Annotated in this window: 108 protein-coding genes, 2 tRNA genes and 1 other RNA gene (2 of these 111 cut by a window edge); 31 read left to right on the top strand and 80 right to left on the bottom strand. The window is 63.3% G+C overall.

The genetic code is table 11. The annotated features are described in order from the left end of the window. From AAGA68_06315 to AAGA68_06270, 10 genes are all read right to left on the bottom strand, one after another. Positions 1–538, bottom strand: the 5' end (the start) of a protein-coding gene (locus AAGA68_06315) for a hypothetical protein (protein MEM9384655.1). 638 nt of this gene lie to the left of the window's left edge; only the first 538 of its 1,176 coding nucleotides appear in the window; it begins with the start codon at positions 536–538; its stop codon lies off the left edge, out of view. Then, on the bottom strand, positions 535–1,020 hold the full coding sequence (locus AAGA68_06310; protein MEM9384654.1) for a cytochrome c-type biogenesis protein: 486 nt from the start codon (positions 1,018–1,020) through the stop codon (positions 535–537). Before AAGA68_06310 ends, AAGA68_06315 begins: the two co-directional genes overlap by 4 nt. Further along, a complete protein-coding gene (locus tag AAGA68_06305; GenBank protein MEM9384653.1) occupies positions 1,017–1,571 on the bottom strand; it encodes a DsbE family thiol:disulfide interchange protein in 555 nt (184 codons plus the stop codon). The genes AAGA68_06310 and AAGA68_06305 overlap by 4 nt, the downstream gene beginning before the upstream one ends. Further along, positions 1,571–3,553: a heme lyase CcmF/NrfE family subunit gene (locus AAGA68_06300; GenBank protein ID MEM9384652.1), complete on the bottom strand. Its 1,983-nt coding sequence runs from the start codon at positions 3,551–3,553 to the stop codon at positions 1,571–1,573. The genes AAGA68_06305 and AAGA68_06300 overlap by 1 nt, the downstream gene beginning before the upstream one ends. Further along, entirely contained in the window at positions 3,550–3,987 is a 438-nt protein-coding gene (gene ccmE, locus AAGA68_06295; protein MEM9384651.1) for a cytochrome c maturation protein CcmE, read from the bottom strand. Before ccmE ends, AAGA68_06300 begins: the two co-directional genes overlap by 4 nt. After that, complete coding sequence (gene ccmD / locus AAGA68_06290; GenBank protein MEM9384650.1) at positions 3,984–4,148, bottom strand: heme exporter protein CcmD; 165 nt, start codon at positions 4,146–4,148, stop codon at positions 3,984–3,986. The genes ccmE and ccmD overlap by 4 nt, the downstream gene beginning before the upstream one ends. 4 nt (positions 4,149–4,152) lie before the next feature. Then, positions 4,153–4,989, bottom strand: coding sequence for a heme ABC transporter permease CcmC (gene ccmC / locus AAGA68_06285; protein MEM9384649.1), 837 nt, complete (start codon positions 4,987–4,989; stop codon positions 4,153–4,155). A 125-nt stretch (positions 4,990–5,114) separates the two neighbouring features. Further along, entirely contained in the window at positions 5,115–5,780 is a 666-nt protein-coding gene (ccmB, locus tag AAGA68_06280; protein ID MEM9384648.1) for a heme exporter protein CcmB, read from the bottom strand. Positions 5,781–5,796: 16 nt separating this feature from the next. After that, entirely contained in the window at positions 5,797–6,411 is a 615-nt protein-coding gene (gene ccmA / locus AAGA68_06275; GenBank protein MEM9384647.1) for a cytochrome c biogenesis heme-transporting ATPase CcmA, read from the bottom strand. A 35-nt stretch (positions 6,412–6,446) separates the two neighbouring features. Then, positions 6,447–7,067 (bottom strand): hypothetical protein, encoded by a 621-nt coding sequence (locus AAGA68_06270; protein ID MEM9384646.1) that lies wholly within the window; start codon positions 7,065–7,067, stop codon positions 6,447–6,449. Between the two features lie 677 nt (positions 7,068–7,744). Between AAGA68_06270 and AAGA68_06265 the strand changes: the two genes are divergently transcribed. Beyond that, a complete protein-coding gene (locus AAGA68_06265) occupies positions 7,745–8,101 on the top strand; it encodes a hypothetical protein (GenBank protein MEM9384645.1) in 357 nt (118 codons plus the stop codon). Between the two features lie 25 nt (positions 8,102–8,126). Here AAGA68_06265 and AAGA68_06260 read toward each other — a convergent pair whose 3' ends face one another. Further along, on the bottom strand, positions 8,127–9,092 hold the full coding sequence (locus AAGA68_06260) for an alpha/beta hydrolase (GenBank protein ID MEM9384644.1): 966 nt from the start codon (positions 9,090–9,092) through the stop codon (positions 8,127–8,129). Positions 9,093–9,252: 160 nt separating this feature from the next. Between AAGA68_06260 and AAGA68_06255 the strand changes: the two genes are divergently transcribed. Genes AAGA68_06255 through AAGA68_06225 form a run of 7 tightly spaced genes read left to right on the top strand, consistent with a single transcriptional unit; the run spans position 9,253 to position 19,647 of the window. Then, entirely contained in the window at positions 9,253–10,599 is a 1,347-nt protein-coding gene (locus AAGA68_06255; protein ID MEM9384643.1) for a lipopolysaccharide biosynthesis protein, read from the top strand. A gap of 12 nt (positions 10,600–10,611) precedes the next feature. Continuing rightward, complete coding sequence (locus tag AAGA68_06250) at positions 10,612–11,568, top strand: hypothetical protein (protein MEM9384642.1); 957 nt, start codon at positions 10,612–10,614, stop codon at positions 11,566–11,568. Beyond that, positions 11,555–13,147, top strand: coding sequence for a beta-galactosidase (locus tag AAGA68_06245; GenBank protein MEM9384641.1), 1,593 nt, complete (start codon positions 11,555–11,557; stop codon positions 13,145–13,147). Before AAGA68_06250 ends, AAGA68_06245 begins: the two co-directional genes overlap by 14 nt. Beyond that, complete coding sequence (locus AAGA68_06240; protein MEM9384640.1) at positions 13,144–14,109, top strand: sulfotransferase; 966 nt, start codon at positions 13,144–13,146, stop codon at positions 14,107–14,109. The genes AAGA68_06245 and AAGA68_06240 overlap by 4 nt, the downstream gene beginning before the upstream one ends. After that, positions 14,106–15,350, top strand: a complete 1,245-nt coding sequence (locus AAGA68_06235) for a glycosyltransferase family 4 protein (protein ID MEM9384639.1) — start codon at positions 14,106–14,108, stop codon at positions 15,348–15,350. Before AAGA68_06240 ends, AAGA68_06235 begins: the two co-directional genes overlap by 4 nt. Then, positions 15,347–16,177 (top strand): sulfotransferase, encoded by an 831-nt coding sequence (locus tag AAGA68_06230; GenBank protein ID MEM9384638.1) that lies wholly within the window; start codon positions 15,347–15,349, stop codon positions 16,175–16,177. The genes AAGA68_06235 and AAGA68_06230 overlap by 4 nt, the downstream gene beginning before the upstream one ends. Then, on the top strand, positions 16,168–19,647 hold the full coding sequence (locus AAGA68_06225; protein MEM9384637.1) for a mechanosensitive ion channel domain-containing protein: 3,480 nt from the start codon (positions 16,168–16,170) through the stop codon (positions 19,645–19,647). The genes AAGA68_06230 and AAGA68_06225 overlap by 10 nt, the downstream gene beginning before the upstream one ends. Here the strand turns inward: AAGA68_06225 and AAGA68_06220 are convergent. The 9 genes from AAGA68_06220 to gyrA form a co-directional block, all read right to left on the bottom strand. After that, entirely contained in the window at positions 19,644–20,600 is a 957-nt protein-coding gene (locus AAGA68_06220) for a LysR substrate-binding domain-containing protein (protein ID MEM9384636.1), read from the bottom strand. The genes AAGA68_06225 and AAGA68_06220 overlap by 4 nt on opposite strands. A 49-nt stretch (positions 20,601–20,649) precedes the next feature. Then, entirely contained in the window at positions 20,650–21,528 is an 879-nt protein-coding gene (galU, locus tag AAGA68_06215; GenBank protein ID MEM9384635.1) for a UTP--glucose-1-phosphate uridylyltransferase GalU, read from the bottom strand. Between the two features lie 155 nt (positions 21,529–21,683). Beyond that, complete coding sequence (locus AAGA68_06210; GenBank protein MEM9384634.1) at positions 21,684–22,028, bottom strand: helix-hairpin-helix domain-containing protein; 345 nt, start codon at positions 22,026–22,028, stop codon at positions 21,684–21,686. A gap of 115 nt (positions 22,029–22,143) precedes the next feature. Further along, positions 22,144–22,434, bottom strand: coding sequence for a LapA family protein (locus AAGA68_06205; GenBank protein ID MEM9384633.1), 291 nt, complete (start codon positions 22,432–22,434; stop codon positions 22,144–22,146). Between the two features lie 45 nt (positions 22,435–22,479). Then, positions 22,480–22,782, bottom strand: coding sequence for an integration host factor subunit beta (gene ihfB, locus AAGA68_06200; GenBank protein ID MEM9384632.1), 303 nt, complete (start codon positions 22,780–22,782; stop codon positions 22,480–22,482). A gap of 100 nt (positions 22,783–22,882) precedes the next feature. After that, entirely contained in the window at positions 22,883–24,568 is a 1,686-nt protein-coding gene (gene rpsA, locus AAGA68_06195; GenBank protein ID MEM9384631.1) for a 30S ribosomal protein S1, read from the bottom strand. A gap of 157 nt (positions 24,569–24,725) precedes the next feature. Then, entirely contained in the window at positions 24,726–25,430 is a 705-nt protein-coding gene (gene cmk / locus AAGA68_06190; protein MEM9384630.1) for a (d)CMP kinase, read from the bottom strand. Positions 25,431–25,441: 11 nt separating this feature from the next. After that, a complete protein-coding gene (gene aroA, locus AAGA68_06185) occupies positions 25,442–26,791 on the bottom strand; it encodes a 3-phosphoshikimate 1-carboxyvinyltransferase (GenBank protein MEM9384629.1) in 1,350 nt (449 codons plus the stop codon). A gap of 7 nt (positions 26,792–26,798) precedes the next feature. After that, entirely contained in the window at positions 26,799–29,456 is a 2,658-nt protein-coding gene (gene gyrA / locus AAGA68_06180) for a DNA gyrase subunit A (GenBank protein ID MEM9384628.1), read from the bottom strand. A gap of 255 nt (positions 29,457–29,711) precedes the next feature. On the opposite strand from gyrA, the gene AAGA68_06175 reads away from it, so the two are divergent. Genes AAGA68_06175 through AAGA68_06150 form a run of 6 tightly spaced genes read left to right on the top strand, consistent with a single transcriptional unit; the run spans position 29,712 to position 35,473 of the window. Next, positions 29,712–31,058, top strand: a complete 1,347-nt coding sequence (locus AAGA68_06175) for a TRZ/ATZ family hydrolase (GenBank protein ID MEM9384627.1) — start codon at positions 29,712–29,714, stop codon at positions 31,056–31,058. Continuing rightward, positions 31,055–31,786: a bifunctional 2-polyprenyl-6-hydroxyphenol methylase/3-demethylubiquinol 3-O-methyltransferase UbiG gene (ubiG, locus tag AAGA68_06170; GenBank protein MEM9384626.1), complete on the top strand. Its 732-nt coding sequence runs from the start codon at positions 31,055–31,057 to the stop codon at positions 31,784–31,786. The genes AAGA68_06175 and ubiG overlap by 4 nt, the downstream gene beginning before the upstream one ends. Next, positions 31,783–32,463 carry an HAD-IA family hydrolase gene (locus AAGA68_06165; protein ID MEM9384625.1) on the top strand — a complete coding sequence of 227 codons (681 nt, stop codon included), beginning with the start codon at positions 31,783–31,785 and terminating at the stop codon, positions 32,461–32,463. Before ubiG ends, AAGA68_06165 begins: the two co-directional genes overlap by 4 nt. Beyond that, complete coding sequence (gene rmuC, locus AAGA68_06160; GenBank protein MEM9384624.1) at positions 32,453–33,826, top strand: DNA recombination protein RmuC; 1,374 nt, start codon at positions 32,453–32,455, stop codon at positions 33,824–33,826. The genes AAGA68_06165 and rmuC overlap by 11 nt, the downstream gene beginning before the upstream one ends. After that, positions 33,823–34,701 (top strand): squalene/phytoene synthase family protein, encoded by an 879-nt coding sequence (locus tag AAGA68_06155; GenBank protein MEM9384623.1) that lies wholly within the window; start codon positions 33,823–33,825, stop codon positions 34,699–34,701. Before rmuC ends, AAGA68_06155 begins: the two co-directional genes overlap by 4 nt. Continuing rightward, positions 34,694–35,473, top strand: coding sequence for a YciK family oxidoreductase (locus AAGA68_06150; GenBank protein ID MEM9384622.1), 780 nt, complete (start codon positions 34,694–34,696; stop codon positions 35,471–35,473). The genes AAGA68_06155 and AAGA68_06150 overlap by 8 nt, the downstream gene beginning before the upstream one ends. Here AAGA68_06150 and rluB read toward each other — a convergent pair. From rluB to AAGA68_06125, 5 genes are read right to left on the bottom strand one after another with little or no spacing between them, the layout of a single operon-like run. Next, the gene (gene rluB / locus AAGA68_06145; protein ID MEM9384621.1) at positions 35,415–36,275 is read right to left on the bottom strand and encodes a 23S rRNA pseudouridine(2605) synthase RluB; all 861 of its coding nucleotides are present in this window, start codon (positions 36,273–36,275) and stop codon (positions 35,415–35,417) included. The genes AAGA68_06150 and rluB overlap by 59 nt on opposite strands. Then, positions 36,272–37,276, bottom strand: a complete 1,005-nt coding sequence (scpB, locus tag AAGA68_06140) for an SMC-Scp complex subunit ScpB (protein MEM9384620.1) — start codon at positions 37,274–37,276, stop codon at positions 36,272–36,274. Before scpB ends, rluB begins: the two co-directional genes overlap by 4 nt. Before the next feature lie 26 nt (positions 37,277–37,302). After that, positions 37,303–38,259, bottom strand: coding sequence for a segregation/condensation protein A (locus AAGA68_06135; GenBank protein MEM9384619.1), 957 nt, complete (start codon positions 38,257–38,259; stop codon positions 37,303–37,305). A 39-nt stretch (positions 38,260–38,298) separates the two neighbouring features. Continuing rightward, positions 38,299–39,540 carry a tryptophan--tRNA ligase gene (locus tag AAGA68_06130; GenBank protein ID MEM9384618.1) on the bottom strand — a complete coding sequence of 414 codons (1,242 nt, stop codon included), beginning with the start codon at positions 39,538–39,540 and terminating at the stop codon, positions 38,299–38,301. 32 nt (positions 39,541–39,572) lie between these two features. After that, complete coding sequence (locus tag AAGA68_06125; protein MEM9384617.1) at positions 39,573–40,193, bottom strand: L-threonylcarbamoyladenylate synthase; 621 nt, start codon at positions 40,191–40,193, stop codon at positions 39,573–39,575. A 161-nt stretch (positions 40,194–40,354) separates the two neighbouring features. On the opposite strand from AAGA68_06125, the gene AAGA68_06120 reads away from it, so the two are divergent. From AAGA68_06120 to AAGA68_06105, 4 genes are all read left to right on the top strand, one after another. After that, on the top strand, positions 40,355–40,909 hold the full coding sequence (locus AAGA68_06120) for a septation protein A (protein MEM9384616.1): 555 nt from the start codon (positions 40,355–40,357) through the stop codon (positions 40,907–40,909). Further along, the gene (locus tag AAGA68_06115; GenBank protein ID MEM9384615.1) at positions 40,909–41,208 is read left to right on the top strand and encodes a YciI family protein; all 300 of its coding nucleotides are present in this window, start codon (positions 40,909–40,911) and stop codon (positions 41,206–41,208) included. The genes AAGA68_06120 and AAGA68_06115 overlap by 1 nt, the downstream gene beginning before the upstream one ends. Beyond that, a complete protein-coding gene (locus AAGA68_06110) occupies positions 41,205–41,492 on the top strand; it encodes a BolA family protein (GenBank protein ID MEM9384614.1) in 288 nt (95 codons plus the stop codon). The genes AAGA68_06115 and AAGA68_06110 overlap by 4 nt, the downstream gene beginning before the upstream one ends. A gap of 482 nt (positions 41,493–41,974) precedes the next feature. Continuing rightward, positions 41,975–42,871 carry a DUF6502 family protein gene (locus AAGA68_06105; GenBank protein MEM9384613.1) on the top strand — a complete coding sequence of 299 codons (897 nt, stop codon included), beginning with the start codon at positions 41,975–41,977 and terminating at the stop codon, positions 42,869–42,871. Positions 42,872–44,011: 1,140 nt separating this feature from the next. Here the strand turns inward: AAGA68_06105 and AAGA68_06100 are convergent. The 4 genes from AAGA68_06100 to smc are packed head-to-tail and all read right to left on the bottom strand — an operon-like array spanning position 44,012 to position 51,351. Beyond that, the gene (locus AAGA68_06100) at positions 44,012–44,836 is read right to left on the bottom strand and encodes a DUF6502 family protein (GenBank protein ID MEM9384612.1); all 825 of its coding nucleotides are present in this window, start codon (positions 44,834–44,836) and stop codon (positions 44,012–44,014) included. After that, complete coding sequence (gene ligA, locus AAGA68_06095; GenBank protein MEM9384611.1) at positions 44,829–46,934, bottom strand: NAD-dependent DNA ligase LigA; 2,106 nt, start codon at positions 46,932–46,934, stop codon at positions 44,829–44,831. The genes AAGA68_06100 and ligA overlap by 8 nt, the downstream gene beginning before the upstream one ends. A gap of 4 nt (positions 46,935–46,938) precedes the next feature. Then, positions 46,939–47,829 carry a cell division protein ZipA C-terminal FtsZ-binding domain-containing protein gene (locus AAGA68_06090; GenBank protein MEM9384610.1) on the bottom strand — a complete coding sequence of 297 codons (891 nt, stop codon included), beginning with the start codon at positions 47,827–47,829 and terminating at the stop codon, positions 46,939–46,941. A 3-nt stretch (positions 47,830–47,832) separates the two neighbouring features. After that, positions 47,833–51,351, bottom strand: a complete 3,519-nt coding sequence (smc, locus tag AAGA68_06085) for a chromosome segregation protein SMC (protein MEM9384609.1) — start codon at positions 51,349–51,351, stop codon at positions 47,833–47,835. A gap of 247 nt (positions 51,352–51,598) precedes the next feature. On the opposite strand from smc, the gene queF reads away from it, so the two are divergent. Further along, entirely contained in the window at positions 51,599–52,012 is a 414-nt protein-coding gene (queF, locus tag AAGA68_06080; protein ID MEM9384608.1) for a preQ(1) synthase, read from the top strand. A gap of 131 nt (positions 52,013–52,143) precedes the next feature. Here queF and AAGA68_06075 read toward each other — a convergent pair whose 3' ends face one another. Continuing rightward, a complete protein-coding gene (locus tag AAGA68_06075) occupies positions 52,144–52,617 on the bottom strand; it encodes a hypothetical protein (protein ID MEM9384607.1) in 474 nt (157 codons plus the stop codon). Here AAGA68_06075 and dksA point away from each other — a divergent pair. The 4 genes from dksA (at position 52,613) to AAGA68_06055 (ending at position 55,924) form a co-directional block, all read left to right on the top strand. Further along, a complete protein-coding gene (gene dksA, locus AAGA68_06070) occupies positions 52,613–53,008 on the top strand; it encodes an RNA polymerase-binding protein DksA (protein MEM9384606.1) in 396 nt (131 codons plus the stop codon). The genes AAGA68_06075 and dksA overlap by 5 nt on opposite strands. Then, positions 53,009–53,941, top strand: coding sequence for a tRNA glutamyl-Q(34) synthetase GluQRS (gluQRS, locus tag AAGA68_06065; GenBank protein MEM9384605.1), 933 nt, complete (start codon positions 53,009–53,011; stop codon positions 53,939–53,941). It begins immediately after the preceding gene. Between the two features lie 168 nt (positions 53,942–54,109). Next, entirely contained in the window at positions 54,110–54,694 is a 585-nt protein-coding gene (gene phaR / locus AAGA68_06060) for a polyhydroxyalkanoate synthesis repressor PhaR (GenBank protein ID MEM9384604.1), read from the top strand. Positions 54,695–54,901: 207 nt separating this feature from the next. Continuing rightward, positions 54,902–55,924 carry a hydrolase gene (locus AAGA68_06055; protein MEM9384603.1) on the top strand — a complete coding sequence of 341 codons (1,023 nt, stop codon included), beginning with the start codon at positions 54,902–54,904 and terminating at the stop codon, positions 55,922–55,924. 146 nt (positions 55,925–56,070) lie between these two features. On the opposite strand, the gene pnp is transcribed toward AAGA68_06055, so the two are convergent. The 38 genes from pnp to hrcA form a co-directional block, all read right to left on the bottom strand. After that, positions 56,071–58,155 carry a polyribonucleotide nucleotidyltransferase gene (gene pnp, locus AAGA68_06050; GenBank protein ID MEM9384602.1) on the bottom strand — a complete coding sequence of 695 codons (2,085 nt, stop codon included), beginning with the start codon at positions 58,153–58,155 and terminating at the stop codon, positions 56,071–56,073. 112 nt (positions 58,156–58,267) lie between these two features. Then, a complete protein-coding gene (gene rpsO, locus AAGA68_06045) occupies positions 58,268–58,537 on the bottom strand; it encodes a 30S ribosomal protein S15 (GenBank protein MEM9384601.1) in 270 nt (89 codons plus the stop codon). 157 nt (positions 58,538–58,694) lie between these two features. Continuing rightward, positions 58,695–59,612 (bottom strand): tRNA pseudouridine(55) synthase TruB, encoded by a 918-nt coding sequence (truB, locus tag AAGA68_06040; protein ID MEM9384600.1) that lies wholly within the window; start codon positions 59,610–59,612, stop codon positions 58,695–58,697. Positions 59,613–59,614: 2 nt separating this feature from the next. Continuing rightward, on the bottom strand, positions 59,615–59,992 hold the full coding sequence (gene rbfA / locus AAGA68_06035) for a 30S ribosome-binding factor RbfA (protein ID MEM9384599.1): 378 nt from the start codon (positions 59,990–59,992) through the stop codon (positions 59,615–59,617). Between the two features lie 86 nt (positions 59,993–60,078). Then, positions 60,079–62,718, bottom strand: a complete 2,640-nt coding sequence (gene infB, locus AAGA68_06030) for a translation initiation factor IF-2 (GenBank protein MEM9384598.1) — start codon at positions 62,716–62,718, stop codon at positions 60,079–60,081. Between the two features lie 21 nt (positions 62,719–62,739). Then, complete coding sequence (gene nusA / locus AAGA68_06025) at positions 62,740–64,248, bottom strand: transcription termination factor NusA (protein ID MEM9384597.1); 1,509 nt, start codon at positions 64,246–64,248, stop codon at positions 62,740–62,742. A gap of 13 nt (positions 64,249–64,261) precedes the next feature. Further along, positions 64,262–64,699, bottom strand: coding sequence for a ribosome maturation factor RimP (gene rimP, locus AAGA68_06020; protein MEM9384596.1), 438 nt, complete (start codon positions 64,697–64,699; stop codon positions 64,262–64,264). Between the two features lie 294 nt (positions 64,700–64,993). Next, on the bottom strand, positions 64,994–65,845 hold the full coding sequence (locus AAGA68_06015; GenBank protein ID MEM9384595.1) for a 4'-phosphopantetheinyl transferase superfamily protein: 852 nt from the start codon (positions 65,843–65,845) through the stop codon (positions 64,994–64,996). After that, a complete protein-coding gene (locus tag AAGA68_06010; GenBank protein MEM9384594.1) occupies positions 65,842–66,615 on the bottom strand; it encodes a metallophosphoesterase in 774 nt (257 codons plus the stop codon). Before AAGA68_06010 ends, AAGA68_06015 begins: the two co-directional genes overlap by 4 nt. Before the next feature lie 127 nt (positions 66,616–66,742). Continuing rightward, positions 66,743–66,819 (bottom strand) — tRNA-Met (locus tag AAGA68_06005). Positions 66,820–66,856: 37 nt separating this feature from the next. Further along, positions 66,857–68,305, bottom strand: coding sequence for an NADH-quinone oxidoreductase subunit NuoN (nuoN, locus tag AAGA68_06000; GenBank protein MEM9384593.1), 1,449 nt, complete (start codon positions 68,303–68,305; stop codon positions 66,857–66,859). Then, a complete protein-coding gene (locus AAGA68_05995; protein MEM9384592.1) occupies positions 68,302–69,837 on the bottom strand; it encodes an NADH-quinone oxidoreductase subunit M in 1,536 nt (511 codons plus the stop codon). The genes nuoN and AAGA68_05995 overlap by 4 nt, the downstream gene beginning before the upstream one ends. Before the next feature lie 6 nt (positions 69,838–69,843). Continuing rightward, positions 69,844–71,790, bottom strand: a complete 1,947-nt coding sequence (nuoL, locus tag AAGA68_05990) for an NADH-quinone oxidoreductase subunit L (protein MEM9384591.1) — start codon at positions 71,788–71,790, stop codon at positions 69,844–69,846. Between the two features lie 6 nt (positions 71,791–71,796). Continuing rightward, positions 71,797–72,102: an NADH-quinone oxidoreductase subunit NuoK gene (gene nuoK / locus AAGA68_05985; protein ID MEM9384590.1), complete on the bottom strand. Its 306-nt coding sequence runs from the start codon at positions 72,100–72,102 to the stop codon at positions 71,797–71,799. Continuing rightward, positions 72,099–72,701: an NADH-quinone oxidoreductase subunit J gene (locus tag AAGA68_05980; protein ID MEM9384589.1), complete on the bottom strand. Its 603-nt coding sequence runs from the start codon at positions 72,699–72,701 to the stop codon at positions 72,099–72,101. Before AAGA68_05980 ends, nuoK begins: the two co-directional genes overlap by 4 nt. A 17-nt stretch (positions 72,702–72,718) precedes the next feature. Then, positions 72,719–73,204, bottom strand: a complete 486-nt coding sequence (gene nuoI / locus AAGA68_05975) for an NADH-quinone oxidoreductase subunit NuoI (protein ID MEM9384588.1) — start codon at positions 73,202–73,204, stop codon at positions 72,719–72,721. A 40-nt stretch (positions 73,205–73,244) separates the two neighbouring features. Next, positions 73,245–74,276 carry an NADH-quinone oxidoreductase subunit NuoH gene (nuoH, locus tag AAGA68_05970; GenBank protein ID MEM9384587.1) on the bottom strand — a complete coding sequence of 344 codons (1,032 nt, stop codon included), beginning with the start codon at positions 74,274–74,276 and terminating at the stop codon, positions 73,245–73,247. A gap of 81 nt (positions 74,277–74,357) precedes the next feature. After that, positions 74,358–76,547: an NADH-quinone oxidoreductase subunit NuoG gene (gene nuoG / locus AAGA68_05965; GenBank protein ID MEM9384586.1), complete on the bottom strand. Its 2,190-nt coding sequence runs from the start codon at positions 76,545–76,547 to the stop codon at positions 74,358–74,360. 8 nt (positions 76,548–76,555) lie between these two features. Next, entirely contained in the window at positions 76,556–77,857 is a 1,302-nt protein-coding gene (gene nuoF / locus AAGA68_05960) for an NADH-quinone oxidoreductase subunit NuoF (protein ID MEM9384585.1), read from the bottom strand. Continuing rightward, on the bottom strand, positions 77,854–78,360 hold the full coding sequence (gene nuoE / locus AAGA68_05955; GenBank protein MEM9384584.1) for an NADH-quinone oxidoreductase subunit NuoE: 507 nt from the start codon (positions 78,358–78,360) through the stop codon (positions 77,854–77,856). The genes nuoF and nuoE overlap by 4 nt, the downstream gene beginning before the upstream one ends. Further along, positions 78,357–79,607, bottom strand: a complete 1,251-nt coding sequence (locus tag AAGA68_05950; GenBank protein ID MEM9384583.1) for an NADH-quinone oxidoreductase subunit D — start codon at positions 79,605–79,607, stop codon at positions 78,357–78,359. Before AAGA68_05950 ends, nuoE begins: the two co-directional genes overlap by 4 nt. Before the next feature lie 3 nt (positions 79,608–79,610). Then, entirely contained in the window at positions 79,611–80,336 is a 726-nt protein-coding gene (locus AAGA68_05945) for an NADH-quinone oxidoreductase subunit C (GenBank protein MEM9384582.1), read from the bottom strand. Between the two features lie 6 nt (positions 80,337–80,342). Further along, positions 80,343–80,864, bottom strand: coding sequence for an NADH-quinone oxidoreductase subunit B family protein (locus tag AAGA68_05940; protein MEM9384581.1), 522 nt, complete (start codon positions 80,862–80,864; stop codon positions 80,343–80,345). After that, entirely contained in the window at positions 80,855–81,211 is a 357-nt protein-coding gene (locus AAGA68_05935) for an NADH-quinone oxidoreductase subunit A (protein MEM9384580.1), read from the bottom strand. Before AAGA68_05935 ends, AAGA68_05940 begins: the two co-directional genes overlap by 10 nt. A 121-nt stretch (positions 81,212–81,332) precedes the next feature. Next, a tRNA-Leu gene (locus AAGA68_05930) sits at positions 81,333–81,417 on the bottom strand. Positions 81,418–81,460: 43 nt separating this feature from the next. Beyond that, a complete protein-coding gene (secG, locus tag AAGA68_05925; protein MEM9384579.1) occupies positions 81,461–81,841 on the bottom strand; it encodes a preprotein translocase subunit SecG in 381 nt (126 codons plus the stop codon). Between the two features lie 28 nt (positions 81,842–81,869). Continuing rightward, positions 81,870–82,634 carry a triose-phosphate isomerase gene (tpiA, locus tag AAGA68_05920; GenBank protein ID MEM9384578.1) on the bottom strand — a complete coding sequence of 255 codons (765 nt, stop codon included), beginning with the start codon at positions 82,632–82,634 and terminating at the stop codon, positions 81,870–81,872. A 71-nt stretch (positions 82,635–82,705) separates the two neighbouring features. Beyond that, complete coding sequence (gene glmM / locus AAGA68_05915) at positions 82,706–84,040, bottom strand: phosphoglucosamine mutase (GenBank protein MEM9384577.1); 1,335 nt, start codon at positions 84,038–84,040, stop codon at positions 82,706–82,708. Positions 84,041–84,194: 154 nt separating this feature from the next. Continuing rightward, complete coding sequence (gene ftsH, locus AAGA68_05910; protein ID MEM9384576.1) at positions 84,195–86,132, bottom strand: ATP-dependent zinc metalloprotease FtsH; 1,938 nt, start codon at positions 86,130–86,132, stop codon at positions 84,195–84,197. A gap of 104 nt (positions 86,133–86,236) precedes the next feature. Next, complete coding sequence (gene rlmE / locus AAGA68_05905) at positions 86,237–86,854, bottom strand: 23S rRNA (uridine(2552)-2'-O)-methyltransferase RlmE (GenBank protein ID MEM9384575.1); 618 nt, start codon at positions 86,852–86,854, stop codon at positions 86,237–86,239. A 97-nt stretch (positions 86,855–86,951) separates the two neighbouring features. Continuing rightward, positions 86,952–87,431, bottom strand: a complete 480-nt coding sequence (gene greA / locus AAGA68_05900) for a transcription elongation factor GreA (protein ID MEM9384574.1) — start codon at positions 87,429–87,431, stop codon at positions 86,952–86,954. After that, the gene (gene carB / locus AAGA68_05895; protein MEM9384573.1) at positions 87,428–90,655 is read right to left on the bottom strand and encodes a carbamoyl-phosphate synthase large subunit; all 3,228 of its coding nucleotides are present in this window, start codon (positions 90,653–90,655) and stop codon (positions 87,428–87,430) included. The genes greA and carB overlap by 4 nt, the downstream gene beginning before the upstream one ends. Then, the gene (carA, locus tag AAGA68_05890; protein ID MEM9384572.1) at positions 90,639–91,787 is read right to left on the bottom strand and encodes a glutamine-hydrolyzing carbamoyl-phosphate synthase small subunit; all 1,149 of its coding nucleotides are present in this window, start codon (positions 91,785–91,787) and stop codon (positions 90,639–90,641) included. The genes carB and carA overlap by 17 nt, the downstream gene beginning before the upstream one ends. Positions 91,788–92,016: 229 nt before the next feature. Further along, positions 92,017–92,859 carry a 4-hydroxy-tetrahydrodipicolinate reductase gene (gene dapB, locus AAGA68_05885; GenBank protein ID MEM9384571.1) on the bottom strand — a complete coding sequence of 281 codons (843 nt, stop codon included), beginning with the start codon at positions 92,857–92,859 and terminating at the stop codon, positions 92,017–92,019. After that, entirely contained in the window at positions 92,843–93,991 is a 1,149-nt protein-coding gene (gene dnaJ, locus AAGA68_05880; GenBank protein ID MEM9384570.1) for a molecular chaperone DnaJ, read from the bottom strand. The genes dapB and dnaJ overlap by 17 nt, the downstream gene beginning before the upstream one ends. A gap of 34 nt (positions 93,992–94,025) precedes the next feature. Beyond that, complete coding sequence (gene dnaK / locus AAGA68_05875; protein ID MEM9384569.1) at positions 94,026–95,957, bottom strand: molecular chaperone DnaK; 1,932 nt, start codon at positions 95,955–95,957, stop codon at positions 94,026–94,028. A gap of 82 nt (positions 95,958–96,039) precedes the next feature. Beyond that, complete coding sequence (locus AAGA68_05870) at positions 96,040–96,660, bottom strand: nucleotide exchange factor GrpE (protein ID MEM9384568.1); 621 nt, start codon at positions 96,658–96,660, stop codon at positions 96,040–96,042. 89 nt (positions 96,661–96,749) lie between these two features. Then, positions 96,750–97,814 carry a heat-inducible transcriptional repressor HrcA gene (gene hrcA, locus AAGA68_05865; protein ID MEM9384567.1) on the bottom strand — a complete coding sequence of 355 codons (1,065 nt, stop codon included), beginning with the start codon at positions 97,812–97,814 and terminating at the stop codon, positions 96,750–96,752. Between the two features lie 227 nt (positions 97,815–98,041). On the opposite strand from hrcA, the gene AAGA68_05860 reads away from it, so the two are divergent. The 3 genes from AAGA68_05860 (at position 98,042) to bamE (ending at position 101,258) form a co-directional block, all read left to right on the top strand. After that, entirely contained in the window at positions 98,042–98,929 is an 888-nt protein-coding gene (locus AAGA68_05860; GenBank protein MEM9384566.1) for an NAD(+)/NADH kinase, read from the top strand. Between the two features lie 14 nt (positions 98,930–98,943). Continuing rightward, complete coding sequence (gene recN, locus AAGA68_05855) at positions 98,944–100,626, top strand: DNA repair protein RecN (protein MEM9384565.1); 1,683 nt, start codon at positions 98,944–98,946, stop codon at positions 100,624–100,626. Positions 100,627–100,895: 269 nt separating this feature from the next. Continuing rightward, positions 100,896–101,258, top strand: coding sequence for an outer membrane protein assembly factor BamE (gene bamE, locus AAGA68_05850; protein MEM9384564.1), 363 nt, complete (start codon positions 100,896–100,898; stop codon positions 101,256–101,258). 9 nt (positions 101,259–101,267) lie between these two features. Here the strand turns inward: bamE and AAGA68_05845 are convergent, their stop codons facing one another. Both AAGA68_05845 and AAGA68_05840 read right to left on the bottom strand, forming a co-directional pair. Continuing rightward, a complete protein-coding gene (locus AAGA68_05845) occupies positions 101,268–101,600 on the bottom strand; it encodes an RnfH family protein (protein ID MEM9384563.1) in 333 nt (110 codons plus the stop codon). A 12-nt stretch (positions 101,601–101,612) separates the two neighbouring features. Beyond that, positions 101,613–102,992, bottom strand: coding sequence for a sodium-dependent transporter (locus AAGA68_05840; GenBank protein MEM9384562.1), 1,380 nt, complete (start codon positions 102,990–102,992; stop codon positions 101,613–101,615). Between the two features lie 105 nt (positions 102,993–103,097). Here AAGA68_05840 and smpB point away from each other — a divergent pair, with 105 nt between their 5' ends. Further along, positions 103,098–103,583 carry an SsrA-binding protein SmpB gene (gene smpB / locus AAGA68_05835; GenBank protein MEM9384561.1) on the top strand — a complete coding sequence of 162 codons (486 nt, stop codon included), beginning with the start codon at positions 103,098–103,100 and terminating at the stop codon, positions 103,581–103,583. 172 nt (positions 103,584–103,755) lie between these two features. After that, positions 103,756–104,118, top strand: a transfer-messenger RNA (tmRNA) gene (ssrA, locus tag AAGA68_05830). A 74-nt stretch (positions 104,119–104,192) separates the two neighbouring features. Here the strand turns inward: ssrA and AAGA68_05825 are convergent. From AAGA68_05825 to AAGA68_05790, 8 genes are all read right to left on the bottom strand, one after another. Next, the gene (locus AAGA68_05825; GenBank protein ID MEM9384560.1) at positions 104,193–106,004 is read right to left on the bottom strand and encodes an ABC transporter ATP-binding protein; all 1,812 of its coding nucleotides are present in this window, start codon (positions 106,002–106,004) and stop codon (positions 104,193–104,195) included. Further along, positions 106,004–106,567: a redoxin domain-containing protein gene (locus tag AAGA68_05820; protein MEM9384559.1), complete on the bottom strand. Its 564-nt coding sequence runs from the start codon at positions 106,565–106,567 to the stop codon at positions 106,004–106,006. Before AAGA68_05820 ends, AAGA68_05825 begins: the two co-directional genes overlap by 1 nt. Continuing rightward, the gene (locus tag AAGA68_05815; GenBank protein ID MEM9384558.1) at positions 106,560–107,105 is read right to left on the bottom strand and encodes a MauE/DoxX family redox-associated membrane protein; all 546 of its coding nucleotides are present in this window, start codon (positions 107,103–107,105) and stop codon (positions 106,560–106,562) included. The genes AAGA68_05820 and AAGA68_05815 overlap by 8 nt, the downstream gene beginning before the upstream one ends. Next, positions 107,102–107,971, bottom strand: a complete 870-nt coding sequence (locus tag AAGA68_05810) for a hypothetical protein (protein ID MEM9384557.1) — start codon at positions 107,969–107,971, stop codon at positions 107,102–107,104. Before AAGA68_05810 ends, AAGA68_05815 begins: the two co-directional genes overlap by 4 nt. Beyond that, a complete protein-coding gene (locus tag AAGA68_05805; protein MEM9384556.1) occupies positions 107,968–108,963 on the bottom strand; it encodes an MvdC/MvdD family ATP grasp protein in 996 nt (331 codons plus the stop codon). Before AAGA68_05805 ends, AAGA68_05810 begins: the two co-directional genes overlap by 4 nt. Before the next feature lie 120 nt (positions 108,964–109,083). Then, positions 109,084–109,272, bottom strand: a complete 189-nt coding sequence (locus AAGA68_05800) for a hypothetical protein (GenBank protein ID MEM9384555.1) — start codon at positions 109,270–109,272, stop codon at positions 109,084–109,086. A gap of 458 nt (positions 109,273–109,730) precedes the next feature. Then, on the bottom strand, positions 109,731–110,279 hold the full coding sequence (locus AAGA68_05795; protein ID MEM9384554.1) for a pyridoxamine 5'-phosphate oxidase family protein: 549 nt from the start codon (positions 110,277–110,279) through the stop codon (positions 109,731–109,733). 385 nt (positions 110,280–110,664) lie between these two features. Beyond that, entirely contained in the window at positions 110,665–110,874 is a 210-nt protein-coding gene (locus tag AAGA68_05790; GenBank protein ID MEM9384553.1) for a hypothetical protein, read from the bottom strand. A 257-nt stretch (positions 110,875–111,131) separates the two neighbouring features. Here AAGA68_05790 and AAGA68_05785 point away from each other — a divergent pair, with 257 nt between their 5' ends. Continuing rightward, positions 111,132–111,728 (top strand): lipocalin family protein, encoded by a 597-nt coding sequence (locus AAGA68_05785; GenBank protein ID MEM9384552.1) that lies wholly within the window; start codon positions 111,132–111,134, stop codon positions 111,726–111,728. Here the strand turns inward: AAGA68_05785 and AAGA68_05780 are convergent. Then, a complete protein-coding gene (locus tag AAGA68_05780) occupies positions 111,725–112,504 on the bottom strand; it encodes a DUF4197 domain-containing protein (GenBank protein MEM9384551.1) in 780 nt (259 codons plus the stop codon). The two genes, AAGA68_05785 and AAGA68_05780, sit on opposite strands and share 4 nt — an antisense overlap. Positions 112,505–112,608: 104 nt before the next feature. On the opposite strand from AAGA68_05780, the gene AAGA68_05775 reads away from it, so the two are divergent. Both AAGA68_05775 and AAGA68_05770 read left to right on the top strand, forming a co-directional pair. Next, the gene (locus tag AAGA68_05775) at positions 112,609–112,917 is read left to right on the top strand and encodes a hypothetical protein (GenBank protein MEM9384550.1); all 309 of its coding nucleotides are present in this window, start codon (positions 112,609–112,611) and stop codon (positions 112,915–112,917) included. A gap of 174 nt (positions 112,918–113,091) precedes the next feature. Next, entirely contained in the window at positions 113,092–115,041 is a 1,950-nt protein-coding gene (locus AAGA68_05770; protein ID MEM9384549.1) for a CRTAC1 family protein, read from the top strand. Positions 115,042–115,053: 12 nt separating this feature from the next. Here the strand turns inward: AAGA68_05770 and AAGA68_05765 are convergent, their stop codons facing one another. Next, positions 115,054–115,343: the final stretch of a DUF6777 domain-containing protein gene (locus AAGA68_05765; GenBank protein MEM9384548.1), read on the bottom strand. 961 nt of this gene lie beyond the right edge of the window; 290 of the gene's 1,251 nt are visible here — the last part of the coding sequence; its start codon lies off the right edge, out of view; its stop codon occupies positions 115,054–115,056.

Below are 115,343 nucleotides of genomic sequence, written 5' to 3'. Positions count from 1 at the left end.
TAGGTAGGGTGTCTAGGGAACGTTCGAGCAAGTCGCCCGCTTCGCCGAGCAGGGTCCGTTGATCGCTGAGAATCATCGCCTCCGCGTACTCCGCTGCCACGTCGGCGGTGAGCTGCGCGTCCGCACCCACCGCCACCTGGCGGTACGCTTCGCGAAAGGCCTGTTCCGCGCCGTCGACGCGACCGAGGTTGAAGTAGGATCGACCCAACAGGCGCCATTCCTCGAGGCTACCGCCGTTGCTGCGCAAGCGCTGGGCGAGCGCCTCGACGATATCCGCCTCGCCTGCGCCGCTCGCTGCGGCGTCCTCCGCCGCGGCCCGCATGGTCTGCGCCGTGCGGGCCGTGGACCAATCGAAGTTGCTTAGTCTGGGGTATGACAGCAGCACGATGACGGGGACCAACACCAGCAACACGCCGGCGGTCACCGCCTTACCCCCTCCTCGTGCTGCGCCAGCGCGCAGTACTGGTAGGATAACGAGGCATACGGCAACGCCCGTCATGAGCAAGACGAGCCCGAGAAAAACTGGGTTGATACTCACCTGTCCCCGTCGGCCTCGTCGACACCGCCCACCGCCCGTGGCTCGTCATCGGGCTCTAGGGCGCTGAGGTCAGCGCCGACGGCGATGCGTCTTCGCACGGTTCCCGCTACTACCACTGCCCCAGCGCCGAGCAGCAAGATGGGCGCCAGCCACAGCACTGCCGTACTCGCATTGAAGGGTGGACGGTAGAGCACGAACTGGCCGTAGCGCTCCACCATATATTCCAAGATCTCCGGGTCACTGCGCCCTGCGATGAGCATCTCGCGCACTTTGAGGCGAAGATCCTTAGCGATGCCGGCGTTCGAGTCGCCAATCGTCTGATTCTGACACTTCACACAGCGCAGCTCTTCCGTGAGGCGATCGTAGCGCCCCTGGAGCTCCGAATCCTCGAAGGGCATATGCTCGTCGATAGCGAGTGCCAACGGCGGGGCTGACAGGAGCACGCTGGCGAGCGCGCCCAATGCCACCATCCTAATCCTCATCGATCGCTCCGCTGCGCCTGCGCCGCGGTGCCCTCGCCGGCCTCGCGCATCGCGGGCAACAGTACCTCTTGCCAGAGCGCCTCGGTGATCGGGCCAATGTGCTTGTAGCGAACAACGCCCTGCGCGTCGACGACGAAGGTCTCGGGAGCTCCGTACACTCCCCAGTCGATGGCGGCCTGACCAGCGCGATCCGCCCCCGTGAGGATGTAGGGGTCGCCGAGTTGCGTAAGCCAACGCTTAGCCTGGGCGTCGTCGTCCTTCCAATTAATGCTGTAGATAGGTATCCCTGCCTCCGCCATTCGCATAAGCACCGGGTGCTCGGTCTGGCAGCCCGGGCACCAGGTGCCCCAAACGTTCACCAGAGCGACACGGCCGGTCAGATCCGCTTCGCTGAAGGTCACGCTCTCATCGTGCAGGGAGGGCAAGCGAAAAGTGGGGGCGGGCCTACCGATGAAGGGCGATGGCAGTTCGCCTGGGTCGCGCTGCAGTCCTGCCCATAAAAATCCGGCGAGTACCACCAAGGCCACCACGGGAGCGTAGAAGCGAATCATCAGCTCGACGCCCTCTGCTGTCCGGCGCTTACCGCAGTCGCTGGGCGAGGCGCGGCGCCAGGGGAGCGCGATGCCGTTCGGGCACGGTAGCGCCGATCGCAGGCCGCCACCACGCCGCCGATCGCCATCAGCAGCGCACCGAGCCAGATCATTCGGATCATCGGTTTGAACTGTAGGCGCACGCTCCAGGCCGATGCCCCGAGGTCTTCGCCAAGCGCCGCAAACAGATCGCGCGCAAGGGTGCCGTCGATGTCCGCTTCGGTCATCGGACTCTTCTGCACGCGGTACACTCGCTTTTCCGGATACAGGGTAGTGATGACATCGTCACCGCGCAGCACGGTAACCGTGCCGACAACGGCTTCGTAGTTCGGCCCTTGCGAGGGCACCACCCCATCGAAGCGGAAACCGAGCTCGCCGATCTCTTGCACCTCTCCCACCTGCATGGCCGTATCCAGTTCGACGCTATAGCTCTTGGTCACGGCCACACCGATCGTGAATACCCCAACGCCGATGTGCGCAAGAGTCATGCCGAGTACTGTGGCAGGCACGCCGCGTCCCCGCCGGAAGCGCGTCAGCGGTTCGAGCAGCGCAGAGAACACGATCCACAAGCCCATGACGATAGCGAAGACGGTGAGCGCACCGATATGGCCGAAGACGAGCCAGGGCACGGCGATGCCCAGCACCACGGCCAGTCCAAGGGGCCATCGCAGGGTGCGCATGAGGTCTTCCTGGCGTGCCTTCTTCCACGCCGCGTGCATGCCCACGGCTAGGATCGTGATTAGCGGCGCCATCGCGATGGCGAACCCATACTCGAAGTACGGCACGCCCACGGAGATCTTCTCGGGCCCGAAGGCCTCGTAGAACAGGGGGAACAACGTACCGAGCAGAATGACGGCGGTGGCCACCACCAGCAGCAGATTGTTCACCAAGATGAAGGTCTCACGCGAGGCCACGGCGAATCGCGCATCGGAGTCCAGTTGGGGAGCGCGCCATGCGTAGAGCACCAACGCACCGCCGACGACGAGCACTAGGAACAACAGGATGAACGTGCCGCGCGCTGGGTCGGATGCGAAGGAATGCACGGACACCAGCACGCCCGAGCGGACGAGGAAAGTGCCGAGTAGGCTCAGGGAGAACGCGCTAATGGCGAGTAGCAAGGTCCAACTCTTGAACAGTCCACGCTTCTCGCTCACCGCCAGGGAATGGATGAGCGCCGTGCCCGCCAACCAGGGCATGAAAGAGGCATTCTCCACCGGATCCCAGAACCACCAGCCGCCCCAGCCCAGTTCGTAGTATGCCCACCAGCTGCCGAGGGCGATGCCGACGGTCAGAAAGGCCCAAGCGATCGTGGTCCAGGGCCGTGTCCAGCGAGACCAGGCGCTATCGAGGCGACCCTCGAGCATGGCGGCGATGGCGAAGGCGAAGGCGACCGCAAAGCCTACGTAGCCCGTGTACAACATGGGGGGATGTATAGCGAGTGCTGGGTCCTGTAGCACGGGGTTTAGATCTCGTCCCTCGAGCACCCCGGGTGGCAATCGCACGAAGGGATTGGAGGTCTCCAGGGTGAATAGGGCGAAGCCTACGCTGATGAGGCCCAGCACACCTAAGACCCGCGCTGAGTAGGTCGCTGGCAGGTGCACGCTGAAGGTAGCGACAGCAACTGTCCACATGCTGAGCACGAGAATCCAGAACAGCAAGGAGCCTTCGTGGGCGCCCCAAACTGCCGCGACTCGATAGGGCACAGGAAGGGCCGTGTTGCTGTTCGACGCAACGTACTGCACCGTGAAGTCGTTCTGAACGAAGGACCAAGTGAGGGCTGCGAAGGCGAGTGCGACAAACGTGAATTGCCCGAAGGCTGCGGGCCGAACCGCTGCAATCCACTCCGGCCGACCGCTTTGGCCGCCGGCCAGTCCTAGCAGCGCCTGCACGAGCGCCAGGGCCAGGGCAAGCACTAGGGCGAAGTGGCCTAGCTCTGGGATCATTCGCCGCGCGCCTCGCGAGCCACCTTCATGCTCTCAGCGACCTCCGGTGGCATGTAGCTCTCGTCGTGTTTCGCCAGCACCTCGTCAGCGAGAAACTCACCGTCCGCGCCCACGGTGCCGTGCACAATGATCCCCTGCCCCTCCCGGAACAGGTCAGGCAAGATGCCCTCGTAGGTAACGCGCACCTCCTCAGCCGTATCGGTTAGGACGAAGCTGAGCGCCAACGACCCCTCCTCGCGCTCTACGCTTCCCGCGGTGACCATGCCTCCCACGCGCACCCGACGATCGGCGGGGGCCTCGCCATTGACGATTTGCGTGGGGCTGTAGAAGTAGAGCAGGTTCTTTCGGGCCGCCACCAAGCCGAGGGTCGTGGCGGATACCGCACCTAGCAACACGAGGGCTACGGCGAGCATCCGCTGTCGTCTAGGGGTCATCCTCTGTCCCTCTCCAGCTGCGCCCGTCGACGCAAACTGATCAGCATCTGTCGATGGCCACGGTGGGCCGCCCAGACGTTTAGGGCGATGACCACGGCGGAGACGCTCACGGCGCTCCAGACGTAGCTCGCGTAGCCGCCCATCGCTAGAAACTCGTTCATCTCATCAGGCTCCCGGCGCGCCGCTCGGCTGCTGGCTGGTCTGTGTGGGGTTGGAGGCGGCGGGCGGCGCCGGGTTCCGTACCGAGCCATCACTCGTCGCCTCGCCCTCAGCTAGTACCAGCGCTTTGACCCAGGCCTTTTGGCGTTCACGGCGCAGCACTTCCGTGCGCACCCGCACGCAGACAAGCGAAGCGAATAGCAACGTATAGCCGAGTGCCATCATCACAAGGGGCGTGGCCATGCTGGCTGCGATGCGCGGACCGTCGTTGGTCACCAGGGTGGCTGGCTGGTGTAGGGTTCGCCACCATTCGACTGAGTAGTGGATGATCGGCACGTTCACCACACCGACGATGGCAAGCACCGCGCTGGCGCGGTCCGCTTGACTCACATCATCGAATGCCTCCCGAAGGGCCAGGTAACCCAGGAATAGAAAGAGCAGAAGAAGCTCGGAGGTCAGGCGAGCATCCCAAACCCAGAACGCACCCCACATGGGTTTGCCCCATATCGCGCCTGTCACCAATGCGAGGAAGGTGAAGGAAGCACCGAGCACGGCGCAGGCACTCGCCACGGCGTGAGCTAGCTTCATGCGCCAGATCAGGCCGATCGCCGCGAGCACCGCCATGTAGGTGTACGCGAATAGCGACAGCCAGGCGGCGGGCACGTGCACGTAGATGATGCGAAAGCCCTCGCCCATCTCCTCATCGGGCGGTGCCAGCACCAAGCCTCCGTAGAGCCCTGCCGCGATTAGTAGCGCCGCGCCCCAGCCGAACCACGGCGCCCAGGCGCCGGCGATCCGGTAGAAGTGCGGCGGCGAGCCAAGCTTGTGAAACCACTTCCACATAAATCCACTCTCCACGGGCGCCCCAGCGCCCTGCCCGCGCGAAACCCCCCAATTGTATGCTTCGCCAGGAGCCCGCACCAAACGACGCCGTCGGCGAATGTCGACCACGTCCGACGCGCGAATACTCAGTCCAGATGTATACGTAGGGCGGCCCCGATCGCGAACGGAGTGACGCATGCCAGAAACGCCAGGAGCGCCGCCAGCCACAGGAGAACACCCTCTGGCGAGAGACCGATCATGGCTTGTTCGATGGCGCGCGTGCCCAACAACAGGGTGGGCACCAAAAGGGGTACGATCAAAATCGCAATCAACACCCCGCCACGGTGTAGCCCCACCGTGAGGGCAGCGCCAACGCCGCCGAGCAAACTCAAGATCGCGGTGCCAAGCAATAGGGCCAGCATCACGATCGGTACCGCCGATGCCGGCACAAAGAAGGCTCCTGCGCCGAGGGGGCTGACCAGCACCAGCGGGAGTCCCGTGAGCAACCAGTGGGCGAGGACCTTGGCGAGCGCCAACCACCAAAGCGGTTGAGGTTGTAGAGCCATCTGCTCGAGGCTGCCATCGTCGAAATCGGCTTGGAATAGGGTTTCCTGCGATAACAGCATGGCGAGCAGGGCGGCCACCCATACAACCCCGGGTGCAATGCGCCGCAACAGCTCCTCTCCAGGGTCGAGACCGAGGGGAAACAGCACTAACACGACGGCGAAGAATACCAGCGGATTCACTAGCTGCCCCGGTCGCCGGAGGGCCAAGCGAAGCTCACGCTTGAGCACAGCGAGGAATGCGCTCATAGGGGCTCCGTCGGCCTCACCCAAGCGCCAGTTCGCGCACCGCAATGCCCGGTATCGAGAGAGGGTGGTGGGAGGTAATGATCGCAAGGCCGCCCGACGTGAGGTGCTGAGCGACGCGGCGATGTCCCCATTCACGGCCGGCCGTGTCGAGGTTCGAGAACGGTTCATCGAGAATCCACAGGGCCCCACGTGCCAGCAGGGAGCGGCAGATGGCGACGCGCCGGCGCTGACCGGCCGATAGCTGACGCAGGGGCAACCAATCGACGGCCGTCAAGCCGACAGCTGCCACGGCTTCGGCGATGTCAGCGGACGTGGCGCCTTGGGGACGCAGGGCGGCGGCGAAGGCGAGGTTATCGAGCGCACTCAGCTCTCCCTTCAGGCCGTCACGGTGACCGAGGTAGGAGAGCGCTGAATAAAAACCATAGGTCTTCTTGAACACATCGTCGCTACCCCAGTGCACCGTGCCGGTCTCGGGCCGACTCAAGCCCGCGAGCACGCGCAGCAGACTCGACTTGCCAATGCCGTTGGGGCCGGTGACGTGCAGCACCTCGCCTGCACGCACTTCGAAGCTCAGACGGGCGAACAACAGGCGATCGCCTCGCCAAAGCTCCAGCTCGGAGGCGCTCAGCACCTCAGCCGCAGCATCGTCGTGGGCTTCGCTTGCCGTCAGTTGCCAGTCTCCAATACCGCTGGCACGTTCAGCTTGCGGCTGCGCCAGAACTTGGTGCCCGTTACCTCGGCGACCACCAATAGGCCCGCATCGGTCAGCTGGTAGACGGCGACGCCGTTGATGAAGCTGGTTTCGGCGCCTGCCGAGTGGCGGCCAGCCACCACTGCGGCGCCGCCGCCAGCGCCCCAGCCACCGTTGACGAAGTCGGACATCGTCTCGTAATCACCGAAGAGAAACACCAGGCGCAGCACTTGCCCGCCGATGCCCAGATTTAGCCCCCCGGTTCCCATGTGCATGTATGTACGCAGGCCGGTCCCGCGATCGATGGCGACCCCCGTGCCGCCACCGCCGGTGACGAGCAGGGATACCTTGGTGGCGTCGAACACGGCGTAGCCGACGGAGCGATCGAAGAGGGCCTTAGCCTTTGGGCTCTCGCGGAACAAGCGGTTCAAGGTCTCCTCGGCCAACGCGTCCACCTTCGCGCGCTTCTCGGAGGCGGTGGCGAAGAATCCTGCCTGCGCCGGCTCCCCAGCAGCGAGCATCAGCCCTGCGCCGAGCAGCGCTAGCAGCAGCAGGCGGGAAATGGGCGCGCCGAGCGTCTGCAGTGCGCTCATCATGGATCTCCTTCCTGGTCATTCAGGCCGCGTAGGATACCGCAAGCGATCCGCCGCTCGCTGTGTTTAGCCACCGGCGCGGCGCTGACACGGAGCTCCGGTACACTAGCGCAGCCTATGGACATCGATACGGATCAAACTGCCGCCGGACGCCGCCGCCTGCGTCCCGCCCGCCTCGAGCGACGGCCAACGGCCTCCGTCTGCTGGTGGTCGGCGCATGCACTCCCGGCCAGCCAGCTGTTGGAACGCGGCGTCAACACTTCGCACCTGGCCGGCTCCGCGCGGGTAGGGTCATGGGTCGCGGCGGCGCATCGCCGTAGGATTCCCTGTGACCGCCCTCCTGCGCGTGGGGCGCACCCACGCGACCGTGAAGAGCAGCGGTTCATGAAAGTTCTCAAGACTCGGCAGCGGGGACTCCGTTCGGCCCAGGAGGTACCCAAGCCCTCGAGCGTGCTGGCTCCACGGGGTTGGCACGCGTGTCTAGGGGCGGGTGCTGGGCAAGGCGCTCCTCGACCTGGGTTCAGCCACGTCGACACCCGAGGCAAGCGCTCGGACGATTCCCTTGAGGGACCTGCCGCAGAGTACCCCTTGGCCTTGAGGAGCTGGTCCAAGTGCCTATCACGGGAATACCATCTGCCTGCTGTGCACCACCGACTCCACCGAAGAGGACGCTTAAGCTGATGAAAAACCGTCTCACCGTCGACTTCGCGCTCCCATGCGTGGTGCTCCTGTTACTGGGAGGCTGCACCCAAGAGACGCAGAACAACCTTGGCCGAGCCGTACAGAACTGGACAGGCACCGACGGCGTACTCGAGATATATGCGGGCGACAAGCTGGTTCGCCGATTCATGGGGATCGACAAGCTCACCACGGCGCGGGGCACAAGCGGCTCCCAGGCACGGCCCTACCGCTTTGGCTACGGCTATTTCGACGCCAACCTCAACGGGGCGATCGACGAGGATGAGCGGCGCAAGAAGGTGTACTTCGAGTTCAGCGACTACGCGACGTCGTACGTGTTCTACGAGGACCCGAACTGAGCGCCCAGGTTGGTCTGGGGAGGGCTCAAGGGGCGCCGGTGTCGAGGAAACTGTCGAGGCTGGCCGTGAACTCGAGTGGACGCTCGAAATGGGGCATGGCGCCGGTGGTGAATCTGCTGAAGTACCAGTTGGCCCGCTTACGAGCCCATTCTGCGTGAGAAAAGTCTTTGAAGTCGCCGCGGGTGCCGTGGGGAACCCAAACGGGCATGTCCAAGCCCTCGTAGAGCCGGCGCACATCCTTACTGAAGAGCCGACCGCTCAAGAAGGCGAGAGGCGCTCGGCTCGCGCCTTCCTGGCGCGCAGTGAGGTGATCGTAGTTGACCATGTCCTCGTCCACCTGATCGCTACCGTAGGTGCGCTGGAGAAAGTAGCGAATGGTCCCGGGGCGGGTCAGCGCGCGGTACAGCGGCTCACGCCAAAGGGGCGCGGCGAGCAAAGCGTGCATGCCTGGGATCTCCCGATTAGTCAGCGGTGGCCCGTTGGCCTGGGCGCCGAGGCGGTTAAAGCCCGTTGGGTTGATCAGCACGAGCTGACGAACCCGGTGTGGATGTTCGCTGGCGACTCGGGCCACGAACTCGCACGAGAGCGAGAGACCGATAACGTCCACTGCCCGATCGGGCAGGTCCTGGGCGATCACGTCCAGCATATCCAGCAGCGCCGTCGTGTAGAGCGTGACGTCGTACCGTCGCGCTGTACGCGAGGAGAATCCGAAGCCCGGCAGGTCGACGGCGTAGGTGCTGCGGGTGGACTGCAAATGCTCAAAGATCGGCCGCATCTCGAAGGTGGATGCCGCCGCATTGATGCTGTGGACCAACAATACGGGAGTTCCCGATCCGGCGTGATAGTAGCTGATGGGGCCGGCGCGACCATCGACCGTGAGGCGATTCGCGTCCACTGCGGGCGGCAGGGACCCGCCGTTAGCACCGGAGCCACTCATCTGTCCAAACGCCTCGCCAACCACGGCACTTGTGCCTCCTTCCGGCGTGCCCACGATTACGCAATCCTGTCGAAATTAGCATGCGAGTGGCCCGCTCGTATTGGCGACATGTCGACCACGTCACAACACACGCGCGAACCAGGGGCGGCTCCATGAAATCAGCCGTGTCGACTCGGCCGCGCGTGTCCGGTTGGGCGGTCCCGTGGGCCTCGCCTTGAGCAGGTTTCGCGCGGCGCTGAGCTTTCTCGGCAAGCAATTCAGCGAAGGGCGTGCAACCCGGGATCTTCTGTCGCTGCTCGGCGGCGTCATGGGCGCACGGGTCATCCAGGTGCTGGCGATCCCATTGATCACACGCCTCTTCGACCCTGCCGACTACGGACGGGTGAGTCTCCTGGTAGCCCTCGCCACCACCTTCAACCAAGCCAGTTCCTTGGGCTACGAAGGCGCGATAGCGCTGCCACGCCAGGGTCATGGGGCGCGCCAGGTTTCCCGCCTCTCTCTGTTGCTGCTGCTAGGCTTTTGCATAACGCTCGCCCTTATCGCTGCCCAATGGCCGGAGGCTTGGCGACCGGCTGGGCTCAACAGCGTGCCAGGCTGGTGGCTGATACTGGCCGCGATCGTCGGTTTGCTGGGCCTAAGCAACGTGCTGCAGGCGTGGGCCGTGCGCCGCAAGGCATTCCAGCGGATCGCGGCAAGTTCCTTGGCCCAGGCTGGGGTAACCAGCTCTGGGAGGGTCGCATGGGGCCTGGGTTTGAGCCCCACGTTCCTCGGGTTGTTGATGCCTTACGTGGTTGGCCTTGTGGTGCGCGCTTGGAGCCTCATTGGCGCGCCGAGCAGCAGCAACAGCCCCGCTCCTGGAGACCCGGTGGCAAACCCGCCACCGCCCGACCAAGCCGATCCATGGACGATCGGCGAGGCTGCGCGACGCTACGCGGCTTTCGCCCTCTTTGGCCTGCCCAGCACCTTGATTCGTTCGCTGACTCAGCGCCTACCCCTGCTGCTCATCGGCACGCTGTTCGCCCCGGCAATCGTCGGTTTCTACGCGGCAGCTCATCGCCTGGTCCTCACACCCGCGCGGGCGATTGGTCAGGCAGGCCGCCAAGTGGCCCTACCTAGAGCAGCGGGCCGTCGTCGTCGGGCTGAGCCGATGTTCTGGCCACTCGCGCGGGCGACAACCATCCTCGGACTGGCCGCCGTGGTGCCCTGCGCTTTGCTTTACGTAATCGGCGAACCACTGCTGGTGTTCGTGCTCGGTGATGGGTGGACCAGCGCGGGGCCCTACGCGCCGCCCCTCGCTCCCTGGGCGTTTACGATGTTTCTGACGGGGCCCACGAGTGCCGTGTTTCAGGCGCTGGAGAAGCAACGCTGGATGCTCGGGCTCTCCTGCGTGCGCCTGGCCCTGTTCGTCGTCGCCGTACTGTGGGCACGCGCGAGCGATGATGGAGACCCGCTGTTGCTGGTGGTGAGCTTGGCAATCGCCGGCGTCCTAGCCAATATGCTGCAGCTCGCACTCGGCCTGTGGCTGGCGTGGCGACACGACCAGAACTTGCCCTGCGCCTAGGACTCAGCCTGAATGGACCTTCAACCCCGAATCATCGCCGGCTCCGCTCGCAGCGGCACCACGTGGGTGGTGGATGCCCTGAGCACAGCGAACGGTGCCGGTACTCTGTTCGAGCCGCTAAACCCGGACGCGATCCCACAGGCCGTGCCCTTCGCCAACGAGCGCATCGCGCAGCACGACGAGGCGGCGCACGCTCGCGCCTTCTTCGATGAGCTGTTCAACGGTGCCTACCGCAACTTGTGGACCCTGGGGCGCGCTTACCGCGAAGAGCTCCGCCTAGGACCGCAACGCTCCTTGCCTAAGGTTGCGCGCAAACTCACCGCCGCAGCGGGAAATTACTGGCGCTACGGCAGACCTAGCGCGCAAGCGGGCTGGTTGTACAAGGTGGTGCGAGCGAGCCTGATGCTCGGGTGGCTTGAGCAGCATTACGACGCACGGATCGCCCTAGTCATTCGCCATCCCGGCGCCGTCGTCGCCTCGCGCGTGCGCCGCGGATGGCCTTGGCGCCCTACCCTGGAGCGTTACCTCGCGAATGAACACGTGGCGACGCTCCTCGGAGCACCCACGCGAGAGGCGGCGGCGCGGATAAGTGATGAGATTCGCGGCCACACGGCGATATGGTGCGTGCAGCACGCGGTCGCCTTGCACGATTGGGAGTCGAGTCGCTTTAGCGTGCACTTCTACGAACACCTGATCGATGCCCAGGCTGAGCAAGAGTGGACCCGACTCACGCGACAACTCGGTCTTCCGTCTTTGCCGTCTGCGAGGGTGCTCAGCAAGCCCTCCCAGCAGGCAGATCAGGGTGCGAAGGGGGCGATGAACGCTGGCAGTCCACGCTGGCGCTTCGCCCTTAGGCGCCAGGACCTGGTGTGTATCGGAGATGTGCTGGAGCGCTTTGAAAACGAGCTTTACATCCCCAGCCGCGATGGACCCACCGACGCAGCGAAGCGCTACCTTGCGCGCCGCTAGAGGAGTCGCGCTGAGCGCCCTGGAGATGCTCTGCTTGCTCACCGCGTGCGCCTCACCGGGGGGCGAAGCGGATACTAGCTCAAGCGCCCTGCCGAGGACGGCCGCAAACACCTTCCCGGTGGGGGTCTACGCCGTTTGGCATGGTACCCGGCAGGACGTGTTCGAATCCTCTGCGGTGGTGGGCGGGCAGGTATGGGCATTGTGGGACCAGGTGGAACCCGAGCGTGGTCAATACGATTTCACACTGCTCGATGAGCGCCTGGACGCGGTACGCAGCGCGGGTCGCCAAGCCACCGTGCAACTCAACGCCAATGCGCACCCCGACTGGCTCTTCGACCAGGTCCCCTACCTGCCGATACGACTGCACACGGTGAGATCAGCGCGCGGCACACCGATGTACTGGCACCCCACCTACCTCGCCGCGCAACTTGCCCTCATCGAGGCGTTAGCCAACTGGATCGACACGCACCCCTATCGCGAGGCGATCGCTGCCGTACGCCTGAGTTACAATGCAGTCGGGACCGAGGGCCTTTCGATTCCTGATGCCTATCACCGGGCATCGGCGTGGAAGCGTAGCGCCGGTGTCAGCGAAGGCAGCGATTGGTCTTCCGCCCAGGCGGTTGGGTACGCGGAGCGCATCGTCGAACACTACATCGATGAGATCGCCCCCGTCGCCTTCCTGCTGGTACGCCGAGCTCTCTTTCAGGAGGGTAGAGGGCGCATCGGGAGCGGCACCCAGGGCGCTCGCTTGCGGGCCCGCCTACAGCGCTTATTGGATGGCGGGCGGGCGGGCGTCTTCCACACCTCCAGCGACATCCAACCACGCAATGGTGGCTTTAGCCTGGAGGTGTACCGGACCATGCGCACGCAGTGCTTAGAGCGGCGCTACATCTGCTACGCCGAGGCCATGCGTACAGCGGAGGGGCGCCATAAGGACTATCCAACCACCGTCGTGCCCTCCGAATCCGAATGGTTCTACTGGCGTGTCCTGTCCGATCTCTCCCTTGGCGTCAGCAGGCTCGCGGTCAATCGCTTGGATCTAGTGCGGGCGGAAAACCCTGGCGTGGCCTTGGGGCTCGACTTCGCCGAGCGCCATCTAGGCGCCCACCTAGCACCCCGCGAGAGCAGCGGCGCCTGGATCGCGTTCCGCCAGGGGGACTTTCTCGCAGGCGACTACGGTGTGCTGGCGGCCGCCCAGGGCTGCGGAGTACGACGCACCGGTGTGGGGTCAGCCGATGAGCCCTACGGCCTGTGGGCGTCGCGTCTGCGCGCTGGCGACTCATGTGAGATTCGCTTCGACCGTGACTTCCTCCAAGGTGCTGCCTCAGAACCCACGGTGCTTAGCATTCTGGCACGCAGCGTTGACGAAAACGACACGTCAATTGGACTCGCGGGTCTCGGCCAGCGCCCCGTGCAACTCACGGTTCCGGGCGACAGCGCCTGGCATCGTCTACGCGTCGAGCTCGCACCCTTCTCTAAGGACAGTCAGCGGGGGCCCCTACATCTTGAGGCGGTCGCTCGCGCCGTCGACCTTCACCTTGTCGAGCTCGCACGCGCGGACGCGCACACGTCCCCATGAGCAAGCAAAGAGAGCGCATCCGTCAAGACCCGTTGGAGCGGCTCATTGGCGCCGCTCTCGGCAATGATCGCATCGCCAAGCGCGTCCTCCCCCCTGCGCTTCTGGCCGGGGAGCAGGTGCAAGCAACGCTGGTCGGCGATGAGCATGATTTTGGTACGGTACCGACAGCGAAGGATATCGCCCCAATCTGGGTGCTCGCAGCCGGTTGGGGCTCGGGCTCGACGCTGGTTCAGCGCCTGCTCATCTCCAGCGGTAAGGCCCTCATTTGGGGCGAACCCCTGGACCGGGTCGTGCCCATCCCTCACCTAGCAGCTCCAATAGCTGGACTGCAGCCCGACTGGCCGCCGCCTGAACACTTTCAAAGCGCACCGTCCCTGCGTGCGCTCGCCAATGCGTGGGTGGCCAATCTCGTCCCTCCCCTAGGTGCGCTGCGGGAAGCACAGCGCGCATGGATGACCGCATGGCTGCAACCATCGGCGCAGTCGCTTGCCGTTGCAAGTGATGCCATCACCTCCTTCGGCCTCAAGGAAGTGCGCTTGTGCGCAGGCTACGGGCATTTTCTCAAGTGGTTGTTCCCCGCCTCGAAGATCGTATTCGTCGTGCGGCATCCCTACGATTGCTGGCGTTCTTGCAAGGGTGTGGATTGGTATAGCGTTTGGCCGCGGTATCGGGTGGCCAAGCGTCTGGCGTTTGCTCATCATTGGCGCCATCTAACGCGGAGCTTCCTGGCTGAGGCGCAGCGCCTCGATGCGCTGCTGCTTCCCTATGAATCACTGCACCTTGCGGGCCAGGGCCTGCGGAGGTTGGAGGCCTACGCTGACATCGGCCCTCTAGACGCTACGGTGCTAAAGCAGCGTATCGGCGCGCGCGCTGGCACCAAGCTCGCATTGGGTGGGCTTGAGCGCAAGTTGATCGCCGGCGTCTGCGGCCCTCAGATGCAGGCTCTGGGGTACTCCCTATGAGCGCTAGCACCACCACCGGCACGGTCTCGGGCCCCACCGTGCTTCTATTGCTCGATGCCCTGCCCCTCCCGCTGACGGAGGGCGACCGCCTGCGTAGCTACTACCTCGCCCGCGCCCAGGCCGAGGCTGGGCGCTGCGTACTAGCCGCCATGAAAGGCACCGAGGAGCAGCGAGAGGCGCTACTGAGCGAGGGGCCCTTCGATGAAATACTGATGCTACCGTCGTGTTCCGAGCGCGGTAGCTTTCGGCGACACCTACGCACAGACAACGGGCATTATTTGCGCTGGGGTTGGCCCGCCTGGTTTGACGCGTGCACGCAAGCGCTGCGCAGGTTTGTCGCCGAGCACGAGGTCACCGTGGCAATCGCTGGAAAGCTCACCGTGGCGGAGTTGGTGGCGGTGCTCGACGTGCATCACCGCGTTGTCGACGACTTCGACTGCTACACGCTCACCCTCGAGCGCGAGTACGCTCTTCATGCACGGAGCTTGACCCTACCCCGACGATTCCATCACCTGCTAGCGCAACACCGCTACGCGCGCCAGGAGTCTCGCTTGAGCGAACGCTTCGCGCTGATCACCACTATCTCGCCGACAGATGGGGCCCGCCTGCGCGCCCTCGATCCCCGTGCGCGCGTTGAGATCGTGCCCAATGGCGTGGAGCCGGGGCTGTTAGATGTTGGTCGCACCTGGCCTGAAGCGCGTTCCGCCGGCGTGGCCTTTTGGGGCAATCTAGCGTTTGAGCCCAACCGCTCCGCAGTCCAGTGGTTTATCGATGAGGTGTACGCCCCCTGGCTAGCAGCTGCCGAAACTCCCTGCTATCTGATTGGCGGCGGCGCAGACGAGTGGATCCGACGGTTGCCGGAGCGCTTCCCCAAAGTGAGAGTCACGGGGTTCGTAGAGGACCTGCCGGCGCTGGTGCAACGGGTTCCGGTGATGGTGAATCCTATGGTCAGTGGCAGTGGGTTGAAGAACAAGATGCTCGAGGCCATGGCCATGGGGCGTGCTGTGGTCTCCACGCGAATGGGCAGCGAAGCGCTGGCAGCACACCCTGAGCGACACTTCCTACTGGCGGATCGGCCGGAACGGTTCGCGCAGGCTGTGCTGGACCTTCACGCAAAGCCACAGTTCGCCGAGGCGCTCGGTACGCGCGCAAGGGAGCTGGTGGCATCTATGTACACGTGGCCGAGCGTGATAACGCGTTGGCGGGACGTCTTGGCGTCAGTGGAAACGGCAGCGCGATGATACGTACCTTGCGACGCAAGAGCCTCTCCGCGGCGCGGCGCGGTGCGCGCGGGGCTCGCAAGCTCCTTTGGCAACTCACCCACCCCCGCCCGCCCGGCGGCGCGGCGCCCGTTTTCATCGTCGGTGCACAGCGCAGCGGCACCACGATGCTCGGGGACTGCCTTGCCAGCAGCAGCCAAGTGGCGTACTACCCTGAGCACGATCGCACGGCCTTTCAAGACTTCGTGTTACGAGAGGACGTGTGGCCAAGGCTCGTCTCCCGCTCTCGCCTACCTATCGTCGCCTTCAAACCCCTGACCTCCAGCCATCTCGCTGGCGAAATGCTCGCCCGCTACCCTAATGGACGCGTCATCTGGGCCCTACGTCACCCCAGCGATCGCGCCCGCTCCGCCGTGGCGAAGTTCGGCCAGCAGAATCTGCAGCTACTGAAAAGGCTAGCTCGCGGGGAACGACCGCAGGTTTGGCAGATCCGTGGATTCAGTCCGCACCACTTCGATCTCATCGCTAAGATGATGGCTGAGGCCATGGATGCCGCCGGTGCGGCGGCTCTGTTCTGGTACCTACGCAACGATCTCTTTTACACCCAAGGGCTAGATCGCGACACGCGCGCCCAGGTCATCTGCTACGAGCGCCTCGTGGGCGCCCCCACCCAGCAGATGACTTGCCTGTGCGAGCACCTGGGCATTCCCTACGAGCCGCGCCTGTCGAAGGAGATCCACGCGCGATCGGTCCGCTGCGATTGGCCGGCGGGCACCCGGGAGGATTTGATGAACCTCTGCGATGATCTATACGAGCGCCTTGCGGCGCGAAGCACTCTATGTCCCTAGCCTCATATCTGCCCTTCGCGCGCTGGCGGCACCTTGCCACTGCCTTACTGACGCTGTTCGCCTCTTTCCTCGCACACGCGCAAGGCGCTGAGGGACCGACCCCGGCCCAGATCCAGGCCCGCCTCGACGTCCTGCTCAATAGTACCGAGGTGAGCGAGGAAGTTCGCAGCGCGGCCGCTGCCAACTATCGCGCAGCCCTGGAACGGCTGCAGAGGTCAGAGGAGTCTCGTAACAATCAGCGTGCTCTGCAGCGCCGGGTAGAGAATGCCCAGACGGACGCAGCTCGCCTCGAGGCGGAGCGCGAGGAGGTGCTGACCAACCTGAACAGCCTGGAGAGACGGCTGCGCTCCGTCGACGCCGACGCCGCATCCCTGCGCCTGGCGACGCTCAGCGCACAACAGTCGGAGAAGCGCGAGGCCAAGGACAAGCTCGATCAGCAACTCGCGAGCCGCCTCACCCGTCCTCTGCAACTGCGTGACGAGCTCGCCGACGCCACGGCCCTCGTCGAGCAACTCAATGCAACCGCGTCCGGCCTAGAGGAGAGCACCGAAGAGCCGCAGCGTTCAGAACAGACGCTCCTGCGCGCGAGGCTTGAGGCGGCACGAGCAGAACGCGAACGGTTGCAGAGCGAGCTCGCGACACTGCAGCCGCGGCTGGAACTGGCGGAAGTGGAACTTCAACTTGTCAATGCGGAGCGATCCCTGATCGACAGGGAGATCACGATACTCGCGGCGACGGTGGCCGAGGAGCGTGAGAGTGAATCGGCGCAAGCGACGGACAGTGCGATCGAACTGCGCGTGCGTGCGCTGAGCTTACCAGGACCTTTGGATGAGGACACCGCCGACGTCGCATCGCTTTTCGACGAGCTTTCCCGAACCCTAACCTCCGCGCGCACAGTAGCCTCTGAAGTTGCGGCGACCTCGTCGGCTCGCGAAGCCTTGCAACGGGACTACGACGCGATCAAGTCTCGTGTCGAGGTGGCCGGTGCACAGGTGAGTCTCGGTCAGTTGCTCCGCAACCAACGCCTTCGCCTGGCGGATGAGCGTGAGCTACAGCGGCAGCTGGCTGACATTCGTGGCCGCAGTGCGGAGGCCGGACTTAGGAGCCTCGAGCTTGTGGATCTCTCGCGGCAGCAGTCTGTCTGGACGGAGTTGCTCGAGCGGCACATCGCCGCCATCGACGCCGAGCGTCAGGTCGCGGCGCGCGCTGAACAAAAAGCTGCGGAAGGGGCCGAGCAACCCTCGCCTGAGCCGACCACGTCGGCGAGCGCCGAGGGCTACTCCCAAGGCATCGAGGAGCTGCGCGCCTTCGCCGAGTCCCTCACCGAGACGAGAGAGGGCGTACTGGATCGACTGACCGACACCTATACACAGTACGTCACGCTGCTCGCGGATCGGGCCTTCGAGCAGCGTTCGATGCTTACCCTCGTGCGCGAGTATCAGGCGTACCTGGATGATCGCCTGCTATGGGTGCCGAGTGCGGAACCGATCAACCTCGCGAGCCTGCAGCGCGTCAGGGAGTCAGCGGCATGGCTGCTCTCAGGTCCTCACTGGGTGGCAGCGCTCGAGACCTTCGTTTTCGAAGTGATGCAGAACGCGGAGTGGTACACCATCGCTGTACTGCTTACGCTGCTGGCCGTACGTCTTCGTCCCGTCCTTCGCCAAGCGATTCAACGTATTGGCGTGCGCACGCGCAAGGTGCGCACAGACGGTTTCATTCTGACGCTCCAGGCGATGCTGCTCACGGCTTTGCTGTCCTTGCTATTGCCGAGCCTACTGATCGCGCTCGGCATTCGAGGTCAGGCGCTTCCCCTGCCGGAGCAAGTGAGGGCGCTGATGAGCGTACTGGTCTTCGGTGGTGGCACGATTGCCCTCGGCGGTTTTATCCGCCATTTGTGTATGCCCCAAGGTGTCGCCCGGCTCCACTTTCAATGGTCAGAGAGTCGCATCCGCTTGCTGCCTCGTGTCTTCCTCTTCGTGCAGACGGTTTGGCTACCCGTCTTTGCCCTGGCCCGGGTTGCCGGCCTGCAGGCCAATCAAGAGGTCCAAAGCAGCATTGGCAGGTTAGCCTTCGTGCTGGTCTGCCTCGTCCTAGCCTACCTGGTGTCGACCCTGCTCCACCCGCAGCGCGGTCTGCCCGCGAAGACCCTCGAGGAGCAGCCCCAGGGATGGGCCGCCCGCCTTGTGCGCCTGTGGTACCCCGCTGCGGTCGGTCTCGCGCCAGCACTCGCCATGGTGTCCCTGCTGGGTTATGAGTACGCCGCCACCTTGCTCTTGCGTTGCGTAGTAGAGACGGTACTGCTGCTGCTGGGTGCCATGATCCTTTTCGATCTACTGGAGCGGTGGATCCGTGTCACCCGCCGTCGCTTCCGCTACCAGCAGCTCATCGAACGTCGCAGCGCCAGCGCTGAGGTCCCAGCAGCTGCCGACGGTCTTCCCTACTCCGCGGAGCGTGATGGCGCGTTCCAGGATCTCGATGTGATCGACATTGATGTTTTCGACGACCAAACCCGGCGCTTGATGCGGATCCTGGTCATCACGCTCACCATCTTCGGCGCTTGGTTCATCTGGTCTAAGGCGCTGCCGGTGCTTGGGCTTCTCGACCAAGTGGCTCTTTGGGGCGATGGCGCCCTCACGCTCGAGGACACGGTGGTCGCCATCGTGCTGCTATTCATTGTGCTCCTCGCCACGCGGAACCTACCGAGTCTGCTCGAGTTCGCCGTGCTTCAGAATCTCCCGCTAGACTCCGGCTCCCGCTACGCGATTCGCACCGTAAGCCAGTACCTGGTGGTAGGGTTAGGTATCCTCAGCGTCACCGCCCAACTCGGCCTTGAATGGAGCAAGGTGCAGTGGCTGGTGGCGGCGCTGAGCGTAGGCCTTGGCTTTGGGCTGCAGGAGATATTCGCCAACTTCGTCTCTGGCCTTATCATCCTTCTCGAACGGCCCGTGCGCGTTGGCGATACGGTAACCGTCGGCGGCATCTCGGGAACCGTTACGCGAATTCGAATCCGCGCCACGACCATAACCGACTGGGACAACAAAGAAGTCATCGTACCCAACAAGACCTTCATCACCAGTCAACTGACCAACTGGACACTCTCCAACGAAGTCACGCGGGTAGTCGTTCCTGTGGGGATAGCCTACGGCTCCGATACGGAGCTTGCGATTCGCACCATGATGGACACGGCCCGCAGCAACCCTCTCGTTTTGGCGGAGCCACCTCCGCGGGTTCTCTTTACGAAACTCGGGGAGAGCTCGTTAGACTTTGAGCTGTTCATCTACTGCCGAGCACTTAGTGATCGACTCGCCGCTCGCCATCAGCTGCTGCTCGATCTCGAGGAAGCACTGGATCGCGTCGAGATCAGTATTCCGTTTCCACAACGAGACCTTCATCTGCACTATCCGGCAGATACCGAAAGTACTCCGAGAGGTCGGGAGGACGCGGACCGAGCCGATTCGGCCAGCTGCTAGAGCATGACGCCGAGCGCCTGCAGCCGGCTGCGATTGCGTTCGGCTGCGTCTTCGTAAGCGGCGCACATAGTCTGCGCCAATTCCTTTAGGGCCGCGGTCATCGGAGAGGCTGGTCGCCACACGAGGGCCAAGGTGCGGTACGGCGGCGGTACGGCGATTGGGCGGATGCTAAGGCGCCCGCGCGTTACCTCAGTGGGGATGGCTAGCGCCGGCAGTAGCGTTATCCCTGCACCGCTGGCGACCATCTGCACCAGGGTCGATAGGCTTGTGGCGCGGAATCCCAGCTCTTCAACCCCCGCATGCTGACAAAGCTGTAGGGTTTGGTACCGCAGGCAGTGACCGTCATCGAGGAGTAGCACCTGCTCCTCATCGAGGGCATCAAGGCTCACCGGCGCCTGCGTTGCCGCGAGTGCGTGTTCCTCGGGGGTGGCCACGTAGAAGTGATCCCGGGCCACCTCAGCGTGTTCGAGCACGCCGATGTCCGCCTCCAGGGCCAGGAGGGCAGCATCGAGCTCGCCGCGGGCGAGGCGCTCGACCAAGGTGGGGGTTTTATCCTCAATCCAACGAATCGTCAACTGAGGGTGCGTTTCGGTGATCTTCGGCGCAGTATCCGGCAGCATGTACGGCGATACGGTCGGAATCACGCCGATCCGTAAGGTTCCCGCTAGCGGATCGCCAAGGCGTTGAGCGGCCTCGAGGAGATCGTCCGCCTCGAGCAACACGCGGCGAGCGCGCCGAATCAACTCTTCCCCGGCCGTCGTCGGTAGGACCTGACGGCGACTGCGTTCGAAAACCCGAACGCCCAAGGCCTCTTCAAGCTGTGCAAGCTGGGCACTTAATGACGGTTGCGATACGTGGCAAAGCTCAGCTGCGCGCCGAAAGTTGCGCATCTCATCGACTGCAACCACGTATTGGAGTTGTCGCAAACTGAGTGCGTGCGGTGACAGCTTCACGAGACTTCCCGCGCTGAATTTCGCGGCATCACTCGCCCCTCACCTGTCCTCATTCATCATGGGAGAGCGCATTCAGATAGGCGCGGAAGTCTTCGCCGAGCGTGGGGTGGTTAAGGCCGTACTCGACGGACGCCTTGAGATATCCGAGCTTGCTACCGCAATCGTAGCGGGTACCCTCGAACTCGTAGGCGAAGACGTGTTGCTCCTCCAATAGCGCACCGATCGCATCGGTAAGCTGGATCTCACCACCGGTTCCCTGGTTGGTGCGCCCAATCAGCTCAAAGATGCGAGGCGTGAGGATATAACGTCCGACGACCGCCAAATTCGACGGCGCCTCTTCAGGCTTCGGCTTCTCGACGATCGCTTGCACCTTGCCGACGCGCTCACCAGCCGGTTCGACCTCCACCACACCGTACTTCTCAGTCTGATCGCGCGGAACCGTCTGGACGCCGAGAACGCTGCCTCCCCGCTGCCCGAACACCTCGCCCATCTGGCTTAGGCAGGGCACCTCGCCGTTGATGAGGTCATCGGCCAAGTGGACGGCAAAGGGCTCGTCGCCAACGACGGGACGGGCGCAAAGCACGGCGTGCCCGAGTCCCAGCGGCTCGCTCTGGCGAATGTAGATGCAAGTGACGTCCTTCGGCACGATCGCCCGCACCGATTCGAGCAGCGACAGCTTGCCCGACTCTTCTAGTGAGCGCTCGAGCTCTGCATTCGAATCGAAGTGATCCTCGATCGCACGCTTCGCTGCGCCGGTGACGAACACGAGCTTCTCGACGCCTGCCGCTAGCGCCTCTTCCACCGCGTACTGGATAAGCGGCTTGTCGACGATGGGCAGCATCTCTTTCGGGCTGGCCTTGGTGGCTGGCAGAAACCGGGTTCCTCGGCCCGCTACGGGGAAAACTGCCGTTTTGACTTGCTTGAGCACAGGAGTTCCATTGTTTTGATAGCCTGCGCAAATGGTAGCACATCGCCAAGGGGGCTGAGATCAGCGATGGCGATCTCTTGCGGCTACCGCTCCCCTGCGGTCTTGCTTAGCCGGCCGGTGATCCCGCGCCACCGGCCGGATAGTACCTAATACAGTTAATTGCTTAGGAAGCCGCGTGGAGCTGGATCTGATTGCGGCGCCTCAGAGAGCACCAACCGCGGACGATTGCGCTGCAGGAGGCGCTCGCCTATGCCCTGCACCAGGACCAGATCTTCGATGCGTTGGAACGGTCCGTTGGCTTCCCGGTAGGCGACGATACGTGCTGCTGTGGTCTCGCCCACCCCGGACAGGTGCTCCGCAAGTATCTGTGCTGATGCTTCATTGATGTTCACCACCGCTTGCTCACTGGCGAGGACACCGGTAGCCATAGCGATGCTCGAACACCCCATCAGCAGCGCTGCACGTGCCCACGCCCACTGGCGATTGACTTGGTTTCGCATGATGACACTCCATTGGTGTAAAGGGACATGATCATGCTATCGACTGACTCGCATCCGGGTGGTGCGTGTATCTGGGCGATCGTGCCAGTAAGGCGTTCGAGCTACTGTGGGAAGCTCAATCGAGGCCGGGAAGGCGCTTAGCTTCCTGCAGCTCCGTGCGCGCGTGGCGCAAACGACGCTTGAGGAGAAACTGATCGGCTTTTGCACGCGCCAAAACTACGGCGGCGCTGAGCCACCCTAGTGCCCAGCCTAGGGCGACGGCCACCGCAAAGGCTAGCGAGGTGGACACGGTGACCTCGGCGAAGGCGATATCTAAGGTGATGGTGCCGGGGTTGAGGTAGGCGAATACGGCGGACGCCGCGGCTGCGGCGAGCAGCACCAGGGTAAGGTAGATGGTGCGAATCATCGGTCGGTGCGTGAGGCAACGCCGCTAGAAAAACGCTCAGGGACGCTAGGAGTGAATCTCGTTGTGGCGTCCATCGTTAACACGCTCACGCAGGTCTTTCCCCGGCTTGAAGTGCGGAACATGCTTGCCGGCCAGCGCTACGGCCTCGCCGGTCTTGGGGTTGCGCCCGGTACGCGCCGGTCGATAGTGCAGCGAGAAACTGCCGAAGCCTCGGATCTCAATTCGTTCCCCGTTCGCGAGCGCATCGCTCATCAGCTCGAGCAGGTGCTTCACTGCCAGCTCGACGTCTCGCGCTGGCAGATGCTTCTGCTTACGGGCGATCACTTCGATGAGTTCGGACTTCGTCATTCCCTATTTCTCGCTGCGCACTGCGGGGCACAGATCCGCCGATCCATGGATCCGTGCGAATGGCGGCGCGCATCCTTGGATGCGCACCGCCCCACACTACCTAATTTTCGTCTTCGTCGTCCTGCATCTGGTCGCGCAGCAGATCGCCAAGGCTGGTGCCCGTCGTGGAGGACGTCTCGGCGGCGTAGCTCTGCACCGCCTCCGTCTCCTCGTGCATCTCCTTGGCTTTGATCGACAGCGTAACCATGCGACTGCGGCGCTCGACGCCGGTGAACTTCGCTTCCACTTCCTCACCGACCTTCAGCACCGTGCGTGCGTCTTCGATGCGGTCGCGAGAGAGTTCCGAGGCGCGAAGCTGACCCTTGATGCCGTTGGTGAGGTCGATGATCGCGCCCTTCGCGTCAACTTCCTCAACGATTCCCTTGACGATGCTACCGCGGGGGAACTCGGCGATGTAAGAGGCAAAGGGATCGCGGTCCAGCTGCTTCACGCCGAGGGAGATCCGCTCGCGCTCCGAATCGATGGCGAGCACAACGGCCTCAACCTCTTCAGCTTTCTTGTAGTTGCGAACAGCTTCCTCGCCGCCGACGTCCCAAGATAGGTCGGACAGGTGGACCAGACCGTCGATACCGCCGGGCAGGCCAACGAAGATTCCGAAGTCGGTGATCGACTTGATCTGACCGATGACCTTGTCACCCTTCTGGTAGTTATCAGCGAACTCAGCCCAGGGGTTCTGCTTGCACTGCTTGATGCCGAGGGAGATGCGACGACGCTCCTCGTCGATGTCGAGGACCATCACTTCCACGTCGTCGCCGACGTTGACCACCTTGGCGGGGTTGACGTTCTTGTTGGTCCAGTCCATCTCGGACACGTGGACCAGGCCCTCGACGCCCTCTTCGATCTCCACAAAGCAACCGTAGTCGGCGATGTTGGTGACCTTGCCGAACAGGCGAGTGTTGGGTGGGTAGCGACGCTCGATGGACTCCCAGGGATCCGCACCGAGCTGCTTGATACCGAGAGAGACGCGCTGGCGCTCGCGATCGAACTTGAGCACCTTGACGGTGATCTCATCACCGACCTGGACCACATCCGAGGGCTGCTTGACGCGCTTCCACGCCATGTCCGTGATGTGCAGCAGTCCGTCGATGCCGCCGAGGTCGACGAAGGCGCCGTAGTCGGTGAGGTTCTTGACGATGCCCTTGAGCGTGAGGCCTTCCTGCAGGCTCTCGAGCAACTGCTCGCGCTCGGCGCTGTACTCTTCTTCCACGACGGCACGACGGGAGACCACCACGTTGTTGCGGCGGGCGTCGAGCTTGATCACCTTGAACTCGAGGACCTTGCCTTCGAGGTAGCTGGGATCGCGCACCGGGCGCACATCGACCAGCGAGCCGGGCAGGAACGCCCGCACGTTCTCGATCTCGACCGTGAAGCCACCCTTCACCCGGCCATTGATGATGCCCTGCACGATCTCGTTCTTCTCGAAGGATTCTTCGAGCTGACGCCAGGTGCGGGCACGCTTGGCCTTCTCGCGCGACAGGCGCGTCTCGCCGAAGCCGTCTTCCACGGTGTCCAACGCCACTTCGACGACGTCGCCGATGGCGACCTCGAGCTCACCGCGCTCGTTGTGGAACTGACTGGCGGGGATGACCGCCTCTGATTTCAGTCCCGCGTTGACAACAACCATATCCGGGCTGATGTCCACGACGGTGGCTTCTAGGATGGTGCCAGGCTTGATCCGTTGGCTGGCAAGGCTTTCTTCAAAGAGCTCTGCGAAACTTTCAGTCATCATCTAGTGTTAAGCCAAACGGGAACTAGTGCTCCCGCGTCCTCGGGTTGTGGGCAAGCGCCGGCAGATACTGCGCAGTCGCGGACCCGTTGCTGAAATACGTGCGCCGCTGCGCCAACTGGGCAGCGGCGTACGCGATGAAGTCGTACTGGATCGCTCAGTTCGAGGCGAGCGCGGACGGCAACAGCATGAGCACCTGACGCCAGACGGTCTCGGCACTCATCAACGTCGTGTCGATCTGGACCGCGTCTTCAGCGGGGATCAGAGGCGCCACCGAGCGCTCCCGATCGCGCTTATCCCGCGCCCTGATCGCCTCGAAAAGGGCGTGGATAGTAGCACTCACCCCTTTTTCTATCAACTGCTTATGCCGTCTTTCGGCCCGGACCCGGGCCGACGCAGTGAGGAATAACTTTAGCGTTGAATCGGGGAACACCACCGTGCCCATGTCTCGCCCGTCCGCCACCAGGCCCGGGCTGCGGCGAAATCCCTGCTGCAACGCAAACAGCGCGTCTCGAACGATCGGATAAGCGGCGACCCGAGAGGCTGCGGTTCCTGCCGCTTCTGCGCGAATGGCATCCCCTACGGGCTCCCCATCCAAATGGGCGACCGGGGTGCCCTCGGCGCCTCGGAGAAATGTCAGTGGCAGCCTGCTCGCAAGCTCCGCGAGGGCGTTCGGATCGTCTAGGGAAACCCCATGCTGCAGCGCAGCGTAGCCTAAGGTCCGGTAGATTGCGCCGCTATCGAGAAGGTGCCAGCCAAGGTGCGATGCCAAACGCCCTGCCAACGTGCCCTTACCCACCCCACTAGGTCCATCGATGGCGATAACGTGAGGGGCTCGCTCGTGTTCAGTTGGCGATGACACTCGCTGGTTTCTCACGCGTCCACACGGTGAACTCGCCAACCACACGCCTGGGCCAGGTCAAGGAAACCTGGGAAGGACGTCGCCACGTTGGCCGTCTCTCTGATGAGCACTGGATCGGCGGCCCGCTGGCCCGCGACGGCGAACGCCATAGCAATCCGATGGTCGCCGAAACTGTCGATTTCTCCACCCTCTAGCCTCGATCTTCCGCGGATTCGCATGCCATCACGGAGCACTTCCAGATCCACTCCCAGTCGCCGGAGACCGTCCGCCATCGCGCCCAGGCGGTCGCTCTCCTTTACCCGCAGCTCGGCCGCTCCTGTGATGAGCGTCTCGCCCTCCGCCAGCGCGGCAGCAACGAACAGCACCGGTAGCTCGTCGATCGCCAAGGGCACCAGATGCTCCGGTATGCGCGCGCCCTGGAGGCGTGCGCTGCGCACACGAAGGTCAGCCACGGGTTCGCCGCCTACGGTTCGCTCATTCTCCTGGGTGATATCGGCACCCAGCAGCCTTAAGACATCAACAACCCCCGTACGCGTCGGGTTCACACCGACCGCTTCGAGCAGCAGCTCGCTGCCTGGGCAGACGCTTGCACCCACTAGGAAGAATGCGGCTGATGATATGTCTCCAGGGACCGTAATCGACTGTCCTTGCAGTGACTTACGCTCGAGACCCTGGATCGTAGCGATGCCGCCTGTGCTGCGCACAACTGCGCCGAAGGCGCGCAGCATTCGCTCAGTGTGATCGCGGGTCGTGGCAGGTTCAGTAACGCTCGTCTCGCCTGTTGCCCGCAGACCTGCGATCAGGATGGCCGATTTAACTTGGGCGCTCGCCATCGGCATCTGGTAGTGAATCGGCCGGAGAGCGCCCTTCGCGAGGGGGCGAATAACCACTGGCGGACAACCGTTCGTAGTCTGGATGTCAGCGCCCATCAGGCGAAGCGGGGCTGCCACGCGTTCCATGGGGCGCCGGGTCAGGGAGCGGTCGCCCACCAGCACCGATTCAAACGTGCGTCCGGCGAGTAAGCCGGCCATAAGACGCATCCCGGTGCCCGAGTTTCCGAGGTCCAGGGGCTCACGGGCGCCGCTCAGAGCCCCATCACCCCGCCCCTGCACGACGAGTAGTTGCCCCTCGTCCTGCACCTGGATGATGGCCCCGAGCTGGCGCAAGACGGCCTCCGTGGCTAGGCAGTCCTCACCGCGAAGGGGGCGTTGGATACGGGTCTCACCCTCGGCCACGGCGCCGAACATCAGCGCTCGGTGAGTGATGGACTTGTCACCGGGAACGCGCAAAGCGCCCCGGAGACATCCGCCAGGTTCACTGACGAAGGCGGGACCGGCAGCGCTGCCAGCGGCTTCGGTCACGGGAGATCTACTCGTACGGCGGCGAGTCACCGTCGCCCGCGGCCGCCTCGCCACCCCCCTCGGGCGTTGCGCCCGCCTCGCCTTCCTCGTCGACGCCGTCCTCCTCGTCCTCGCCCTCCAGCGACGCGACGCGCTCGATCCCCGTTAGGGAATCGCCGTCGTCCAGGCGGATGAGGCGCACGCCTTGGGTGTTGCGACCGGTGATCGAGACCTCCCCCACGGAGGTGCGCACGAGCGTACCTGCTTGGCTGATGAGCATCATCTCGTCCTCGTCGAGCACGGGAACCGCACCCACCAGCTTGCCGTTGCGCTCGCTAGTGGCGATCGCGATCACGCCCTGGCCGCCGCGGCCCTGCAAGCTGTACTCGCTCGCCGGGGTACGCTTGCCGTAGCCGTTCTCCGTCGCGGTCAGCAGCATCGTCGTATCGCCGGCCTCCGGCTCCAAACTGATAAGGGCGATTACTTGATGAGTGTCATCGCCTTCTCCTTCCGGAAGGCGAATGCCGCGCACGCCTGTGGCGGTGCGGCCCATAGGGCGCACGTCGTCCTCGTCGAAGCGAATGGCCTTGCCATGGCTGCCGAACAGCATGATGTGGGCACCACCATCGGTGAGCGTCACGTCCACCAGTCGGTCGTCATCGCGCAAATCGACGGCGATGATGCCGCTGGTGCGAGGCCGCGAGAACGCGGTCAGCGGAGTCTTTTTCACCGTGCCTGCGCTAGTGGCCATGAATACGTAGTAGCCGTCCTCGAAGTTGCGGATCGGAAGCACCGCATTGATCCGCTCGTCTTGCTCCAGCGGCAGCAGGTTTACCATGGGGCGGCCGCGCGAGCCGCGCGAAGCCACGGGGAGCTGATACACCTTTAACCAGTAGACCTTTCCAGTGCTCGAGAAGCACAACAGCGTATCGTGCGTGTTGGCGACGAATAGTTTGTCGATGAAGTCCGCATCGCGCACGGAAGTCGCCGACTTGCCCCGGCCCCCGCGACGCTGAGCGCGGTAGTCGGTGACCGGTTGCGACTTCGCATAGCCGCCGTGGGACAGGGTCACTACCATGTCCTCTTCCTGGATCAGGTCCTCATCGGTGAGGTCCAGATGGTCGTGACTTATCTGCGTTCTACGCTCGTCGGCGTACTTCTCACGGGTTTCCTGCAGCTCCTCGCGAATCACCTGCTCCAGGCGCTCGGGACGCTCCAGAATGTCGAGTAAATCGCGGATCTTATCGATGATCTCGCCGAACTCCTCGATGATCTTGTCCTGCTCCAAGGCCGTGAGGCGCTGCAGCTGCAGGTCGAGAATGGCCTTCGCCTGAACGGGGGTGAGGCGGTAGCCGTCATCGATGAGGCCGAAGCCCTCCTCCAGGTCGTTTGGGCGCGTGGCCTGATCGCCGGCACGTTCGAGCATGGCCACCACACTCCCGGGCGCCCAGACCTGTCCGAGCAGGCCCTCGCGGGCCGCGGCGGGCGAAGCGGACTGCTTGATCAACTCGATCATGGCGTCGATGTTAGCAAGCGCCACGGCGAGCCCCTCGAGCACGTGGGCGCGGGCGCGGGCCTTGCCGAGCTCGTATATGACGCGCCGAGTGACTACCTCCCGGCGATGACGCAGGAACGCTTCCAGCAGCTGCTTCAGGTCAAGCAGGCGGGGTTGTCCGTCGATCAGCACTACCGTATTGATACCGAACACGCTCTGCATCGGCGTCTGCTTAAACAGGTTGTTCAGCACAACATCCGCCACTTCGCCGCGGCGCAGCTCGATTACCATGCGCATGCCGTCCTTATCGGACTCATCGCGAAGGCCGCTGATCCCTTCCAGCTTCTTTTCGCGCACCAGATCGGCGATGCGCTCCAAAAGCCTGGCTTTGTTGACCTGGTAGGGCAGCTCGGTCACGACGATCGCCTCGCGACCGCCATTCTCCTCCACCTGCGATCGGGCGCGCACGTAGATCCGACCGCGGCCCGTGTGGTAGGCCTCGCGAATGCCCCGGGCACCGTTGATGATGCCCGCCGTCGGCAAGTCTGGCCCTGGGATGAACTTCATCAGCTCATCGATCGTGATGTCCGCGTCGTCTAGCAGGGCGATGCAGCCGTCGATCACCTCGCCCAGATTGTGCGGTGGGATATTCGTGGCCATACCCACAGCAATTCCGGCAGAGCCGTTGACCAGCAGATTCGGGAAGCGCGCCGGTAGCACGGAGGGTTCCGACTCCGACTCGTCGTAGTTGGGGACGAAATCGACCGTGTCCTTGTCGAGGTCCGACAGCAATTCATGGGCGAGGCGCGCCATGCGCACCTCGGTGTAACGCATGGCCGCAGGCGGGTCGCCGTCGACGGAGCCGAAGTTGCCCTGCCCGTCGACCAGCACGTAGCGCATCGAGAACGGCTGGGCCAGGCGGACGATCGTGTCGTACACCGCGGAGTCGCCGTGGGGGTGGTACTTACCAACCACGTCGCCCACCACGCGGGCGGACTTCTTGTAGGCCTTGTTCCAGTCGTTATTGAGCTCGTGCATCGCATAGAGCACCCGGCGGTGCACGGGCTTTAGCCCGTCACGCACATCGGGAAGCGCTCGTCCGACGATCACGCTCATGGCGTAATCGAGGTAGGACTGGCGCATCTCGTCTTCGAGATTTACGGGGACGACTTCACGGGCGGGATCAGACATCAAGCAGCTCGCAGGCAGTCCTTGCCGGGCGTGGCGTTCGTTGCCGCATCCGGGGGTGGAAAGCGTTGTTGGAACAAGGAGTAAGCAAACCGCTAGGATACCACAGGTGCGCCCCACACCGGCGCCCAAACCGCTATCCAAAACAGGTCTTGTCGGTGGCTATCCACCGGTAGGGTTCAACACTCCATGGCCCGACCCTTGCCGTCCCCCAGCGGGTCCGGCATCGTGGCCCGCTCGTCCGTTGCCGGAGCGCCGATGGAACCCGTAGACACGCTACTTTTCGCCGATTGGGTTGTGCCCGTCGACGAGACTGTGCACCCGGATGCCATGGCTGGGGGCGCCGTAGCAGTGCGAGGCGGACGCATCGCGGCGGTCTGCCCCGCCGACGAGGCCCGCCAGCGCTATCAGGGTAAGGAAGAGATCAAGCTGGGGGGACACGTGCTGATGCCTGGGCTCGTCAATGCGCACACGCACGCGGCGATGACCCTGTTGCGGGGCATGGCGGACGATCTCCCGCTCATGCGTTGGCTCGAGGATCATATCTGGCCAACCGAGAGGCGCTGGGTCGGACCAGGTTACGTGCGAGCGGGCTCCCAGCTAGCGATCGCCGAGATGCTCCGCTCCGGGACGACCTGCTTCGCAGACATGTATTTCTTCCCCGACGCAACCGCGCAGGTAGCAGCTGAAACCGGCATTCGCGCCTGTATTGGCATGGTCGCCTTCGACTTCCCCACGCCCTGGGCTAGCGACCTCGACGAGTACCTCGCCAAGGGCTTGGCCATGCGCGATGAGTACAAGGGCGACGCGCTGGTGAGCACGATGTTCGCGCCCCATGCTCCCTACACCGTATCCCCGGACTCGATGGCGAGAATCCGCCGCCTTTCCGACCAGCTCGACGTGCCGATCCAAACCCATCTGCACGAAACCACCGACGAGTTGGAGCAATTCACCGCACGCTACGGTTGTCGCCCCATCGAGAAGTTGGCTGAGCTCGACATGATCTCGCCGTTGCTCATGGGGGTGCACATGACCCAGCTGCAGGCGGGCGAGATCGACGCTCTCGCTGAGCGCGGATGCCATGTAGTCCATTGCCCCGAGTCGAACATGAAACTCGCCAGCGGTGCGTGCCCGGTGGCAGCGTTGGTTGCGGCGGGAGTGAACGTCGCTATCGGCACAGACGGAGCCGCCAGCAACAACGACCTGGACATGTTCGCTGAGCTGCGCAGCACCGCTTTCCTCGCCAAGCACGTGGCCGCGGACCCCGCAGTCGTACCGGCCAAGAAGGTTCTCGAAATGGCAACTATCAACGGCGCCCGGGCGCTCGGCCTCGGCGACCAAACGGGCAGTCTCACGCCGGGAAAGTGGGCCGACATCATCAGCATCGACTGGCGCCAGGCCGCCACCCAGCCGATCCACAACCCCGTCTCTCAACTTGCCTACGCCACCGCCGCCGCTCAGGTGGACCACGTCTGGGTGGCGGGCAGGCAGCTGCTGGAAGGCGGCCAACCGACTCGCCTCGATCTCAACGCGGTGCTCGCCAGTGCCGATGATTGGGCGCAGCGGTTGCGGCGCGACCGACAGCCAACGGATGCTCCCCAATGACCCGTACCTCGCCGAACGTGGACGCCGCAGAAATCGGCCACTTTGATGCCTTCGGGGAGGACTGGTGGCGCGATGATGGTGGTTTTCGCACGCTCCATGATATCAATCCCGCGCGACTCGACTTTATCCGCTCCCACGTGCCGGTGGCTGGCCAACGTGGGGTGGACATCGGCTGCGGGGGTGGCATCCTTACGGAAGCGTTAGCTCGGGCTGGTGCTACGATGCTGGGCATAGACATGAGCGAGGCGGCCATCCGGGCAGCGAAGGCTCATGCGACCCTCACCCCTAAGCTCCCCTTGCGCTACGAGCTATCCACCGCCGAGACCCTCGCTGACGAGCACCCGGGTAGCTACGATTTCGTCACCTGCCTAGAGATGCTCGAACACGTACCGCAGCCCGCCGCCGTTGTGCACGCGTGTGCTCGACTGGTACGTCCCCGCGGATACGTGTTCCTCTCCACCATCAACCGAACGGCGAAAGCCTACGCTCTAGCAGTGGTTGGCGCCGAGTACGTGCTTGGCCTGCTGCCGCGCGGAACGCACGACTACGCACGGTTCCTGCGCCCCTCGGAACTGGACGGGGCCGCCCGCGACGCGGGACTCGCTCTCCAGGAACTGCGGGGTATGCACTACGATCCTCTCGTTCGACGCGCCAAGCTCTGTAACGATGTGAGTGTCAACTACCTGGCCGCCTACGTGGCCCCGGCGCTGCAAGAGCCGGTCCCGTGATCTCACGGGCCATCCTCTTCGACCTCGACGGCACGCTCTTAGACAGCGCGCCGGACATGGTCGGGGCCCTGCAACGTCTACTCCAGGAGCACGGGCGTAGCGCCTGCGACGTGGACTTTGCGCGGGCCCATGTCTCTCGTGGTGCCGGCGGTCTCATCAGCGCAGGCTTCCCGGATATTGCGCAGGAAGACGAACGTGAGGCCCTGCGCCAGCGCTTCTTGACGCTCTACGCCGAACGGGTCTGCGAGGGTTCGGCGCTGTTCCACGGATGCGAAGCGCTCCTGCGGCAAATCGAGGCGCATCCGTCGCTCACCTGGGGCATCGTCACCAACAAGCCGACATGGCTAACGGAACCTCTGCTGGAGCGACTGGCATTGCTAGAACGAGCTCCATGCGTGGTGTGCGGCGACACCCTGCCCCAGCGCAAACCCGACCCAGCTCCCCTACGTCACGCGGCCGAACTGCTGAGTGTGCAAGCCACCAACTGCATCTACAGTGGCGACGATCAGCGTGACATCCAGGCAGCCCGAGGGGCGGCCATGCCCGTGGTGGCAGCAGCCTGGGGGTACATTGCGCCTGGCGAGGTCATCGACCAGTGGGGTGCGGACGCGATCTGCGCCACGCCCACGCTGTTCACGCGGTGGCTAGAGCGCCACGGCTGGTTCGATGCAGGTTAGCGCGCAACAACTCTATTTCGCCCTCGCCGGCATGGGCCTAGGTGTTCTGTTGGGCGCGGCCATAGCGGCGTGGCTACGGGGACGACGTATCGCCGATCTGGAGCGGGCCCTCGCCGTGCTCGAGGAGCGTCTGCGCAGCGAAGAAGCATTGATCGACGAGCGCGACGCGGTGATTGCACAAGCAGACGAGCGCCTCACCCATCTGCTAGGAGAGCTAGCGGATAAGTCCCTGCAATCGCGCAGCGATACGTTCCTGAAGCTGGCGCAGGAAAGTGTGGGCCAGCAGCAGACTCGTGCAGGCGCGGAGCTGCGAGTTACCCTGCACAAGCTGGTTGGGCCGATCGCTCAGGCGCTGACTCGTACGGAAGAGCAGGTGGCCAAGATCGAGGCGGAGCGGCAACAGGCTTACGGCAGCATTCGCCAAGAGCTCAAGGCGATGGCGGAGTCGCAGGCAGCTTTGCGTGCAGAGACGCGTCAACTGGTCACCGCCTTGCGCCGCCCCGAGGTGCGCGGTCAGTGGGGTGAGCTCACGCTGCGCCGGCTGGTGGAACTGGCCGGCATGCAGGAACACACGGATTTCGTTGAGCAACCGCACGTGGTGGGGGACGACGGTGCGCTGCGACCGGATATGATCGTGCACCTGCCCGAAGCACGCGACCTTGTCGTGGACGCAAAGACGCCCCTGGATGCCTACTTGGAAGCTACCGAGGCGAGTGACGATGAGGCTCGCCAGCAGGCCCTCGCCCGTCATGCCCGCAACCTGCGCACGCACGTGAGGACCTTGGCGGATCGCAAGTACTGGAGTGCGCTCGAGTCAACGCCGGAGTTCGTCATCCTGTTTGTTCCAGGCGATCAATTCCTGAGCGCAGCGCTCGCGGAGGACGCCGATCTGCTGGATGATGCTATACGCCGTAAGGTGATACTGGCGACACCGAGTAGCCTGATCGCGCTGCTCAAGTCAGTCGCGTACGGCTGGCGCCAACTCTCACTGGCCCGCAACGCGAATCGCATTCGAGAGCTGGCCGAGACGCTGTACAAACGCCTCGGCACCTTCACCAGTCACATGTCAACTCTGGGGCGGCAACTCGAGAACAGCGTGAAGGGCTTCAACAAGGCCGTGGGATCCTTAGAGCGCTCCGTGCTGCCGAGCGCCCGACGTTTCGCCGAGCTTGGGGTGGAGGGTGAAGCGCTGGAGTCGCTGGAGCCCGTCGAGCAGCTGCCTCGTGCCGTCGAGGCTCCCCCTGCTCAGCCGCCCTCTGAGGCGCCGCAGGCGGACTGGGTGGACCGGCCGGAGTCGTTCTCCCCATCTGCACAAAGCACAGCGCAGGGGCCCGGGCCTGCTGATGATGACGAAGGCGCGTGAGTGAGGCGATGAGCGCCGACCCGGAGGTCGCGGACTTCGTCGAGCGCGCCGCGGCCCCTGGCACCACGGCGTATCTGCCGATACTATTCGCCGCGGCCACGCATCGAGAGCACCTGGGCGTGGTCTTCGCTCTTCGCGGTGAAATCGGTCGCTCGCTCGCAGCCGATCTGGCGCCAGAAGTGGCGTCCACCCGCTTGTCGTGGTGGGGCGAAGAGGCTGGCCGCATCGTCGCCGGGCAACCACGCCATCCGCTGTCCCGACACCTCGCGAATGCTGTAGGGATTTCTGCATTGGCGGATGCGCGGACCGTCGGCCTACTCCTCGCTGAGCTGGTCGGTGCGACCCAAGCCTCACTGGCCGAGCCAGTCCCCGCAAACTGGTCAGCGCTGATCCATCGCATGACCCACGATTGGGGTGCGCTGTGTCGTTTGATGACTCGTCTGCTCGCGACCCCTGACCAAGCTGAGGCGCCCTGGGTCGACCCGTGGGCAAATGCGCTCGGTACCGCCTGTGCCATCGACGAGGCCCTCGCCTCGCCGGACACGCCGACACTACCGGCACTGTCGCCCTACCTGGCTTCTGAAGATGATGAGGAAAAGCGCCGGGCGGCATGGCGCACGCACGCGCTCACCGCGCTTGGCACGGCTACGTCTACCCTTCCCGCGTGTGCACGGGCCGAACAACGCCCGTTGTTAGTGTTGGCCAGCCTCGTGCACCGGCGTATAACGCGCGCGCCGACGCCCCCAGGGGATAGGTACCTCGCTCGTTCGCTAGGTGATCTTTGGTGCGCTTGGCGGGGGGCACAGCGCGCGGCGCGAGGGGATCTGCCGTCGCACCTAGCGTGCTCCGCTACGGTAGACTCTCCCCATGAGTGAGCCTAGCCAGATCACGCCGATCCCGATTCCTCTTCGCGATTTCGCCATCCCCGATGGATATCTGCTCGAGCGGCGCATCCTGGTCAGCGGCGCCGGTGACGGCATTGGCCGCGCCGTCGCCCTGGCGGCCGCCCGCGCTGGCGCCGCCGTCATCCTGCTTGGGCGAACGCTAAAGAAACTGGAGGACACGGCGAACGCGATCCTCGATGTTCCGCAGGCGGCGACACCCACCGTTTGCCACTTCGATCTGCTCAAGGCAGGTCTGGACGACTACTGGAATCTCGCCAAGCAGCTGAGTGATGCAGGGGATGGCCTCGACGGATTGGTAAACAACGCGTCCATCCTTGGCGGCAAGACCCCGATCGAGCAATACAGTCCGGCAAAGTGGATGGAGGTGATGCACGTGAATGTGAACGGACAGTTCATGCTCACGCAGACCTGCTTGCCGCTGCTGCGGCGGTCGAAAGACGCCAGCATAGTGTTCGTCAGCAGCAACGTTGGGCGCAAGGGACGCGCCTACTGGGGGGCGTACGCCGCGTCTAAGTTCGCCGTAGAAGGATTGATGCAAACGCTTGCCGATGAACTTGCGGAGAACACCGCGGTTCGGGTCTGCAGCTTGAATCCGGGCCGCACGCGAACAGCCATGCGGCGTGCCGCCTACCCGGCGGAAGACCCCACCACGCTGCCCACGACACAGGACGTAGCGCCCGCGTTCATCTACCTCCTCGGGGCCGCGGACCGCGCTTTGCACGGGAGGGCACTCGACGCTTGAAGCGCCCCCTACTCGCCTCCTGGCCACGTGCGTGGCTCGGTTTCTCAAGGCCGGCGCTCTCGTAGAGCGCTTCTAACGCATCGCCCTGCACCTCTTCCCAGCGACCTCTAGCCAGGCGACGGTTCAGCCCCACTGGGCCGTAGCGTACCCGCGTCAGGCGGCTCACTACGCAGCCGATCGACTCGAACATGCGCCGCACCTCGCGGTTGCGACCTTCGCGCAGGACCACGTGATACCAGTGGTTGGCCCCGCTGGCCCCCGCGGGCACCACCTTATCGAAGCGCGCCGGACCGTCCTCGAGCTCGACCCCCCGCGTAAGCAGCTGCAGCTGCTCCTCAGTGGTCTCGCCCAGGACGCGCACTGCGTACTCACGCTCTACCCGCTGAGAAGGGTGCATCAGCTTGGAGGCCAAGGCGCCGTCGGTAGTGAAGAGCAACAAGCCGCTCGTATTTGCGTCCAGGCGGCCAACGCTCACCCAACGGCCGCGTTCGGCCCTAGGTAGGCGCTGATACACGGTCGGGCGGCCCTCGGGGTCACTTCGCGTGCTCACCTCCCCGGCGGGTTTGTGGTAGGCGATGACGCGTCTCTCCGCGGCCCGGCGAGCAAGTCGCAAGGGCTTGCCGTCGAGGGCGATGCGATCTTGACGGGTGGCTTTCTCGCCAAGTTCAGCTTGGCGCCCATTGACCTTCACGCGCCCTTCAGTAATCCAGCGTTCCACCTCGCGACGCGAGGCGATGCCCGCATCAGCCAGGAGTTTCTGCAGGCGCTCGGGGGGCTCTGCGAGCCTTGGCGGTCGCCTCATTGCGCGGAGTTGCGCTCGTCGTCGTCATCGCTGGCATCGGGCTGAGCTGCCTGCTCTGCGGCAGGCTTGTGATCGTGCTCAACGGCATCGCCTGCTTCGCCAGCGTCAGCCAGGACCTCCGAGTCGGGCTCCGCTTCGTAGGAATCTGACGCTGGCGCTGCTACGTCGTCGCCGTCGCCGTTCCCCGCCGACTCCCTATCTTGGCCAGCGACAGTCGTTACGTCTTGTGCGTTGGACGACGGCTCATGTTCTGCAGGCTCAGTGCCATCGCCATGCGTGTCTGCCGCAAGCGCGTCCTCGATGTCGCTCGCCTCGCCAACCAGGGCCCCGGGACGGATCGGCGTGACCGTAGCCAGGGCAGGTGCCTCGGCTTCACCTTCCGCTCGCGATGCTCCGGCCGCTCCTTCGCTCGGCGTTGCGGCTTCAGCGTTCGCGGCGCCGTCACCGAAATCGAGTTCGACATTGATCTGATCGAGGTCGCGTAGCTCTTCCAGCTCGGGCAGTTCGCTGAGCGAAGACAACCCGAAGTAGTCCAGGAACTCGCGGGTCGTACCGTAGAGGGCGGGACGCCCAGGGACGTCGCGGTGGCCGACGGCTCGAACCCAGCGACGATCCAGCAGCGTGCGCATGATCGTGCTGCTAACGCCGACGCCACGGATATCCTCGATGTCACCGCGCGTCACCGGCTGGCGATACGCGATGATCGAGAGCGTTTCCATAAACGCTCGTGAGTAGCGGGGCGTGCGCTCCTCCCACAGGCGGCTGACCCAGGGACTGTATTCGGTGCGGACCTGCAGGCGGTGACCGCTCGACACCTTCACCAACTCCAACGGCGAGTCCTCGCCGTGGCGCTGCTCGAGAAGCCTGATGGCGGATTCGAGGTCCTGCGCTTGGGGCTGCTCCGCTTCCCCGAACAACCCAACGAAATCCTTCGTCGACAGGGGGCGGCCCGCCGCCATTAGGGCGGCCTCGATGATCTGACTCAGCTTAGCTGTATCCAACCGTGTGCGTTCCTTAGAAGTTGGGGTTACTCGGTACTTGCATCACTCGCCGCGGGCTGCGGGTTATCCGAGCCGGCCGCGCGCACATGGATCGGTGCGAATTCACCTGATTGGACGATCTCGATCAGCGACTCCTTGGCCAACTCGAGTACGGCGAGAAAGCTCGCCACTACCCCCTGCTTTCCCTGGTCCGCGCGCAGGAGGTCACGAAACTCGGTGAACTCCGCCGCGCGCAAGTTATCGAGGATTTCGGTCATACGCTCGCGTACCGACAGAGCTTCCCGACGGATGTGATAGTGCTGATTCAACTCCGCGCGCGACATGACCTCGCCGAAGGCCGCGACCATCTCTTTGAGCGTGACCTCCGGCAGCTTGCGAACCACCGTGCGCTCCACCATGGGCGCTGATACTGGCCAGTTCTCGCGCTCCATCCGAGGCAACTCATCCACCCGCTCTGCGGCGTTCTTGTAGCGCTCGTACTCCTGTAGGCGCCGCACGAGCTCAGCCCTCGGATCCTCGCCCTCATCCTCTTCCTCGCTTACCGGTCTGGGCAGCAGCATGCGGGACTTGATCTCCGCCAGCGTGGCGGCCATCACCAAGTACTCGCCCGCGAGCTCGAGCTGCATGTCTTGCATCAGATCGATGTAGCCCGTGTACTGGCGCGAGATGTCGGCAATCGGGATGTTGAGCACATCCAGGTTTTGCCGCTTGATCAGGTACAGCAGGAAGTCGAGCGGCCCCTCGAATGCTTCGAGGAAGACGGAGAGTGCCTGGGGTGGGATGAACAAGTCCTTCGGTAGCTCGGTGATCGGCTCACCGTCCACGAACGCGAAGGGTAGTTCGGTTTGGGAAGCGCTGGTGCCATCGAGGGATTCACTCGGCTGCGCCTCAGGCTCGAGCCGCTGCTCCGCGCTCGCCTCCGTCGGCTGGGCCTCGGTCGACGCCGCAGCGTGTTGCTGATCTGTGTTCGATTGCTCGCTCATTCTCGGCTCCCGCAGGCGCGCTGCGGAGCCCTGGACCGTCTAGGTCAGGCTCATCGCATGTCGCACGCTGCGCATGGTGTCCTTGGCGATCTCGCGGGCGCGTTCGCTGCCTTCCACGATAATGCTGCCGACCACTTCCGGGCGGCTTGCCAGCTCCGAGGCACGCGAAGCAATGGGACTGATCTGCGCGACCACGGCCTCTGCGGCGCGGGCCTTGCAGTCGGTGCAGCCGATAGTTGCACCGCGGCAACCCTCGGAGACCCATTTCTGGCTGGCATCGTCGCCAAACCGCAAATGATACCGCCAGACCGGGCACTTTTCAGGGTTTCCAGGGTCTTTGCGACGTACTCGGGCAGGATCAGTGGGCATCTTACGGAGCTTCCTTTGCACGACTTCGGGCTCGTCCCGTAGCTCGATGGTGTTTTCGTACTCGCGCGCCATCGGCCGGCCGTCGGTGCCAGGCAAGCGAAGACTGCCCACCACCACCGCTTCGGGCTCACTCAGGAGCGAGCGACCGCCGCCTTCCAGGTAGGCGATCAACCGATCCCGGTCGCCCAAGGTTAGGTGCTGACTGTTGCTCACCAGCGCCAACCCGGCCTTAAGCGCCGTTTCGTCGCCTCTTTCCTGGAAATCGCGTCGGTGCTGTTCCAGCTGTTGGCTAGCGCGTTTGCCAAGCGACTTCAGAGCTCTCATGTTGTGCTTCTGGGCGTCCTCTTCTCGGCCAAACAGATGGTTGAAGCGCCCGGCAACGTCGCGACAGAATTCGACGTGCGCCGCTTGCTCCTCCATGACGCAAACGTGCGTTGGCTGGTAGAGCAAAATGTCCGCGCACTGAAGAAGCGGGTAAGTCAGCTGTCCGACGGTGCCACCGTCTGCCGCTGCGGCGTCCAACGACGACGCTTGCACCGAGAGCCCGGGCGCTGCTGGCTCTCCGCCGCGAGCCACCACCAGGCGCTCCAGCCATCCAGTTGGCGTACACATACCGAGGAGCACGTTCAGTTCAGCGCACTCGGGCACGCGCGATTGCAGGAAAACGGTGGCGAGTCGGGGATCGATGCCTACTGCCAACCAATCGATCAGTGTGTCCTTGATTCGTTGGCGGAACTCGCGTGTGTGTGCATAGCTCGCCGCGAGCGCGTGCCAGTCTGCCAGGAACAGCAGGCACTCCTGCTCCTGCTGGAGCTGTACCCAACTGTTTAGGATACCGATGTAGTCCGCTAGGTTCAGTCGACCTGCCGGGCGCATACCCGAGACGAGGCGTCTACCGTCATCGGTGGCCACTCAGGCCACGCTCCCGCGGAGGTTCACAAAGGTCAGATTGTGCCTGCGACCGGGGCCTTGCCCGAGCGCAGGATGCTGGGAGGATCCTCAGAGAGATCGACGACTGTGCTGGGCGCGAAACCGCAGGCACCGCCGTCAACTACGATATCGATGCGCTTAGCGAGGCGATCGGCGATGTCTTCGGGGTCGCTCAAGGGCGTGTCGTCCGCTGGCAGTTGCAAGGTGGTACTCATCAGAGGTTCGCCGAGCAATCGCAACAGCTCTAACGCCACCGTGTGCTGCGGCACGCGCAGGCCGATCGTGCGGCGCTTGCCCTCCGCCAGTCGCTTGGGCACCTCACGACTTGCAGGAAGCACAAAGGTGTAGGCGCCGGGCGTGTGCGCCTTGATGAATCGATAGGCCGAGTTATCCACGCGCGCGTAGGTGGCGATCTCCGAAAGATCACGACAGACCAGGGTGAAGAAGTGCTCATCGGGGTTGCCGCGCAGCTTGCGGATACGATCCATGGCGTCGCGGCTGCCCATTAAGCACGCCAGCGCATAGCAAGAGTCGGTTGGATAGGCGATGACACCGCCGCCTCGTAGGGCCTCCACCGCATGGCGCAGCAGGCGCTCCTGGGGGTTCTCGGGGTGTACCTTCAGATGCTGTGTCATGAGTGCGTTCCTTGCCTTTCGCGCCCGACTACCAGGCAGCCGCCATGCTCTTTGATACCATCCAGGGCCGGAAACGCAACCCAACGCCACAGCGGCACGCCTATAGGTCTCCCCCAAGGCGCCCTAACCCACTCACTTATCGACAGTTTCAAGAATATAGAATGCTGAAGACGCTCATCGATTTCCTGCCCATCGTGGTCTTCTTTCTGGGCTATGTACTGCCCGGGGGCGATATCTACCGGGCTACGCTTGCGCTGATGATTGCGATGCCCGTGCAACTGCTAGTGGGCTACGCGATGACCCGCTCCTTGAGTCGCATGCACTTGATCAGCACGGCGCTCGTATTGGTGCTCGGAACGGCCACTCTGGTGCTCAAGAACGACCTCTTCATCAAATGGAAGCCCACGGTGATCGATTGGCTGTTCGCGGCCGTGTTCTTGGGCAGCCAGCTGTTCACGGGCAAGTCCCTGATTGAGAGAGCTGCGGGTGATGCAATCGAGCTGCCGGACGCGGTCTGGCGCAAGCTCAACATGGCTTGGGTGGTCTTTTTCGTCCTGCTTGGCGCCCTGAATCTACTGGTGGTCTACAGCTTTTCTGAGTCGACCTGGGTGAATTTCAAGTTGTTTGGCACGCTTGGACTCACCCTGGTGTTCATGTTGCTTCAGGGCCTCTGGTTGCAGCGCCACTTGCCCCAGGAAGCTGAGGAGGAGAGTTGATGTATTACGCCATCATGGGGTCTGATCGCGAGGGTAGTCTGGAGGCTCGCAAAGCCAGTCGTCCGGAGCATCTGGCCCGCCTGCAGGCACTTCTGAATGAGGGGCGCCTATTGGTGGCAGGTCCACATCCAGCGATCGATGCGGAAGATCCTGGAGACTCCGGGTTTACCGGCAGCCTGATCGTTGCCTCATTCGAATCCTTGGGCGATGCCCGCGCCTGGGCGAACGAGGATCCCTACCTCGCGGCTGGGGTGTATCGCGACGTGGTGGTCAAACCCTTCCGCAAGGTCCTGCCGTGACTGGCGACACCTCCCAAGATACTCGCCCTGCCCGCTTGCGGGAGGCACTTGGCGCTTTGGCGCCGGTCGCCTTGGATGTCATCGACGACTCCCATCGACACCGAAACCATCCGGGTGCCGCGGACGGTCGCGGCCACTTCCGCGTGCGAATTGTCTCCGAGCAATTCGAGGGCCTGAACCGAATCAAGCGCCACCAGCTTGTGTTCTCGCTCGTCGATGAGCTGATGAAAACGGATATCCACGCCCTGCAGATCGACGCTAAGACGCCAAGCGAGGTCGAATAGCTGCCCGGGCCCCGGGTGTATTTCTTGTCGAAATAACGTGAAACGGGTCACAGACTTCCGAAGGCTGAGGAGTAATCTCAGTCGTGAGCTGCCGATGTCTACCCCCTAAGGCAGTTCTTTTTACCTCAGAATCCCCCAAACGATGAGGCATTACGGTCGGCACGGAAGCCGGCCTCTTTTTGGTCTGATCAAGTTATTATGTAAAACTCTGGCGCATTGCAATAGCTGATCATGAACAAGTCAATGCGAGCCTGCTGGCGTTTCCCTCCCCGCAAAACCGACGTCGTCGCACGGCATAAAGCGATCCAATAACTCTGCTAACCCCCTGCACTCGTGGGGAATTCCTGTCCCCAAGGCGCTTGTCGCCCCAGCTCCGGATACTAAAGGCCTAAGGGCAACCACCTCCATGGTCTGTCCTGTAGACCCCGAACCAATAGCGGCTCGGGCCTTTACACATCCAACCATGGGATATATTTCCCACCATGAATGAAAAAACTACCTCTACCGGTCCGGAGTCAGCCATCTCCGATGACGAGTCCAAACGTCTTCGTACGCGACTTCTTGCTGCTTTCCGGCATCTCATGCGACCGCTTGTACGCATGTTGATCTCCAACGGAGTCGCCTACGGCGAGTTCGCGGAGGTCGCTAAGAGCGTCTACGTCGAAGTGGCATACAACGACTTCTCGCAAGAGGGGCGAAAGCGGAGCGGTTCGCGCGTCGCGATACTCACCGGCCTTACGCGCAAGGAGGTTAAGCGGCACCTTGACGCAGCTAAGGGCAAGGCCGTCGACGTCATTCCCACCACAAGCCTGAACCGAGCTACCCGGGTGCTGCAGGGTTGGTTCGGCGATACCGACTATGTGGGGCCCTATGGCATACCGCTCGACCTCCCGCTTGAGGGGGAGGGGCCATGCTTCGCGGAGCTAGTCCGCCGCTACAGCGGAGACATGCCTGCTCGAGCAATGCTCGAGGAGCTGAAGGGAGTGAACGCTGTTGTTGAGCTGCCCGATGGACTTTATCGGGCAGTCAGCCGGTCATTCAAGATGACTACGTTGGCCCCGGACAGCGCGCGTTACTTCGGGGGTGCGATACATGATCTGGCTTCTACCATCTCTCACAACCTTGACCCTCGCCGCACAGACGAATCGCGATTTGAGCGCGCGATGCTTCGCGAGGAGTTCCCGATCGTCCTAACTAATGACTTTCGTGACTTCCTTGAGATAGAGGGTCAACGGTTCTTGGAGAAACTCGAGGACTGGGCGGACAGAGAGGAACTGAATCCCAGGGAAGATGAGGGCGAAGCCAAGCCGCAGAACATTCGGCTTGGCGTCGGTGTGTATCTGTTTCAGGACGACGGTACAAAAGAGGAGTCTGACTAAATGAGCGTTTCATGCAAGCTGCGTACTGCGGCGGCACCTGCCCTAGCAGCAGTAACGGCTGTTTTTCTCTGTACTGACGCTCTTTCAGCGACTACTACCGAAGATATCTCTAGTTCGTCTCCCAACGCTATCGTGGGCACCGGAGCCCCCTCGTTCAGCGCTAGCCCGCTCGCCATTGTGGGAACTGGTAAGCCACTAGCTTACGGCTCGGCCACCCGAGCTTTCGCGATCGTTGGAACTGGCACACCACGCGCAGGCTTCGATGCCGACCCGAAGCTGCGAGCGATCGTTGGTACAGGATCGCCCCTGAAGTGGGACCCTCCAACTCCAGATCTCGCAGTGATCGTGGGGACAGGTACCTCCAAGGTAGGCGTTGCACCGATCCCAAAGCTTCGCGCCATTGTGGGGACCGGCGCCCCGGCCCCGCGCACGGAGGATGTGACTGATCCAGCCCATTCGCCGTTGGCGATCGTTGGGACAGGGTTCTCGGGTCGGCCCGACGACCACTTCATTCAAGCTATTGTTGGAACAGGGACGCCAAAACACTTAGATAGCGTCAAAGACACTCCGCAACCGAGTGCCATCGTTGGTACGGGGTTCGAGCTAGGGGAAGCTATTGAAGCCGTAATGGGCGATATGGGATGCTCCGTAAGCAACCCTGTAATGCTTGGCCAAATTGAAGAGGTGACCGGCAAATCAGACTTCCGTATGCTGGGACAACACGTTCACACAAGCGTCCCCATAACATTGACTGAGGGGGCCTACATAGCTTTGTCTGGTGTGATCGTTGATTCCGGAGTGGTGTTCGCTGATCAACTGACCAGGTGTAACGCTCAGTACGTGCCAGGCGCTAGCCCGACGCTAGTGACCGGAGTCCTGTCGCGATCCGATAGCGGTTCGGTCAGCGTGGGCGAACTGCTTCTGGACACGACCCAGTTGTTAGCACATCACCCAACTCTAAATCTGCCCACTGGCGATCTGGTATCTTTTATTAGCACTATGCCTGACCCGAGCGGGCCTGCTCTGGTCGAGCGGATCATCGGATATTAGGGCAGCGTGTATTTGATCCTCTAACCGAATCGGCGGGCGCGCCGCATCCAAGCGCGCCAGACTCGTAGGTTTCGACTTACATCGTTGCTCCTAGGGAGTCGCGTCGTGAGCGGAGTTCTCTGAGTCAGGAGTCTCAAAATAGAAGACGCCAACACCGACCTTGCGACCAGTTGGCTCTGGTACCTCGTGGGCGGTAAGCCAATCGTCAAGCATTTCAAGCATCTTCGACGCCTGGTCCCCCAGTAGTCGTTGAAACCGAACCCCAGATAGCTTCGGCAGTGAGTCTGTCCATACGAAGCGTTCGAAGTAAGTGGCGACGCGGCGCTTATTGTAATTGTTCTGAATTGTGTTAGCTAAGTTACCTATTGCTTCGCCGAAATGGTGCGCCGCGTGGCACTCCGAATCACCGGGCATAAAGTACCGGATCGTGGGTACGACAACTCCTTCACCGACTCTCGCAACGGAATCGGCCTCAAGCAGCAGTCCGAGCACAGTGTTGCTGTTGGTACAGTCTCCGGTTGCAGACGCAACGAGTGCGTTGAATCCCTCTCCATTATCCGCCACCGAAAGAGGCACCGGTTCACCTGACTCATCTAGGTACTCTGGATCCGTATGCCAAGTCTGTAGCGTCGCGCTGGCCAGACGCCACTCCGCCTCGTAGGTTGGAGCAGGTGGATTGAACTCAACGAAGCGAGCCACCTCCTTCCTACTAAGCCCCGTCGCAACAGAGATACGAGATACGCTAGCTTTCCGTTCCCCGGCCCCATAGTCGTCGGCAGCGACTTTCACGAACGCCCACTTCGAGATCTCCGCAAACTCCTTAAAAGTCACCCCGTTGCGCAGCAGGAACCTTGCGATAGGGATCATGAAGTTTCGGCATGCCTGAAGGACTGCCTCGTGAATCGCACTACCCATCGTCTCCAACCCCTTGCTGTTCTCTCGCCCCGAGCAGTCGAGCGAGGCCTTCCTCATCGAGGACCGGAATCTCGAGTCTCTCAGCTTTCCTGAGCTTCGACCCTGCCTTCGCACCTGCGACCAGGTAGTCCGTCTTTGAGGACACCGTTCCGGTCACCTTGCCGCCCTGCGCGGTAATCGCGGCGGCAGCCTCATCCCGCGTTTGTCCGCTCAGCGTTCCGGTCAACACAAACGTCTTCCCTGACAGTGGTCCAGCGTCCTCGAGCTCGTCATCATGTGCCATCACCACGGGTAGGGGAGGCGGCGCCACGCCAACCTCGAGCAACCGTGCAATCTCCTCGCGATGACCGGCCTGCGCGAAGTAATCGGCGATATGTTGCGCGACGATGGGACCTACATCTGACGTCTCTTGTAGTGCCTCCAGGTCTGCTTGCATAACGGCCTCCAGCGTGCCGAACTGCTTCGAGAGAGCTACCGCGGTGCTTTCTCCAACTTCCCGGATCCCGAGCGCGTTGAGCAACCGCGGGAGCGGCCGTGTCTTGCTCGCATCGATCGCCGCGAGGACGGCTGTGGCGGACTTCTCCCCCATTCTCTCCAGTGCGGTGAGCTGATCGATTGTCAGCGTGTAGAGATCCGACACTCGGGTCAAAAGCCCCGTCTCGATGAGCTGCTCCACGAGCTTGTCGCCGAGCCCGACGATGTCCATGGCGCCGCGCGATGCGTAGTGCTGCACGGCCCGCACCCATTGGGCGGGGCAATAGCGGCCTCCCGTGCATCGATACACAGCTTCGCCCTCGATGCGCTCCACTTCGGAGTCACATACGGGGCATCGCGCGGGCATCTGCACCTGAACAGCGCCAGCTGGACGAAGCGAGACCACCACGCTCGCCACCTCCGGAATCACATCTCCCGCCCGACGCACCAGCACCGTGTCGCCGATCCGCACGTCCTTGCGTTGCAGCTCATCCATGTTGTGCAGCGTGGCGTTGCTCACCGTGACCCCGCCGACGAATACAGGCGCCAAGCGCGCGACGGGGGTCACAGCGCCCGTGCGGCCGACCTGGAATTCGATGTTCTCTACAACTGTTGGTCGCTCCTGCGCTGGGAACTTATGCGCGATCGCCCATCGCGGTGCCTTCGCAACCTGTCCGAGCTCACGCTGCTGGTCGAGCGAATCAACCTTGTAGACAACGCCATCGATATCGTAGGGCAAGGCCTCACGCTGCTCCGCCATCGCCTGGTGGAATGCGACGCAGCCTTCGACACCTTTCACTTGACGAGCTTCCGGGGCGATACGCAGGCCCCACGATTTAAAGGCCTGAAGGAGCTCGAACTGACTGTCCGGTACATGCCCCTCGAAAGCGCCTAGGGCGAAGCAGAACATCAGCAGGGGCCGCGTCGCAGTGATGCTGGCATCTAGCTGACGGAGGCTTCCAGCGGCCGCGTTGCGAGGATTGACGAAAGGCTTGCCCCCCCCAGCTTCCAAGCGCTCATTCAGGCTGGCGAAGCCGTCGCGCGACATGTACACCTCGCCGCGTACCTCCATATGCGCAGGTGGGCATCCTCGAAGCGTAAGCGGGACGCTTCGCAGCGTGCGGACGTTGTGCGTAACGTCCTCCCCGGTGGTGCCATCGCCTCGGGTAGCTGCGCGCACCAATCGCCCGTGCTCGTAGAGCAAGCTCATGGCAAGGCCATCGAGCTTGGGCTCAGCGGTGTAGATGATGGGGGCAACCTGGCTTTCGACCTCGTTGCCCTCGCCGCACTGGGTTTCTACCACTGGCAGCCCGAGGCGCTGGCGCAGACGTCGGTCGAAGTCGTGCACCTCCTGCGGATCGAAGGCGTTGCCGAGTGACAGCATAGGGACCTCGTGCTGTACCTCGGCGAAGGCAGTATCGGGCTTTGCGCCGACGCGCTGCGTGGGCGATTCCGGAACAACTAGCTGCGGGTGCTGCTCTTCAATGGCCTGCAGCTCCCGCATGAGGCCGTCGTACACCGCGTCGTCTACGGCCGGATCGTCGAGCACGTAGTAGCGATAGTTGTGATCATCAAGCTCACGCCGCAGCGCGGCCGCTCGCTCGCGCGCGCCCTGCCGTACCACGGGTTCAACGCTCCCCGCGGGCTCGTCGATGCTCGAAGTCCACCACGCGCTCCTTCAGGTGCTCCTCGGTTTGGCGAGTCAGCGAGCCGCCCGTGTCGTCCTGAACGGTTCCATCTAGGTAATTGGCTAGCAACCGGCTGCAGGTGATCATCTCATCCAGGGCGCGCAGCCCGGGCAAGGGCCCGGGCAACAGCATGAACATGGTGAGTCCGGGGAGGACTTGGCCAGCGAGATCCTCTTGGCGGAGGGTCCCAGGTTCAACCAGATTTGCCACGCTAAAAACCGACTGATCCGTGCCTGGCGGTTGATAGTGAAAGATGTCGAAGCGGCCGCGGGCGAGCCCCGCTGTGAGCAGGCCTTGCCCGACCGAGTCGCCGGCGAACGCGTCCTCGCTACGAGGGACAAGGCGCAAGGTGAAGACCTCTTCGATGTCCGCCCCTGCTGGTGGCTCCTCTTCCCCGTCCGCAAGGTCCGCCATAGGGTCTGCTACGCCCAGTTCGAGCTGTTGCGCGGGCTGTCGCGTGCGTGGGGCGACGGGTAGCGCGGGGTCCGCTAGCTGTGAAACGCCCTCACCTACACTGACCACCGGAAGCTCGCCCGTGCCGGTGTTAATGCTGTCGGTTTCTTCACGTTTACGAAGGTAGGCCGGCGTGGTTCGATCGGGATCGCTCGGGTCTGGACCGGAGAAGTCGTCCGCGACACCGTATGAATCACTCAGCTCCGGTTCTCGGCGTAGCTCTTCCCACGGATCGTTGACGACGCCGTCCTCCACGCCGAGCACCGGCTCTTGACGTTCGCCACGTCCCCGACGGCTGTCCTGCCGACGCATGGCCAAGTACACGCCCACCACAAAGAGGACGCCAAACAGCACGATCAACCAACGCAGTTCCGCCATGGCTTACATCGCTGCCAGTTTCACAGCCTCGTCCACATCGACGGCGACCAAGCGTGACACACCCGGCTCTTGCATCGTCACGCCGGACAAATGGCTGGCGAGTTCCATGGTGGTCTTGTTGTGGGTGATGAAGATGAACTGAACGCGCTCCGACATCTCCCGCACGATTTCGCAAAAGCGCCCCACGTTGGCCTCATCGAGCGGTGCGTCTACCTCGTCCAGCATGCAGAAGGGTGCTGGATTCAGCTCGAAAATGGCGAAGATTAGAGCCACAGCCGTCATCGCCTTTTCGCCACCAGACAGCAGGTGGATCGTGCTGTTGCGCTTTCCGGGAGGTCTGGCCATTACGGTCACGCCAGCGGCAAGCAAGTCATCATCGCTCAGTTCGAGATACGCGTGCCCTCCGCCAAACAGCCTGGGGAAGATGCTCTTCAACCCGGCATCCACACGGTCGAATGTCTCCTTGAAGCGCGTACGGGTCTCCCGGTCGATCTTGCGCATAGCGCCCTCGAGCGTCTCGAGCGCCTGCTCCAGGTCCGTGTGCTGGGCGTCGAGGTACTCTTTACGCTCACACTGCGTCTGGAACTCATCGATCGCGGCGAGGTTGATCGGCCCTAGGCGTTGGATACGCCGCTCGATCTTCTCCAGCTCGTCCTCCCCGGACGCAATGGTGAGCTCCGCGTCCATCTGCCCGGCGATGGCCTCTGCTGTGGTCTCGAGGCGCTCGAAGGCCTCGGAGCACGTCGATCGGCGAGTCACGATCTCCTGCATCAGGAGACGTTGCGACTCGAGGGCCGTGCGCGCTTGGTCAACCTCCGCCTCATGCTCGTTGCGCTTGGTCTGTAGCTGGCGCTGTTCGGTCTCGGTGGCTTCCACGCGCTCGCGCGCCTGCGTAAGGGCACGCTCGAGTCCCCCACGAGACTCGAGCAGCGCTTCCAGCGAGTGCTCGAGATCGCGCACCGGCGCAGCTTCGTGCTCCATCTGCTCCCTCAGCGCCGTGCTACGTCCCTGATACTGGGCGAGTTGCTGCTGCAAGCGAGCCATCGCGTCCTTGAGCGAACGTTGCTGCGACGAGCGCGCTTCCACTTGCAGCGCAAGACCCTGTGCCTTCGCGCGGTCGGCGTTGGCGCACTCGGTCGCCCGCTGCAGGCGCTGATCGATGTGCTCGCGCTGATGGCGAAGATCCGATTCCTGATCGCTGAGGGTTTCCTGATCTCGGGCAGCCGCGTCGCCACGCGCACGGCACTGCTCCACCTCGCGGGCGATCTCACGCCGTTGCTCGCCGAGCTCGGCCAGCTCGCCTTCCACGCTCTGCAGCTGTTCGCGCATCTGATCGAGGCGCGACGCAAGCGCGTCGACGCGCCCCCGGCCCTCCGCTACTAGCGAATGGGCGGCATTGACCGCCTCTTGCTGTGCGACGCGCTGGCGCTCGCCGGTTTCCAACTCATCGCGCAAGTGAGCGGCTTGCTCCTCCAGCGCTGCACGCTGCTCGCTCAATGACTGCTGCTGCTCGCGCCGCTCGCGCAACAGCTGCTCGCGAGCGATCACCCCGGCGCGAGGATCAGCTGAGTCTCCGAGACGCAACCAGTCTTGCCCAAGCCACTCACCCGTGCGTGTAATGATGCTCTCGCCGGCTGCCAAATGAGGTTGTTGTGCCAGCGCCGACGCTAGGTCTTCAGCGCAGTAGATCCCCGCGAGGAGCGAACTAGGTACCACAGCGCCTCCTAGCTGGGAAGCGAGTGGCTGCAACCCATGGGCACCGGGGTTGAATGCCGGCGGAGCGCTCCCCGGCTGAAACAGCGCCAAGCGCTCGCCCCTCGGCAGGCCTCCGAGCCGAGCGAGCTCAGCAAGGTCTTTTACGCACACCGCTTGAAGGCCTTCGCCCAAGACGGCCTCGACCGCCCCCTCCCACCCGGGTTGCACTTGAAGTTGCTGAGCCAAGCGGGGGTTGTTGCGCAGGCCGCCTTGGTTCAGCCACTGCAAGCTCGCAGATTGCGCGTCAGTGCCTAACGCGGCCTGCTGAAGCGCCTCCAGCGAAGCGACCTGGCCGTTGACCGACTCGAGCTCGCCGCGCACATCGTGCAGCTGCGTATCGACGCTGGACTGCTGGGCACGCCAGCGCTCGACCCTCGCGGTAGCCTCACGCAGATCGTCCTGACGCTGCGACAGGGTGTTGTGCGCCACCGCCACCGCACTCGCCGCCTGCTGCGCATCGCCCTCGAGCTCCGCGACCGAGAGCGAAGCGCGCAGCGTCTCCAGGCGATCCGCGCGTTGACGCATGGCTTCACTGCGAACCTCCAGCCCCTCCAGTCGCGTCGCCTCGACACTTACGGCGCGTGCGGCGGCACTTGCCTTCTCAGAGTACTCGTCCCAGCGATACTGCCAGTCGGCCCGTTCGCCCTGGGCGCGTTGGACCAGCTCACCGCTGGCCTGCTCTTCCTGGCGGGCAGCGTCCAGAGCTGGCGTGAGCGACTGAAGTTCTTCGGCGCCAGCATCGAGCTGAGCCTCATCCGCTGCGATATCGCCTCGCACCTGTTCGATAGCTCTGGCGAGGCGCTCAAGCTCAGCGCCTTGTCGCTCAGTAAGGTCACGTGCATGACTGATCTCTTGCTCGATGCGCGCCATCTCCGCACCGTGCTTGAAGAAGGTCTCCTGTGCCTCGTTGGCCTCTTCTTGGCGTTCTGCTTGTCGCTCACGGGCCTCTTCGATCTGCGCTTCGACACTGCGCTGATCGGCTAGTGCCGCCTCCACTGCTACCCGATGTTGCTCTACCTGAAGGTGCTGCTGCTCGTGGGCCGCGTCTAGCTCACGCAGGCGCAAGAGCGCGAGCTCCGCCTGCAGCTTGTGTTCGCGTTCGCGGTACTCCTTGAAGCGCTCCGCGACGCGTGCCTGGCGCTGCAAGTGCTTCAGCTGCTTGTCGACCTCATCGCGCAGATCGGTCAGGCGCTCCAGGTTCTCGCGCGTGTGGCGGATGCGGTTCTCCGTTTCCCGACGCTTGTCTTTGTAGCGCGAGATGCCGGCGGCTTCCTCGAGGTAGGCGCGCATATCCTCTGGACGAGCCTCGATTAGGCGAGACACCATGCCTTGCTGGATGATCGAGTAGCTACGCGGGCCCAGGCCGGTCCCCAGGAAGATCCCGGTGATGTCCCGACGGCGGCAGCGAGTACCGTTGATCGAATACACGGAGACGCCGTCGCGTGAGAGGGTGCGCTTGACGGACACCTCTGAGAAGGCGCCGTACTGCCCACCGATGGCGCCATCACCGTTATCGAACACGAGCTCGATCGAGGCAACGCCTACGGGCTTGCGCGCGCTTGATCCGTTGAAGATGACGTCCGCGAGTGAATCGCCACGGAGGTACTTGGCCGAACTCTCGCCCATCACCCAGCGCACGGCGTCGATCACATTCGACTTACCGCAGCCGTTGGGACCTACCACACCCGTCAGGTTGGTGGGGAAGCTCAGCACCGTCGGATCGACGAAGGACTTAAAGCCTGCGAGCTTGATCTGACTCAGGCGCATTGACGCCTCGGTCGTGCTCGCTGACCTGTGAGATTTATTGGGTACGGCACGTCTACTGTGGCTTCCTTGGCTCTTCCGCCCTGGGATGACGCAATGCCGCGCTGCGTCATACGCTGCAGCGCCCTGGCGGGCTTCCCCGTGGCGTGCAGGAACGGCGTGGTTTAGATTGTGCGCCCGCGACAGACTTCGTCGGCGTGGCGTTCAAGCCGCCGAGTATCGCGCCCCGCATAACTCCGAGGCAACCTTGATGAGCGACTCCACACCCACGGCGCCGACGGCCGGGCCGAGCCGGCAGCTGGACACCTTCGACAACCCCAACCCGGGGACGGACTTCACCATCCACATGCGAATTCCCGAGTTCACATGTCTGTGCCCGAAGACAGGCCAGCCCGACTTCGCGACGATCTACCTCGACTACGTCCCCGATCAGCGCTGCGTGGAACTCAAGTCATTGAAACTATACATGTGGTCCTACCGAGAGGAAGGCGCATTTCACGAAGCGATCACCAACAAGATCTTGGCAGATCTGGTGGCCGCCGTATCTCCACGCTTCATGCGCGTGACTGGCGAGTTCAACGTGCGCGGCGGCATCTACACCAGTGTCGTCGTCGAGCATCGAGCTGCCGGTTGGGAGGCTCCTGCTCCGGTGCAACTGCCTTAGGCTTGGCCACGTCGGGACTGAGCTGTCGACTGGATCAGGCCCTCGACATGGCGTGGATTTAGCTTTGGCGCTATACTCGGCGGTTTGGTAGCTCGCCGAGGTACCAGGGCCATGCCCCCGTAGGCTTGGGGTCACGAGGCCGCACCAAACCCCTTGGCGAGCGCAATGCGCGCCTCGGGCGGTATCGGTGATCGGAGCACACACGTGACAGCGGCATCTGAGAAGTCGACGAAAAAAACCACCGCGAAGAAGAAAGCTACGACCAAAAAGAAGGCCGCCACGGCGACCAAGAAGAAGAAAGTAGCAGCCTCGGCCGCAACGGCCTCGAAGAAGGCACCGTCACGCAAGGCCGCAGTCTCGAAGAAGGCACCGGCTCGCAAAGCGTCCACTAGCAAAGCAACGGCTAGCAAGCCGACGAAGAAAGCGACGGCGAAGGCAGCGTCCGCGAAGAAGCCTACACCGGCGGCGCCAGCGAAGGCGGTCCCCGCGCGCGCCGTTCCCCGCCCTGTCGCCAGGACTGCGACCCCATCGAAGTCCAATGACAACTCGCTCGCGATCGCACCACCGCCACCGAAACCCGGTGCGCGGCTTGTCGGCGGCATCATCCCCTACACGGTGGAGCCGGGTGAGGAGTACATGAACGAGCAGCAGCTCGAACACTTCCGCAACATATTGCTCGCTTGGAAGAAAGACCTAATGGAAGAGGTCGATCGCACCGTCCACCACATGAAGGACGAAGCGGCGAACTTCCCCGATCCCAACGACCGCGCCACCCAGGAGTCCGAATTCAGTCTCGAGCTGCGCACGCGAGATCGCGAGCGCAAGCTGATCAAGAAGATCGAAGAGGCGCTGGGCGATGTGGAAGTCCACGAGTACGGCTTCTGCGAAACGTGTGGCATCGAGATTGGCATCCGCCGCTTGGAGGCGCGTCCCACGGCCACCCTCTGCATCGACTGCAAAACGCTCGACGAGATTCGCGAGCGGCAGATGGGCTGATTGTACGTCGGAAGGTTTGCGCCCTCGCCCACGGGGGCACTGCACTTTGGATCGCTCGCCGCTGCGCTGGCGAGTTTCCTAGACGCTCGCGCCGCCGGCGGCCGCTGGCTCCTACGCATCGAGGACATCGACCCACCGCGCGAACGCCGCGGCTCTGCGGACGCCATCCGACGCTCACTCGAACGCCTAGGCCTGCACTGGGACGGTGAGGTCACATTTCAGAGCGCCCGTAGTTCACACTACTGGAAAGCTCTGCGAAGGCTACAAACCGCCGGTGCCCTCTTCGCCTGCGAATGTTCGCGTACACAGATTGCCCAGGCCGCGACTCGCCAGACGAGCGAAGGCCCGCTCTACCCGGGCACCTGTCGCGGACGCGCCCTGCACCCTCTCGACGATCGGATCTCCGGGCCTGCCATCGGCATCGCTTGGCGCTTGTGCGCGGATGCTTCACCCACGCCGATCGCCTTCACGGACCGCATCCAGGGATTCCATCGGGCCGATCCAGTGCGCGATCTAGGCGATTTCGTTGTGCGCCGACGCGATGGGCTCTTTGCCTATCAACTAGCAGTCGCCATCGACGATCAGGCCCAAGGCATCACCGATGTCGTTCGGGGCGTAGACCTGCTGCCGTCGACCTTCCGCCAGCTTCTGCTCCTGCGCCAACTCGGTGCAGCAATGCCCACTTATGCGCACATCCCGATCGCTATCGACGCCCAGGCTCATAAGCTAAGCAAGCAGGACGGTGCGACTTCCATTGATGTTGCGCCCGAAGCCCCGCTGCTATTTCGCGCTCTTCAGTTCCTGCAACAAGAGCCACCTAGCGAACTTCGCCGAACGTCCGTCCAGCAGGTGCTAACGTGGGCGATCGCGCACTGGACGGTAAGACCGATGCAAGGAATGCGGGCCATTTGCTGGGAACCCGGTCACATCTGAGGCCATGTGCGCCCATGTTGCCTCGCAGCAGAGCATCATATGAGCATTGCAACATTCGTTTTGCCCGCAGTACCATGCGTCATTCCTACGGTTGTTACGTGCTCCGTCCTAACACGAACCAATGACAAAGCGTCCGGCATGCCACTCCGGACCAGGGAGGTTGCCGGTATGAGCGATCCGAGAACGATTAAAAAGTATCCAAATCGCCGTCTCTACGACACGGAAGAAAGTCGCTATATCACCTTGGCTGACATCCGTCGGCTGGTCATCGAGAAAATCGATTTCGTCGTCATCGATAAGAAGACCGAAACCGACATTACCCGCAGCATTTTGCTGCAGGTCATCAGCGAGCAGGAGTCCGAGGGCGAACCGATCTTCTCCCGCGACTTCCTCTCTCAGGTGATCCGTTCCTACGGCGGCACGATGCAAGGCATGGTGTCGAGCTACATGGAACAGAGTCTAAAGATGTTCATGAGCCAGCAGCAGCAGCTCCGGGACAAGGTAAAGGGCGTGGTGGGGATCGATCCCGTCGGCGTCGTCACCAATCTCACGCTCAAGAACTACTCCCGCTGGAAATCTGTTCAGGACGAGATTTTCCGCACCCTTTGGGCCACGCCTGCTCGTGGGGAAGAGAACAGCCATGCTCCGTCGAATGGCAATGGTGCTGCCGCGCCAAGCGCAAGTGCCGCCGCCTCCAGTGCCTCGCAGCCCGCCGAGCGTTCGCCAGAGACGGAGTCCACACCGCAGTCGTGACGCGCCTTGAGACGACGTTGACATAACCAAATTCTCAGGTTATTGTTAAATCGCAACCTTGCTGTTGCACATGCATCAGGTATTCGCGTCCGACTGGCGGCTCCTCGGAGTTCGCCACTTCGGCCCCCACCTTCACGGGCGGGGGCCGATTTTTTTTGCCCCAGTTCTCCTTAAGCTGCTGTCGCCAAGTCCACTCGAGTAGAGCCCCTGCCACCGTTCGCCCCTCCGCCCTGGCTACGCAACGCGCATCTGCAGACGCTTCTGGCCAATAAGCCCCTCAGGTGGCCATCCGGGCCGGAGGTTCATGACGGCGCTTACGAGCTCCCAGACGGGGATATCGTGCGCCTTGTGCGCAGCATGAGTGCAGCATCGCCGGATGCCAGGAGTCCTCGCGTGGTCGTGCTGCACGGGCTGGCTGGCGGATACGACTCCGCCTACGCGAGGGACCTGTTCAGCGCATTCGAGCGTGCTGAACTTGAGGGCCACCTGCTGCATTTCCGCGGTTGCGGCGATCTCATGAACCGACTCCCCCGCGGCTACCACGCCGGAGATACGGCGGACTTCGCACACTACGTCAGATCGCTACATACGATGGCGCCTGAGCGCCCTATCTACGCGGTTGGCTTCTCCCTGGGGGCCAACGTGCTGCTGAAGTACCTAGGCACAGAGAATGAGAGCGGGCACGTAGCTGCAGCGGTCGCAGTGTCGGTGCCCTTTCTACTGGATGATGCTTGCGAGTCGATTTCCAGCGGCTTTTCCCTGCTTTACCACAAGGTGCTACTACGCCGGCTGAAGCAATCGATGGGGGACAAGTTCGGCGGTTTACCGAGCACGCAAATCCCCTTTGACTACAAGGCGCTGCGCTGGGTACGAGACTTGCGAACCTTCGACGATCTGGTCACCGCCCCAATTCACGGCTTCAACTCCGCTGATCATTACTACGCCGTGAGCAGCTGTCGCCAGTACCTCAAGGACATTGGTGCTCCAACGCTAATCCTGCATGCGGCAGACGATCCGTTTCAGAGTGCCGCCGGCATCCCGGCCGCCTGCGAGCTTTCCTCCGCTGTCAATCTGGAACTCTCCGCCCATGGCGGCCACGTTGGGTTCTTGCAGGGCAGTAGTCGGGGTATCGCTTGGAAGTCCTGGCTAGCGCCAAGGATTACTGCCTACCTAAAGAGCCAGCAGGTGCGGGGCGTAGGCGCATCCATAAGAGCACTGGCAGCGAGTTGAGGCGAGGCGCGGACACTGCGTGAGCGAGCCGCCGTAGGTCGAAGCACGACAGGGGAAAGGGGTGGCGCACGAAAGGCGCCAGCCCTAGAAGGTGACCGGTACGGCACGGGGCCAAAGGCACCGCACCGCGAGCTCCGGTTGAAGAACTACTCGCCGTCTAGGTCTCGCATGCTAAGACGGATGCGCCCCTGACGGTCGACCTCCAGCACCTTGACGCGCACGGTCTCGCCACTCTTGAGCTTGTCGCTGACGCGCTCGACGCGCTCATCTGAGATTTGCGAGATGTGCACCAAGCCGTCCTTGCCGGGCAGGATGGTCACGAAGGCGCCAAAGTCCATGAGACGCGCTACGGTGCCTTCGTAGATCTTGCCGACCTCCACCTCAGCGGTGATCTGCTTGATCCGACGCTGAGCTTCCTTGCCCGACGCGCCATCAACGGATGCGATTTTCACGGAACCGTCGTTCTCGATGTCGATCTGCGTCCCGGTCTCTTCGGTGATAGCGCGGATGACAGCGCCTCCTTTGCCGATCACATCGCGGATCTTCTCCGGATCGATCTTGAAGGTAAGGATGGTGGGCGCCCACTCGGACATCTCCTCACGCGCGGTGGGGATAACCTTGTTCATCTCGCCCAGGATATGCAGACGGGCATCGCGCGCCTGGGCGAGGGCAGTTTCCATGATCTCGGCGGTGATGCCATCGATCTTGATGTCCATCTGCAGGGCGGTCACACCGCCCTCCGTGCCCGCCACCTTGAAGTCCATGTCGCCAAGGTGGTCCTCGTCACCGAGGATATCGGTGAGGACCTGATAGCGATCGCCTTCCTTGATGAGGCCCATCGCAATACCGGCCACCGGCGCCTTGATCGGCACCCCGGCGTCCATCAGCGCGAGGGACGATCCGCAGACGCTGGCCATAGAGCTTGAACCGTTCGACTCGGTGATCTCCGACACCACGCGGATGACGTAAGGAAAACCCTCCATCTCCGGCAGCACTGCCTGGATGCCGCGGCGAGCGAGCTTCCCGTGGCCGATCTCGCGACGCTTCGGACCGGACATGAACCCGGTCTCGCCGACACAGAACGGTGGGAAGTTGTAGTGGAGCATAAAGGGCTCCTTGCGCTCGCCTTCAAGCGCATCGATGATCTGCGCATCGCGGCCGGTGCCGAGCGTGGTGGTAACCAGCGCCTGCGTCTCACCGCGCGTGAACAGCGCGGAGCCGTGGGTGCGCGGGAGCACGCCGACCCGCACGTCGATCGGGCGCACCGTCGCCGTGTCGCGGCCGTCGATGCGCGGCTGCCCATCGAGGATACGATCGCGAACCGTGCGCTTCTCGAGGCTAGCGAAGCGATCACCGATCGTGTTGGCGCTCCAGTCGTTGCCTTCCTCGCCAGTCAGCTTGTCGACCAATGCCGCCTTGATCTCACCCAAGCGATCCTTGCGCTGGGCCTTCTCGGCGATCTGGTAGGCCGCCACGATGTCGCCGCTGGCCTCGTCGCCGATGCGCTGATCGAGGGACTCGTCGGTGGCCGGTGGAATCCACTCCATCGCCGGCTTGGCGGCTTCAGATGACAGCTCGCTAATCGCGTTGATCGCTACCTGCATCTGCTCATGACCAAAGGTCACCGCGCCAAGCATGACCGACTCGGATAAGCAGTTGGCCTCCGATTCGACCATCAGTACGGCGTTGGAGGTGCCGGCAACCACCAAGTCGAGGTCTGACTCGGCCAGCTTCGGCGCCGTCGGGTTGAGCATGTATTCGCCGTTACGGTAGCCCACACGAGCGGCGCCGATAGGTCCTTGGAACGGCAGGCCAGACAGCGATAGCGCTGCGGAAGCGCCAATCAGGGCCGGAATGTCTGGGTCCACCTCGGGATTCATCGAGACGACCGTCGCGATTACCTGGACCTCGTTGAAGAATCCCTTAGGGAATAAGGGACGGATCGGGCGGTCGATGAGGCGGCTGGTCAGCGTTTCCTTCTCGGTCGGACGTCCTTCGCGCTTGAAGAAACCGCCGGGGATACGCCCCGCCGCATACGTTTTCTCCACGTAGTTGACCGTCAGCGGGAAGAAGTCGCGGGTCTCGCCGCGGGTGGAGCCGACGGCGGTGACCAGCACCACGGTGTCGGACATGCTCACCAGAACTGCGCCGTGAGCCTGACGAGCGACGACGCCCGTCTCTAGGGTGACCGTGTGGTCACCGTACTGAAAGGATTTGGTTACTGCTTGCAACACGCTCTGTTACCTGTGCTCTGGGTTGTGTCGCCGGGGCGAATAGGAGAAGTCGGCCGCGGCCCGGGCCCGGGCCGCCCGCCCGAGGCCGGCGACGGAAGACGCGATGATGCTAGCGACGCAAACCGAGCCGCTGAATGAGGCTCTGGTAACGAGAGGGATCTGTGCGCTTGAGGTAATCGAGCAGCTTGCGGCGCTGGTTGACCATTCGCAGCAGGCCACGTCGGCTGTGGTGATCTTTCTTGTGCTCGCCGAAATGCCCGGTAAGGCCTTCGATACGCGCCGACAGGAGGGCAACCTGCACCTCGGCAGACCCGGTGTCGCCGGCCCCGCGGCCGTACTCGCTGATGATTTGCGCTTTCTGATCTGGACTGAGTGACATCGCTCTTTGCTCTTTCCTGATTAACCCTTTATTTCGGGCGCAGAGTCTATCATGTGACAGTGCGGTTAAGGACGTCCGCGGGCACCAAGCTTCACGCTTGTTTCCGGGTGTCCGACCATCGAGGTCCTGTCGGCTGAAGACGCCCTCGACGCCCCTCTCAAAACAACCGCTTGGGCGCTACGCGCCCGTCTTCCGTAATCCGTCCCATACCTAGGAAACGTGCGTCCTCGCCGTAGAGTCGCACCAGGCCGCGGGTAGGTGCCCTCGGTACCTGCACCGGTTGCCCATTGCGTAGGTAGAAGGCCGAGTCTGCGCCCAAGCGTACCGACGGCCAGTGAGAGATGGCGCTATCGACGGGCAGCAGCCGCTCGTCTAGCGCGTCCAAACCTCCCTCGGCCATCAACGCTTCTAGTGCCTCGAGCGTGAGCAGCGGACCGTCACTGAGGTACGGACCCACCTGCAGGCGCCTTAGCGCCGTCACGTGGGCGTAGGTGCCGAGCGCCGCCGCAACGTCCTCCACCAGAGTCCTCACGTAGGTGCCCTTCGAGCAGTGGACTTCCAGCTCCATTGTCCGGTCGTCCAAGCTCAACAGGCATAACTCGTGCAGGTGGATGTCGCGAGGTGTGCGCTCGACCTCAACCCCTTGGCGTGCCAACTCATACAGCCGACGCCCCTCGTGCTTCAGCGCGGAGTACATCGGCGGTAGCTGTTGGGACGCGCCCAGGAATCCCTCCAGCACCGTGCGGACCCCAGCCTCGTCGAGGGCCGGCACCGGCTGCTCCTCGATCACTTCGCCGTCGGCGTCCGCCGTATCCGTGCGTACCCCGAGTTGGGCGCGCACCCGATAACGCTTGTCCGCATCGAGCAGGAAGGCGGACACCTTCGTAGCTTGCCCCAGGCAGATCGGCAACATACCGCTCGCCAGGGGATCGAGGCTCCCTGTGTGTCCAGCCTTACGCGCCTGATAGAGACGCTTGACCTTCTGCAGGGCGCGGTTTGAGGTGTCGCCTACCGGCTTGTCCAACAGAACCACTCCGTCGATGGCCCGTCCTTTCTGTCCCCGACGCTGCCCCACCGCTAGCCGTCCTCAGGCGGCGCCTTGTCACCGTCTCCCTTTAGGGTGCGGAAAATACCGTCCATGCGGGCAGCCTGCTCGCTTGTGGGGTCGTAGATGAAATCCAACTGCGGCACCGTGCGCGCCGTCATGCGCTCGCCGAGACGGCTACGCAGATAACCGCTTGCGCTGCGCAAGGCGAGAGTTGTGGTCTCTCGGTCGGCCGAGGGGTCGAGCAAGCTGAAGAAGACGCGCGCATGGCTTAGATCGCGGCTAACTTCCACATCCGTCAGCGTGACGAAACCGACGCGGGGATCGCGTACGTCCTCTCGTAGCAGCTGCGCGAGTTCGCGAAGCACCTGCTGAGAGACCCGCTGGCTGCGTTGAAAATCCCTCGCCATCACACGCTACCGCTACCGGCAGCGACCCGCGTCGAGGGCCGCCGGTGCAGTCCGCCAAGTCGGCACGGAAGGCAGACTCGCGCCGCTCATATGGTGGCTGCCACCTCACGCCGTTCGTAGCACTCGATCTGATCGCCTTCGCGGACGTTGTTGTAGTTGCGCACGCCAATACCGCATTCGGTACCCGCACGCACCTCCGGCACGTCGTCCTTGAAGCGGCGCAAGGACTCTAGCTCGCCCTCGTAGATCACGACATTGTCGCGCAGTACGCGGATGGGGAGGTTTCGCTTCACCACGCCCTCGATGATCATACAGCCGGCGATGTCGCCGAACTTCGGCGAGCGGAAGACTTGGCGCACTTCGGCCAAGCCAATCTGCTCCTCCACGATGTCCGGCTCCAGCACGCCGCTCATGGCGCGCTTGATCTCGTCGATCGCCTCGTAGATCACGCTGTGGTACTGGAGCTCGATACCGTGCTCCTTCACCGCGGCCCGTGCCGCGCTATCCGCACGCACGTTGAACCCGATCATGATTGCCTGCGAAGTCACCGCAAGGTTCACGTCGCCCTCGTTGATCCCGCCGACGCCGTGGGAGACGACCTTCACGTGCACCTTCTCCGTGGACAGCTTGGTCAGGGCATCGTGCAGAGCTTCGCTGCTGCCCTGTACGTCGGCCTTCACGAGAATGTTCAAGGTCTGGGCTTCGTCGCCGTCGGCACCGATGCTGGCGATAAGCGCTTCGCGCGCACTCGCCTGCTGACGAGCGAGCTTCGCATCGCGCGCCTTGGCGCGACGTAGCTCGGCAAGTTCGCGGGCCTTGCGATCGTCCTCGAGGGTGACGAAGTCATCGCCTGCGTTGGGTGTGCCAGAAAGGCCCAGCACGACCACGGGGTACGAGGGGCCTGCTTGCTTCAGCGGCTCTCCGCGTTCGTCGAACATGGCTCGCACGCGTCCATACTCCTCGCCTGCCAGCAAGGCATCGCCGGCGCGAAGGGTGCCACGAGAGACGAGCAGCGTCGCGACCGCGCCGCGTCCTTTCTCCAGGCTGGACTCCAGCACGACGCCGCTAGCCGATCCTTCGGCCACCGCGCTCAGCTCCATGACCTCCGCCTGGAGGGTCAGGGACTCGAGCAGGTCGTCGATACCTGCGCCCGTCTTCGCCGAGACGTTCACGAAGATCGTCTCACCGCCCCACTCTTCGGGGATCACTTCGTGCTTGGTCAGCTCCTGGCGCACGCGGTCCGGGTCGGCGTCTGGCTTATCGGTCTTGTTGACGGCGACCAAGAGCGGGACACCCGCGGCGCGCGCGTGTTGGATCGCCTCCGCAGTCTGCGGCATCACACCGTCGTCGGCGGCAACCACCAGGACAACGATGTCCGTGACCTGAGCCCCGCGGGCGCGCATTGCGGTGAACGCTGCATGGCCTGGCGTATCGAGGAACGTGATGACACCACGCGGCGTCTCCACGTGATAGGCGCCGATGTGTTGGGTGATCCCGCCGGCCTCACCGGCCGTTACTCGCGTGCGTCGAATGTAGTCGAGCAGGGAGGTCTTGCCGTGGTCGACGTGGCCCATGATGGTGATCACGGGCGGGCGGCTCTCGGTCTCGCCGCCCTGGGCTTGCACTTGCTCGAGGATCGTCTCCTCGAGCGCCTCTTCCTTGAGCGGCTTCGCCGTGTGCCCCATCTCCTCCACCACCAGGGTGGCCGTATCCTGATCCAAGGACTGGTTGATGGTGGCCATGACGCCCATGCCCATGAGCTGCTTAATAACCTCCGGTGCCTTCACCGCCATGCGCTGGGCGAGCTCTCCGACGGCGATGGTCTCGGGTATCTCTACCTCGCGTACCACCGGTGCAGTTGGCTTCTCAAAGCCGTGGGAGGTGGTTACCGTGACGGCGCCGCGACGACGCCCCTTATCTCGGCCCCTACGCTTTCCGCCTTTGCCGGACGCCACGTGCAGCTCTTCGCGCTTGCCGCCTCGTTGGCCGCCACGACCACCTGCGTCCTTCCCACGGCCACGGCCAGCGCCCGCCGACTGGCCTGTACCGGCGCCCGCGGCGCGCGGCGTGGGCGCCGGTCGTGGTGCTTCTGCTGCAGCCGGTCGTGGTCGCGATTCCTCGCGCTGGCGTCGCTCCTCTTGGTCGCGACGCTCCTGCTCCAGACGCTGCTCCTTCTCGAGCTCACGCTTCTCTTCCTGCTCCCGACGCAGGGCGGCCTCTTCTTGTTGCTTGCGCGCCTCCGCTTCGGCCGCGGCCTCAGCCTGACGGCGCGCCTGCTCTTCAGCCTGGCGTTGTGCTTCGGCTGCCTCTGCCTGTCGCCTGGCCTCAGCTTCTGCCTGCTCTTCCTCCTGGCGACGCGCTTCCTCGGCCTGGCGCTCCTTCTCGAGCTTTTCATCTTCGGCGGCCTTGAGCACGCCCTTGTTCACGTAGGTGCGGCGCTTCTTCGTCTCGACTTGCACCGTGCGCGCCCGCCCGCCCTGCCCGCTACCAGCGACGCGCAGGGTCTGGCGCTCCTTGCGATTGACCGTGATTTTCTTCGGCGCCGACAAGGGATTCGAATCACCGTGCTTGCGCTGCAGGTGATTGAGCAGCAGCTGTTTATCCTCGTCGTTGATCGTCGCCGACTCAGAATCCACCCGCACACCTGCCTCATGCAGCTGCGACAACAAACGATCAACAGGCGTTTTCAGTGTCTCGGCAAACTGACTAACGGTTACTTCCGCCATTGCAACTCCAGCGCTTAGGCTTTAAGCCTGGTTCGTCTCTTCGGACTCGAACCAGTGAGCACGGGCCTTCATGATCAACTCGGCGGCCTGCTCGGCCTCCAGATCAGGCACATCCTCAAGATCATCGGTGGCCTGCTCGGCCAGGTCCTCTCGGCTCACAATGCCACGTGCAGCGAGTCGAGTAGCAAGTTCGGGCGTCATACCCTCGAGGTCGAGCAGGTCCTGCTCGGGCTGCCGCGATTCGATCACCTCTTCGCGTGCGATGGCCTGTGTTAGCAGCACATCACGCGCACGGTTGCGCAGCTCTTCCACCACCGCCTCATCGAACTCATCGATGCTGAGCAGCTCCGAGGTCGGTACGTAGGCCACCTCTTCGATACTGGAAAAACCCTCCTGCACCAGGATCGTGGCAACCTCATCGTCCACATCTAGGGACTTGGCGAACATCTCCGCATGGCCGCGTGCCTCATCCTCGGACTTCTGTTCGGCGGCCTCGGCGGTCATCACGTTGAGTTCCCAACCGGACAGCTCGCTGGCCAAACGGATATTTTGGCCGCCGCGACCGATGGCTTGGGAGAGCTTCTCTTCCTCGACAGCCACGTCCATGCTGTGGTTGTCCTCATCCACCACGATCGACAGCACGTCTGCCGGCGACATCGCGTTGACCACGAACTGGGCCGGGTTCTCGTCGTGCAGGATGATGTCGACGCGCTCACCGGCCAGCTCGTTCGAAACCGCTTGCACGCGAGAGCCTCGCATTCCGACGCAAGCGCCGACGGGGTCGATGCGCGGATCGTGGCTGCGCACAGCGATCTTGGCCCGTAGTCCTGGGTCCCGAGCCGCGGCCACGATGTCGATGAGCCCCTGCCCCACTTCCGGCACTTCCACCTTAAACAGCTCAATCAAGAACTCCGGCGCCGTACGCGTCAGGAAAAGCTGGGGCCCGCGCGGCTCTGAGCGCACCTCACGCAGGAACCCCTTCACGCGATCCTGTGTCCGAATCGGCTCGCGCGGAATCATAAATTCGCGCGGAATGAAAGCTTCCGCGTTGCCCCCAAGGTCGACGTAGACGCCGGTACGGTCAACGCGCTTCACGGTTCCGCTGATCAACTCACCGACGCGATCCTGGTACTCCTCCACCACCTGCGCTCGTTCCGCTTCGCGCACGCGCTGAACGATCACCTGCTTGGCGGTTTGCGCAGCTATGCGGCCGAACTCAACGGATTCGATCGGCTCCTCCACATAGCCGCCGGGCTCGATGTCGGCGTCGTAGTCTCGGGCGTCGTCCAGGCGAAGTTCGCGCTCCGGGAATTCCAGTTCATCGGACTCGTCGGCGAACACCTTCCAGCGCCGAAAGGTGTCGTAGTCGCCTGATTTACGATCGATAGCGACCCGCACATCGATGTCCTCGCCGTGGAGCTTGCGCGTGGCCGAGGCTAGCGCCGCTTCGATCGCCTCGAAGATGATCTCCCTGTCGACACCCTTCTCGTTCGAGACAGCATCGACGACCAGCAGGATTTCTTTGTTCAGCATGGGCGAGATCTCACTTCGTCCTGGGCGCTACGTGGGCGCGTACGACATCCGCCAGTGGTAGGCGGAAATCCTCGTGATCTACATCGAGCGCGATCGTCTGCTCGTCGGCGCTCTCGACAATTCCAGTGAATCGACGGCGACCCTCTAGGCCCACGCCGAGCTCCACTCGAATCCGCTCACCGATGGCACGCTGGAAGTGCGAGGCAGTCCGCAACGGTCGGCGCTCGCCGGGTGAGGAGACTTCTAGGTCGTATGCATCGGTGATTGGGTCCTCGACATCGAGGGTGGCGCTCACGTGGCGACTCACGTCACCGCAGTCGTCCACGGTGATTCCCTCAGGCTTGTCGATAAATAGGCGTAGCGTGTTGCGAGATCCCACCTGGGTGTACTCCACGTCGAGCAATTCGAAACCGATGCTCTCGACAGCGGGTTCTAGAAGTTGTATCAATCGATCTCGCATTCGTCTCCGCCGCGCCAAACCGCGGTTGAGAGCGCGTCCAGGCGCCCGTAGAAAAAACAAAAAGGGCCCCTGAGGGGCCCTTCTTTCCAAAAAGAGTCCTGCGTATCTACCCGTTGCATACGGGGTACGCGTACCAGCCAGCTACACTCACGGGCCGATGGGAGGAAATCAGCACTCCTCCGACAGCCGCTTATAATAGCGGTGCCCCTAGGAAAGCACAAATGCGCTCGGGGCGAATTTTGCTCGCCCAGTAGCCCACCCGTCTCTCTCGGCGGTTGCGTGCTAGATCAATGCCTCAATGTGCAGCACCGCTGTGGATCGCCGCGTCAGGGCGAGGGGTAAGCGCCCCGGTGCCGCGCCGGCGCCTGGGAAGACTCCTGCGCGTATCCTGAGCGCCGTGTCCGCCGCGCGGTGCTCTCGCAACGCGAGCGCCACTCGGTGGGAGGCGGCGTACTCGAAGAGGCCGAATCGCCACCCTTCGGCCCGATCTCGGGCGCTCGCCCAGGTGCGGAAGCCCATCTCTTCGGGACGATTCAGATCGAACGCGAAGCCGTCTAATGGCAGTGCCATGCCCATTCCCCGAGCCTTGATGTAAGACTCTTTCAACGTCCACAGTTCCACGAATCGTTTGCGGTGAGCCGCCGGCCCTGCCAAGGCCCGCAGCGCGGTGGCCTCAGCGGGGGCGAAGAAGCGTTCAGCCATCTCCAGGTGTGGGCCGTCTCGGTCGAGGGGTTCCACGTCCACTCCAATCTCCTCGCAGCGCGCGATTGCGAGTGCCACCAGGCCCTGCGTGTGTGACAGACTAAAGTAGAGCGCGTCCCCAGGCGGTTGCTGTCCGTGGGCGATAAACGGCCGCCCATGCGCGTTGTTTCGGAAGCGCCACGCAGCCTCAGCTCTTCCGGGCACATAGCGAGAAAGGGTGGCACGGACCAAACCTCGCGCCAGCAGGTAGCGATCACGGTCGCGCTCGAAGCGAAAGCGCGCCCAGCGCTCGCGCTCGTCGGCGCTCAACCAGCTCGCGTACTGGGCGGCTAGCTTCGGCTCGCTCGGCGCTCCGTCAGCAAGCGCGAACCACAGATGAACTTCACCGGCCCTGGGCCGGGGTAGCGCAGCTGATCGCGTGTCAGGGCTCACGGCGTTTCGTACACGCAGCGCAGCTCCCGGGCGCAGATGCGCGTCTCGGAGGGCCCACCCAAGGCGTTGTTGATGTAGCGACAGCCGTCTAGACGCACGCTTCGGTTTACGTGGCTATGCCCGTAAACATGCACGCTGGCGCCAAGCGCACGCACTTGCTCATCCAGCCGGACGCTGCCGAGCACCGGGTACAGCATCCGGTACCTGTCCGGGATGTAGGACGGCATCACGTCGATCCGCGGCAGAAAGTGCGAGAAGCTCACCACGGTTGGCGTTCCTTGAACGATCGCCGAGGCCTCTACCGCCACCGCGTTGCGGTCGATGAAATGGCCGGTCACCTCGATGTCGCTCTGGCCACCCCAGCGGCAGGCTCGAAAATCCATCCATTGGCGCTTCAGGACCGGCGATGGCTCCCCGAAGGTGCCGTCGTACCAGCCAAAGAGCGGTACGACCAGCAGGCCCGGGTACTGGCAAGGCGTGCAATACACGCCGTGGTCCTGCGCGAGCTGCAACACGGCCTCGAACTTGTCTAAGGAGCTGTGGAAGCCACAGCGACGTACCCAGAGCTCATGGTTACCCGGCACGTAATGCACGGCCTTGAAGCGTCGCGTGAGCGTAGTGAAGGTCTCACGGATACGCGCGGGTAAATCGCTGATGTCGCCGGCGAGAATCAGTAGGTCGTCCGCGAAATCCGCCGTCGAGATAGCGTCGAGCCACTCGGCGTTCCCCGGGTAGTCCACGTGCACATCGGATAGTGCGAAAAGCCTCACGGCGGCGACACTCGCCAATCGATAGCCAGGAAGTTGCTGAAGCAGCCGCGGTAGACGATCGCCCCAAGCGGGCGGCAAGTGCCGCGGTGGGTCACCGGTCAGTGACGTGGAGCAGAAGATGAGAGGTTGGTAGCGGGGGCAGGATTTGAACCTGCGACCTTCGGGTTATGAGCCCGACGAGCTGCCAGACTGCTCCACCCCGCACCTGATCCGATTAGTATAGCGACCCCTCGCGGGTCCTTCAAGCAGCGCCCGCGATCACCGCTACGCAAAGGGTAAGCAACGGTGCGGGGAAAAACCCCAACAGCAGTACGGCGAGGCCATTGGCGCTAAGCACTACTCGTGCGGTTGGGTCCTTCATCAGGGTCGGCTCGTGCTCGCTGCTGTCGAAGTACATCAGCTTGATCACGCGTATGTAGTAGAAGGCGCCAATGACGGACATCAGGATGGCGTACACCGCCAGCCAGGTGTAGCCGGCGTCGAGGGTCGCTTGGATAATCGCGACCTTGGCGTGGAACCCCAAGAACGGTGGTAGGCCAGCCATGCTGAACATCATGACCAGCATGATCCCGGCAAACCAGCGACTGCGCTCGTTGAGACCCGCGAGGTCCGTCAACTCGTCCGCCTCAAAGCCAGCCCGCGTGAGCAGGATGATCACACCGAAGGCACCCGCCGCCATCAGCACGTACACAATCGTATAGAGCAAGGCGCTAGCGTTTCCCATCGGGGTCCCGGTCGAGAGTCCAAGCAGAATGAAGCCGACGTGGGAGATGGCGGAATACGCGAGCAGGCGCTTCACGTTGGTCTGCGCGATCGCCACGATGTTGCCCACTGCTAGGGACAGCATCGTGACCACCACCAGCATGCCTTGCCAATCAGCATGATGCCCGGCGAGGCCATCCTGCAGCAGACGTAGCGCCAGCGCCAAGGCCCCCACCTTGGAGACGGTGGCTACGTACATGGTCACGGAGGTAGGTGCGCCGTGATAAACGTCCGGCAGCCACATGTGAAATGGGACTCCGCCCAACTTGAAGGCCACGCCCACCACCATAAACGCGATGCCGACGACGAGCACCAGGGAGGCCCCTTGGTCGAGATCAGCAGAAGCGGATGCCACCTCTCCCAAGGACAGTGCGCCGGTCACGCCGTACACCAACGAGAAACCATACAGCAGAGCACCGGAGGCGATCGCACCCAGTACAAAGTACTTCATAGCGGACTCCGCCGAGACGGAGGAGTTGCGATCGAAGGCAACAAGCGCGTAAAGCGAGAGGGATAGCAGCTCAAGACCTAAGTAGAGTGTTAGGAAACTGTACGCGGATGACAGCACGAAGATACCGAGCAGCCCGAAAAGGGAGAGGATCCAATACTCCCCCTTTTCAATGCCTCGATCCGCTACGTAGCGTCGTGAGTAGACGAATACAATCGCCGCAGTAATGGTCGCCACGATCTTAAGCAGACTCGCAAGGGGGTCTGCGACGTAGTGGCCGCCAAGCGTGATCAGCGCGTCGCTAGGCCACGTTTGGATGAGGAGCAGGAGGAGCGCGAGGAGTGCGCCGATGCTCAGCGGCGCTGTCAGTCGGCGGCCACCGTCGCCTGCGAAGGCGTCGTACAGCAGCACAGTGCACGCCAGCGAGAGCAGCGCGATCTCGCCGATCGCGGGCGCCAGTCCAGCCCAACCTTCGATCACAGCGCCGCCTCCAGCGTTTCCAACTTACTCGTGGTGGCCTGCTCGAGCAGATTGTCGACGCTAACGTGCATCACATCCACCAACGGGTCAGGCCACACACCGAGCGCGAGCACCGCTAGCGCCAGCACAAAGAGCATGGCGAACTCCCGCCGGTTGACGTCCCGCAGTTGCGCCACGTTGTCGTTTGCCACCTCTCCAAACACCACGCGCTTCACCAACCACAGCGTGTACGCGGCACCGAGAATCAGCGTCGTCGCTGCAAGTACGGCGAACCACGCGTTCGCCTTGTAGGTACCGAGCACGACCATGAACTCACCGACGAACCCCGAGGTGCCGGGCAACCCTGCGTTGGCGAGGGCGAACAGGACCATCAGCGCGGCGAACTTCGGCATGGTGTTCGCCACACCGCCGTAAGCACTGATCTCTCGACTGTGCATGCGGTCGTAGAGCACGCCGACGCAAAGGAACAGTGCGCCGGAGATCAGGCCGTGGGAGACCATCTGCACCATGCCACCCTCGATCCCGAGGGAGGCACCCTGCAGGGCGCCTGTTGAGCGAAGTACCGCAAAGGGGATGAAGAAGCCGAGCGTGACGAAACCCATGTGCGCGATCGACGAGTAGGCGATCAACTTCTTCATGTCCTGCTGAGCGAGGGCCACAAAACCGATGTACACCACGGCGACCAAGGAAAGGGTGATCAACAGCATGTCGAGCTCATTGCTCGCGTCCGGCGTGACCGGCAGGCTGAAACGAAGGAACCCGTAGCCGCCCACTTTCAGCATCAACGCCGCGAGGATGACCGACCCGCCCGTGGGCGCTTCCACGTGGGCATCGGGAAGCCAGGTGTGCACTGGCCACATCGGCACCTTGACGGCGAATGCTGCTAGGAAGGCAAGGAAGATGAAGCGCTGCTCGTTGATTCCGAGCGGTGTCGCGTAAAAATCCGCCAGTTCGTAGCTGCCACTCTTTAGGTAGAGGTAGATCACCGCCACCAGCATTAGCACCGAGCCCAAAAACGTGTACAGGAAGAACTTGATGGTCGCGTAGATCCGCCGCGGCCCGCCCCACACCCCGATGATGAGGAACATCGGGATCAGCATCGCTTCCCAAAACACGTAGAAGAGCAACCCATCGATGGCCGCGAACACGCCGACCATCACTCCCTCAAGAATCAGGAAGGAGCCGATGTACTGGCCGACTCGGTGCTGGATCACATCCCACCCGGCGACCATCACCAGCACCGTGGTAAAGGTGGTGAGGATGATCAGCGGCATCGAGATCCCATCGACGCCGAGGTGATACGTGGCATTTAGCAGTGGGATCCAAGGCAGCTGCTCTTCAAACTGCATGGCCGCTGTCCCGCTGTCGAAGCCGGTCCATAGGGGAATGCTCGCCAGGAAGGTGAGAATCGACACACCCAGGCCGATCTGACGTGCGAGGGCGTTGTTGTTCTCGCCCGTACCTATCGCCAACACTCCGCCGATCATCGGCAGCCAGATGAGAAGACTGAGCAGCGGCAGCTCCGCGAACATCACTAGTTACTTCCCTTCCGTCAGCAGCCAGCCAAGCATGGCCGCAAGCCCGATGATCATGGCGAACGCGTAGTGGTAGAGGTAGCCGCTCTGCAGCCGGCGGGCCACGCCTGAGATCCAGCCAACAGTGTTCGCGGCCCCGTTCACAAGGGCCCCATCGATCACGCTCACATCGCCGATTCTCCACAGGCTACGGCCTAGCAGCCGCGTGCCCGCTGCGAGCCCCCGCTCGTACACCGTATCGAAGTGGTACTTGTTGACGAGCAAGGCGTTTACTGGGGACAGGCGCTGGGCAAGCACCGTCGCCAACTGCGGGCGATGTAGGAACAGGTACCAAGCCAACCCTACGCCGGCGACCGTCAGGTACAGCGGCGGGTGCTTCACGGATGCCAGGGCAAAGGGAATGGCTCCCTTGAAGTGATCACCCACGTGATGGAGCACATCATGGTGATGATCGACCGTGATCACTCCGTCAAAGAAGTGATCGAACAGGAACGGTTCGATCGCCATACCCCCCAGCACTACCGATGGAATCGCGAGCAGCACGAGCGGCACCGTCACCACCCAGGGTGACTCGTGGAGGTGTGACTTGGTCTCGGCGTCCATGCGTTCCTCGCCGTGGAACACCATGAAGAACATGCGGAACGTGTAGAGCGCGGTGAAGAACACGCCAAGCAGCACCGCCCAGTAGGCGTAGTGTGCGCCCGGTAACTCCGAGGCGTGGACCGCCTCGATGATCACATCCTTCGAGTAGAAACCGGAGAAGAACGGCGCGCCGACCAAGGCGAGGGAGCCGAGCAATGAGGTCCAGTAGGTGATCGGCATGTATTTGCGCAGGCCGCCCATTTCTCGCATGTCCTGCTTGTGGTGCATGGCGATGATCACCGAGCCTGCCGCCAGGAACAGGAGCGCCTTGAAGAAGGCATGCGTCACCAGATGGAAAACGCCGGCCGCATAGGCCGAGACCCCTAAGGCGACAACCATGTACCCGAGCTGGGAGAGGGTCGAATAGGCCACCACCCGCTTGATGTCGTTCTGCACGACCCCGAGCAGGCCCATGAAGAAGGCAGTCGTGGCGCCGATGACCAGCACCGTGTTGAGCGCTGTCGTTGACAGCTCGAATAGGGGCGACATGCGAGCCACCATGAAGATACCGGCGGTGACCATGGTGGCGGCGTGAATGAGCGCGGAGATCGGTGTCGGCCCTTCCATGGAGTCCGGCAGCCATACGTGCAGCGGCACCTGTGCCGACTTACCCATGGCGCCAACGAAGAGCAACAGGCAGATGACGGTCATTGCGAGCGGGCCGCTGCCCCCGCCGAAGCGCAGCTCGGCGGCCGCCGGCGCTGCATCGAACACGGTTGCGTAATCGACGCTGCCGAATACGTGCACCACGGCCGCGATCCCGAGCAGAAACCCAAAGTCGCCCACGCGGTTGACGAGGAACGCCTTAAGATTGGCGTGGATCGCCGTCGGCTTCTTGAACCAAAACCCTATGAGCAGATAAGACGCAACGCCCACTGCCTCCCAGCCGAAAAACAGTTGCATGAAGTTGTTGGCCATGACCAACATCAACATGGCGAAGGTGAACAGGCTGATGTAGCTGAAGAAGCGCTGATAGCTTGGGTCTTCCTTCATATAGCCGATGGTGTAGACGTGCACCATGAGCGACACGAAGGTCACCACACACATCATCGTGGCCGTGAGTCGATCGATTAGGAAGCCAACGTCAAAGCGAATACCGTCGCTGGCCATCCACGTGTAGACCGGCCCATCAAAGACTTCGCCTCCCAGCGCCTGGCGCAGCACCACGAGCGACAATACGAAGGAGATCGCCACGCCCGCGATGGTGATCACGTGTGCGCCCTGACGACCGATCTGCTTGCCACCGAGACCGGCAATGAGTGCGCCGGCGAGGGGCGCCAAGGCGATTGTGAGGTACGTTCCCTGCATCGTGCCCTAGCCTTTCATCGTGGTCAGTTCGCTGACGTTGATCGACTTGCGTGTACGGAAGAGCACCACCAAGATTGCTAGCCCGATCGCCGCCTCCGCCGCTGCGACCGTCAGAATGAAGAACACGAAGACCTGGCCTTGCTCATCGCCGAGGTAGCGCGAGAAGGCCACAAAATTGTAATTCACTGCTAGCAACAGCAGCTCTACGCACATGAGTAACAGGATCACGTTGCGACGATTGAGAAAGATCCCCGCGACCGCAAGGCTGAAGAGCAGTCCACCCAATACGAGGTATTCGGGCAGCATATTCATCGCTTGGTCTCTGCCGGCATGCTCACCAGCCGTACGCGATCTTCACGTCGTGCTGAGACCTGCTTGCCTATGTCCTGCTGCTTCAGTCCTGGTCGCTTGCGCATCGTCAGTACGATCGCCGCGATGATCGCGACCAGTAGGATGACCGCTGCAATCTCGAAAGGATAGAAGTGCTCGGTATACAGCACGGCGCCGAGCTCCTGCGTGTTGCTGGTGCCCGCATCCCGTGGCGCTGCGGCGAATTGCCGGAGGGTGCCTGTGCGGTTGGCCCAGACGACGTAGCCGAGCTCAGCGACCACGATCAACCCGGTCAAGACTCCGATCGGACCGTAACGCACGGCCTCCTTGCGCACCTTCTCGACGTTGACATCGAGCATCATCACGACGAACAGAAACAGCACCATCACCGCACCGACGTAGACGAGCACTAGGACGATCGCCAGAAACTCCGCATCCGCAAGCAGCCACAACACCGACGACTGCACGAAGGTCAGCACTAGCAACAACGCCGAATGCACCGGGTTGCGCGAGCTGATCACGCCGACGGCGGAGGCGAGCACACCAGCCGCGAAGAGATAGAACAGGATGGTCTGGAACACGTGAGGTCCTCGTGAGCCTAGCGGTAAGCCGCGTCAGCCGCTTTGTCGGCGTTGATCATGTCCTCGTAGCGATCGCCGACGGCGAGCAACTTGTCCTTGGTCATGATGTTCTCGCCGCGTGCCTCCATGTGGTACTCGTGGATGCGAGTCTCGACGATTGCATCAACCGGGCACGCCTCCTCGCAGAAGCCGCAGTAAATGCACTTGAACAGGTCGATGTCATAGCGCGTCGTCCGGCGGGTACCGTCATCGCGCATATCTGACTCGATGGTAATGGCGAGTGCGGGGCATACGGCCTCACACAGCTTGCACGCGATGCACCGCTCCTCCCCGTTTGGATAGCGACGCTGGGCGTGCAGCCCACGGAAGCGGGGCGACTGCGGCGTCTTCTCTTCCGGGTAGTGCAGCGTCACGCCCTTGCTCGTGAACTGGCGGAACGTCACCGACATGCCCTTGAGCAGCTCGGTTAGGAAAAAGGTCTTGGAGACGGTGCCCAGGCCCATCAGCGATCTCCTAGCGAAGTCATCGGCCCACCCTCACTCATCAGTCGAACCATGGCGGCACGTCGAAGTACACGGCGATGCCTTCGACGGTCAGCCAAACGATCGTGACGGGAATGAACACCTTCCAGCCCAATCGCATGATTTGGTCGTAGCGATAGCGCGGGAACGTGGCGCGAAACCAAAGGAACAGAAAGAGGAATACGGCGGTCTTCAGGCCCATCCAGTGAAAGCCCGGCGCCGCTAGGAGCGTGCCGCCAAGAAACGGCACGCCTTCGAAAGGTGACAGCCAACCGCCGAGAAACATGGCCGCGGCAAGCGCCGAGATCAGGATCATGTTCGCGTACTCGGCGAGGAAGAAAATGGCGAAGGCCATGCCCGAGTACTCGACGTGGAAGCCGGCCACGATCTCCGACTCGCCCTCCGCTACATCGAACGGTGCACGGTTGGTCTCCGCCACGCCTGAGATGAAGTAGATGACGAACAGTGGCAGCAGCGGTAACCAAAACCAGTGAAAGATGCTCCCCGCCTGCGCGTGTACGATGTCACCGAGGTTGAGGCTCCCGCCCACCATGAGTACGCCGACGAGCGCGAACCCCATTGCGATCTCGTAGGCTACGATCTGCGCCGCCGAGCGCATGGCCCCAAGAAAGGCATACTTCGAGTTCGCAGCCCAGCCCGCCAAGATAACCCCGTACACGCCGAGGGACGTCAGGGCGAGCACGTAGAGCAGCCCAGCATCGACGTTCGCCAAGGTGAAGCCCGGCGCTAAGGGCATTACGGCCCAGGCAGCGAAGGCAGGCGTCAGGGACAAGATCGGCGCGGAGACGAAGAGAAAGCGGTTGGCGTTCGACGGTACGACGATTTCCTTCAGCAGTAGCTTGAAGACGTCTGCGAAGGGCTGCAAGAGACCTCGGAAACCCACCCGCGTCGGTCCCAGGCGCGCTTGCATGTGCCCGATAACCTTGCGCTCCGCATAGGTGAGGTAGGCCACCGACAGGATGAGCGGCACGAGAATGACGCCGATCTTCACAAGGATCAGGACGACGTCGAGTAGTGCAGGCGGTAGCGGCATCTTGGCTCTTCGCGTTCTCGTTGACTGTTCAGGCGCGCATGGTGCCCATGCAGCGCTTTGCGCTGGGTATCGACCGCAAGCTCAGATCGCGACCGGGTCCTTGTGGCCGCCCTCCGCGGTCGACTGCAGGGGTGCAGCCCGGCGTACAAGGGGGTCGATCGTGTACATCGGCCAGTCGCTGCTGCCGCCGCCGCGAACGGCGAACTCGCCGAGCGACGCGGATTCTACAGCGGATTCGCTTCGCGACTCGACTGCTGCGCGCACCTGATCCGTGATCTGCGAGCACTTCGTGTAATCGAAGCCTTCCAGGTCTAGCATCGTGCCGAGCACCCGCAGCACCTTCCACGCGGGGCGTGACTCGCCCAGGCTGCGCGCTGCGGCCGCGACAGACTGCCAGTCGCCGCTCGCGTTGACGTAGGTGCCGTCGGTCTCGGCGAAGGTGCCTACGGGCAGGATCACGTCCGCCACGTCGTCCAGCTCCGCGCTGCGGAACGCGCTTAGGGCGACCACGCACTGCGCCTTCGCAAAGGCCGCTCGCGCTTGCTCGCCTTCGAAGCAGTCGTTGCTGGGCTCAACGTTCACAAGCAAGTACGCCGCGCGCGAGTTCGCCAGCATCGCCTGGGCCCCAAGGCCCGGTGTCGGCGCCGGTGACGCGCCAATCAGCCCGTGGGGGATTGCCCCCGCGAGGTAGGCGCCGGCGCTGTTAGCACCCTCCGTCAGCTCGCCGTAGCGGGCACCGGTGATGCGCGCCAGAGCGCGCGCCAGAGCGCGCAGGAGCGCACCATCCGCGTGCCGTTGCACCAGGGCGCCCACGAGCACCGCCCGTTGTTCGCCACCTAGCAGCTGCTCGACAAGGGCTCGTGCGCCGTCGTCCGCGGCGCCGTGCTGATTGCACACCTCCACGAGTGGCGCTGGAATGCCTACCTCGGTGGCGGTGGCGGCGGCGCTCACGGCGCGCGCCAGGGCTGGGACTAGGCCCGTAGCGTCCTCGCAGTCCAGGTAGGCGGCGATCGGGTGAGTGAACGGGTATCGGCCAGGGTTCATGAAGGAGACGGCCCGCCCGGCCAGGGCCATCTTGCGCAGGCGGTGTGCCAAGATCGGCACCTCTCGGCGCACGTTGCTCCCGATCACCAGTACCGCATCGAGCTGTTCTAGCTCGTACAAACTCATGCCGATGCCCGGCACCTGCACGCCTTGCGCATCGTCGCGAACGTCCCCCTGCCGCAGGCGATGATCGATATTGTTGCTGCCGAGCGCGCGACTAAGAGCCTGCAGGAGATACAGCTCTTCGAGTGTGGACGACGGCGCCGCCAAGGCGCCAAGGGCCTCGCCCCCATCCGCCGTGACCGCGCGCAGGCGTTCAACGGCGAACTCGAGCGCGGTGCTCCAGTCGGTCTCGACCCATTCCCCGTCGCGGCGAATGCGCGGCTGCTTCACGCGATCCTCGTGATACACGGCATCGCAGCTGAAGCGGTCACGGTCCGCGATCCAAGTCTCGTTGATCGCCTCGTTCTCACGCGGCACCACGCGCAGCAGCTCGCCTCGGTGCACGTGCCCCCAGAGGTTGCTGCCTAGGCAGTCGTGCGGTGAGACGAGTGCGTGCTGGGTCATCTCCCAGGACCGTGCGCGATAGCGAAACGGTTTATTGTTTAGCGCACCGACTGGGCACAAGTCGATGATGTTGGCCGAAAGCTCGTGGTCGATGGTCTTCTCGACGAAGGTGCTGATCTCCATGTTCTCGCCGCGCCCCATCGCTCCGAGGGTGGGCACGCCGGCCACTTCCTGACCGAAGCGCACGCAGCGCGTGCAGTGGATGCAGCGGGTCATGTCGGTGGACACCAGCGGACCGAGATTCTCGTCGTCCACCGAGCGCTTCGCTTCGGTGTAGCGGGAGATCCCGCGACCGAACCCCATCGCCAAATCCTGCAGTTCGCACTCGCCGCCTTGATCGCAGATCGGGCAATCAAGCGGATGGTTGATCAGCAGGAACTCCATCGTCGCCTTCTGGGCAGCGATGGCGCGGGGCGAGCGGGTCCAGATCTTCATCCCCTCGCCGATCGGCGTCGCGCAGGCGGGCAGCGGCTTCGGTGCCTTTTCGACTTCCACGAGGCACATGCGACAGTTCGCCGCGATGGACAGCTTGTGGTGGTAGCAAAAGCGAGGCACGTAGGTCTGGTGGGCATCGGTGACCTCGATGATCATCTGGCCCTTACGTCCCTCGACGGGGACCCCGTCAACCTCCAGGTGCACGGTGTTCGGATCGTCGCTCATCTCATGCCTCAGGCAGCGACGCTGGTGTCTACCACCAACGGTCGGCCGTGATCGATGTAGTGCTGGAACTCGTGGCGGTAGTGCTTCATGAAACTCTGCACAGGCCAGGCTGCCGCATCCCCGAGGGCGCAGATCGTGTGACCCTCAATTTTGTTGGCCACATCGACGAGCATGTCCAGATCTTCCTGCTTACCCTTCCCTGCGCGAATGCGTTTGATCACGCGGTACATCCAGCCCGTGCCCTCACGACATGGCGTGCACTGCCCGCAGCTCTCCGCGTAGTAGAAGCGCGAGATGCGTTCGAGCACGCGGACCATGCAGGTGGTGTCGTCCATCACCATGATTGCACCGGTGCCCAGCGCGGAACCGGCGTTCTTCAGCGAGTCGTAGTCGAGGTTCACGGCGATCATCGTGTCGCCCGGAACCACCGGCACCGATGATCCCCCAGGAATTACGGCCTTGAGCTTGCGCCCGCCAAGCACGCCCCCACAGCGCTCCAACAGCTCGGCGAAGGGGGTGCCCATGGGCAGCTCGTAGTTACCGGGCTTCTCGACGTGGCCGGACACGGAATAGATGGCGGTCCCACCCGCCCCTTTCGGTCCGAGGTTGGCGAACCACTCCGCACCCTTGCGGATGATCGACGGCACCGATGAGAGCGTGTAGGTGTTGTTGACCGTGGTCGGTCGGCCGTAGAGGCCGAAGTTGGCCGGGAACGGTGGCTTGAAGCGAGGTCGGCCGGGTTTCCCTTCCAACGACTCGAGCAGCCCAGTCTCCTCACCGCAGATGTAGGCCCCGGCGCCCACGTAGGTGTGGAGATCGAAGTCGACGCCGCTGCCCTGAACGTCCTCGCCGAGCATGCCCGCTCCATAGGCTTCCTTCACCGCTGCTTCAAAGCGCGGCACGGGCTCGGCGATGAACTCACCGCGAATGTAGTTGTAGCCGACCGTCGCGCCCATGGCGTAACCGGCGATAGCCATGCCTTCCACGAGTGCATGCGGGTTGTACCGCAGAATGTCGCGATCGTGGCACGTTCCCGGCTCGCTCTCGTCCGAGTTGCAGACCACATACTTTTGGCCAGGGGCATTTCGTGGCATAAAGCTCCACTTAAGCCCCGTCGGGAAGCCGGCACCGCCGCGACCGCGTAAGCCGGAGGCTTTGACGATCTCGATGACCTCTTCCGGCGGAATCTGCTCCCGCAAGATCTTCTCCCACGCCTGGTAACCGCCGATCTCCCGGTAGCGCTCAAGCGTCCACGGTTCATCGACCCCTAGCGAGGCGAAGGCCACGAGGTTAGTGTTCTCTGTCGTCATTCGATCGTATCCAGAATCTGATCCACCTTCTCCGGCGTGAGGTACTCGTGGTAGACGTGGTCTACCATCATCATCGGCGCGCCGGTACAGGCGGCCAGACATTCCTCTTCCGGCTTTAGGTAGAACTTGCCGTCAGCTGTGCTCTCACCGCGTTTGATGCCCAGCTTGCGTTCGAGGTGGGCGGTGATCTCGTCGCTGCCGCGCAGCATGCACGAGACGTTGTTGCACACGGAGATCGAGATCCGGCCTACGGGCTTGGTCTCGAACATGGAATAGAACGCCGCAACTTCGTACACCTGAACCGGTGGCACGCCGATATAGTCGGCAACCGCGTCCATCAGTGCAGTGGTTAAGAAGCCGTCGTTCTGGTGCTGAGCCGCCCGCAGGCCCCCGAGAATCGCCGAACGGTTGCGCTCGGTCGGAAAGCGGCCCAGCCAGTGGTCGATTTCCTCGCGCGTGTGAGCCGACAGTTCGCCCTCGCCCAACCGCGGTTCCGCGCTCATCGGTCGATCTCCCCGAATACGATGTCTTGGGTGCCGATCACCGCTACCACATCCGAGAGCATGTGGCCCGTGACCATCTCGCTCATGGCCGCAATGTGCGCGAAGCCGGCGGCGCGTACCTTTACCCGATAGGGCTTGTTCGCGCCATCCGAGACGATGTACACGCCGAACTCCCCTTTGGGATGCTCCACGGCCGCGTAGGCCTCTCCCTCCGGTACGCAGTAGCCTTCCGTGTACAGCTTGAAGTGGTGGATCAGACTCTCCATGTCGCCCTTCATCTCACTGCGTTTGGGCGGGGAGATCTTGTGATCGTCGAGCATGACGGGGCCTGGGTTGGCGCGTAGCCATTCCACGCACTGCTTGATGATGCGGTTCGACTGGCGCAATTCCTCCATGCGTACCAGGTAGCGGTCGTAGCAGTCGCCGTTGACGCCGACGGGGATATCGAAGTCGACGCGGTCGTAGACCTCATAGGGCTGCTTCTTGCGCAGGTCCCACTCGACCCCCGAGCCCCGCAGCATCGGACCGGAAAACCCCAGCTGCATGGCTCGTTCGGGCGTCACCACTCCGATGTTCACGGTGCGCTGCTTCCAGATGCGGTTATCCGTGAGCAGCGTTTCGTAGTCGTCCACGCAGCCAGGAAAGCGCTCGGTGAAGTCCTCGATGAAGTCGAGTAGAGAGCCGCGGTTTTTGTTCAGCCTGTCGATTTCGGCCTGACTGCGGTACTCGCTCGCACGGTATTCGGGCATCGTGTGCGGGAGATCGCGGTAAACCCCGCCGGGCCGATAGTACGTAGCGTGCATGCGTGTACCGGAGACGGCCTCGTAGCAGTCCATCAGGTCTTCGCGCTCGCGGAAGCAGTACAGGAACATTGACATGGCGCCAATGTCGAGTCCGTGCGCCCCCAGCCACATCAGGTGGTTAAGGATGCGGGTGATTTCATCGAACATCACTCGGATGTACTGGGCGCGAATGGGCGCCTCGACGCCCAGTAGTTTCTCGATGGCCAGCACATAGCCGTGTTCGTTGGCCATCATGGACACGTAGTCAAGGCGGTCCATGTAGCCGATGCTCTGGTTGAAAGGCTTGCTCTCGGCGAGCTTCTCCGTGCCGCGATGGAGGAGTCCGACGTGAGGGTCTGCCTGCTGCACCACTTCGCCGTCCATCTCCAACACCAGGCGCAACACCCCGTGGGCAGCTGGATGCTGGGGACCGAAGTTCATCGTGAGGTTCTGAATCTCCGCCATGACTTAGGTCTTCTCCTCGGTAGTCGTAGGCGGCGCGTCACGGAAGGAACCGACCTCCTGAAGCGCGTCCTCGTAGCGATGGTCATCGCGGATGACCTTGGGCACGAGGGTACGTGGTTCCACGTCGACGGGCTCGTACGTGACGCGCCCGACGGCAGGGTCATAGCGCACCTGAACGTGCCCGCTGAGAGGAAAGTCTTTGCGGAACGGGTGGCCGATGAAGCCGTAGTCCGTGAGTAGGCGGCGCAGGTCTGGGTGTCCGTCGAAGAGGATACCGAACAGGTCGAAGGCCTCTCGCTCATACCAGTCAGCGCTCGACCACACCTCGACCAGTGAATCCATCAGCGGTGCTTCGTCCTGGTCGCAATAGGTGCGCACGCGCATACGCAAGTTGTGTGCGATCGACTGAAGGTGAATCACTACCGCGAAGCGCTTACGGTCTGCCGATACCCTCGCCTGAGAGACACCACGATTCACGCCACGACTGAAACCGGACCCCGTCGCGCGCTGCCCCTTCCACTCATCTACCCCATAGTCGAGATAGTCAACTCCACACAGATCCATGAGCATCTCGAAGCCACACTCGTCGCGAAGGGCCGTAGAAACCTCGCGCCAATCGCCTGAGGCCACTTCGATGGTTAGCTCTCCCACCTCCGAAAGCACCTGGCGAACGCGTTCGCCAAAGCGCTCGGTCAGCTTGCCAGCGACCGTTTCTAGTGTCTCGCTCATGAGCTCCTACTGCCGCGCGATGGTGTGCGTGCGGCGGATCTTCTTCTGCAGCTGAATGATGCCGTAGACCAAGGCCTCGGCCGTAGGCGGACAGCCGGGTACATAGACATCCACGGGCACGATGCGGTCGCAGCCCCGAACGACGGCGTAGGAGTAGTGGTAATAGCCACCGCCGTTAGCGCACGAGCCCATGGAGATCACCCAACGAGGCTCCGGCATCTGGTCGTAAACCTTGCGCAGCGCCGGTGCCATCTTATTCACCAACGTACCCGCAACGATCATCACGTCCGACTGACGCGGACTGGGGCGGAACACCACACCAAAGCGGTCGAGATCGTAGCGCGCTGCTCCAGCGTGCATCATCTCAACCGCGCAGCAGGCGAGGCCAAAGGTCATCGGCCACATCGAACCCGTACGAGCCCAATTGAAGAGCGTGTCGATGGAGGTCGTAGCCCACCCTTTGCCTTGGGCGATAGGAGCGAGCGCGCCCTCCTCTGCCGGGACGGCGTCCGGCGCATTCAATCCCATTCCAGTGCCCCTTTTCGCCACTCGTAGATGAAACCCACAACGAGAATGAAAAGGAAGACGGCCATGGACACAAGGCCGAAACCGCCGATGCTATCCAGGGACACCGCCCATGGGAAAAGAAAGGCGATCTCAAGGTCAAAAATGATAAAGAGGATGGCGACCAGGTAGTAGCGCACGTCGAAGCGGTTTCGCGAATCTTCGAACGGCTCAAAGCCGCACTCGTACGCTGAGAGTTTCTCCCCGTCCTTGCGTCCATGACCAAACAGAAAGCCCATGCTGATCATGGCGATACCCATGCCGAGGGCCACCATCAGGAAGATAAGAATCGGGAGATACCCGGCTACCATCGCTTGCCCCATCCACAAACTTTGACGGGCGGGAATAATAGCAGCGAAGGGCCTTCAAGACGATGGTTGTGTGCGTCTGCGCAACCGATGGCGGCCCCGCGAAGAGGGGCCGCCGAGAAGATGGTGCGGATGGCCGGACTCGAACCGGCACGGCTCGCGCCACTGCCCCCTCAAGACAGCGTGTCTACCAATTCCACCACATCCGCAAAGCTGATCATGGCGCCCGCAGCGGGCGCCCAGGCATGCGCGTCAGCGCGAGCCGTCCTCCTCTTGCGACGTACCTTCTGGGGCGTCCGGGAGTTCGTCCTCCTGCACGGCGGCTGGGACGTCCGGCTCCATGATGGAACCCGCGCCGACCTCTTCCGCACCGATCACGCTCCCCGCTCCGGGGCGAATCGGCTGATTGGCGAAGAAGGCCAAGGCGAGGCTTGTCGCGAAGAACGCGGTCGCGAGCACCGAGGTAGTCCGCGTCAAGAACGAGGCCGATCCGCGTGACCCGAACACCGTGCCCGACGCGCCGCTGCCGAAGGCAGCGCCGGCCTCCGCGCCCTTGCCGCGCTGGATGAGCACAAAGGCGATGATGCCGAGGGCGATCAGCACGTGCGCGACGAGCAGTAGCTTCTGAATCATGTTCTCTAACCTATCTTGTCGGCGTTACTCAGCTGCCGGCCGCGTCGCATATCGCCAGGAAGTCCGTGGCCGACAGCGACGCGCCGCCGATGAGTCCGCCGTTGATGTCTTGCATGGCAAACAGCTCCGCCGCGTTCGCGGGCTTCAAGCTGCCGCCGTATAGGATCGGTAGGTTCGATGCGATGGCGGCATCGTGTTTACCGATCAGTGCTCGAATCGCCTTGTGCACGGTCTGTGCCTGCTCCGGCGTGGCGCTCTGGCCAGTACCGATAGCCCACACGGGCTCGTAGGCAACAACCGCGCCCTCAAATCCTCTCACCGTCTCTGCTGCGAGCACCGCGTCGATCTGCTCGGCGATGACGCGCTCCGTCGCGCCGCTCGCTCTCTGCCCCTCGGTCTCCCCGACACACAGAATAGGCACCAGCCCGTGTTCGCGCGCAGAGGCAAACTTCGCGGCCACCTGCTCACTGCTCTCAGCGTGATCTGCGCGCCGCTCCGAGTGACCAACGATGCAGTAACGGCAACCCAGGTCCGCGAGCATCGGCGCCGAGATGTCGCCGGTGTGCGCACCGGCCGCCGGTACCGCCACATCCTGCGCACCTACCGCCACGCTGCGACCAGCCGTCTGTTGCGCAACCGCATCGATGTATACGGCCGGCGGACACACCGCCAGCTGGCACCCGTCCGATGTCTCCTGCCGAGCCGCAAGTATCTCTGAAATCAAACGGATAGCGCCCTTACGGGTGCCATGCATCTTCCAGTTACCAACGACGAGGAAAGCGGGTTTGGACACGGACGCTGCTCGATGAAAGCGCGCGATCGTAGCCCGGACCGCGCCGGAACGCAATGCCCTGCAGCGTGCCCTTAGCTGGCGCTCGCGGCGCTCTGCACGGCTCTCGCGAGCTCCGCGGCCAATGCGCTGACTAAGCCTTCGTCCTCGCCTTCGACCATGACCCGAATCAGGGGCTCGGTGCCGGAGGCGCGCAACAGCACGCGGCCGCGCGACCCGAGGCGCTGTTCCGCCTGCGCAACGCCGGCACTGACGGTCGAGTTCGCCGCGAAGTCGAAAGGCTGCTCGACCCGCACGTTGACGAGGTGCTGCGGGAACTTGTAGAAGCCGGACAGCTGCGCCTTCAGATCACCGCCGCTGTTTCGCAGGGCGGCGACCACTTGGAGCGCGGTAATGATGCCGTCGCCTGTTGTGGTGCGATCGAGGCAGAGCACGTGGCCGGAACCCTCACCTCCGATTGTTCCACGCACCTCGTGCAGGCGAGTCAGCACGTGGCGATCGCCTACCTTGGTGCGCTCGAAGGCAATACCGTGCTCCCGCAACGCGAGTTCGAGACCGAGGTTGCTCATCAGCGTACCGACCACCGGTCCGTTGAGTTCCCCTCGTCGCTGCCGGTCGAGGGCGAGCAGGTACACCATGTCATCGCCATCGATCAAGCTGCCGTCCGGGCCCACTAGGAGTACGCGGTCGCCGTCGCCATCGAAGGCGACACCGAGATCGGCGCCGACGGCGGTGACCGTAGTGCGCAGTCTGTCCGGAGCCGTTGAACCGCAGCCCTCGTTAATATTGCGGCCGTTGGGCGAGCAGCCAATGGTCATGACGTCTGCACCGAGGTCGGAAAACACGCGCGGCGCGACCTTGTAGGTAGCGCCATTGGCGCAGTCGACGACGAGGTTCAGGCCGCTGAAGTCCGCCTCACCCACGGATTGGCGGCAAAATGCGTGGTAGCGGTCGACCGCGTCGTAGCGGCGCTCCGCCCGGCCCAGGGACGTTGGGTCGTTGGTGGTGACCGGCTCTTCCAGGGCACGCTCGATGGCCGCCTCCGTGTGGTCCGATAGCTTGCTGCCCCGGTGGTCGAAGAACTTGATGCCATTGTCGATGTAGGCGTTGTGGGAAGCGCTGATCACCACACCGAAGTCGGCGCCGAGTGCTTTAGTTAGAAAAGCGATACCGGGCGTCGGCATCACCTGCAGCAACTTGACGTCGACACCCGCGGCGACAAAACCCGCCTCCAGCGCGGACTCGAACATGTAGCCGGACAGGCGCGGGTCCTTACCCACCACCACGCTGCCGCCGCCGGGCGTTAGCACACGTCCTGCTGCGCCCGCCAAGCGTACGGCGAAGTCCACCGTCATCGGCGCCTGGCCGACGCGCCCTCTTATTCCATCAGTGCCGAAGTATTTTCCCATAATCGCGAATCATAGCGGAGTTCACCCCCGTGCCCCGGCATACGGTCACAATCGCTGGCCTAGGGTAGGTGATTTAGCGTCCTCCAAATAAGAAAGCCGCCAGCGCCCGAAAGGGCACTGGCGGCTGACCTCGCGCGGTCGCTGCGCGCTGGGGCTACGGCTGGTTGCGCGTAGCCGTCGTCGTCGGTATCTCCCCCGCCGGCGCGGCAGGCGGCGACGGGTCACGGCGCGGCGGCGGCGGGCTTCCGCCACTCTCATCCCAGCCCTCGGGGGGACGGGGATCTCGGCCGTCCATGATATCCGCAATCTGATCTTCCCCGATGGTCTCGAACTTGATCAGCGCCTTCGCCATGGCGTCGAGCTTGTCGAATTTATCGGTGAGGATCTGCTTTGCTCGGTCGTAATTCCGATCGATGATGTCTCGCACCTCGACATCGATCGTATGCGCGGTCACGTCGGAGACCTGCTTGTGCTGCGTTACCGAGCGGCCGAGGAACACCTCACCGTCGTCTTCGCTGTAGGTTAGCGGTCCGAGCTTGTCCGACAGGCCCCACTTGGTGACCATGTTGCGTGCGATGTCGGTCGCTCGCTCGATGTCGCTGGATGCGCCCGTGGTGACCGCATCCGCCCCGAAGACCATCTCTTCGGCGAGGCGCCCACCGAACAGGCTCGATATCTGGCTTTCCAGACGGCGCTTGCTAGAGCTGTAGCGATCCTCCTCGGGCAGGAACATCGTGACCCCTAGGGCACGGCCGCGGGGGATGATGGTGACCTTGTAGACCGGATCGTGATCGGGAACGATCAGTCCCACGATGGCATGCCCTGCTTCGTGGTAGGCCGTCAGTTCCTTCTCTTTCTCGCTCATCACCATCGAGCGCCGCTCCGCGCCCATCATGATCTTGTCCTTGGCCCGGTCGAATTCGTCCATACCCACAATGCGCCGGTTGGCCCGCGCCGCGAATAGCGCAGCTTCGTTGACCAGATTGGCAAGGTCGGCCCCTGAGAACCCGGGCGTGCCTCGGGCGATGATTCCTGGGCGCACATCATCACCTACCGGAACCTTACGCATGTGCACGCGCAGAATCTGCTCGCGTCCGCGCACGTCCGGCAAGGGCACCACCACTTGGCGGTCGAAGCGACCGGGGCGCAGCAGTGCGGGGTCGAGCACGTCGGGCCGGTTAGTCGCCGCGATGACGATGATGCCTTCGTTGCCCTCAAAGCCATCCATCTCAACGAGTAGCTGGTTGAGGGTTTGTTCGCGCTCGTCGTGACCGCCCCCAAGGCCGGCGCCACGGTGTCGGCCGACGGCGTCGATCTCGTCGATGAAGATGATGCAGGGGGCGTGCTTCTTCGCCTGATCGAACATGTCGCGTACGCGGGACGCGCCCACGCCCACGAACATCTCGACGAAGTCTGAGCCTGAGATGGTGAAGAACGGGACCTTGGCCTCGCCGGCGATGGCGCGCGCCAAGAGCGTCTTACCGGTACCGGGAGAACCCACCATCAGCACGCCGCGCGGGATCTTGCCCCCGAGGCGCTGGAACTTGGCGGGGTCCTTGAGGAAATCAACGATCTCACTAACTTCTTCTTTGGCCTCCTCGACGCCGGCAACGTCACCAAAGGTCACGTTGACCTGATCTTCCCCCAGCAGGCGGGCCTTGCTCTTGCCGAAGGCCATCGCTCCTCGGCCGCCGGCGCCGCCTTGCATCTGGCGCATGAAATACACCCAGACCGCGATGAGCAGCAAGATGGGGAAGGAGGAGATAAACAGCTGTTGGAGCACGTTGGTACGCTGCGGCTCTGCGTGGCTGATCGCCACGTCGTTCTCCAGCAACTCGCCGATCAACGCTTCGTTGTTGGTCTCGGGACTGAAGGTGACAAACTGCCGGCTACCGCGCATGCGGCCCTGGATGGTGACGCCGTCGCTCTGGAACTCCACCTCTTGGACGTCACCAGATTCCACCCGTCGCACAAACTCCGAGTAAGAGATCTCCTGGGACGCGCGACTGGCGCTGCCGAAACTCGTAAAGACCGAGAACAGCACGACCGCGATCACTATCCAAAGGATGATGTTCTTAGTTAAGTCGTTCAAACGAAACTCCGTCGGGGATATGCCCGCAAAATCGCCTATCTGGCTGTTTAGACAGTACTACACGCTCAGGTTCTTCACCAGCGAAGCACCTACCGCGGCCGCCCTCACGCGCCCTTGAAATCGCGCGCCACGAGGTACATCTCTCGGCTGCGAGATCGCGACGCGGCGGGCTTTCGATTCTTCACAGCAGCAAACTGCTGGCGCACGGTTCGCAGATACTCGTCGAACCCTTCGCCCTGGAACAGTTTTACGATCAGGGCGCCCCCTGGGGCCAGGGTCCGCTGCGCAAAATCGAGCGCCAACTCCGCCAAGTACATAGCCCGCGGTTGATCAACTGCCCGCTGTCCGCTGAGATTGGGTGCCATGTCGCTCATTACAAGGTTCGCTGGCGCGCCGCCGAGGGCTTCAAGGACTGCGTCGAGTACGTCTTGCTCACGAAAATCCCCTTGCAGGAAGTGAACCCCGGCGATCGTCGGCATTTCGAGGAGGTCCACTGCCACCACCCGACCGTCGCCATCGAGCAACTTGGCGACGTGCTGGCTCCAACCGCCAGGTGCAGCGCCCAAGTCCACTACGTTCATGCCCGGGCGAATGAGGCGCTGGTTGTTGAGCAGTTCAGAGAGTTTGTAGAGGGCGCGGGAACGCGCGCCCTCTCGGTGTGCTCGCTTGACGTAGGGGTCCGACAGCTGCTCCTGCAGCCAGGTGCCGCGCCCTCGCCTCACGCCGTTGGCCACTAGCAAACCCTCAGCTATTGCCTTGCCTGGATCTTCGACCGCCACCCAACGGTGGATTCAGACAACACGAATAGCGCCGCGTACTTTAGAGGTACTCGACGCGCTCGATCTCGAAGACCCGAACGCCCCCCGGCGCCTGCACCTCGACCTCGTCGTCCTGATTCTTGCCGATGAGGGCGCGAGCGATAGGAGAACTCACCGAGATCAGACCCTGCTTTACGTCCGCCTCGTCCTCTCCGACGATGCGATAGACGCGTTTCTCATCTTCGTCTGGGTCGTACAGGTGCACCGTCGCACCGAACACCACGCGGCCGTTGTTGGTCATCTTAGTGACATCGATGATGTCCGCGAGGGACAGGGTGCTTTCGATCTCGGCGATGCGCCCTTCCATAAAGCTCTGTTGTTCGCGAGCCGCGTGATACTCGGCGTTCTCCTTCAGGTCGCCGTGCTCGCGGGCTTCGGCGATCGCCTCGATCACCCGCGGCCGATCCTCGTACTTGAGCTTGCGCAACTCCTCGCGCAGCAGCTCGGCGCCACGCGCCGTCAGGGGAACCTTCTTGGTCATTTCACCATCTCCCGGTGCAGATCCTGAAGGCGGTTGACCGCTGCGTCGTCGAGGTGATCGATCGCCAAGCAGGTCGCGCGCGCTGCGGACAACGTTGTGTAGTAGGTGACCTTGCGCAAGACCGCTTCGCGGCGGATCGACTGCGACTCACGAATGGCCTGCTTGCCCTCGGTTGTGTTGACGATCAAGCTGATGTCACCGTTCTTGATCGCGTCCACAATGTGCGGACGGCCTTCCATTACCTTATTGATTCGTTGGCATGGCAACCCTGCCTCGCCGAGCGCCTTGGCAGTGCCGGCCGTCGCCACCAGTTCAAAGCCGCGCTCGAGCAGCAGGCGCGCCAAGGCAATGGCGGCGGGCTTGTCCCGGTTGCGCACGCTGAGCAACGCCGCCCCGCCCCGGGGTACGACAACCCCGGAGGCGAGCTGTGCCTTCGCGTAGGCCTCTCCGAAGGATCCACCTGTGCCCATTACCTCGCCCGTCGACTTCATCTCCGGGCCAAGGATCGGGTCCGCCCCGGGGAACTTGGCGAAGGGGAACACGGACTCCTTCACCGAATAGTGCCGCGGCGCGTAGCGTAGGGGTACCCCTTGCGCCTTCAGGGACTGCCCTGCCATCACTCGCACGGCGACCTTCGCCAGGGGCTTGCCGATCGCCTTGGAGACGAACGGTACGGTGCGCGATGCACGAGGATTGACCTCGAGCACGTAGATGTCTTCGCCCTGTATTGCAAACTGGGTGTTCATCAATCCGCGCACGTTGAGAGCATTCGCGAGCATGGTCACCTGCTCCTCCAGTTGCTCGCATACGGCGTCACTGAGCGTCGCCGATGGCAAGGAGCAACCAGAGTCTCCCGAGTGCACACCTGCCTGCTCGATGTGCTCCATGATGCCGCCGATAAGCACATCCTCGCCGTCGTATACCGCGTCCACGTCCACCTCGACTGCCATGTCGAGGAAACTATCGAGCAGTACGGGGCTGTCGTTCGAGACGCGCACGGCCCACTGCATGTACTCAGCGAGCTCCTCGTTACTGAAGACGATCTCCATCGCGCGACCGCCCAGCACGTAAGACGGCCGCACCACCAAGGGGTAGCCCACCTGTGAGGCAGCTGCTAGGGCCTCTTCCACGGTTCTCGCGGTCTTGTTGCGCGGTTGCCGCAGGCCGAGCTCTTCGATGACCTGCTGGAAGCGGTCGCGATCCTCGGCCCGGTCGATGGCGTCCGGCGAGGTACCGATGATCGGTACCCCGGCTCGCTCCAGCGCGCGCGCCAGCTTCAGCGGCGTCTGCCCGCCGTACTGCACGACCACTCCCTTGGGCTGCTCTACGCGAACGATCTCGAGCACGTCTTCGAGGGTTAGGGGCTCGAAGTAGAGGCGGTCCGATGTGTCGAAGTCCGTGGACACGGTCTCGGGGTTGCAGTTGACCATGATGGTCTCGTAGCCATCCTCGCGCAGAGCCATCGCCGCGTGCACGCAGCAGTAATCGAACTCGATTCCCTGACCGATGCGGTTCGGGCCGCCTCCGAGGATCATGATCTTGCGCCTGTCTGTTGGCGCCGCCTCACACTCCTGCTCGTAGGACGAGTACAGGTAGGCCGTCGGTGAGGCGAACTCCGCGGCGCAGCTGTCGACCCGCTTGTACACGGGATGCACCCCTAGTGCGTTGCGCCGGACACGCACCGCGTCCTCGTCAGTGCCTAGCAAACGCGCAAGGCGGGCGTCGGAGAATCCGTCGCGCTTCAGGGCGCGAATCGCCGCAGCATCCAAGCTGTCTAGGGACTGGCTGCGTACGAAGCGCTCGTCGTCGATCAGCTCCTCCAGCTGGGCCAAGAACCACGGGTCTATCTGGCTCAGGGCCTGCACCTCATCGAAGCTGATGCCCACCCGCAATGCCTCGGCGACAAACCACAAGCGCTCGGGGCGCGCGATACGCAACTCGTAGCGAATCCTTCGCAGGGCGTCTTCGTCCACCTCGCCGCCGTCGATCATGTCGTCGAAGCCAGCCGCTCCCGTCTCCAATCCGCGAAGGGCCTTTTGCACAGACTCTTTAAAGGTGCGCCCGATCGCCATGACTTCGCCCACGGACTTCATCTGGGTGGTCAGGCTGGGGTTGGCCCCGGGGAACTTCTCAAAGGCGAAGCGCGGCACCTTGGTCACGACGTAGTCGATCGTCGGTTCGAAGGACGCGGGAATCGCATCGCCGGTGATCTCATTGCGTAGCTCGTCGAGCGTGTAGCCCACCGCGAGCTTCGCTGCTACCCGCGCGATCGGAAACCCCGTGGCCTTTGACGCCAAGGCTGAAGAACGCGAAACCCGAGGGTTCATCTCGATCACGAACATGCGCCCATCCGCGGGGTTTAAGGCGAACTGGACATTCGAGCCGCCAGTCTCCACGCCGACCTTGCGCAGCACCGCCAGCGATGCGTCGCGCATGCGTTGGTACTCCTTGTCCGTGAGCGTTTGCGCAGGGGCGATGGTGATCGAGTCGCCCGTGTGCACGCCCATTGGGTCGAGGTTCTCGATGGCGCAAACAATGATGCAGTTGTCGTTGCGATCGCGCACGACCTCCATCTCGTACTCTTTCCAGCCGAGCACCGACTCCTCGATCAGTACCTCCGTGGTCGGTGACAGATCCAAGCCGCGCTCGACGATCTCGACAAACTCCTCGCGATTGAAGGCCACGCCGCCACCGCTGCCCCCGAGCGTGAAGCAGGGACGTATCACCGTCGGGTAGCCTATGTTGGCCTGCGCCTCGAGCGCTTGCTCCAGGTTGTGGGCCATGTGCGAGTGAGGCGACTCGAGTCCTATCTCCGCCATCGCCCGGCGGAACAAATCCCGATCCTCGGCCATATCGATGGCCTCGGAGGAGGCGGCGATCATCTCCACTCCGTAGCGTTCGAGCACCCCCTCGCGCGCCAAATCCAAGGCGCAGTTAAGTGCGGTCTGCCCGCCCATAGTGGGCAGCAACGCGTCCGGCTGCTCCTTGGCGATCACGCGCGCAATGGCGGTCCAGTGCAGAGGCTCGATGTACACCGCGTCGGCGGTCTCCGGGTCCGTCATGATCGTCGCCGGATTGGAATTGACCAAGATGACCCGATAACCCTCTTCGCGCAGGGCGCGGCACGCCTGCGTGCCAGAGTAGTCGAACTCGCAGGCCTGCCCGATGACGATCGGACCAGCGCCGATGATCAGGATGCTCTCGATATCAGTGCGACGCGGCATCGGTGCCCTCCTCCATGGCCTTGGCGAAACGCTCAAAAAGAGGCCGTATGTCATGCGGCCCCGGACTCGCCTCCGGATGTCCTTGAAAACCGAAGGCAGGCACATCGACGAACTCGATGCCCTGCAGCGACTGATCGAAGAGGGATCGGTGGCTAACGCGAACGTTCGCTGGCAGGCTCTCCTCATCGACAACGAAGCCGTGGTTCTGGCTGGTGATGTACACGCGGCCGCTAGCGGTTTCTAGCACGGGGTGGTTCGCCCCGTGATGGCCGAACTTCATCTTTCGCGTGCGCGCGCCAGCGGCAAGGCCGAGCAGCTGGTGACCAAGGCAGATGCCGAAGGTGGGTAGGCCGCGTGCCAAGACCTCGCGAATGGTGCGTATGGCGTAGTCGCAGGGTTCCGGGTCGCCGGGGCCGTTAGAGAGGAAGATCCCCTGGGGCTGCAGATCGAAGATCTCCTGAGCGGAGGATTGCGCCGGCACGACGGTCACTTCGCACCCCGCGTCGTGGAGGAGCCGCAGGATGTTGCGCTTGACGCCAAAGTCGAAAGCCACGACGCGGTGGCGGCGAGTGGGTTCGGCCACCTGCTCGTCCTGCGAATGGCGCCAGGCGCCCTCGGTCCAGGAGTACGGTTCCCGCGTACTCACGACCTTGGCCAGGTCCATCCCGGACAGCCCGGCGAACTCGCGGGCCGAGGCTAGCGCGCGCGCCGTGGCCGCGCTGCCCACACCGTCGACGATGCACCCCGCCTGGGCCCCATGCTCTCGGATATGCCGAGTAAGTGCGCGCGTATCAACGTCGCTGATAGCCGTGACTTGTTGCTCGCGCAAGAACTCCTGCAGGGAACTCGTCGCGCGCCAATTGGAATGGCGCCTGGGCAGGTCACGTACGATCAGGCCGGCAGCCTGCACGTGGCCGCTCTCCATATCCTCGGGAGTCGCCCCCGTGTTGCCGATATGCGGCTGAGTCAGCGTGACCAGCTGGCGCGCATAGGAAGGATCGCTCAGGATCTCCTGGTAGCCCGTGCAAGCGGTGTTGAACACCACCTCGCCAACAGCCTCGCCAGGCACACCGCCTAGGCGGCCGCAAAACACCGTGCCATCTGCCAAAGCCAGCGTTGCAAGCTGATTCAAAACACGTCTCCTCCGTGGAAGGGGATGGGCGGCACCGGCGCGCTCTCGCGTTTCGCATCGGCCTGTCAACTAGCCGGGCATACGAAAGCGGGAGGACCCCGGATGGAGCCCTCCCGCACTGATTCGCTCAGGTACGTCGCGCGGCGACATCCTGAGGAGTGGATGATACGGCAGCACCGCCGATGGCGCCAGAGAAGAGCGTTACAAGGCTGCCTGGACGCCGGCCGAACTAGAGGCTGAGCACGTCGCTCATCTGGTAGCGACCTGGTGGCCGTCCGACCAGCCAGCGCGCCGCGAGAACGGCACCGCGCGCAAAGCCGTCGCGGCCGCCGGCGCGGTGAGTCAACTCCAAGCGCTCGCCGTCGCCGGCGAAGGTCACCGTGTGCTCACCGGCGACGTCGCCACCCCGGCTCACCGCCATCCCGATCGTGCCCGCCCTGCGCTGTCCGGCACGATCTGCTTTCGGCACGTCTAGGGGGTCGCCGCGCGCGGCAGCGATCTCCTCCGCGAGCATCCACGCTGTCCCTGAGGGGGCGTCGCGCTTGCTGCGGTGGTGCCACTCGTGGATCTCCGCGTCGTAGTCCGCAGCGGATAGGTGGGTGGCGACGGTGCGCAGCGCCAAAGCTAGCAAGTTGACCCCGAGGCTCATATTCCTGCCGTGAAGGATGGCAACGCGCTGTGCGGCCTCGTCGAGCGCGGCCGTGGCGGCAGCGTCAAGACCCGTCACACCGCTCACCAACGCACAGCCCGCGCGGGCGCAGGCGGTTGCGTAGGCGGGGGTGGCTGCGGGCAGGCTGAAATCGATGGCGACATCGGCATGGGCAATCGCATCAGCAGGTTTGTTCACCGTCGCTACTGCGCCGCCCGTCTCCGCGGGGAGTGCAAACAATTCGCCTAAGGACTTTCCGAGGGCTACGCTCTCACGCGAAACGCAGGCGCCCGCGAGTTGGACCCTGGGGTGCTGGGCGGCGATAGCTCGCGCCACCGCCGCTCCCATCCGACCAGACGCGCCGAACAGCGCGATACGTACTGGTGCAGACGTAGGTTCGCTCAGATCAGGACCGGAGGTCATCGAAGAATTCTTTCACGCCGTCGAGCCAGCCGCGAGATCGGGGGCTATGGCGCCCCGTATCCTCCTGCAGGGACTCATCGAACTTGCGTAGTAGATCCTTCTGATGGCCCGTAAGGTTGACGGGGGTCTCTACGGTGACGCGGCAGTAGAGGTCTCCTGTACCGCCTCCGCGCACTGGACGTACGCCCTTTCCACTCATGCGAAAGACGCGTCCTGCCTGCGTTCCCACTGGTACCTTCAGCGAAACGGGCCCAGACAGTGTGGGCGCTTCCACCTGCCCACCGAGCACGGCCGTCGCGTAGGACACGGGAATCTCGCAATGAAGGTCGCGCCCATCGCGAGTGAACAAGGGGTGCTCCTTGGTGCGGACCTCGACGTAGAGATCGCCCGGCGGGCCGCCATTGCGCCCAGTCTCGCCTTCGCCCGACAAGCGAATTCGATCGCCGTCATCGACTCCCGCAGGCACCTTGACGGAGAGTCTACGCACATGTTCGACGCGGCCGGTGCCGTCACAGGTCCGACAGGGATCGGTAATGCGCACGCCGCGGCCACCGCAGCGCGGGCAAGGCTGCTGCAGCGAGAAGAACCCTTGCTGAACGCGCACTGTGCCGCGTCCGCCGCAATAGTCGCAGGTCTCCAGCTCGCTGCCTGGCTCTGCCCCTGCCCCGTCGCAGGTCGGGCACTGCTCTGTCGTTGGCACCTCAATCTCTACGGTGGTGCCGAAAGCGGCCTCTTCCAGCTCGAGCTCGAGGTCGTAGGCGATGTCCGCACCGCGCATGACACGCGACCTTCGCCCGCCTCCGCCGCGACGGGCACCGCCGCCGAATACGTCACCGAAGATCTCGTTGAACACGTCGTTGAGATCCTCGAAGCCGCCGCCGCCGCCACCACCGGGGCCGCCCATGCCCCCGTTAAGGGCAGCATCACCGAAGCGGTCGTAAGCTGCCCGCTTCTCGGCATCGCTAAGCACGTCGTAAGCCTGTTTGACCTCTTTGAAGCGGTTCTCAGCCTCTGCATCATCCGGATTGCGATCCGGATGATGCTTCATCGCGAGGCGCTTGAAGGCCTTGCGGATCTCGTCCGCGGTGGCGGTGCGCGAGACACCGAGCGTTTGGTAGAGATCTGCTGCCATCTAGTTAGTCGCCCCGCCTTACCGCTTAATCGGCCTACTTGCGCTCTTCCGTCTTGAGCTCTTCGAACTCCGCGTCGACCACATCTTCCGCGTCGGCCTTGGCGCCGCCCTCGGCAGTCTCTTCGGCCGCCGCCTCACCGTCACCCTCGGTAGCGGCGTAGGCACGCTGCGCGATGTCGCCGGACGCCGCCGCCAGCGCCTGAGTCTTCTCCTCGATGGCGTCCTTGTCATCGCCTTCGATAGCGGTCTTGAGCTCGGCGATCGCCCCGTCGATCTTGCCCTTCTCCTCCTCGCTGACCTTGTCGTCACCGAGTTCCTTTATGGCCTTCTCGACGCCGTTGACCATCGTCTCGGCCTGGTTGCGGGCGTCGACGAGCTCACGGAACTTGCGGTCTTCGTCAGCGTGCAGCTCAGCGTCCTTCACCATCTGCTCGATCTCTTCATCGGACAGACCGCTGGATGCTTTGATGACGATGTTCTGTTCCTTGCCCGTCGCCTTGTCCTTGGCCGACACGTTGAGGATACCGTTGGCGTCCAGGTCGAAGCTCACCTCGATCTGAGGAATGCCGCGTGGAGCCGGCGGAATATCCGACAGGTCGAACTTGCCGAGGGACTTGTTGTCGTCCGCGCGCTCGCGCTCACCCTGCAAGACGTGAATGGTCACGGCCGTCTGGTTGTCATCGGCGGTGGAGAACACCTGCTGGGCCTTGGTCGGGATCGTCGTGTTCTTCTCGATCAGCTTGGTCATGATGCGACCCTGCGTCTCGATGCCGAGCGACAGCGGCGTCACATCGAGGAGCAGCACGTCCTTCACGTCGCCGGCGAGCACGCCCGCCTGGATCGCGGCACCGACGGCCACAGCCTCGTCGGGGTTCACGTCCTTGCGCGGCTCACGGCCGAAGAAGTCCTGCACCGCGTCCTGCACCTTAGGCATGCGGGTCTGACCGCCGACCAGGATGACCGCGTCCACGTCCTTCACGCCGAGACCGGCGTCCTTCAGGGCGATCTTGCACGGCGCCATCGTGCGCGTGATCAGATCGTCCACCAAAGACTCCAGCTTGGCACGACTCAGCTTGATGTTGAGGTGCTTCGGTCCGGAGGCATCAGCGGTGATGTACGGCAGGTTGACCTCCGTCTGCTGCGAGGAGGACAGGGCGATCTTGGCCTGCTCTGCCGCGTCCTTCAGGCGCTGCATGGCCAGGGGATCCTTGCGGATGTCGATGCCCTGGTCGCTGTGGAAGCTGTCCGCTAGGTAATCGATGATGCGCTTGTCGAAGTCTTCACCGCCGAGGAAGGTGTCACCGTTGGTGGCCAGTACTTCGAACTGGTGCTCGCCGTCTACTTCGGCGATCTCGATGATGGACACATCGAAGGTGCCGCCGCCGAGATCGTACACCGCGATCTTCGAGTCACCGCGCTTTTTGTCCATGCCGTAGGCAAGGGCCGCTGCGGTGGGCTCGTTGATGATGCGCTTGATTTCCAGGCCGGCGATCTTGCCCGCGTCCTTGGTGGCCTGGCGCTGGGAGTCGTTGAAGTAAGCGGGCACGGTCACGACCGCCTCGGTGATCGTCTCACCCAGGTAGTCCTCGGCCGTCTGCTTCATCTTCATGAGCACGCGCGCCGAGACCTCGGGCGCTGCCATCTTCTTGCCCTGGGCCTCGACCCAGGCGTCGCCGTTGTCCGCCTTGACGATCTTGTAGGGCACCAGGTCGATGTCCTTCTGCACCACGTCGTCTTCGAAGCGACGACCGATCAGGCGCTTGATGGCGAACAGGGTGTTCTCAGGGTTGGTGATGGCCTGGCGCTTTGCCAGCTGGCCGACCAGCACCTCGTCGTCCTTGAAAGCGACGATGGAAGGCGTCGTGCGATCGCCCTCGCTATTTTCGATGACCTTGGCCTGGCCGCCTTCCATGACGGCGACGCAGGAGTTGGTGGTACCAAGGTCAATACCGATGATCTTGCCCATGTGTAAGTCGCTCCGCTCTATGCGATTTGGTTCAAAACTAGCAATTAGATGAGGGCGTTAGCGGCGGCTTCAAGCCGCGCGGTCAGCCCTCGTCGTCGGGGGTGGGTGCGTCGTTGGTCGGTGCCGGGGCCGGCTTGCCCACCATCACACGAGCGGGCCGCAGCACCCGGTCGTGTAGCAGGTAGCCCTTCTGGATGACCGCTATGACCTTCTCTTCGGTGAGATCGGGCACTTCCTGCATGGCCATGGCTTCGTGCTGGCGAGGATCGAAGGGCGCATCCGCTGGATCGATCACCGTGAGGCTGGCTTTCTCGAAGGCCTGCTCGAGCTGGCGCAGCGTCGCTTCCATGCCTTCCTGGAGAGACTCAACGGTGGGTTCGGATGCCGCGGCGGCTAGGCCCATCTCCCGGCTGTCCTTTACGTTCAGCATGTCACCCGCGAAGCGATCGACCGCGAACTTGCGCGCCTTCTCCTCGCGCTCTACGGCGCGCTTGCGCAGGTTTTGCAGCTCGGCGGCCTCGCGTAAGAACTTGTCGTGATTTTGCTGAGCCTCCTGGCGTGCGCTGTCACGTTCCTGGCGCAGCACCTCACGCTCGTCGGCGCTGCCCGGCGCGGGAGCGCCGGCGGCGGCGGTGCCTTCCGCGGTCCCTGCCGCCTCGACAGAATCGGGCGTCGCTCCGCCCGGGGTGGACTCGTTCGTCATCCCTCACTCCAAAAATTCGACGCAAGCCTGCCCGTCCCTCGGATCCCTTCAAGACCCGTCGAGCGGCCGGTGCAGGGCGAGGTGGAGATTCAGCCGCCGGATTTCAAGGCGGCGCCGAACAATCGTGCCGTGATATCCACGATGGGGATGACTCGCTGGTAGGCCATGCGGGTGGGACCGATGACACCGAGCACCCCAACGACTTCACCGTCGAGCGTGTACGGCGCGCTTACCACGCTACAGCCGTCTAGGAAATTGTGGCCCGATTCCTGGCCGATGAAGATTTGAACGCCGTCGGCCGTGAGGCTCTGATCGAGCAGGTGAAGCACGTCCTGCTTGCGGGTGAAGGCCTCGAAGAGCTCGCGCAGGCGCTCCGTGCTGGACAGCTCCTGAAAGCCCATCAGATTGGTCTGGCCAGCGAGCACGTAGTCGCCGCCGGTGCTTGCCTGTTCACCGCCGTCCAAAGCGCGATGGGCAATCTGGATGGCATCGAGCATGGCCGCATTCATGGAATCACGCGCCGTCTGGAGCTCCTCGATCAGCGCTTGGCGCACCTGCATGAGGTCCTTGCCAGCAAACTGCTCATTGAGGTAGTTGGCGGCGCGACGCAGCTCCGACTCGGAGTACTCGCGATCGAGCTGGAGGATCCGGTTCTGCACCTCCTTGGAGTTGATCACGAGGATCGCGAGGATGCGACTGCCCGAGAGCGGCAGGAACTCGATCTGGCGGAGGGATGCGTGGCGCGTGACCGGCAGAGACACGATACCCGCCAGGTGGGTGATGTCCGACAGCAGGCTCGATGCGGAGTCGGCGAGTTGGTCACGGGAGGCGAGATCCGGATCCAGAGCGCGCTGAAGGCGATCGAGCTCTAGCTGGTCAGGCGGACTCACGGTGACCAGCGTGTCCACGAACAATCGGTAGGCCTTGGCCGTGGGCACACGGCCGGCGGAGGTGTGAGGCGAATCTACATAGCCCATCTCCTCGAGATCGACCATGACGTTGCGGACGGTGGCGGCACTCAAGGACAGGTCGGAGTTGCGTGACAGGGTGCGCGAGCCGACTGGCTGCCCTTCACGAATGTGCGACTCGACCAGCGTCTTCAACAGCCGGCGAGCACGCTCACTCAGTTCGGGGTTATCGTTAGGGTCGCTCATGTTGCTCCGTGCTGCTCAGGCCTGCCGCCTCGTTCGCCCCGGGTCCCTGGGGGACACTAACGCCGCTGCCGCGCGAGTCGCTGGGACGTTATTCGCGTCCATGCAGCGCGTCAAGCAACTGCTGAGCATAAGTCATGGTGCCCGGGGTTGCCCGCACAGCCCCGTTGAGCGGTGGTGTTGGTGCCGCGTTGCGCCTAGACTGCGCCTCTCGACGATTCCCGGTGGTTATGGTCAACCGTTTCAATCAAATAGCGCTGCTCGGTCGCTACGAGGACGAACGCGTCGGCGCCCCAATGGAGGCCCTTGCCCGGCATCTGCGGGGGCGTGGCGTCACGGTTCGCGCTGAAGATGCCGTCGCCCACCACATCGGCGCCTTGGCGAGTGGAAACGCCGAACGCACGGTCGCCGAGGCGGACCTCGCAATCGCTATTGGCGGCGACGGCACCATGCTCTATGCCGCCCCGCTGGTAGCCCGTCACAACGTGCCCATCCTCGGCGTCAATCGGGGCCGCCTTGGATTTCTCGCCGACCTCGGTCCCGAAGAGATGGTGGAAGGCGTGAACGACGTGCTAGCGGGGCGCTACACGGTGGTCACGCGACTCATGCTCAACGCCTACCTGCCCGGCAGTGCGAACCCGGCTGGCATTGCGCTCAACGATGTAGTTCTGCAAAAGGTCGACGTCGGCCGCATGCTCGAGTTCGAGACCTGGATTGACGGCGGCTTCGTCAACACGCACGGGGGCGACGGCTTGATCGTCGCCTCGCCCACAGGGTCTACGGCGTACGCGCTGTCGTGCGGAGGCCCAATCTTGGCGCCGCAGCTAGATGCCATGGTGCTCGTGCCGGTTTGTCCCCACACGCTCAGCGACCGACCGATCGTGATCCCGAGCGGCCAAACCGTGGAGCTACGCCTCGGGCACCGGCGCGAGGGCGATGCGCAGGTCACCGCCGACGGCCACCTACTCGGCCGCCTGGGGCCGGGCGAGTCTCTGCGCATCGGCGCGGCGGAACAACGCGTCACCCTCATCCATCCCCCACGTCACGACTACTATCAGATGCTGCGCCAGAAACTGCGCTGGGGCCGTGGCCGCCACGCACGCCCCGGCGACGTCTAGCAGCGAGACCGACCGTGCTCGTAGAGCTGCACATTCGCCACTTCGCGATCATCGACGAGCTCCACCTCGAGCTCGGCCCTGGCCTCACGGTGATGACCGGTGAGACCGGCGCTGGCAAGTCGATCCTGGTCGACGCACTGGGGCTGATCGCCGGCGGACGCGCCGATGCAGGGATGATCCGCCACGGCGCTGAGCGCGCCGAGATCACCGCCAGCTTTGCGATCGCGGCGCAGTCGGCAGTCGCCGCCTGGCTTGAGCATCACGACATCGCCGCGGAGGACGGTGAGTGCGTGGCGCGCCGTGTGATCACGGCCACTGGACGCTCGCAGGCCTACCTTGGGGCAAGCCGAGTTCCTGCCGCGACCCTCGGCAGCTTCTGCGAGCAGCTCCTCAACATCCACGGGCAACAGGCTAATCAGGGGCTGCTCCAGCGCGCCACTCAGCGGCGCGCCCTAGACATGCTCGGCAAGCTAAGCACGCCCGCGGCCCAGCTGCGCACTCGCTGGGAACGCTGGCGCCAGGCCCGCGCTGCACTCGATGACCTGCTGGCCCAGCAGGAGACGCTCAGTCAAGCCGATCTCGAGTTGCTGCACCATCAGGTGCAAGAGCTCGAAGCCCTCGCCGTCCAGGACGGGGAGGTCGAGAGCCTTGAGGCCGAGTTGCGCGTGCTCGGCTCGGCTGGCGAGGTCATCCAGAACGCCGAGCTTGCACTCGCCGCGCTCAGTGCTGAGCCCTCGGGGGCCAACGAAGCTCTCGCCAAGGCCAGCCGCGAGCTGAAGGCCGGTGCGAGCGTCGATCCGCGCCTCGGCGATATCGCTCAAGTACTCGACGAGGCGCAGATCCAGCTAACGGAAGCTATCGGCTCACTCGAGCGCTACCTTACTGACATCGACGCTGACCCGGAGCGCCTAGCAGCCGTCGAGCAGCGCTTGGGCTCCATCGATGACATCGCGCGCAAGCATCGCGCACGCAGCAGTGAGCTGGGGGAAGTACTGGACCGCCTGAGCACGCGGCTCGCCGCCAGCCAGGACATGGAAGGTACGCTGCGCGACGCCGAGGAACGCCTCGGCGGCGCCGACCGAGCCTATCGCAAGGCGGCACGTACGCTCCACGAGGCGAGGCGCAAGGCTAGCCGGAAAGTGCAGCAGACGGCGCAAGGGATCATCCGGTCGCTCGGCTTAGGCAACGCTACGTTTCAAATCGGGGTGCACCACCAGGAAGACGGCACGCCCACTAGCCATGGTCTGGACGATGTCACTTTCGGGATCAGCACTAACCCCGGTCAGCCGCCCGGCCCTTTGGACAAAGTCGCCTCCGGGGGCGAGCTCTCGCGCATCGCGCTCGCCCTCGAAGTGCTCGCCGCCGAGAGCTCAGTGGTGCCCTGCCTCGTCTTCGATGAAGTCGATACGGGGGTTGGCGGGGGCGTGGCTGAGATCGTTGGCCGTTGCCTGCGTCAACTTGGCGCATCGCACCAGGTTCTATGCGTTACCCATTTGCCGCAGGTGGCCAGTCAGGCACATCACCACCTTCGCGTGACCAAGCAGGTGAAGTCGGGGCACACGAACACCCGCCTCGAGGCCTTAGAGCACGACGATGCTATCAATGAGCTAGCTAGGATGTTAGGTGGCGTGGAGATTACGGCAACGACGCGAGCCCACGCGCGGGAGATGCGCGAGCAGGCGCAGGAGGGCATCTAGCTCGCGCACGTAGTGTGCTCGGGTAGGTTGGCGTCGTCGGCCCGAGCTGGCGGCCCACGCGTCTCCGACCGGGGGGACCCGGCACCCAAAACGCCCAGCCTGGTACAAGGGGGAGGTGACGTCCTGCGCAAATCAGTGCCCGCGTCTCCGCGTCTCTCCTCGGCCGTTGCGCGATGGCGGCAGCTCACCACCCGCCGCCGGCGCCCGTGGAACGAAGCCCGTCCGGCAGGGTCCCAGCGCAGACCGAGGTCCTGTATATTCGTGCGCCTATGAACGACCGACTGTCCCACTTTCCGCGAAGCGAGCACCGGTCTCGCCCCGCGGCAATCGCCTTCGGCGCGGCACTAGCGCTGCTCCTGCTGCAGGGTTGCGCCTACCGCATCACCATCCAGCAGGGCAACTTCCTGGATGAGGAGCTGATCAACCAGGTGGAAATGCAGATGTCGCGCAAACAGGTGCAATTCCTGCTGGGCACGCCGATGATCGAAGACCCCTTCCACGCCGAGCGTTGGGACTATTTGTATTACGTCATCAGCGGACGCCGCCGACGCGTTGAGCAAGGCCACTTCGTGGTCTACTTCGAGGACGATCGTGTGAGCAACGTCGAGCGCTTCACCGACCCCAAGGGCTGATCTGTCGTGTCAGCGCCGCGGCTTGCGCACCTGGCCGCCCGACATTGTCTCTCCGGAGGCCACGCGCCGTCGTCGATTGCTCTTCGGGTCCACCTCCAGAGGGCGGTAGATCTCCACTCGGTCGCCGTCGGCCAACACCATCGCCCCGTCGATCTGATGCCCGTAGACACCCAGGGGAGCACGCTCGATCGCGTGCTCGGGTAAGGCCTGCTTCAGCCCAGAGCGTGCCACCGCCTCCTGCGCAGTACTCCCTTTCGGCAGTTTGAGCGCGACGCGGTGCTGCACGTCCGGCAGCGCGAATACGACCTCCACGGCGATCAACTTCTCTTCCTGCTCGCTCATTGCGACCCACGCTCAGGTGGTGATGCCCGGCGTTGTGACCGCGTTGAGAAACACGATCGCTACGCCCGCCGGCGCCACGAAGCGCGCGAGGAAACGCCAAATCGAGTAGGCAATAGGCGAGACGTCGTCATCCAACTCCTCGGCGCTGGAGTTCCCGCACATTACCCAGCTCGCGAACCAGGTGATCGCCAAACCCACCAGGGGCAGCAGAATGTTGACGGTTACGTGCTCGAGATTGTTGTAAAGCGTGCCCTGCCAAAAGCGCACCTCCGCCAGCATGTTGAAGGAGAAGATTGTCAGCAGGCCGAGTGACCAGACCACCGCGCCTAGGCCGATCGTTGCCCACGCGCGCGGTACGCGCGTGGTCTCCGTAAGCCACGCCACTGCCGGCTCTAGCAGGCCGATGGCCGAGGTGAGCGCCGCCGTCGTCAGCACCACGAAGAAGAAGGCGCCAAACATGGCCCCCAGCTCCATGCGACCGAAGGCGAGAGGTAGGGTCTCGAACACGAGCCCAGGTCCCGCCGCTGGGTCTAAGCCAAAGGCGAATACCAGAGGAAACACCACCAGGGTAGCCAGTAGCGCAACGAGCGTATCTACCATCACAACGGCGACGGAAGTGGCGGTAATCGACGCGTCCTTAGGCAGGTAGGCGCCGTAGGCCATCACCGCGCCCATGCCGAGGCTCAATGTGAAGAAGGCATGCCCCAAGGCCACCAGGGCACCTTCGGCGCTGAACTGCTTGAAGTCGGGCTTGAACAGAAAGCGAATCGCCTCACCGAGCTCTCCGGTGCTGGCAGCGAAGCTAACCAGAATGAAGAGCAAGAGCAGCAGCAGCGGCATGAGGATTCGTACCGCCCGCTCCAGGCCATCGCGGACGCCATTGGCCACGATCAAGATCGTGATCCCCATGAACACCGTGTGCCAAAGGATCAGGCGCGGCCAATCGCCGGTAAGTGCCTGGAAGCTGGCGGCCACCACCTGCGGCTCACTGTCCGTGAAGCTCCCGCGCGCCGTTTGCACGACGTACTCAAGCGACCACCCTGCCACCACCGAGTAGAAAGAGAGAATCACGAACCCGGAGATCACACCCGCAAGACCCACAAGGCGCCACCAGTGGTTGCTCGCCTCCTCTTCCCCAAGCAAGCGCATGGTGGCGATAGGGTTGCGTCGCCCGCGACGGCCCAGCATCACCTCGGACACCATCATTGGCAGGCCGATGGCGAACACGCAGAGCAGATAAAAGAAAACGAAGGCGCCGCCGCCGTACTCGCCGGCAATGTATGGAAACTTCCAGAGGTTGCCGAGACCGACTGCCGACCCGGAGACCGCAAGCACGAAGGCGGTGCGCGAAGACCAGAGCCCTTGAAGGGAGGTGCGGGAATTTGCAGACATGACGCCTGACGGCAGTGTCGTGGGTGTCGGCCGCAGCCAGGTGACGGCGGATTCTGCGCCTTTTGCTGCGGAGTAACAACTGGCTGCCCGGCGTATACTTCCGCCATGGCTGGAAAGAAAAACAAAGGGGGCGCGAAGGCGCCGTCCCGGGTCATTGCGCGCAACAAGCGCGCCACCCATGACTACCACGTGGAGCGCCGCTTTGAGGCGGGCCTGTCGCTTCTGGGTTGGGAGGTGAAGAGCCTCCGCGAGGGGCGTGCGCAGATCACCGAGAGCTACGTGCTGCTCAAGGATGGCGAGGCGTGGTTGTTCGGAGCACGCATTTCACCGCTGCTGTCCGCCTCGAGCCACGTGATACCAGATCCAGGAAGATCGCGTAAGCTGTTGATGCACAGACAGGAACTCAACTCCCTAATCGGCTCTGTTGAGCGCAAGGGATACACGCTGGTTCCCCTTCAGCTTCACTGGAACAACGGAAAAGTAAAGCTGGAACTTGGGCTTGCGATCGGCAAGAAGAAACACGACAAGCGAGCAGCGGAAAAGGACCGAGATTGGCAGCGGGACAAGGAGCGCCTAAAAATCTCTAGATAACAATAGCTTAAGAGCTTAATCTCAGATGCTTCTCATGCCAAGCCGGTCCTGGCGTTGATCCGGCGGGCAGTGGGCGACCCCCTGCGGTGTCTCCAATCCGACCCCACTACTCCTCCAATCTCGTGGCCGAACGCTTGAAATGTGTGCGCAGCGCCCTAAGCTAGCAGGCACTGGGGGCGACCTGGCTTCGACGTGGGTCGCGAAACTCCGGGTGCATGCCGAGGTGCAGAGTGCCTCGATAAATACGCTGCAAATCGATTAGTTGCCAACGACGACAACTACGCACTCGCTGCCTAAAAAACAGTAGATTGCCTTTCGCCCCTCGCGTGCCTGTGCGCGGTGGAATCGAGAGTCATTTTTCACAGGATCGCGCCAACGTTTGTTCAGGGCGAAACGCGTTAAACCCCTACTGGACTGGCTAGTGGTTTTCCCTGCTCATCGGGTAGCTGCTCGCGAGATCAAAAGGTGAGATAAGCATGTAGAGCTCGGGGCAGAGGGCTTGCGGACGCGGGTTCGATTCCCGCCGCCTCCACCATCTTTGCGAACCAGGCCGCTCCAGGACGGCCCTCCTCGTTTCTAGCCTGCCCATCCACCGCGCGCTGTGCGCGTTCAAGCACAACGACTCGGCGACACCTCAACATCGGCCAGCCGCTGCCGACTCAGTAGCTGTGCGTACAAGCCCGACCCCTGCGCCAGCAGCTGCTCGTGCGTTCCCACCTGCGCGATTCGCCCCTCTTCCATTACCACGAGGCGATCGACGTGTGCCACTGTGGAGAGGCGGTGCGCAATCACGATGGTGGTCCTCCCGATCATGAGCCGCTCCAATGCCGCCTGCACCTTCCCTTCGCTCTGCGAGTCCAGGGCGCTGGTCGCCTCGTCTAGGATCAGAATGCTAGGGTCTGTGAGCAATGCTCGAGCGATGGCGACGCGTTGCTTTTGGCCGCCCGACAGCTGCAGACCACGATGCCCCACCTGGGTTGCATAGCCATCGGGGAGCTCGCAGACGAAGCTGTGCACGTTGGCGTCGATTGCCGCTGCCAAGAACCGCTCCTCGTCGATCGCCTGCGCCTCGCAACCGTAGGTGATGTTCTCCCGGATGGTACCGGTGAACAACACAGGCTCCTGCTCCACCACCGCAATGCGAGCGCGCAGGGCGGCGAGATCCATGTCCCGCACCTCCATGTCGCCGACACACAAGCGCCCTTCGCTCGGGGGATAGAAGCCGAGCAATAGGTTGACCACGGTGCTCTTGCCCGATCCCGACGGCCCAATCAACGCCACCTTCTCTCCTGGGGCGACGGACAGGGTCACGTCAGCCAACGCGCGATGCTTGGGGCGAGTGGGGTAAGCGAAGGAGACGGACGCAAACTCGATCCCACCGCTCGACGCCGCTCGCAGCGACCGCGCGTGGCCCCTCTCACATCCACTCCCCTCGCCTTCCTGGGCCTCGCGTAGCAACTCAAACGCGCGCTCGGTCGCGCCCACCGACTGCATCCATTGACCCCACAGTGTGCTCAGCGTGCCGATCGCGCCGGCCGCCATGTTCGCGTACAAGACGAAGCCGGCGAGATCCCCCACGCTGATGGTGCCAGTGGCTACCATGCGCCCCCCCAACCACAGGGTGATCAGCAAGGCGCCGCCCTGGACGAGGGCATTGACCCCCTGCACGCCCGCGAACATGCGATTGCAGGCGAGAGAGTGCTCGAGTGCCATCTCGGTCGCGGCAGCGTACCTAGAAGTTTCGTTCGCCTGTTGCGCAAAGGCGTGCACAACGCGCACGTTAGAGAGGGTCTCCTGCGCTTGTTGCGCACAGGCCGCCAGGCGGTCCTGGCGCGCCACGGAGTGCGATTTGATCTGTGAGCCAATCCAGCGGGCGGACAGAATTACCGCTGGCGCGATCAACATGATTAACCCAGTCAGTTGAGGCGATAGGATTAACAGCATGGTGATGCTGCCCACTGCCATCAGCGCGGTCTGCACGAACAGAGCCGTCTCGACCGTAAGCGTCGACTGGATCTTCTCCACGTCGGAGGCGAGGCGATTGGTAAGATCGCCAACGCTCTCTCGGTCGAAGAAGGCGATCTCGCGACGTAGCATCGCGGCGTAGAGGCGCTTGCGGAGCGTTGCGACAATCCTCGATCCGGTAGACGCGAACAGGTAGTACTGCCCGCTCGCCGCCGCCGTTTGCACCGCTAGCGCCAGGGCCCCGAGGAGCAGTGCGGAGCCCAGCCATGCAAGCTCTTGGTGGACGATGACCTGATCGATGAACCACGAGAACACTAGCGGATAGGCGAGCTGTGCGCCCGATGCGATCACCAACAGCGCAAGTCCGCCAAGCAGCGGCCAACGAAACTCGTCCAGCAGTCCCAGGCGACTGAGGCCCAGAGTCTGTCGACGTAAGCGCGCCGCCGACATCACCATTAGCTGGCCTCCCGAATCGATGGCGACGTTCGTATCTGCTCCACGAATGCTCGCCAGTTTTCGTCGCCGATGAAGTTCCCCGCGCGGACCACTTGGCTGTCGTCGACGAACAAATAGAACGGCGCCGCGTACCGTGGGTTCAGGCGCTGGTAGCCCCGCCGGTCCACGCGCACGAGGCACTCGCGCAGCACGGGCCGCTGGATGAACTTGCGCAGGCGCGCGGGTGGCTCCTGTGAGATCAGCCACAGGCGAACGCCGTGTTCGCTCATGGGTTCGAGTAGATCCTCGAGAACAGGCAGCTTGCTTCGGCAGTCGCCGCAGGCGGATGACAGGAACACCAACACGTTCGCTTGCCCCGCTAGGGTCGAGGCGTCGACGGCTGTGCCACCTTCTAATAGGCTACCCGAGAACGCAGGAACGGGCGCGTCGATAGTGCACGTCAGTGGCGCCTCGCGCGCCAGTGTCTGACGAAGGCGAGCGGACAGTCTCAGCGTCAGCCACAGATTCAGCGCCACCGCGGGAATGAGTACGATCAGCAGCGCTGTCGTCAGCGTATCAGCCAAGGGAGGACCCCTCCGCGGGCGGCGCAAGCAGGTGGGCTACGTTGGCGAGGTGAGCGCTCATCAGGAAGGTGATCAGCGCGGCCGCCGCCAGTGCCGACCAGGTGCCGAATGCTAGCGAAGCCTCACCTGCGCCCTGGCGTATGGCCAGTACACAGGCCCCAACCAGACTAAGGTTTCGAACCAGGTCGGCCCTGCCAAGCGGCTGCGTCGCCTCACCGAAACAGTAGCAGTAGACCGGCTGGCGTCGCGCCAATACCGCGGCGATCAACACGCCGAATACAGCGAACAACAGCAACGCCGCGCGTGCACCCCAGTCCACCACCTCTTCAACCGTGGTGAGCATTGCACTAGCCACTACCGCTTCGACGACGATAACGCCCCACGCCACTGTGGGCCCCGCGGCGTCCGGCACGCGAAACTGATCAGTGAGGCTGAGCGTGAAGGACTTCATCGAGGTGCACTTAGCGACCACCGCGACCACGAGCGTGATGGCCACGAACAGGCGAGCAATCTCGGCCAGATAGTACGCGGTGGTCATCGACCTCCCTCCCAGGTGAAGCCCAAGCCCGGATGGCCTACACGACGCCAGCGAACGCGATCGCGTGTAGCGATTACGGTGTCCATCCAGCCCTCATCTTCACTTTTGCGTGCCCCCGCACCGAGACTCGCGCCCAGCTTGCGTGCAAGCGCCCAGCTTACGGGTGCGGTGGATTCCTCTAGGGAAACGGACAGGCCGAGGCCCGTTAGTTCCTGCGCGGTGATAGCGTAGTTGTGAGAGTGGTAATGAAATAGTAACCGGTCGACGATCTCGTCCCGCTCGTCGGCGGAGCGCTCACGTTGCTGCTGTGCCAGCAGCTCGTGGGCGATGGTCTTGACCTCCAGAGTGGTGCGGTAAAAGGCCGTGAGGGTGGTCGGAAACATCGCCTCGGCCATCGTGGTCAGTGCATGGGCGCGCAGCTCGTCCTCGCTCAGGTGGAACCACACCTGCGCCATCTCCCTAAACAACCGCACATCCTGACTGGAGACCGCCGCCGGGCCACCGTCCTCCCCGGTGCCGGACAGTAGGGGGTCGATCGGCGAGAAGATCGACGCGGGACTTGCAATGATGTGGTCGCCGCTCAGGGCCGTCAGCGTGCCCGCTGACGCACAGTAGTGCGGCGCGATGAAGGTGATCGATTCGAAGCGTTCGCGCAGCAGCAGAGCAACTCGACGCGCGGCGTTGACGACACCGCCGCGACAGTAGATGAGCACCCCCAACCGATCACCGCCCTCGAGCGTCTGCACGAGTTCGAAGAGCTCGGCGACCAGGTCCATTTCCAAGTTAACCGCGCCGAGTAGCAGGACAGGATGCTCAAGGCGTGCTTCGAGCTCGCCGAGCTCGGGGAAGCTCCGCGCTACGTTCACCTGGCTCCCCTCAGAAGACAAGTCGCCACTGCCTCGGTCATTCGCAGCTGCGGGACCAGCTGCTCCACGTAGAGGTACTGACCACCCGGATTGTTCTCCAGGAACACGTAGTCCCCGTTCTGGTCCACAATGATATCGATCGCACCGTAGGTGAGATCGTAGCTGTGCACAAAGGCCCGGCACCGCTCTAGGAGGTCGCTAGGTAAATCGGCGGCCTCGTAACGGATTTCTGCGGCGTAGTTGCGCACATCCACCGCCGTACGCGGATCGTCTTGGGAGTGAATCTTGGCCGCGAACACCTCGTTGCCAATGACGGTCACCCTAAGCTCGTGCGTCTTGCGCACGTGTTGTTGAAAAAATGACGGCATGACCACGACAGCCCCGGCCAAGTCCAAATCGTCTTCCCGCACAGGTGTTGTGGGGATACCGTCGACGACACGGTCCCCGTGACTCACCCGTTCGGCTGCCAGCAGCGGTGATGACATGGACTTGAACACGATGCCCCCACGCTGAGACTGATGGAACTGGCGCACGCTCGCCGGCCGGTTCGTCACGAGCGATGGCGGCACCCTAAAGCCCATGCTCGCAGCGCGGAGCATTTGCTCCCCCTTCCAGCCAGCAGCGCGCAAAGCGCGCGGATGACTCATCCAGAAGCAGTCGAGCCCGTGGAGCAGCCCCATCAAGATGTGTTCGACTTCGCCCACAGCGTACCTGTGCTCCTGGGTGCCCAGCGACTCTCCTGCGAAAGCGAAATCCCCTCGCTTACGCAACCACACCGACCCCACCTCGTCGACCGACAGCGCTTCCTGGCCGTCGGCCCGCAGCTGGCCACGCCAGCGGCCCTCGGAGAATGTGAGCTCGATGTCGTAGTCGCGGGGAAAGGTGTCGAGGTTGAGGCGAAAGGCAGGCGCTGACGCTTCAGCGATTCGCTGTTCGACGAGGTCGGCGTGGAGATCGCCGGAGTGGGTGACGATGAGGATACGTTTGCTCAAGCTGTGCTGCCCCGGCCCCCGCCCCTTGCGTAGGGCATCGCGACGTCGACTAGTGAGCTGGGCATGCCTAATCGCAGGGCGCTCGGCATGCCCAGCTCATCCCCTAGCTAGGCACGAGCCCTAGCAGTAGTTACCACCGTCGCCCCAGGATGGGCAGAGGACGTGGCCGCGAAGGTTGACGGTGCAACCTGCTGCGGAAACGCCGTCACGGGTCTGCCACTGAGCGCGCTTGGACTGGGTCTGCGCTCGCTTCGTCGCTAGCTTGAATGCGAACAGCTCACCGGACTTCTTCGGGTTGAGTTTGCTCATCGATCGCTCCCTATTGATGACATTGAGTTCCGTCTTATGTAAAACGGCATCGTAACAATTAGCACGAAATGCACGCGGAATGAAACGAGCTTGTTCGGAAAGTCGTCGTTTTTTCAACAATACAGTAAACCAATTCGCGAGTCGCCGTGTGCATTGGCCATCACCGCTCCCAGTCTGGGCAAACTAAAGCAGTGTATTCGTGAACAATCGAATTCATTAGGCGATTCTCCCTAAGTCAAGCCAAATCGCTGGGGTGGCCATCCTCGCCCCCTGCGGAGGAGCGTCCAGGACGCACCTAGGGGATGAGTGTCAACGAAGAATTGATCCAACTAGCAACGTTGCGACGACCGGTCGGCGTCCCGGTCGGCAGGGCCGTGGTCAGATTCCCGTGTGGGTAGGTGCCCCATGCTCCAGCGCAGCCCCCCATTTGAGGTGTCTAGCTGCCCGCTTGAGCGAAGCTACTCGCCGGAGTCCATCCCGGTCGGCTTACCATTGAGACTCGTGGTGTTCTTGGCCTGCCAGTAGTCCTCGATGCCGGCGCGTCCCTTGTTGTCCGCCCACTTGGCCAGCGTAGGGCGCTCGCCCCTGGCCTCAAAGTACGGAACGGCGTAGCCGCAAGAGGTCTGTACCAACGAGAGCGTGATCTCGAACAACTGTCTTGCCCCCGTGTACGAGGGGAACCGCCCGATGTTAGCCGACCATGCAGGATCATCGGCATGAATCACCTTGGCGTTGCCGTAGAGCCGCAGGATCAGTGGCTGCCTGTCGAAAGAGCAGAACATAAGAGTCATGCGGTCATTCTCCAGCACATGTGCCGCTGTCTCATTGCCACTGCCCGTTAGGTTCAGCCAGATGACCTTCTGCGTGTCCACCACACGCAGGGTGTCCATGCCCTTTGGCGAGATGTTGACGTACCCCTCCGCCGCAGCGGTGGCCACGAAGAACAGGTGTTGCTGCTGCATGAACTCGACGTGCCTATCGAGCAGCGCGGGATACTGGTCAGCCATGGCGATTCTCCACCTCGGGGGAGTCACTTAGCTTGCCATACGTGCGATCCGGTCTTCGATGAGGAACTCGCCCGCCACGGGGTACCAATGATATCCAAGGGTCTCCCCAGGCGCCGACTACTGCATCCGCAAGTGCACGGCCCCAGCAGGCACCGTATGGCCGAGGTGGGCGTACGGATCTAGCCCGCGCATCACGCGCATGCGATCGACGCTGCAGCGGTGGCCGCTCCGCTCGAGGGTTCGTCGAGCTGCTCGCCCAAGCGGTGCTCACGTTGGGATTCTTCACGCGCCGCTTGTGGCTACATGCGCTTAACGCCACCCTTTCGGTACTCGGTCCCAAGGGGCTTCCCGACGCTCGTACCCAGCGCGGCTACTAGCTTGGGTGCTAAGTCAAGCGGCGGATGAGGGAGGCTGCGAAGTGCAGTATGTGCACGCAGGGAGTTCGCTCCAGCCCTTCCTGATCGGACACGCTGCCGGGCAGCGGCTCCAGCGCGTCCGTTGCGTATCCGCCTCGGTCAGGTTTGGTCAGATCGCGCTTGAGCTCGTGGATCTCCCCGGTGCGAGCACGCTCAAGGAGCACGAAACCCGCGCGCAATATGAGTCACTCGACCCGGATCCCCCGCGCATTAAGCTCCTAGGTTCAGACGGGGTAGGCGCGCGATACATTGCGGGGGCCTAACGCGAAAGATTGCTGCTTAGGGAAACACTGCCCCGTGGGGCGCGTCGCCACCGAAACCGCCGCGCCGGTACTGGTCACTGTTGATGGTGGTGACCGACTGCCGAGTACAATGTGAGGATTCGATCGGGGGTGTTGAACCCATCCCCTTCGTCTCACAGTAATGGAGAGCATCGATGGGTATTGTCGAGAGTTCACGCGTCGCGCGCCTAGCGAGGGGGGGCACTCCCCTCGCCGTAATGGCCGTTTGCTTCGGCTTGCTAGCGGGCTGCGTCGGCGTCCCAGAGGGGGTGGAAGCCGTCGGCGACTTCGAGCTCGAACGCTACCTCGGGCGCTGGTACGAGATCGCGCGCTTAGACCATCGCTTCGAACGCGGCCTCACCCACGTGCGTGCTGAGTACTCGCTCCGCGACGACGGCAGTGTCGGCGTTCTCAACAGCGGCTACTCGACGAACAAGCAGGAGTGGCAATCGGTGGAGGGGCGAGCCTTGTTCGTCGGTGAGCGGGACGTCGCTGAGATAAAGGTCTCATTCTTCGGCCCGTTCTTCGGCGGCTACAACGTCATTGCGCTCGATCGCGATGAATACGCCTACGCCATGGTGTGTGGCCCCAATCGCGACTATCTTTGGATTCTGGCGCGCGAGCCCAACCTGCCGGAGTTGGTGAAGGAAGCCCTAGTGGCGAAGGCGCGCGAGTTGGATTTCGCGGTGGATGCCCTAATCTGGGTGCAGCAGAACGAGCCACCAGCACTCACCTCGGTCGGGGCCCGCTAGTTGCCGCCCGCGGCCGCGGAGAAGACCGTGCGCAGGAGATCGCTCGTGCGCGCCGCCGGGTCCGCGCGAATCGCGGCCTCCTCCTCGGCGAGGTAATGGAAGATCCCGTCGATCCCGAGGTTTACCACATGTGAGGTGAGATCGGACTCGATCGGTGGCACTAACGGCAGGGAGTTGTAGCGCCCGACGGTCTGCTCATAGAGTCGCGCGGCGCCCACCTGATCGAGGCTCTCAGACACCACCGGAGTCATGCGTTCGGAAAGCTCCACGCCCATCGTGCTACGGAAGTATCTCGTCGCCGCGTCGTCCGGGCCCTGCAGGATGTCCCTTACGTCCTCCAGGGTCATCTGGGAGATGGCGTTCACGAACAGCTCGCCTGCGTTCGAGGTGGCCACCTCCGCAGCTCGATTCAACTGAGCCTCCAGATCGGTCAGCGAGCCTTCTAGACCGACCCTCGCGAGGAATGTGCGCGCCTGGTCTAACTGGTCGGGCAACGGTATGTGAATCGTCGGGTCGAGGTTGAACCCATCCTCGGCGCCAAGCTGCCCCACCACGTTTCCTGCCCCGACCCGAAGCGCCTCGCGCAAGGCGCTGGCGATCTGATCCGTGCCCAGCGCGGCGACCCCGCCCTGGGCGGACTCGCTGGCCTCTGCATCGTCCTTGAAGACGCCCTTCAGACGATCCAGCCATCCGGCCTGCGCGCTCTGCAAGGTGATCGCCAAACACAGGGCGGTCAGACCGATGGCGCCGCCAGCGCGGGTTAGGGGAGTTCGCAAAGCTGTTCTCCATGGTTGTGCGGGTGGAACCGCTCACTGTAGGCACAATAACGATGCGACTCCAGCCGCAGGCGTGCGCCGACACAAGCTGCGACAATCCCTCCATGGCTCGCAAGCGTCATCGTCGCCGACACTCCCTGCCGCGCCCGGCGGATCCCGACCGACGGTTTCTCACCACAGAGCAGCTGGTCGCGCGCTCAGGCTTGACCCGCGAGCAACTTTGGCGCGGCCGATCGGCGAGCAATGGCCTCACCAGCGGCGTGCACTACGTTCGCGTCGGCCGACGCCTGCTCTGGCACCAAAAGAACGTGCGCACGTGGCTACGCGAGCTCGGCATCTCCACGCCCTGGGCGGCGGTCGCCGCGGATGCCCTGGAGCGCGCAACAGGGTGCCCAGACGGACAACCGAATTAGATCTTGCTGCGGCGCAGCTACTAACGCAAACGTTTGCTAGCCATCGCAACCCGAAGCTTCCGAGCACTGTGCTACGATCGGCAGTGCGCGTAAGGCAATGCGCGGTCGAGCGCTTCGTGCGCCGGGATAACGACAACAACTCGCCAGAACCTACCGTGCAAGGACGCTTGAGGTATGACTGTGATGCGCCACTTCGCTTCTTCCGCAACTGCCTACGTTGCGCTCGCCCTATCGGGATTACTCAGTGGAGTGATGTCGGCCTACGGCGCGGAACCCTCGTTCACGGAACAGACGGACACCGCTGGCATTGACTTCGTCCACTCCCCCTTGGCGGACATCGCGGTGGGTGGGGAAATGCACGGCGGGGCCACCGTAGCTGACTTCAACGGCGATGGATGGCCGGACATCTTCGCGGTCGGCGGTGGCGGCACAGCGGATGTGCTGTACCTCAACAACGGGGATGGTACGTTCACTGATCGCGCCGCTGAGTGGGGCCTTTCCGAACTCTACCGCGGCAACGGCGCCGCCGCCGGCGACTACGATAGGGATGGCGACGTCGACCTCTTTGTCACCAGCCACGGCGACGCCGGCGACGTACCCACTCCCGGCGTACACCGCCTTTACCGCAACACAGGTACGAGCTTCGAAGAGGTGGCGGACCTGGCGGGTGTCAGTGCCCTCGGTGATCAACCTGATGGCTTCGGTCCGGCCTTTGGAGACTACGATCTCGACGGGGATCTCGACCTCTGGGTATCCGGGTGGTGGTTCGACGCGGACCAGCAGCTCCCTCGCTCGCGCCTCTACCGCAACAACGGTGACGGCACCTTCACGGACGTTACCGAGGCAGCGGGCGTCGTACACAGCAATCGAAACCGAACTGGCGCGTTCGGTGCGATCTTTGCAGACATGAACGGCGATCGTTATCCAGAGCTTATGATCGCCAACGACGGTGGTGGCACCCAGTACTACGCCAACGACGGGGACGGCACCTTTTCCCAGATCGACATCTTCGGCGGGAACAAGGTGTGGCACGGTATGGGCGCGACGATCGCTGATTTCGATCGCAACGGCCATTACGACTGGTTCGTGACCGCCGCATACCCTTCGATGCAGTTTTTGGGCCCACCGGGGAATCGCCTCTACCTTGGCGAGGGCAACCACCAGTTCACGGAGCTGCCCGAGAGCGGCGGCGTGAACGACGGCGGCTTCGGCTGGGGTACGGCGCCTCTGGACCTCGATCACGACGGTTGGGAAGACATCGTCATGACCAACGGCTGGCCGCACGTGGACCCCGTGCACGGGGAGGACTGGCGCAACGAGCCGACCTATCTCTTCCGCAACAACGGTGACCTCACCTTCACGGAGATGGGCCAGGCGATCGGCCTCGACCACACGGAAGAAGGGCGCAGCCTCGGCCTGTTGGACTACGACCGCGATGGGGACATGGACCTGGTGATCTCCACTCACGGCGGCGCCCTGCGCCTGTTCCGTAATGACCTGACAGGTGAGGACACGAACTGGCTCGAGGTGATCGTCGATACGAAGGCCCACCCTGACGTCGCCCCCAATGGTCAGGGGTACGAGATACGCCTCTCGGCGAACGGCGAAACGCTGCAGCGCATGATCGCCGGTGGCGCTAGCTACCTCGGCGGCCATGAGCTGATGGCTCATTTCGGCCTGGGTACGCATGCACTCGCTCAGCAGGTGACCGCGATCGGGCCCGATGGCTTTCTTACGAGTCTGCGTGGCATTCCCACAAACCGGCGGCTGGTCATCGAGGTACTCCCGCCCCTGAGCGCCTCGCCGATGGTAGCCGCGCAGACGGGGGAACTACGATTGAGTGGCATCGCGCCGGGCCAGCGCGCGCATTTCTTCACCTCGGTGCAGGGGGTGGGAGATGGGCCGTGCTTTCCCGTCTTTGGCGGCGCGTGTCTGGAGTTGCGTGGGGCAAGCTACCGCGGTAACGCTGTTGCGAACGCTGCCGGCGTTGCGGTACTCGAGATCACTGTGGGCGCGAATCCACAGCTAACGGAGCTATTCGCTCAGGGCGTAGTCCGGCGAGGAGTGCAGGGAGCAGACTCTATTCTGAGTAACGTGCTAGCGGCGCCGGTAGAGCAGCCCTAGCAGCGCGGGCGCCTAGGCGGCGGCCATCGCCTCGGGTCGGCCGCGCAAGCGGGACCAGCCGAGCCACGCCAGGGCACCGGCGAACAGCCAACCCGCCGCGGGCGCAGGCACGCTCGGCGGCGGCAGCATCACCTCATCCTCCGGCGGCATTCCGCCACCACCGGAGCCAAGGCCCCCGTCCATCTCGTCCGCCTCATCATTCGCCGTATCGTCACCCAGTTCCTCGGCGATGGGTAGGAGGGACACCACGATCACGCTAAGCGGCAGGGGCAACAGCTCCTCTGAGAACTCACCGATCATTC

This window comes from Pseudomonadota bacterium, assembly GCA_039193195.1.
Classification (GTDB): domain Bacteria; phylum Pseudomonadota; class Gammaproteobacteria; order Steroidobacterales; family JBCBZW01; genus JBCBZW01.
The sequence above is the reverse complement of the archived record's forward strand: the minus strand, read 5'-3'. Positions and strand labels throughout refer to the sequence as shown.

What these genes read in the sequence shown, in the direction of transcription:
- AAGA68_06310 (MEM9384654.1), bottom strand. Translation starts at nt 1,020, where the DNA reads ATGAGGATTAGGATGGTGGCATTGGGCGCGCTCGCCAGCGTGCTCCTG.
- AAGA68_06305 (MEM9384653.1), bottom strand. Translation starts at nt 1,571, where the DNA reads ATGATTCGCTTCTACGCTCCCGTGGTGGCCTTGGTGGTACTCGCCGGA.
- AAGA68_06300 (MEM9384652.1), bottom strand. Translation starts at nt 3,553, where the DNA reads ATGATCCCAGAGCTAGGCCACTTCGCCCTAGTGCTTGCCCTGGCCCTG.
- ccmE (MEM9384651.1), bottom strand. Translation starts at nt 3,987, where the DNA reads ATGACCCCTAGACGACAGCGGATGCTCGCCGTAGCCCTCGTGTTGCTA.
- ccmD (MEM9384650.1), bottom strand. Translation starts at nt 4,148, where the DNA reads ATGAACGAGTTTCTAGCGATGGGCGGCTACGCGAGCTACGTCTGGAGC.
- ccmC (MEM9384649.1), bottom strand. Translation starts at nt 4,989, where the DNA reads ATGTGGAAGTGGTTTCACAAGCTTGGCTCGCCGCCGCACTTCTACCGG.
- ccmB (MEM9384648.1), bottom strand. Translation starts at nt 5,780, where the DNA reads ATGAGCGCATTCCTCGCTGTGCTCAAGCGTGAGCTTCGCTTGGCCCTC.
- AAGA68_06270 (MEM9384646.1), bottom strand. Translation starts at nt 7,067, where the DNA reads ATGATGAGCGCACTGCAGACGCTCGGCGCGCCCATTTCCCGCCTGCTG.
- AAGA68_06265 (MEM9384645.1), top strand. Translation starts at nt 7,745, where the DNA reads ATGAAAAACCGTCTCACCGTCGACTTCGCGCTCCCATGCGTGGTGCTC.
- AAGA68_06250 (MEM9384642.1), top strand. Translation starts at nt 10,612, where the DNA reads ATGGACCTTCAACCCCGAATCATCGCCGGCTCCGCTCGCAGCGGCACC.
- AAGA68_06240 (MEM9384640.1), top strand. Translation starts at nt 13,144, where the DNA reads ATGAGCAAGCAAAGAGAGCGCATCCGTCAAGACCCGTTGGAGCGGCTC.
- AAGA68_06235 (MEM9384639.1), top strand. Translation starts at nt 14,106, where the DNA reads ATGAGCGCTAGCACCACCACCGGCACGGTCTCGGGCCCCACCGTGCTT.
- AAGA68_06230 (MEM9384638.1), top strand. Translation starts at nt 15,347, where the DNA reads ATGATACGTACCTTGCGACGCAAGAGCCTCTCCGCGGCGCGGCGCGGT.
- AAGA68_06225 (MEM9384637.1), top strand. Translation starts at nt 16,168, where the DNA reads ATGTCCCTAGCCTCATATCTGCCCTTCGCGCGCTGGCGGCACCTTGCC.
- AAGA68_06210 (MEM9384634.1), bottom strand. Translation starts at nt 22,028, where the DNA reads ATGCGAAACCAAGTCAATCGCCAGTGGGCGTGGGCACGTGCAGCGCTG.
- AAGA68_06205 (MEM9384633.1), bottom strand. Translation starts at nt 22,434, where the DNA reads ATGATTCGCACCATCTACCTTACCCTGGTGCTGCTCGCCGCAGCCGCG.
- ihfB (MEM9384632.1), bottom strand. Translation starts at nt 22,782, where the DNA reads ATGACGAAGTCCGAACTCATCGAAGTGATCGCCCGTAAGCAGAAGCAT.
- rpsA (MEM9384631.1), bottom strand. Translation starts at nt 24,568, where the DNA reads ATGACTGAAAGTTTCGCAGAGCTCTTTGAAGAAAGCCTTGCCAGCCAA.
- gyrA (MEM9384628.1), bottom strand. Translation starts at nt 29,456, where the DNA reads ATGTCTGATCCCGCCCGTGAAGTCGTCCCCGTAAATCTCGAAGACGAG.
- AAGA68_06175 (MEM9384627.1), top strand. Translation starts at nt 29,712, where the DNA reads ATGGAACCCGTAGACACGCTACTTTTCGCCGATTGGGTTGTGCCCGTC.
- ubiG (MEM9384626.1), top strand. Translation starts at nt 31,055, where the DNA reads ATGACCCGTACCTCGCCGAACGTGGACGCCGCAGAAATCGGCCACTTT.
- rmuC (MEM9384624.1), top strand. Translation starts at nt 32,453, where the DNA reads ATGCAGGTTAGCGCGCAACAACTCTATTTCGCCCTCGCCGGCATGGGC.
- AAGA68_06150 (MEM9384622.1), top strand. Translation starts at nt 34,694, where the DNA reads ATGAGTGAGCCTAGCCAGATCACGCCGATCCCGATTCCTCTTCGCGAT.
- rluB (MEM9384621.1), bottom strand. Translation starts at nt 36,275, where the DNA reads ATGAGGCGACCGCCAAGGCTCGCAGAGCCCCCCGAGCGCCTGCAGAAA.
- AAGA68_06135 (MEM9384619.1), bottom strand. Translation starts at nt 38,259, where the DNA reads ATGAGCGAGCAATCGAACACAGATCAGCAACACGCTGCGGCGTCGACC.
- AAGA68_06125 (MEM9384617.1), bottom strand. Translation starts at nt 40,193, where the DNA reads ATGACACAGCATCTGAAGGTACACCCCGAGAACCCCCAGGAGCGCCTG.
- AAGA68_06120 (MEM9384616.1), top strand. Translation starts at nt 40,355, where the DNA reads ATGCTGAAGACGCTCATCGATTTCCTGCCCATCGTGGTCTTCTTTCTG.
- AAGA68_06115 (MEM9384615.1), top strand. Translation starts at nt 40,909, where the DNA reads ATGTATTACGCCATCATGGGGTCTGATCGCGAGGGTAGTCTGGAGGCT.
- AAGA68_06105 (MEM9384613.1), top strand. Translation starts at nt 41,975, where the DNA reads ATGAATGAAAAAACTACCTCTACCGGTCCGGAGTCAGCCATCTCCGAT.
- AAGA68_06100 (MEM9384612.1), bottom strand. Translation starts at nt 44,836, where the DNA reads ATGGGTAGTGCGATTCACGAGGCAGTCCTTCAGGCATGCCGAAACTTC.
- AAGA68_06090 (MEM9384610.1), bottom strand. Translation starts at nt 47,829, where the DNA reads ATGGCGGAACTGCGTTGGTTGATCGTGCTGTTTGGCGTCCTCTTTGTG.
- smc (MEM9384609.1), bottom strand. Translation starts at nt 51,351, where the DNA reads ATGCGCCTGAGTCAGATCAAGCTCGCAGGCTTTAAGTCCTTCGTCGAT.
- queF (MEM9384608.1), top strand. Translation starts at nt 51,599, where the DNA reads ATGAGCGACTCCACACCCACGGCGCCGACGGCCGGGCCGAGCCGGCAG.
- AAGA68_06075 (MEM9384607.1), bottom strand. Translation starts at nt 52,617, where the DNA reads ATGATGCCGCCGACAAGCCGCGCACCGGGTTTCGGTGGCGGTGGTGCG.
- phaR (MEM9384604.1), top strand. Translation starts at nt 54,110, where the DNA reads ATGAGCGATCCGAGAACGATTAAAAAGTATCCAAATCGCCGTCTCTAC.
- rpsO (MEM9384601.1), bottom strand. Translation starts at nt 58,537, where the DNA reads ATGTCACTCAGTCCAGATCAGAAAGCGCAAATCATCAGCGAGTACGGC.
- rbfA (MEM9384599.1), bottom strand. Translation starts at nt 59,992, where the DNA reads ATGGCGAGGGATTTTCAACGCAGCCAGCGGGTCTCTCAGCAGGTGCTT.
- infB (MEM9384598.1), bottom strand. Translation starts at nt 62,718, where the DNA reads ATGGCGGAAGTAACCGTTAGTCAGTTTGCCGAGACACTGAAAACGCCT.
- AAGA68_05995 (MEM9384592.1), bottom strand. Translation starts at nt 69,837, where the DNA reads ATGTTCGCGGAGCTGCCGCTGCTCAGTCTTCTCATCTGGCTGCCGATG.
- nuoL (MEM9384591.1), bottom strand. Translation starts at nt 71,790, where the DNA reads ATGCAGGGAACGTACCTCACAATCGCCTTGGCGCCCCTCGCCGGCGCA.
- nuoK (MEM9384590.1), bottom strand. Translation starts at nt 72,102, where the DNA reads ATGAATATGCTGCCCGAATACCTCGTATTGGGTGGACTGCTCTTCAGC.
- nuoI (MEM9384588.1), bottom strand. Translation starts at nt 73,204, where the DNA reads ATGGGCCTGGGCACCGTCTCCAAGACCTTTTTCCTAACCGAGCTGCTC.
- nuoH (MEM9384587.1), bottom strand. Translation starts at nt 74,276, where the DNA reads ATGCCGCTACCGCCTGCACTACTCGACGTCGTCCTGATCCTTGTGAAG.
- nuoG (MEM9384586.1), bottom strand. Translation starts at nt 76,547, where the DNA reads ATGAGCGACGATCCGAACACCGTGCACCTGGAGGTTGACGGGGTCCCC.
- nuoF (MEM9384585.1), bottom strand. Translation starts at nt 77,857, where the DNA reads ATGACGACAGAGAACACTAACCTCGTGGCCTTCGCCTCGCTAGGGGTC.
- nuoE (MEM9384584.1), bottom strand. Translation starts at nt 78,360, where the DNA reads ATGAGCGCGGAACCGCGGTTGGGCGAGGGCGAACTGTCGGCTCACACG.
- AAGA68_05950 (MEM9384583.1), bottom strand. Translation starts at nt 79,607, where the DNA reads ATGGCGGAGATTCAGAACCTCACGATGAACTTCGGTCCCCAGCATCCA.
- AAGA68_05945 (MEM9384582.1), bottom strand. Translation starts at nt 80,336, where the DNA reads ATGAGCGAGACACTAGAAACGGTCGCTGGCAAGCTGACCGAGCGCTTT.
- AAGA68_05940 (MEM9384581.1), bottom strand. Translation starts at nt 80,864, where the DNA reads ATGGGATTGAATGCGCCGGACGCCGTCCCGGCAGAGGAGGGCGCGCTC.
- AAGA68_05935 (MEM9384580.1), bottom strand. Translation starts at nt 81,211, where the DNA reads ATGGTAGCCGGGTATCTCCCGATTCTTATCTTCCTGATGGTGGCCCTC.
- secG (MEM9384579.1), bottom strand. Translation starts at nt 81,841, where the DNA reads ATGATTCAGAAGCTACTGCTCGTCGCGCACGTGCTGATCGCCCTCGGC.
- glmM (MEM9384577.1), bottom strand. Translation starts at nt 84,040, where the DNA reads ATGGGAAAATACTTCGGCACTGATGGAATAAGAGGGCGCGTCGGCCAG.
- greA (MEM9384574.1), bottom strand. Translation starts at nt 87,431, where the DNA reads ATGACCAAGAAGGTTCCCCTGACGGCGCGTGGCGCCGAGCTGCTGCGC.
- carB (MEM9384573.1), bottom strand. Translation starts at nt 90,655, where the DNA reads ATGCCGCGTCGCACTGATATCGAGAGCATCCTGATCATCGGCGCTGGT.
- dapB (MEM9384571.1), bottom strand. Translation starts at nt 92,859, where the DNA reads ATGACCTCCGGTCCTGATCTGAGCGAACCTACGTCTGCACCAGTACGT.
- dnaJ (MEM9384570.1), bottom strand. Translation starts at nt 93,991, where the DNA reads ATGGCAGCAGATCTCTACCAAACGCTCGGTGTCTCGCGCACCGCCACC.
- dnaK (MEM9384569.1), bottom strand. Translation starts at nt 95,957, where the DNA reads ATGGGCAAGATCATCGGTATTGACCTTGGTACCACCAACTCCTGCGTC.
- AAGA68_05870 (MEM9384568.1), bottom strand. Translation starts at nt 96,660, where the DNA reads ATGACGAACGAGTCCACCCCGGGCGGAGCGACGCCCGATTCTGTCGAG.
- hrcA (MEM9384567.1), bottom strand. Translation starts at nt 97,814, where the DNA reads ATGAGCGACCCTAACGATAACCCCGAACTGAGTGAGCGTGCTCGCCGG.
- AAGA68_05860 (MEM9384566.1), top strand. Translation starts at nt 98,042, where the DNA reads ATGGTCAACCGTTTCAATCAAATAGCGCTGCTCGGTCGCTACGAGGAC.
- bamE (MEM9384564.1), top strand. Translation starts at nt 100,896, where the DNA reads ATGAACGACCGACTGTCCCACTTTCCGCGAAGCGAGCACCGGTCTCGC.
- AAGA68_05845 (MEM9384563.1), bottom strand. Translation starts at nt 101,600, where the DNA reads ATGAGCGAGCAGGAAGAGAAGTTGATCGCCGTGGAGGTCGTATTCGCG.
- AAGA68_05840 (MEM9384562.1), bottom strand. Translation starts at nt 102,992, where the DNA reads ATGTCTGCAAATTCCCGCACCTCCCTTCAAGGGCTCTGGTCTTCGCGC.
- smpB (MEM9384561.1), top strand. Translation starts at nt 103,098, where the DNA reads ATGGCTGGAAAGAAAAACAAAGGGGGCGCGAAGGCGCCGTCCCGGGTC.
- AAGA68_05825 (MEM9384560.1), bottom strand. Translation starts at nt 106,004, where the DNA reads ATGGTGATGTCGGCGGCGCGCTTACGTCGACAGACTCTGGGCCTCAGT.
- AAGA68_05815 (MEM9384558.1), bottom strand. Translation starts at nt 107,105, where the DNA reads ATGACCACCGCGTACTATCTGGCCGAGATTGCTCGCCTGTTCGTGGCC.
- AAGA68_05800 (MEM9384555.1), bottom strand. Translation starts at nt 109,272, where the DNA reads ATGAGCAAACTCAACCCGAAGAAGTCCGGTGAGCTGTTCGCATTCAAG.
- AAGA68_05795 (MEM9384554.1), bottom strand. Translation starts at nt 110,279, where the DNA reads ATGGCTGACCAGTATCCCGCGCTGCTCGATAGGCACGTCGAGTTCATG.
- AAGA68_05785 (MEM9384552.1), top strand. Translation starts at nt 111,132, where the DNA reads ATGGGTATTGTCGAGAGTTCACGCGTCGCGCGCCTAGCGAGGGGGGGC.
- AAGA68_05775 (MEM9384550.1), top strand. Translation starts at nt 112,609, where the DNA reads ATGGCTCGCAAGCGTCATCGTCGCCGACACTCCCTGCCGCGCCCGGCG.
- AAGA68_05770 (MEM9384549.1), top strand. Translation starts at nt 113,092, where the DNA reads ATGACTGTGATGCGCCACTTCGCTTCTTCCGCAACTGCCTACGTTGCG.